The organism is Arthrobacter gengyunqii, from assembly GCF_023022985.1.
In the GTDB taxonomy this organism is placed as follows: Bacteria; Actinomycetota; Actinomycetes; order Actinomycetales; family Micrococcaceae; genus Arthrobacter_B; species Arthrobacter_B gengyunqii.
The window spans coordinates 280,746-393,969 of the sequence record NZ_CP095461.1; the positions used below are offsets into that span (position 1 = coordinate 280,746).

The 113,224-nt window shown below is 64.6% G+C and carries 103 protein-coding genes and 4 tRNA genes (2 of these 107 only partly in view); 59 read left to right on the plus strand and 48 right to left on the minus strand.

What is annotated here, in order from left to right; all coding sequences use genetic code 11:
- The 3 genes from MUG94_RS01410 to aceA all read right to left on the minus strand — a co-directional run.
- Positions 1-40, minus strand: partial view of a DsbA family oxidoreductase gene (locus tag MUG94_RS01410; RefSeq protein ID WP_227909117.1) — the beginning only. 674 nt of this gene lie to the left of the window's left edge; 40 of the gene's 714 nt are visible here — the first part of the coding sequence; the start codon lies at positions 38-40; the stop codon falls past the left edge of the window.
- A 116-nt stretch (positions 41-156) separates the two neighbouring features.
- Positions 157-1,788, minus strand: a complete 1,632-nt coding sequence (aceB, locus tag MUG94_RS01415) for a malate synthase A (RefSeq protein WP_227892478.1) — start codon at positions 1,786-1,788, stop codon at positions 157-159.
- A 99-nt stretch (positions 1,789-1,887) separates the two neighbouring features.
- Positions 1,888-3,186: an isocitrate lyase gene (gene aceA / locus MUG94_RS01420; protein WP_227892477.1), complete on the minus strand. Its 1,299-nt coding sequence runs from the start codon at positions 3,184-3,186 to the stop codon at positions 1,888-1,890.
- Positions 3,187-3,331: 145 nt separating this feature from the next.
- Between aceA and MUG94_RS01425 the strand changes: the two genes are divergently transcribed.
- Positions 3,332-4,831, plus strand: a complete 1,500-nt coding sequence (locus MUG94_RS01425) for a helix-turn-helix transcriptional regulator (protein ID WP_227909116.1) — start codon at positions 3,332-3,334, stop codon at positions 4,829-4,831.
- A 21-nt stretch (positions 4,832-4,852) separates the two neighbouring features.
- Here MUG94_RS01425 and map read toward each other — a convergent pair whose 3' ends face one another.
- Positions 4,853-5,629, minus strand: coding sequence for a type I methionyl aminopeptidase (map, locus tag MUG94_RS01430; protein WP_227909115.1), 777 nt, complete (start codon positions 5,627-5,629; stop codon positions 4,853-4,855).
- 70 nt (positions 5,630-5,699) lie between these two features.
- Here map and MUG94_RS01435 point away from each other — a divergent pair, with 70 nt between their 5' ends.
- Entirely contained in the window at positions 5,700-6,587 is an 888-nt protein-coding gene (locus MUG94_RS01435) for an Fpg/Nei family DNA glycosylase (protein ID WP_227909114.1), read from the plus strand.
- A gap of 129 nt (positions 6,588-6,716) precedes the next feature.
- Here MUG94_RS01435 and MUG94_RS01440 read toward each other — a convergent pair whose 3' ends face one another.
- Positions 6,717-10,496, minus strand: coding sequence for a S8 family peptidase (locus MUG94_RS01440; RefSeq protein ID WP_227909113.1), 3,780 nt, complete (start codon positions 10,494-10,496; stop codon positions 6,717-6,719).
- 348 nt (positions 10,497-10,844) lie between these two features.
- Between MUG94_RS01440 and MUG94_RS17300 the strand changes: the two genes are divergently transcribed.
- The 5 genes from MUG94_RS17300 to MUG94_RS01455 all read left to right on the plus strand — a co-directional run bounded on the left by MUG94_RS17300 (position 10,845) and on the right by MUG94_RS01455 (position 14,072).
- Positions 10,845-10,973, plus strand: coding sequence for a helix-turn-helix domain-containing protein (locus MUG94_RS17300; RefSeq protein ID WP_227909112.1), 129 nt, complete (start codon positions 10,845-10,847; stop codon positions 10,971-10,973).
- A gap of 54 nt (positions 10,974-11,027) precedes the next feature.
- Positions 11,028-11,237 (plus strand): helix-turn-helix domain-containing protein, encoded by a 210-nt coding sequence (locus tag MUG94_RS17305; RefSeq protein WP_227909180.1) that lies wholly within the window; start codon positions 11,028-11,030, stop codon positions 11,235-11,237.
- A 214-nt stretch (positions 11,238-11,451) separates the two neighbouring features.
- Entirely contained in the window at positions 11,452-11,745 is a 294-nt protein-coding gene (locus MUG94_RS01445) for an IS3 family transposase (RefSeq protein ID WP_227909111.1), read from the plus strand.
- 438 nt (positions 11,746-12,183) lie between these two features.
- Complete coding sequence (locus tag MUG94_RS01450) at positions 12,184-12,714, plus strand: DoxX family protein (RefSeq protein ID WP_227909110.1); 531 nt, start codon at positions 12,184-12,186, stop codon at positions 12,712-12,714.
- Between the two features lie 104 nt (positions 12,715-12,818).
- A complete protein-coding gene (locus MUG94_RS01455; protein ID WP_227909109.1) occupies positions 12,819-14,072 on the plus strand; it encodes an MFS transporter in 1,254 nt (417 codons plus the stop codon).
- Between the two features lie 10 nt (positions 14,073-14,082).
- Here the strand turns inward: MUG94_RS01455 and MUG94_RS01460 are convergent, their stop codons facing one another.
- A complete protein-coding gene (locus tag MUG94_RS01460) occupies positions 14,083-15,021 on the minus strand; it encodes an IclR family transcriptional regulator domain-containing protein (RefSeq protein WP_349292299.1) in 939 nt (312 codons plus the stop codon).
- 74 nt (positions 15,022-15,095) lie between these two features.
- Here MUG94_RS01460 and MUG94_RS01465 point away from each other — a divergent pair, with 74 nt between their 5' ends.
- The 6 genes from MUG94_RS01465 to MUG94_RS01490 all read left to right on the plus strand — a co-directional run bounded on the left by MUG94_RS01465 (position 15,096) and on the right by MUG94_RS01490 (position 20,883).
- The gene (locus MUG94_RS01465; RefSeq protein ID WP_227909107.1) at positions 15,096-16,316 is read left to right on the plus strand and encodes a CaiB/BaiF CoA transferase family protein; all 1,221 of its coding nucleotides are present in this window, start codon (positions 15,096-15,098) and stop codon (positions 16,314-16,316) included.
- Entirely contained in the window at positions 16,313-17,128 is an 816-nt protein-coding gene (locus MUG94_RS01470) for a citryl-CoA lyase (protein WP_227909106.1), read from the plus strand. Before MUG94_RS01465 ends, MUG94_RS01470 begins: the two co-directional genes overlap by 4 nt.
- 10 nt (positions 17,129-17,138) lie before the next feature.
- Positions 17,139-18,083, plus strand: coding sequence for a DODA-type extradiol aromatic ring-opening family dioxygenase (locus MUG94_RS01475; RefSeq protein ID WP_227909105.1), 945 nt, complete (start codon positions 17,139-17,141; stop codon positions 18,081-18,083).
- The gene (locus MUG94_RS01480) at positions 18,080-18,445 is read left to right on the plus strand and encodes a hypothetical protein (protein ID WP_227909104.1); all 366 of its coding nucleotides are present in this window, start codon (positions 18,080-18,082) and stop codon (positions 18,443-18,445) included. The genes MUG94_RS01475 and MUG94_RS01480 overlap by 4 nt, the downstream gene beginning before the upstream one ends.
- Before the next feature lie 157 nt (positions 18,446-18,602).
- A complete protein-coding gene (locus MUG94_RS01485; RefSeq protein ID WP_227909103.1) occupies positions 18,603-19,985 on the plus strand; it encodes an amidohydrolase family protein in 1,383 nt (460 codons plus the stop codon).
- A 703-nt stretch (positions 19,986-20,688) separates the two neighbouring features.
- The gene (locus MUG94_RS01490; RefSeq protein WP_432418091.1) at positions 20,689-20,883 is read left to right on the plus strand and encodes an IS3 family transposase; all 195 of its coding nucleotides are present in this window, start codon (positions 20,689-20,691) and stop codon (positions 20,881-20,883) included.
- A 71-nt stretch (positions 20,884-20,954) separates the two neighbouring features.
- Here the strand turns inward: MUG94_RS01490 and MUG94_RS01495 are convergent, their stop codons facing one another.
- From MUG94_RS01495 to MUG94_RS01505, 3 genes are all read right to left on the minus strand, one after another.
- Entirely contained in the window at positions 20,955-21,800 is an 846-nt protein-coding gene (locus MUG94_RS01495) for a hydroxymethylpyrimidine/phosphomethylpyrimidine kinase (protein WP_227909102.1), read from the minus strand.
- 97 nt (positions 21,801-21,897) lie between these two features.
- Entirely contained in the window at positions 21,898-22,416 is a 519-nt protein-coding gene (locus MUG94_RS01500) for a hypothetical protein (RefSeq protein ID WP_227909101.1), read from the minus strand.
- A complete protein-coding gene (locus MUG94_RS01505; protein ID WP_227909100.1) occupies positions 22,409-23,089 on the minus strand; it encodes a TetR/AcrR family transcriptional regulator in 681 nt (226 codons plus the stop codon). Before MUG94_RS01505 ends, MUG94_RS01500 begins: the two co-directional genes overlap by 8 nt.
- 248 nt (positions 23,090-23,337) lie before the next feature.
- On the opposite strand from MUG94_RS01505, the gene MUG94_RS01510 reads away from it, so the two are divergent.
- Entirely contained in the window at positions 23,338-24,078 is a 741-nt protein-coding gene (locus MUG94_RS01510; RefSeq protein WP_227909099.1) for a queuosine precursor transporter, read from the plus strand.
- An 8-nt stretch (positions 24,079-24,086) separates the two neighbouring features.
- On the opposite strand, the gene tgt is transcribed toward MUG94_RS01510, so the two are convergent.
- A complete protein-coding gene (gene tgt / locus MUG94_RS01515) occupies positions 24,087-25,361 on the minus strand; it encodes a tRNA guanosine(34) transglycosylase Tgt (protein WP_227892468.1) in 1,275 nt (424 codons plus the stop codon).
- Positions 25,362-25,536: 175 nt separating this feature from the next.
- On the opposite strand from tgt, the gene MUG94_RS01520 reads away from it, so the two are divergent.
- Positions 25,537-26,610 (plus strand): FUSC family protein, encoded by a 1,074-nt coding sequence (locus tag MUG94_RS01520; RefSeq protein WP_227909098.1) that lies wholly within the window; start codon positions 25,537-25,539, stop codon positions 26,608-26,610.
- Positions 26,611-26,665: 55 nt separating this feature from the next.
- On the opposite strand, the gene MUG94_RS01525 is transcribed toward MUG94_RS01520, so the two are convergent.
- Positions 26,666-27,538, minus strand: a complete 873-nt coding sequence (locus MUG94_RS01525) for a DUF6707 family protein (protein WP_227892466.1) — start codon at positions 27,536-27,538, stop codon at positions 26,666-26,668.
- Between the two features lie 60 nt (positions 27,539-27,598).
- Positions 27,599-28,138, minus strand: a complete 540-nt coding sequence (locus tag MUG94_RS01530) for an NUDIX hydrolase family protein (RefSeq protein WP_227892465.1) — start codon at positions 28,136-28,138, stop codon at positions 27,599-27,601.
- A gap of 114 nt (positions 28,139-28,252) precedes the next feature.
- On the opposite strand from MUG94_RS01530, the gene MUG94_RS01535 reads away from it, so the two are divergent.
- Both MUG94_RS01535 and MUG94_RS01540 read left to right on the plus strand, forming a co-directional pair.
- Positions 28,253-28,885 carry a YdeI/OmpD-associated family protein gene (locus MUG94_RS01535; RefSeq protein ID WP_227892464.1) on the plus strand — a complete coding sequence of 211 codons (633 nt, stop codon included), beginning with the start codon at positions 28,253-28,255 and terminating at the stop codon, positions 28,883-28,885.
- A 126-nt stretch (positions 28,886-29,011) separates the two neighbouring features.
- Complete coding sequence (locus MUG94_RS01540; protein WP_227909097.1) at positions 29,012-29,884, plus strand: class II glutamine amidotransferase; 873 nt, start codon at positions 29,012-29,014, stop codon at positions 29,882-29,884.
- A 69-nt stretch (positions 29,885-29,953) separates the two neighbouring features.
- Here the strand turns inward: MUG94_RS01540 and MUG94_RS01545 are convergent, their stop codons facing one another.
- Positions 29,954-31,078 (minus strand): glycoside hydrolase family 76 protein, encoded by a 1,125-nt coding sequence (locus tag MUG94_RS01545; RefSeq protein ID WP_227909096.1) that lies wholly within the window; start codon positions 31,076-31,078, stop codon positions 29,954-29,956.
- 153 nt (positions 31,079-31,231) lie between these two features.
- Here MUG94_RS01545 and MUG94_RS01550 point away from each other — a divergent pair, with 153 nt between their 5' ends.
- The 4 genes from MUG94_RS01550 (at position 31,232) to MUG94_RS01565 (ending at position 34,351) form a co-directional block, all read left to right on the plus strand.
- Entirely contained in the window at positions 31,232-32,005 is a 774-nt protein-coding gene (locus MUG94_RS01550; protein WP_227909095.1) for a 3-hydroxyacyl-CoA dehydrogenase, read from the plus strand.
- 77 nt (positions 32,006-32,082) lie between these two features.
- Complete coding sequence (locus MUG94_RS01555; protein ID WP_227909179.1) at positions 32,083-33,276, plus strand: acyl-CoA dehydrogenase family protein; 1,194 nt, start codon at positions 32,083-32,085, stop codon at positions 33,274-33,276.
- A 178-nt stretch (positions 33,277-33,454) separates the two neighbouring features.
- Positions 33,455-33,928: a hypothetical protein gene (locus MUG94_RS01560; protein ID WP_227892459.1), complete on the plus strand. Its 474-nt coding sequence runs from the start codon at positions 33,455-33,457 to the stop codon at positions 33,926-33,928.
- A gap of 117 nt (positions 33,929-34,045) precedes the next feature.
- On the plus strand, positions 34,046-34,351 hold the full coding sequence (locus MUG94_RS01565) for a hypothetical protein (RefSeq protein ID WP_227909094.1): 306 nt from the start codon (positions 34,046-34,048) through the stop codon (positions 34,349-34,351).
- A gap of 15 nt (positions 34,352-34,366) precedes the next feature.
- On the opposite strand, the gene MUG94_RS01570 is transcribed toward MUG94_RS01565, so the two are convergent.
- The 9 genes from MUG94_RS01570 to MUG94_RS01610 form a co-directional block, all read right to left on the minus strand.
- Positions 34,367-35,296, minus strand: a complete 930-nt coding sequence (locus MUG94_RS01570) for an NADP-dependent oxidoreductase (RefSeq protein ID WP_227909093.1) — start codon at positions 35,294-35,296, stop codon at positions 34,367-34,369.
- 59 nt (positions 35,297-35,355) lie between these two features.
- Positions 35,356-36,132, minus strand: coding sequence for a TspO-related membrane protein (locus tag MUG94_RS01575; protein WP_227909092.1), 777 nt, complete (start codon positions 36,130-36,132; stop codon positions 35,356-35,358).
- 495 nt (positions 36,133-36,627) lie between these two features.
- Complete coding sequence (locus MUG94_RS01580) at positions 36,628-37,533, minus strand: RluA family pseudouridine synthase (RefSeq protein WP_227909178.1); 906 nt, start codon at positions 37,531-37,533, stop codon at positions 36,628-36,630.
- An 81-nt stretch (positions 37,534-37,614) separates the two neighbouring features.
- Positions 37,615-38,151 carry a MarR family winged helix-turn-helix transcriptional regulator gene (locus MUG94_RS01585; RefSeq protein ID WP_227909091.1) on the minus strand — a complete coding sequence of 179 codons (537 nt, stop codon included), beginning with the start codon at positions 38,149-38,151 and terminating at the stop codon, positions 37,615-37,617.
- A 75-nt stretch (positions 38,152-38,226) separates the two neighbouring features.
- Positions 38,227-39,036, minus strand: coding sequence for an Fpg/Nei family DNA glycosylase (locus MUG94_RS01590; RefSeq protein ID WP_227909090.1), 810 nt, complete (start codon positions 39,034-39,036; stop codon positions 38,227-38,229).
- A 23-nt stretch (positions 39,037-39,059) separates the two neighbouring features.
- Positions 39,060-44,201: an Lhr family helicase gene (locus MUG94_RS01595; RefSeq protein WP_227909089.1), complete on the minus strand. Its 5,142-nt coding sequence runs from the start codon at positions 44,199-44,201 to the stop codon at positions 39,060-39,062.
- A 100-nt stretch (positions 44,202-44,301) separates the two neighbouring features.
- Entirely contained in the window at positions 44,302-45,930 is a 1,629-nt protein-coding gene (locus tag MUG94_RS01600; protein ID WP_227909088.1) for an HNH endonuclease signature motif containing protein, read from the minus strand.
- Positions 45,931-46,183: 253 nt separating this feature from the next.
- Positions 46,184-46,909 (minus strand): DUF4232 domain-containing protein, encoded by a 726-nt coding sequence (locus MUG94_RS01605; RefSeq protein ID WP_227909087.1) that lies wholly within the window; start codon positions 46,907-46,909, stop codon positions 46,184-46,186.
- A 210-nt stretch (positions 46,910-47,119) separates the two neighbouring features.
- Positions 47,120-47,575, minus strand: a complete 456-nt coding sequence (locus tag MUG94_RS01610) for a 23S rRNA (pseudouridine(1915)-N(3))-methyltransferase RlmH (RefSeq protein WP_104055784.1) — start codon at positions 47,573-47,575, stop codon at positions 47,120-47,122.
- 78 nt (positions 47,576-47,653) lie between these two features.
- Here MUG94_RS01610 and MUG94_RS01615 point away from each other — a divergent pair, with 78 nt between their 5' ends.
- The 3 genes from MUG94_RS01615 (at position 47,654) to MUG94_RS01625 (ending at position 49,988) form a co-directional block, all read left to right on the plus strand.
- Entirely contained in the window at positions 47,654-48,532 is an 879-nt protein-coding gene (locus MUG94_RS01615) for a patatin-like phospholipase family protein (protein ID WP_227909086.1), read from the plus strand.
- A 112-nt stretch (positions 48,533-48,644) separates the two neighbouring features.
- Positions 48,645-49,475, plus strand: coding sequence for a GAF and ANTAR domain-containing protein (locus tag MUG94_RS01620; protein ID WP_227909085.1), 831 nt, complete (start codon positions 48,645-48,647; stop codon positions 49,473-49,475).
- Positions 49,476-49,562: 87 nt separating this feature from the next.
- The gene (locus MUG94_RS01625) at positions 49,563-49,988 is read left to right on the plus strand and encodes a DsrE family protein (protein WP_227909084.1); all 426 of its coding nucleotides are present in this window, start codon (positions 49,563-49,565) and stop codon (positions 49,986-49,988) included.
- Between the two features lie 56 nt (positions 49,989-50,044).
- On the opposite strand, the gene MUG94_RS01630 is transcribed toward MUG94_RS01625, so the two are convergent.
- Positions 50,045-50,377 (minus strand): DUF1905 domain-containing protein, encoded by a 333-nt coding sequence (locus MUG94_RS01630; RefSeq protein ID WP_227909083.1) that lies wholly within the window; start codon positions 50,375-50,377, stop codon positions 50,045-50,047.
- Positions 50,378-50,522: 145 nt separating this feature from the next.
- On the opposite strand from MUG94_RS01630, the gene MUG94_RS01635 reads away from it, so the two are divergent.
- Entirely contained in the window at positions 50,523-51,542 is a 1,020-nt protein-coding gene (locus MUG94_RS01635) for a DUF808 domain-containing protein (RefSeq protein ID WP_227909082.1), read from the plus strand.
- A gap of 13 nt (positions 51,543-51,555) precedes the next feature.
- Here the strand turns inward: MUG94_RS01635 and MUG94_RS01640 are convergent, their stop codons facing one another.
- A complete protein-coding gene (locus MUG94_RS01640) occupies positions 51,556-52,521 on the minus strand; it encodes an IS481 family transposase (RefSeq protein ID WP_247098827.1) in 966 nt (321 codons plus the stop codon).
- A gap of 357 nt (positions 52,522-52,878) precedes the next feature.
- Here MUG94_RS01640 and MUG94_RS01645 point away from each other — a divergent pair, with 357 nt between their 5' ends.
- Complete coding sequence (locus MUG94_RS01645) at positions 52,879-53,874, plus strand: HNH endonuclease (protein ID WP_227909254.1); 996 nt, start codon at positions 52,879-52,881, stop codon at positions 53,872-53,874.
- A 240-nt stretch (positions 53,875-54,114) separates the two neighbouring features.
- Complete coding sequence (locus tag MUG94_RS01650) at positions 54,115-54,294, plus strand: hypothetical protein (RefSeq protein ID WP_227909253.1); 180 nt, start codon at positions 54,115-54,117, stop codon at positions 54,292-54,294.
- A 21-nt stretch (positions 54,295-54,315) separates the two neighbouring features.
- Here the strand turns inward: MUG94_RS01650 and MUG94_RS01655 are convergent, their stop codons facing one another.
- Positions 54,316-54,921 (minus strand): hypothetical protein, encoded by a 606-nt coding sequence (locus MUG94_RS01655; protein ID WP_227909252.1) that lies wholly within the window; start codon positions 54,919-54,921, stop codon positions 54,316-54,318.
- 123 nt (positions 54,922-55,044) lie between these two features.
- On the opposite strand from MUG94_RS01655, the gene MUG94_RS01660 reads away from it, so the two are divergent.
- From MUG94_RS01660 to MUG94_RS01670, 3 genes are read left to right on the plus strand one after another with little or no spacing between them, the layout of a single operon-like run.
- Positions 55,045-55,740, plus strand: coding sequence for a CDP-alcohol phosphatidyltransferase family protein (locus MUG94_RS01660; RefSeq protein WP_227909251.1), 696 nt, complete (start codon positions 55,045-55,047; stop codon positions 55,738-55,740).
- Positions 55,737-56,477, plus strand: coding sequence for a lysophospholipid acyltransferase family protein (locus MUG94_RS01665; RefSeq protein ID WP_227909250.1), 741 nt, complete (start codon positions 55,737-55,739; stop codon positions 56,475-56,477). The genes MUG94_RS01660 and MUG94_RS01665 overlap by 4 nt, the downstream gene beginning before the upstream one ends.
- Positions 56,474-57,466, plus strand: coding sequence for a phosphatidate cytidylyltransferase (locus tag MUG94_RS01670; protein WP_227909249.1), 993 nt, complete (start codon positions 56,474-56,476; stop codon positions 57,464-57,466). The genes MUG94_RS01665 and MUG94_RS01670 overlap by 4 nt, the downstream gene beginning before the upstream one ends.
- Positions 57,467-57,539: 73 nt before the next feature.
- On the opposite strand, the gene MUG94_RS01675 is transcribed toward MUG94_RS01670, so the two are convergent.
- From MUG94_RS01675 to tadA, 3 genes are all read right to left on the minus strand, one after another.
- Positions 57,540-57,627 (minus strand) — tRNA-Ser (locus MUG94_RS01675).
- Positions 57,628-57,701: 74 nt separating this feature from the next.
- On the minus strand, positions 57,702-58,187 hold the full coding sequence (locus MUG94_RS01680) for a pyridoxamine 5'-phosphate oxidase family protein (RefSeq protein WP_227909248.1): 486 nt from the start codon (positions 58,185-58,187) through the stop codon (positions 57,702-57,704).
- A 62-nt stretch (positions 58,188-58,249) separates the two neighbouring features.
- Positions 58,250-58,720, minus strand: a complete 471-nt coding sequence (gene tadA, locus MUG94_RS01685) for a tRNA adenosine(34) deaminase TadA (RefSeq protein ID WP_423724483.1) — start codon at positions 58,718-58,720, stop codon at positions 58,250-58,252.
- A 95-nt stretch (positions 58,721-58,815) separates the two neighbouring features.
- Between tadA and upp the strand changes: the two genes are divergently transcribed.
- The 3 genes from upp (at position 58,816) to MUG94_RS01700 (ending at position 61,414) form a co-directional block, all read left to right on the plus strand.
- Positions 58,816-59,451, plus strand: a complete 636-nt coding sequence (upp, locus tag MUG94_RS01690; RefSeq protein WP_227909247.1) for a uracil phosphoribosyltransferase — start codon at positions 58,816-58,818, stop codon at positions 59,449-59,451.
- A gap of 516 nt (positions 59,452-59,967) precedes the next feature.
- Positions 59,968-60,831, plus strand: coding sequence for a winged helix-turn-helix domain-containing protein (locus MUG94_RS01695; RefSeq protein ID WP_227909246.1), 864 nt, complete (start codon positions 59,968-59,970; stop codon positions 60,829-60,831).
- Positions 60,832-60,889: 58 nt separating this feature from the next.
- On the plus strand, positions 60,890-61,414 hold the full coding sequence (locus MUG94_RS01700; protein WP_227892434.1) for a SixA phosphatase family protein: 525 nt from the start codon (positions 60,890-60,892) through the stop codon (positions 61,412-61,414).
- Positions 61,415-61,423: 9 nt separating this feature from the next.
- Here MUG94_RS01700 and MUG94_RS01705 read toward each other — a convergent pair whose 3' ends face one another.
- From MUG94_RS01705 to MUG94_RS01715, 3 genes are all read right to left on the minus strand, one after another.
- Entirely contained in the window at positions 61,424-63,499 is a 2,076-nt protein-coding gene (locus tag MUG94_RS01705; RefSeq protein WP_227909245.1) for a YhgE/Pip family protein, read from the minus strand.
- Positions 63,496-64,323 (minus strand): ABC transporter ATP-binding protein, encoded by an 828-nt coding sequence (locus MUG94_RS01710; protein ID WP_227909244.1) that lies wholly within the window; start codon positions 64,321-64,323, stop codon positions 63,496-63,498. Before MUG94_RS01710 ends, MUG94_RS01705 begins: the two co-directional genes overlap by 4 nt.
- 111 nt (positions 64,324-64,434) lie before the next feature.
- Positions 64,435-65,904: a dihydrolipoyl dehydrogenase family protein gene (locus MUG94_RS01715; RefSeq protein WP_227909243.1), complete on the minus strand. Its 1,470-nt coding sequence runs from the start codon at positions 65,902-65,904 to the stop codon at positions 64,435-64,437.
- A 143-nt stretch (positions 65,905-66,047) separates the two neighbouring features.
- Between MUG94_RS01715 and MUG94_RS01720 the strand changes: the two genes are divergently transcribed.
- Positions 66,048-67,259 (plus strand): NAD(P)/FAD-dependent oxidoreductase, encoded by a 1,212-nt coding sequence (locus tag MUG94_RS01720; protein WP_227909242.1) that lies wholly within the window; start codon positions 66,048-66,050, stop codon positions 67,257-67,259.
- A gap of 78 nt (positions 67,260-67,337) precedes the next feature.
- On the opposite strand, the gene MUG94_RS01725 is transcribed toward MUG94_RS01720, so the two are convergent.
- A tRNA-Arg gene (locus tag MUG94_RS01725) sits at positions 67,338-67,413 on the minus strand.
- Positions 67,414-67,717: 304 nt separating this feature from the next.
- On the opposite strand from MUG94_RS01725, the gene MUG94_RS01730 reads away from it, so the two are divergent.
- Complete coding sequence (locus tag MUG94_RS01730) at positions 67,718-69,610, plus strand: phosphoenolpyruvate carboxykinase (GTP) (RefSeq protein WP_227892429.1); 1,893 nt, start codon at positions 67,718-67,720, stop codon at positions 69,608-69,610.
- Between the two features lie 86 nt (positions 69,611-69,696).
- Here MUG94_RS01730 and MUG94_RS01735 read toward each other — a convergent pair whose 3' ends face one another.
- On the minus strand, positions 69,697-70,164 hold the full coding sequence (locus MUG94_RS01735) for a hypothetical protein (RefSeq protein WP_227892428.1): 468 nt from the start codon (positions 70,162-70,164) through the stop codon (positions 69,697-69,699).
- 4 nt (positions 70,165-70,168) lie between these two features.
- Positions 70,169-71,575 carry a phosphomannomutase/phosphoglucomutase gene (locus MUG94_RS01740; protein WP_227892427.1) on the minus strand — a complete coding sequence of 469 codons (1,407 nt, stop codon included), beginning with the start codon at positions 71,573-71,575 and terminating at the stop codon, positions 70,169-70,171.
- A 127-nt stretch (positions 71,576-71,702) separates the two neighbouring features.
- Between MUG94_RS01740 and MUG94_RS01745 the strand changes: the two genes are divergently transcribed.
- Positions 71,703-73,889 (plus strand): RecQ family ATP-dependent DNA helicase, encoded by a 2,187-nt coding sequence (locus tag MUG94_RS01745; protein WP_227909241.1) that lies wholly within the window; start codon positions 71,703-71,705, stop codon positions 73,887-73,889.
- Here the strand turns inward: MUG94_RS01745 and MUG94_RS17260 are convergent.
- Together MUG94_RS17260 and MUG94_RS01755 are read right to left on the minus strand one after the other, a co-directional pair.
- Positions 73,834-74,871, minus strand: coding sequence for a FadR/GntR family transcriptional regulator (locus MUG94_RS17260; RefSeq protein ID WP_341482178.1), 1,038 nt, complete (start codon positions 74,869-74,871; stop codon positions 73,834-73,836). The genes MUG94_RS01745 and MUG94_RS17260 overlap by 56 nt on opposite strands.
- A gap of 113 nt (positions 74,872-74,984) precedes the next feature.
- Positions 74,985-75,809, minus strand: coding sequence for a crotonase/enoyl-CoA hydratase family protein (locus MUG94_RS01755; protein ID WP_227909240.1), 825 nt, complete (start codon positions 75,807-75,809; stop codon positions 74,985-74,987).
- A gap of 86 nt (positions 75,810-75,895) precedes the next feature.
- On the opposite strand from MUG94_RS01755, the gene MUG94_RS01760 reads away from it, so the two are divergent.
- On the plus strand, positions 75,896-76,639 hold the full coding sequence (locus tag MUG94_RS01760) for a hypothetical protein (protein ID WP_227909239.1): 744 nt from the start codon (positions 75,896-75,898) through the stop codon (positions 76,637-76,639).
- Positions 76,640-76,725: 86 nt separating this feature from the next.
- Here the strand turns inward: MUG94_RS01760 and MUG94_RS01765 are convergent, their stop codons facing one another.
- From MUG94_RS01765 to MUG94_RS01780, 4 genes are all read right to left on the minus strand, one after another.
- The gene (locus MUG94_RS01765) at positions 76,726-77,748 is read right to left on the minus strand and encodes an aldo/keto reductase (protein ID WP_227909238.1); all 1,023 of its coding nucleotides are present in this window, start codon (positions 77,746-77,748) and stop codon (positions 76,726-76,728) included.
- 157 nt (positions 77,749-77,905) lie between these two features.
- Positions 77,906-77,993: transfer RNA gene (locus tag MUG94_RS01770), tRNA-Ser, on the minus strand.
- A gap of 103 nt (positions 77,994-78,096) precedes the next feature.
- Positions 78,097-80,238 (minus strand): prolyl oligopeptidase family serine peptidase, encoded by a 2,142-nt coding sequence (locus MUG94_RS01775; RefSeq protein ID WP_227909237.1) that lies wholly within the window; start codon positions 80,236-80,238, stop codon positions 78,097-78,099.
- Positions 80,239-80,314: 76 nt separating this feature from the next.
- On the minus strand, positions 80,315-80,656 hold the full coding sequence (locus MUG94_RS01780; protein ID WP_227909236.1) for a hypothetical protein: 342 nt from the start codon (positions 80,654-80,656) through the stop codon (positions 80,315-80,317).
- Between the two features lie 147 nt (positions 80,657-80,803).
- On the opposite strand from MUG94_RS01780, the gene MUG94_RS01785 reads away from it, so the two are divergent.
- Both MUG94_RS01785 and MUG94_RS01790 read left to right on the plus strand, forming a co-directional pair.
- Entirely contained in the window at positions 80,804-82,819 is a 2,016-nt protein-coding gene (locus MUG94_RS01785) for an FAD/NAD(P)-binding protein (RefSeq protein WP_227909235.1), read from the plus strand.
- A 44-nt stretch (positions 82,820-82,863) separates the two neighbouring features.
- A complete protein-coding gene (locus MUG94_RS01790) occupies positions 82,864-84,114 on the plus strand; it encodes an MFS transporter (protein WP_227909234.1) in 1,251 nt (416 codons plus the stop codon).
- Here MUG94_RS01790 and MUG94_RS01795 read toward each other — a convergent pair.
- A complete protein-coding gene (locus MUG94_RS01795; protein ID WP_227909233.1) occupies positions 84,105-84,986 on the minus strand; it encodes an alpha/beta fold hydrolase in 882 nt (293 codons plus the stop codon). The two genes, MUG94_RS01790 and MUG94_RS01795, sit on opposite strands and share 10 nt — an antisense overlap.
- 108 nt (positions 84,987-85,094) lie before the next feature.
- Entirely contained in the window at positions 85,095-86,588 is a 1,494-nt protein-coding gene (locus tag MUG94_RS01800) for an aldehyde dehydrogenase family protein (protein ID WP_227909232.1), read from the minus strand.
- Between the two features lie 223 nt (positions 86,589-86,811).
- Between MUG94_RS01800 and ctaD the strand changes: the two genes are divergently transcribed.
- On the plus strand, positions 86,812-88,566 hold the full coding sequence (gene ctaD, locus MUG94_RS01805) for an aa3-type cytochrome oxidase subunit I (protein WP_227909231.1): 1,755 nt from the start codon (positions 86,812-86,814) through the stop codon (positions 88,564-88,566).
- Between the two features lie 145 nt (positions 88,567-88,711).
- Here the strand turns inward: ctaD and MUG94_RS01810 are convergent, their stop codons facing one another.
- Both MUG94_RS01810 and MUG94_RS01815 read right to left on the minus strand, forming a co-directional pair.
- Complete coding sequence (locus MUG94_RS01810) at positions 88,712-93,220, minus strand: ExeM/NucH family extracellular endonuclease (RefSeq protein WP_227909230.1); 4,509 nt, start codon at positions 93,218-93,220, stop codon at positions 88,712-88,714.
- A gap of 213 nt (positions 93,221-93,433) precedes the next feature.
- A tRNA-Ser gene (locus MUG94_RS01815) sits at positions 93,434-93,521 on the minus strand.
- 65 nt (positions 93,522-93,586) lie between these two features.
- Between MUG94_RS01815 and MUG94_RS01820 the strand changes: the two genes are divergently transcribed.
- From MUG94_RS01820 to MUG94_RS01850, 7 genes are all read left to right on the plus strand, one after another.
- Entirely contained in the window at positions 93,587-94,564 is a 978-nt protein-coding gene (locus tag MUG94_RS01820) for an NAD(P)H-quinone oxidoreductase (RefSeq protein WP_227909229.1), read from the plus strand.
- Positions 94,565-94,765: 201 nt separating this feature from the next.
- On the plus strand, positions 94,766-97,057 hold the full coding sequence (locus MUG94_RS01825) for a carbon starvation CstA family protein (protein ID WP_227892413.1): 2,292 nt from the start codon (positions 94,766-94,768) through the stop codon (positions 97,055-97,057).
- The gene (locus MUG94_RS01830; protein WP_227892412.1) at positions 97,054-97,266 is read left to right on the plus strand and encodes a YbdD/YjiX family protein; all 213 of its coding nucleotides are present in this window, start codon (positions 97,054-97,056) and stop codon (positions 97,264-97,266) included. Before MUG94_RS01825 ends, MUG94_RS01830 begins: the two co-directional genes overlap by 4 nt.
- A 201-nt stretch (positions 97,267-97,467) precedes the next feature.
- Complete coding sequence (locus MUG94_RS01835) at positions 97,468-97,719, plus strand: hypothetical protein (protein ID WP_227892411.1); 252 nt, start codon at positions 97,468-97,470, stop codon at positions 97,717-97,719.
- Positions 97,720-97,762: 43 nt separating this feature from the next.
- Positions 97,763-98,464 (plus strand): bacterial proteasome activator family protein, encoded by a 702-nt coding sequence (locus MUG94_RS01840; protein ID WP_231705360.1) that lies wholly within the window; start codon positions 97,763-97,765, stop codon positions 98,462-98,464.
- 5 nt (positions 98,465-98,469) lie between these two features.
- On the plus strand, positions 98,470-98,934 hold the full coding sequence (locus MUG94_RS01845) for a hypothetical protein (RefSeq protein WP_227909228.1): 465 nt from the start codon (positions 98,470-98,472) through the stop codon (positions 98,932-98,934).
- Positions 98,935-99,046: 112 nt separating this feature from the next.
- On the plus strand, positions 99,047-99,883 hold the full coding sequence (locus tag MUG94_RS01850) for an aldo/keto reductase (RefSeq protein WP_227909227.1): 837 nt from the start codon (positions 99,047-99,049) through the stop codon (positions 99,881-99,883).
- Positions 99,884-99,971: 88 nt separating this feature from the next.
- Here the strand turns inward: MUG94_RS01850 and MUG94_RS01855 are convergent, their stop codons facing one another.
- From MUG94_RS01855 to MUG94_RS01870, 4 genes are read right to left on the minus strand one after another with little or no spacing between them, the layout of a single operon-like run.
- A complete protein-coding gene (locus MUG94_RS01855; RefSeq protein WP_227909226.1) occupies positions 99,972-100,364 on the minus strand; it encodes a flagellar assembly protein FliW in 393 nt (130 codons plus the stop codon).
- Entirely contained in the window at positions 100,361-101,248 is an 888-nt protein-coding gene (gene flgL / locus MUG94_RS01860; RefSeq protein ID WP_227909225.1) for a flagellar hook-associated protein FlgL, read from the minus strand. Before flgL ends, MUG94_RS01855 begins: the two co-directional genes overlap by 4 nt.
- Before the next feature lie 3 nt (positions 101,249-101,251).
- On the minus strand, positions 101,252-102,655 hold the full coding sequence (gene flgK / locus MUG94_RS01865) for a flagellar hook-associated protein FlgK (RefSeq protein ID WP_227909224.1): 1,404 nt from the start codon (positions 102,653-102,655) through the stop codon (positions 101,252-101,254).
- Between the two features lie 21 nt (positions 102,656-102,676).
- A complete protein-coding gene (locus MUG94_RS01870) occupies positions 102,677-103,162 on the minus strand; it encodes a flagellar protein FlgN (protein WP_227909223.1) in 486 nt (161 codons plus the stop codon).
- 216 nt (positions 103,163-103,378) lie between these two features.
- On the opposite strand from MUG94_RS01870, the gene MUG94_RS01875 reads away from it, so the two are divergent.
- From MUG94_RS01875 to MUG94_RS01930, 12 genes are all read left to right on the plus strand, one after another.
- Positions 103,379-104,206 carry a sigma-70 family RNA polymerase sigma factor gene (locus MUG94_RS01875; RefSeq protein WP_227909222.1) on the plus strand — a complete coding sequence of 276 codons (828 nt, stop codon included), beginning with the start codon at positions 103,379-103,381 and terminating at the stop codon, positions 104,204-104,206.
- Between the two features lie 127 nt (positions 104,207-104,333).
- On the plus strand, positions 104,334-105,245 hold the full coding sequence (locus MUG94_RS01880; RefSeq protein WP_227909221.1) for a flagellin N-terminal helical domain-containing protein: 912 nt from the start codon (positions 104,334-104,336) through the stop codon (positions 105,243-105,245).
- Between the two features lie 142 nt (positions 105,246-105,387).
- A complete protein-coding gene (gene fliD, locus MUG94_RS01885) occupies positions 105,388-106,749 on the plus strand; it encodes a flagellar filament capping protein FliD (RefSeq protein ID WP_227909220.1) in 1,362 nt (453 codons plus the stop codon).
- Positions 106,746-107,180, plus strand: a complete 435-nt coding sequence (fliS, locus tag MUG94_RS01890) for a flagellar export chaperone FliS (RefSeq protein ID WP_227909219.1) — start codon at positions 106,746-106,748, stop codon at positions 107,178-107,180. The genes fliD and fliS overlap by 4 nt, the downstream gene beginning before the upstream one ends.
- Positions 107,170-107,517 (plus strand): hypothetical protein, encoded by a 348-nt coding sequence (locus tag MUG94_RS01895; RefSeq protein WP_227909218.1) that lies wholly within the window; start codon positions 107,170-107,172, stop codon positions 107,515-107,517. The genes fliS and MUG94_RS01895 overlap by 11 nt, the downstream gene beginning before the upstream one ends.
- A gap of 179 nt (positions 107,518-107,696) precedes the next feature.
- Positions 107,697-108,041 (plus strand): flagellar basal body rod protein FlgB, encoded by a 345-nt coding sequence (gene flgB, locus MUG94_RS01900; RefSeq protein ID WP_227909217.1) that lies wholly within the window; start codon positions 107,697-107,699, stop codon positions 108,039-108,041.
- On the plus strand, positions 108,038-108,430 hold the full coding sequence (flgC, locus tag MUG94_RS01905; RefSeq protein ID WP_227909216.1) for a flagellar basal body rod protein FlgC: 393 nt from the start codon (positions 108,038-108,040) through the stop codon (positions 108,428-108,430). Before flgB ends, flgC begins: the two co-directional genes overlap by 4 nt.
- Positions 108,430-108,735, plus strand: a complete 306-nt coding sequence (gene fliE, locus MUG94_RS01910; RefSeq protein WP_227909215.1) for a flagellar hook-basal body complex protein FliE — start codon at positions 108,430-108,432, stop codon at positions 108,733-108,735. Before flgC ends, fliE begins: the two co-directional genes overlap by 1 nt.
- A complete protein-coding gene (gene fliF / locus MUG94_RS01915) occupies positions 108,735-110,351 on the plus strand; it encodes a flagellar basal-body MS-ring/collar protein FliF (RefSeq protein ID WP_227909214.1) in 1,617 nt (538 codons plus the stop codon). Before fliE ends, fliF begins: the two co-directional genes overlap by 1 nt.
- A gap of 95 nt (positions 110,352-110,446) precedes the next feature.
- Positions 110,447-111,445: a flagellar motor switch protein FliG gene (gene fliG, locus MUG94_RS01920; protein WP_227909258.1), complete on the plus strand. Its 999-nt coding sequence runs from the start codon at positions 110,447-110,449 to the stop codon at positions 111,443-111,445.
- Positions 111,435-112,049 (plus strand): FliH/SctL family protein, encoded by a 615-nt coding sequence (locus MUG94_RS01925; RefSeq protein WP_227909213.1) that lies wholly within the window; start codon positions 111,435-111,437, stop codon positions 112,047-112,049. Before fliG ends, MUG94_RS01925 begins: the two co-directional genes overlap by 11 nt.
- Positions 112,046-113,224, plus strand: the 5' portion of a protein-coding gene (locus MUG94_RS01930) for a FliI/YscN family ATPase (RefSeq protein WP_227909212.1). The gene runs 153 nt beyond the window's last position; only the first 1,179 of its 1,332 coding nucleotides appear in the window; the start codon lies at positions 112,046-112,048; its stop codon lies beyond the right edge, outside the window. The genes MUG94_RS01925 and MUG94_RS01930 overlap by 4 nt, the downstream gene beginning before the upstream one ends.

Here is a 113,224-nt window from a genome sequence, read left to right on the forward strand (position 1 = left end):
ACCACGGGCAGGCAATGTCGGACCAAATATCAATCTTCATATCCGCTGCAACGCAGAAAGGGCCGGGAGCCATTCCCGCAGTGAAGAAAACACTGCGCAAACGGCTCCCGGCCCCGGCTTTTGCGGATATGAAAGCGTATCCGCATCCCCCGCGGGTTAGGCCGGCGCCAGTTCCCTTGCCTCGTGCAGGAACCGGGCGTAGGCAGGAACGGTCAGGAACGTCGGGAACTGCTCGCCGCACGCCACCTCTTCAAAGAGCTCGCGGGCGTCATCGAAACGGTCGCCGTCGAAGCGCTGCAGGTTGGCGAACTCTTCGTCCAGGAGTTCCTCCACCCAGTGGTGCGTGATGATCTCGCCCTCGTCGGTGACGGCGGAGGCATGGATCCACTGCCAGATCTGCGAGCGGGAGATTTCGGCCGTGGCTGCGTCCTCCATCAGGTTGTTGATGGCGGCCGCACCGTTGCCCCGCAGCCAGGACTCGATGTAGCGGATACCCACCTCGATGTTGCTGCGGATGCCGGCCTCAGTGATGACCCCGGGGGTGGCGGCGATGTCCAGCAGCGCCTTGTCGTTGGGAACCACGTCCCCGCGGGTCCGCTCCAGCTGGTTCGGGCGCTCGCCGAGCACGCCGTCGAACACCTCCATGGCCACCGGCACCAGATCAGGGTGGGCCACCCAGGAACCGTCAAAGCCGTCGTTCGCCTCGCGGGTCTTGTCTGCGCGCACCTTCTCCATGGCGACGTCGTTGGCGGCTGCGTCCTTGCGGTTCGGAATGAAGGCAGCCATGCCGCCGATGGCGTGGGCGCCGCGGCGGTGGCAGGCACGCACCAGTTGCTCGGTGTAGGCACGCATGAACGGAGCGGTCATCGTCACCATGTTGCGGTCCGGCAGCACGAACCGGGGTCCGCGGGTGCGGAAGTTCTTGATCACCGAGAAGATGTAGTCCCAGCGGCCGGCGTTCAGGCCAGCGGCATGGTCCCGCAGTTCGTAGAGGATTTCCTCCATCTCGAACGCAGCGGTGATCGTTTCGATCAGCACAGTGGCGCGGATGGTTCCCTGCGGGATGCCCATCAGGTCCTGTGCAAGGACAAAGATGTCATTCCACAGCCGTGCTTCGAGGTGGTTTTCGATCTTGGGCAGGTAGAAGTAGGGGCCGCGGCCCTGTGAGATCAGGCGCTGGGCGTTGTGGAAGAAGTACAGGCCGAAGTCCACGATCCCGCCGGCGATCGGAGTGTTGTCGACCAGCATGTGCTTCTCCGGCAGGTGCCAGCCGCGGGGACGGACAACGATGGTGGGCAGCTCCGTCAGGGACGAGCCCTGCACCTTGTATTCCTTGCCCTCGGCAGAGGTGAAGTCTATCCGGCGGTCCAGGGCGTCGCGCAGGTTCAGCTGTCCGTTGATGACGTTGGACCACGACGGCGTGGAAGAGTCTTCCATGTCGGCTAGCCACACCTTGGCACCGGAGTTCAGGGCGTTGATGGTCATTTTGCGGTCCACCGGACCGGTGATTTCCACACGGCGGTCCTCCAGTCCGGGAGCCGTGGGTGCCACGCGCCAGGAGTCGTCGGCGCGGATGGACCTGGTCTCGGCCAGGAAGGAAGGATCAGCCCCGTTGGAGATCTGCTGGCGGCGCGTCTGGCGCTGCTGGAGGAGTTCCTGCCGGCGCGAGGCGGTGGCCCGATGCAGTGCCTTGACGAAATCCAGCGCCTGCGGGGTGAGGATTTCTTCCTGCCGCCGCACAGCGGGAGCGGTGAGGGAAATACCGTTCAGGGTGATCGGGTCATTCATGGCGTTCTCCTTGGGGTGATTCAAAGCTGTGGCGGTGTTGCGGCGGGAGCGCGGCTTTTGCCGTCGCCCCCGCCGCATCTGGCTTCGCAGAGCCGGGGTTTAGTGGAACTGGGCGGACTCCGTGGAGCCGGCCAGCGCCAGGGTGCTGCCGGTCGGGTTCAGCGCCGTGGCGATGGCGTCGAAGTAGCCGGTGCCAACCTCGCGCTGGTGCTTGGTGGCGGTGTAGCCGCGGGATTCGGAAGCGAATTCCTTCTCCTGCAGTTCCACGTAGGCGCTCATGCCGTTGCGGGCGTAACCGTGGGCGAGGTCGAACATGGAGTAGTTCAGGGCGTGGAAGCCGGCCAGGGTAATGAACTGGAACTTGAAGCCCATGGCGCCGAGTTCGCGCTGGAACTTGGCGATGGTGTCATCGTCCAGGTGCTTCTTCCAGTTGAAGGACGGCGAGCAGTTGTAGGCCAGCATCTGGTCGGGGAACTCGGAGCGGACGGCCTCGGAGAACTTGCGGGCAAGTTCCAGGTCCGGGGTTCCGGTCTCCATCCAGATGAGGTCCGAGTACGGGGCGTAGGCCTTGGCCCGGGCGATGCAGGGTTCGATGCCGTTGCGGACCTTGTAGAAACCTTCGGGTGTGCGCTCGCCGGTGATGAACTCCTGGTCGCGCTCGTCGACGTCGGACGTGATCAGGGTGGCAGCCTCGGCGTCGGTGCGGGCGATCACCACGGTGGGGGTGCCGGCGACGTCGGCCGCGAGGCGGGCAGCGTTGAGGGTGCGGATGTGCTGGCCGGTGGGGATCAGGACCTTGCCGCCGAGGTGGCCGCACTTCTTCTCCGAGGCGAGCTGGTCTTCCCAGTGCACGCCCGAGGCGCCGGACTGGATCATGGACTTCATCAGCTCGTACGCGTTCAGCGGGCCGCCGAAGCCGGCCTCGGCGTCAGCCACGATCGGCACCATGTAGTCATCCACGCTCTGGATGCCTTCGGCGAACTCGATCTGGTCGGCGCGCAGCAGGGCGTTGTTGATGCGGCGGACCACGGTGGGCACCGAGTTGGCCGGGTAGAGGGACTGGTCCGGGTAGGTCTGGCCGGCATTGTTGGCGTCGGCGGCAACCTGCCAGCCGGAGAGGTAGATGGCCTTCAGGCCGGCCTTGACCTGCTGGACGGCCTGGTTGCCGGTGAGGGCGCCCAGTGCGTTGGTGTAGCCTTCGTCGCCGGCGTTGCGGAGCTGGTCCCAGAGTTTTTCAGAACCGCGGCGTGCCAGCGTGTGCTCCTCCTGGACCCGTCCGCGCAGCTTCACGACGTCGTCGGCCGTGTAGTCGCGCTCGATGCCGGCCCAGCGGGGGTCGGTGGCCCATTCGGAGGCGAGCTGCTCGGCGGTGGGGGCCGTGTTCTGTTCCTGTGTCATAACCAACGTCTCCTTGTAATCCTGCTGCATCTCCGGCCGCTTCAACCGGTGATTTCTTCTGTGGAACCAACTCTCCGGCAATAACAACCCCCTTTCTAGGACTTTTCTCTGGCAAGAAACGCAGTTCTTCGCATATCGTGAATTTGTGACCGACACAACATGGAACCGGCCCGCTCCGGCATCCCGAAAGACCGTTCCCGGCTCCGAAGCGGAGCGCACGCTGGACGTCATCAGCCTGGGACGGCGGATCCGGCACCTGCGCAAAGCCAAGGCAATGACGCTCGATGATTTGGGTGCTGCCGTGGGAACCGTCGCCTCACAGCTGTCCCTGATCGAGAACGGCAAGCGCGAACCGAAGCTGGGCATGATGCAGGCCCTTGCTGCAGCGCTGGACGTCAGCATTGACCAACTGCTGGGCTCGGAGCCGCCCAGCAGGCGTGCTGCCTTGGAGATTGAACTGGAACGGGCCCAGCGCGGACCCCTCTATTCGTCCCTCGGCCTGCCGAAGGTGCGGATCGGATCACGGCTGCCCATCGACGTCCTGGAGTCCTTGGTGGGGCTGCAGGCCGAGCTGGAGCGCCGGCTCAACGAGCAGGTGGCCACACCCGAGGAAGCACGCCGGGCCAACGGCGAGCTGCGGCGGATGATGCGCGAGCGCAACAACTACTTTCCCGAATACGAGGAGGCTGCCCAGCAGGTGCTGAACTCGGTGGGGCACACCTCCGGTCCGCTGTCCCAGCACGTCATCGCGGACATTGCAGCCCACCTGGGCTTTGCGCTGCACCACGTGTCGGACCTGCCGCACTCCACCCGTTCCGTCACCGACCTGAAGAACCGGCGGATTTATCTCACCCAGTCCCAGCGGTCGGACCATGATCCGCGCTCCGTGCTGCTGCAGGCCCTGGGCCATTACGTGCTTGAGCACAAGACGCCGAGCAGCTACGGCGAGTTTCTGAGCCAGCGCGTCGCGACCAACTATTTTGCCGCCGCCTTGCTGCTTCCGCAGAACGCCACCGTTGATTTCCTGCAGCGCGCCAAGTCTGCCAAGGAGATTGCGGTGGAGGACATCCGGGACGCGTTCGCGGTGTCCTATGAAACTGCGGCACACCGCTTCACCAACCTGGCCACGGAGCACCTGGGCATTCCCACGCATTTCCAGAAGGTCCACGAGTCCGGCATCGTTTACAAGGCCTATGAGAACGACGGCGTGACCTTCCCCGCGGACCACACCGGCGCCATCGAGGGCCAGCCGATCTGCCGCTACTGGACGTCGCGGGAAGTGTTCAACGTGCCGGACCAGTTCAGCGCGTTCAACCAGTACACCGACACTCCGGCCGGCACCTACTGGTGCACGGCACGGGTGGAGCGGGGATCGGCCGGCAAGTTCTCGCTCAGCATCGGAGTGCCGTACCAGCACGTGAAATGGTTCCGCGGCCGCGACACCTCGGAGCGCTCCAAATCCCGCTGCCCGGATCCGGACTGCTGCCGCACGCCGCCGGGTGAGCTGGCTTCCCAATGGTCCGGGTTTGCCTGGCCCAGCGCGCGGGCGCACTCACACCTGCTGGCTGCACTGCCTCCGGGCGCTTTTCCCGGAGTTGATGAGACAGAGGTTTATTCGTTCCTGCAGGCACATGCCGAGGACTAACCGCTGCTTCGGTGCCGGGAATTACGACGACGAGGGCAGCGTGAGGATGTCGGCGCCGTCATCCGTAATGACAATGGTGTGTTCGCTGTGCGCGCTGCGGGCGCCGGTGGCGCTTCGAAGCGTCCAGCCGTCCGCATCGAAGGTGAGCCGGGCGGTGTCTGCCATGACCCACGGCTCGAGGGCCAGCATCAGGCCCGGCCTGAGGGTGTAACCGCGGCCTGCCCGGCCCGTGTTCGGGACGTGCGGGTCCTGATGCATGGTGGATCCGATGCCGTGGCCGCCGAACTCTGTATTCACCTCGTACCCGGAATTAATCAGGGCCGTTCCGATCGCGTGCGAGATGTCTCCAATCCGTGCCCCCGGCCCGGCAACGGCGATTCCGGCTGCCAGCGCCCGCTCGGTGGCGTTGATCAGCTCGAGGCTCTCTGCCGGTTTGGTGTCGCCCACAATGAAGCTGATGGCGGAGTCGGCGGCGATCCCTGCCTTGGAAACGGCCAGATCCAGGCTCAGCAGGTCTCCGTCCTGCAGGTCGTAGTCGCACGGCAGTCCGTGCAGCACGGCATCGTTGACGCCCGTGCAGATGTAATGCCCAAACGGTCCCCGGCCGAAGGACGGGGCATAGTCCACGTAGCAGGATTCCGCTCCGGCATCCTGGATCATCCGGGCTGTCCACTGGTCGATCTCCAGCAGGTTGGTGCCAACGGTGGTCCGCTGTTTCAGGGTCTGCAGGATGTCTGCGACCAATCTGCCGGTGACCCGTGCCTTCGCTATTTCAGCCGGGTTCAGGATTTCGATCATGTGGTGCCTTCCTTGGGCGGTGGAAAATTTCATCTGTTCTGCAGTCTGGCAGACCGTCTAGGGTGTAGGCATGCCTGAGATGCCGGAAGTGCAGGGACTGGCCGATTTTTTGCGCACCAAGCTGCTGCCCGAGGACGCACCGCCGGCCCGGGTGGCCGATTTTGAAGTGCTTTCATTTGCGGCGCTGAAAACTGCCGGCGTCCCGCTGGACGCGCTGCAGGCCGGTCCCGTGACTGCCGTTGAACGCCGTGGCAAGTACCTCATCATCACGGCCGGAGGAGTGCACCTGGTGATGCATCTGGCTAAGGCAGGCTGGCTGCGCTGGTCCGATGCCCTCAAACCCGGAAAGCTGCGGCCCGGCAAGGGACGGATGGCGCTGCGGGTGCGGTTTGCCGCCCGGGAGGCGGACGGTGATGAACCGGGTTTCGATCTCACCGAAGCAGGAACCAAGAAGTCCCTGGCCGTGTATCTGGTGCGGGACCCGGCGGAGGTGCCGGGTGTGGCCCGGCTGGGTCCGGAGGCATTCGACGTCGACTCTGAGACGTTTGCGGCGCTGGTGGCCGGGCACCGGGGCCAGATTAAGGGCCTGCTGCGGGACCAGTCGGTGATCGCCGGAATCGGCAACGCGTACAGCGACGAAATCCTGCACGCTGCGCATCTCTCACCCTTCGCCAACGCCTCAAAGCTGAACCCGGCGGAGGTGGAACGGCTGTTCCAGGCTATGCGTGTGGTGCTGGAGTCCGCCATCGAGAATGCCGCCGGGCGTCCGGCGGCTGAGCTCAAGGATTCCAAGCGCCGGGCTCTGCGCGTTCATGCCCGCACGGGGGAGCCGTGCCCCGTCTGCGGTGACACCGTGCGGGAGGTCTCCTTCGCGGACTCCTCGCTCCAGTACTGCCCCACCTGCCAGACCAGCGGCAAGCTGCTGGCTGACCGGAGGCTGTCGAAGCTGCTGAAGTAGGCCGGGGGTGGAACATCCGGAAAAAGACTGAACCGGCCCCCGGAGATCGGGAGCCGGCTCAGCCGGTTACTTACATTCAGCTATAGGTCAGGCAGGTACTGCTCAAGGTGCCCGGTTCACGTTCCGGAATCAGCCGCGGCCGTCGTTGCCGTTGCCGGGCTTGCCGGGCTTGTCGTCGCCCTTGCCGGGCTTGTCGGGCTTGTCGTCACCTTTGCCGGGCTTGTCGGGCTTGTCGTCACCTTTGCCGGGCTTGTCATCACCCTTGCCCGGCTTGGCGCAGTCCTGCGCGTCGAAGGCCGCCTTGTAGCTGGCCTTCTCGGGCTTGCCCTTGCCGGTGTAGGTGAGGTTCACGGTGACTTCGCCGGCCTTGATCGAGGACTCCTTGGTCTTGATGACCACGGTCTTGGACTGGCCCGGGTTCAGCTTGTTGACCTTCGCCGAACCGTACTTGGACGTCACCTCGACATCCGCCTGGCGGGTGCCGGGGTTCTTGACGGTCACTGTGATCTCGGCCTTGTTGGCAGTGCACTTGCTGACCGCACTGACGGGGCTGACCGGGGTCACCGGCGGAACCACCTTGGCGGGTACCTTGATGGGCAGTACTTCCGCCCGGCCGCCGTCACCGTTTGCACCGCTCAGGTCGCCGGTGGCGTTGTGCAGGTGCAGGAAGAGTGCCTTGGCGTCGGTGTTGCCCGCGGTGCGGGTAACGTCCAGCTTGCCGCCGTCGACGTCGGCAAAGAGGGCGTCCGGAGTGGCTCCGGAGAAGCTCAGCGCCGGGTTGGCGGCGTCGAACGGGATGTACTCCGTGGTGTCCACCGGAACGCTGTTACCGGAATCGTCCACGTTGTACGGGCTCCAGGTGGTGACCCGGTACTGCAGCGGAGCGCTCGCGGCGTTGAGGTCCAGGCCCAAGGCCGCGGCCGAAACTGGCAGCGTGACGGCGTTGGTGTCGAACGGGTTGGAATCCGTGTCGCCGAGCAGCCCGTTGGCGCCCGTCTGGTCCACCATGCTGGCGGTTCCATCAGCGTTCAGCTGGTAGGTCGAGGCCAGGACCAGGTCCAGGTCATCGGCACGCGTGGTGAAGGTGACGAAGTCCGGCACGGAGTCTCCGTTGGTGTCGATCTCCACATCGATTTCCGTCGCACCGCCCAGGATGGGCCAGTTGGCCCAGGTGCTGACGCCGAAGTTCACCACGGCTCCCTGGACGTCGCCGCCGGCTGCCTTGATGGTGGGAACGGTGGAGGAGGCACCGACGGACTGCAGGTCCATGGCGTACATGGAATCCATCTTCACGGAGTCCAGACGCGGACTCTGTGCACCGAGCACCAGCGGAGCCACCAGGGACAGGTAGCGGGATGCCCCGGTGCCCTGGTCCAGGCCGCGGCCCTGAAGCGTAACGGTGCTCTTCAGTGCTTCGGAATCAGCGAAGGCGATCTCCGTGCCTGCGGTCATCTCCGAGGTCGGCTTCGGGGCCGAGTAGACGGGAACGCGCAGGGTGGGGGTTCCGGCGCCGGCAAACTGCACCCGGCCGGAGACGTCAGCGATGAACTGCCGGGCCAGGCCAAGTTGCGAGGCGGCTGCAGCCGGATCCATGGTCTTGGCCAATGCGGCCGGATCGGAGATGCTCAGCGTGACGTCCACAGTGGCCTTGCCGTTGGCGGGAACACTTACCTTGGGGGTGGTGCTCACGACGACGCCGGGCATGGTGGACGCTTCCAAGTAGCTCACGTCATAGGACACGGGCTTGTCGGACTTGTTCTCGACCGTGACCTGCTTGGTCTGGAGCAGTGCTTCCTTGCCCAGTTCCAGCACGCCGAAGTTGACGCTGGTCAGGGCCTGGTCGTCCGCCGCATAGGCCAGGACCTTGGTGTTCAGGGCGTCGAGGGCGTCCACGCGGCCGGAACCGACGCGGTTCGGAGCATGCACGTTGCCTTCTGCGGTGAGCAGGTCGTGGGTGGCGGTGTTCATGATGGCGGTCTTGACCTCATAGGGGTTGAGATCCGTAGCGGCGTAGACCAGGGCGGCAATGCCGGCCACATGCGGGGTGGCCATGGAGGTGCCGCTGCTGACGGATGCTCCGGTTCCCGAGCCCACGGCAGCTGAGCCGATGGACGAACCGGGAGCAGCGACGTCGGGCTTCACCACACCGTTGGAGCCGTGCAGGCCGCGGGAGGAGAAGGAGCTGATGGTGTCGCCGGCACCGGAGGGACCGGTAGCCGTGGCGCGGTAGGACGGATCCAGGCGCAGCGTCAGTGTTCCGGCCTGGGCGGCCGGCCGGAGCCGGTCCGAGGACGCGGCATTGAGCTGGATGCCCGGGATGGTGGCGTTGCCGCCGATGCCGGCGTCAAACACCGAACGCGGAGAGTCCAGCACGACGCCGGTGGCACCGGCCGCCTGGGCGTTGTTGAAGCGCACGCCGGAGCCGCAGGGGAAGGCGTTGTTCTCTTCCCACTGGATCCAGACCCACTTGCCGGTGAGGGAACCGGCGGGGAAGGGGTTGCAGCCGAAGGCGTTGTCGGCCGGAGCCATGACGACGCTGCCGGTGAGCCGTTCGGGAGTGAGTGCCGGGTCGGCGTAGTTGAAGCTGGAGGAGTACTGGCCGGCAACGCTGCCTGCCAGTTCGGCCGGGGCCAGGACATCGGCGCGGTCCAGGGTCACCTGGGAGCCGATGGTGCTGGCGACGGTCAATGCGGACTTGGCGTTGCCGGGGGAGCCGCCGATGTCGTAGACGTCTCCGGCGTTGCCCGAGGCCACTACCGAGAGGATGCCCTGCTCGGTGAGCTTGTTGACGATGTCGTTCTCGGGGTCGTCCGCCGGGGCGTAGTCCGAGCCCAGCGACATGTTCACTACCTGTGCACGGTCGGAGAAATCGCCGTCGCCGTTGGGATCCAGCACGTAGTCCAGGGCCTGTCCGACAACTTCCGAGGAGCCGGCGCAACCGAAGACGCGGATGCCGACGAGCTGTGCCTCGGGAGCGGAACCGGGGCCGATCCGCATGGTGTTGACCTGCTCAGCCGTGAGGGTGGAGTAGTCGCCGCCGAAGGTGGAGCCGTCGCCGTTGGTGCCGTAACCGGCTGCGGTTCCCGCCACATGGGTGCCGTGTCCGCCGCAGTCCAGCGGATTGAGGTCCGGCTTCGGGACCGGCTGGTACGTGGGGGAGGACGGGTCGGCGTCGTAGTCGTCGCCGACCAGGTCGTAGCCGCCAATGAATTTCGCGGAGTCAATGAGGCCGCTGTCGGCGGCGGGGATGCCCGGGGATGCCTGGGCTGCCTTGTAGGCCTCGGCGGTTCCCGGGCCGCCGAAATCGCTGTGGGTGTAGTCGATGCCGGTATCCAGCACGGCGATGGTGATGCCCTTGCCGGTCTGGTTCCGCTCCACCCAGGTGTTCAGGGCGCGGGTGTCGATGTCGGCGCCCTTGTTGTCGATGGTTTTCGGCACGATCTTGGTGATCCGGGCGACGTCCGCGCGTCCAGCGAGACCGCGGATCGCCTCGGCGTCGCCGACGATGGCCACGCCGGGAAGGGTGTTGGTGGTGGTGTAGAGCGTGCTGGCGTCGGCTTCGGCGGCCACGGACTCGGCCTGGGAGGAGATGTTGCTGCGGATCTCCTCGACCAGCGGCTGGTTGAGGACCGGGTCTGCCTTGCCCTCCTTGACCGCTTCAGGCTGCGTCTGTTCAAAGGCGCCCTCGCCGGTGAACTGGACATAGACGGAGACCTGGCCGGAGGCCTCCCGCAGGCTTGACGACACCTTCTGGGTGGCGAATTTCTGGACGGCGACGCCGGCAGCAAGCCCGTCGCCGGTGGTGCCTTCGGTGGCCTGGGCGGGTACGCCCAGGGACGCCGTGAGTGCGAGCCCTGCTAGCGCGGCAGTGACGACCGCGCCGGATCTGTGATGAATGGACCTTTTCATAACGCTCCTTGAACATTCCACCGAGCGCTACCGGGCCATGTCCCACAGACATGCCTACCGGCTGCTGACACACTGCGGCAGCTTTTCCGTCGTGCCTCCACACCCCCGTATGGAGCGTCAGCATGCACTTGGCGGCCCCCATTGCGTTGCAGCCGTTGGGCTCACCCTAGAGGAGCAACCCCGAGGTGCATAGGTTGGTGTCGCAGGGCGCGATTTTTGTGACCAACCATTGACTGGCGGGAGAGGTGCTGATATTTTTCGGCCGCTTAAATGAAGCAGGAGCCTCCAAACGGAGGCTCCCCGAAAGTTGGACTGAGAAATCAGTTCTAACTTTCGGGGAGCAGTTTTATGTCTGCTGGCAGTTCATCGTCCGAGGCGCAACGCCAGAGCGCGGTAGCGTTGTTCGAAGCCGGATGGAGCGCCAGAGCCGTGTCAACGACACTAGGGGTGAGCCGCTCCGCTATAGCCCGGTTATGAGACCGATGGTTAGTTCGAGGAGGTACGACGCTGGTGGCCAAGCCAACCAAGAGAGTGTTCTCCTTTGAGTTCAAGCTCGCTGCAGTGCAGCGTTATCTCTCCGGCCAGACGAGGGCAGACCTGCCCAAGGAACTCCAGCTTTCCTCTCCGCAGCTGATCGATAAGTGGACGCGGCAGTACCGGACAGCGGGTGAAGACGGACTGCGACCGAAGCCGAAGGGTTCTACCGCGGCGAACAGGGAGTGGTGGCCCCGAACCTGCTGAACCCGCAGTTCGAAGCTGCTGCACCGAACCAAAAGCGGGTTACCGACGTGACCGAGTTCAGCGTCGGTGACCGCAAGCTCTATCTCTCCCCGGTGATGTACCTCTTCAACCGGCAAATCATTTCGTACTCGATCGGGTTATCCCCGAATCTGGAGCCACTAACTCCTCGCTGCGCAGAGCCCTCGCCGTCCTTGAACCTGGGGCGCAGCCGCTCGTGCATTCGGATCAGGGATTCCAATACCAGCACGTCTTGTGGCGGACGCTGCTGAAGAATGCCGGCGCGGTCCAATCAATGTCCTGCAAGGGCAACTGCTACGACAACGCGGTGATGGAGGACTTCTTCGGACACCTCAAGGAGGAACTCTTCCACCGGGTCCGGTTCCTGAACACCGATGCCCTGACAGCACAGCTCTGTGAGTACATCCGCTGGTACAACACTGAACGCATCTCGACAAAGCTCGAGGGCCTGAGTCCGGTGCAATACCGTGCTCAGGCCCTCGCGGCCTAGCCTTTTATTTGGCCAGTCCAACTTCCGGGGACCAGTTCAATTCGGACTGGGTCTCCCTTTTCTTTCATCCAGGAGACCCCGCTCGTCCGTGCCTTTACACCCGACGTGATCGCCGGGGCGCGGGACTACGATCCACGCTGAGCATCACCCCGCGCCACGGCGGACCCGAACAGCGTGACGGGCGGGGCTCGGTTCTTCGTAACCGGGCCGTCCGCCATTTTTGCTCCTCCCGGTTCCGGCGGGGCGCCTAATGAACGGTGGTGCTCTGCTGCACGGGGCCGAATAGGCGGGTCAGGTCAATGTGACGCTTGACACATTTCTGCAGGGGAGTCATTCTATGAGCAGCAAAACACCTGCGGACATCTGTCCGCTTGGCGGACAGATATCAATCGAGGTCGCCTTGCCGAGTAACGAGCCGAAGAGCAGGAAGGCAACAACATGATGGATATCGGGGTCATCATTCTCCGCTTCATTCTTGGCGCCATCCTGCTTGCCCATGCGGGCCAGAAACTCTTTGGCTGGTTTGGCGGCAACGGATTCAAGCGACAGGCCATCGTGTTTGAGGCCCTGGGCCTCAAGCCGGGCCAAGTGATGGTGGCAATGGCGGGGGCCATGGAACTGGCGGCGGCTTCGCTCCTGGTCCTGGGGCTTGCTACTCCGCTGGGTGCCCTGATCGGCAGCGGCACCATGCTCGTTGCCGGCCTGACCATGCAGACGGCATCCGGGAAATTCTGGAATGCAGCCGGAGGCGGTGAATATCCCTACGTCCTCTTCGCGTTTTCTGCAGCTGTGGGAATCCTCGGTGGAGGGCGGTATTCCGTCGATCGGCTGCTGACAGACCGCTGGCCCAACCTGGCCACCTGGCTCGAACCCTTCTGGATCCACGCGCTGGCCATACCCCTGCTGGCGCTGGCGTCCGCTCTTCCGTTCGCAATGCTGGTGCGCCGCGGGCGCACCGTTTCATCCTGAGTCACCCTCAGGATTCTTCTTCCCCACGGGTTTCGTCTTCGATCCGGCAGTAAAGCCGCCGTTGGCTTTCGCGGACCCACCACTCGCATACTTCAAGGAGAGAAATGTCTTCGACTCACGTAGTCCCCACCCCTGAGAAAGAAGGCAGGCAAGGCTCGCTGGCACCTGCTGCCGTGGCGGTAGGTTTCGCCGTGCTTTGCCTGTCTTGGATGCTCAACGCCATGGACCGGCAGGTGTTCTACCCGCTCCTGCCCGAAATCCGCGAGGACTTCGGCTTCTCCTTGGAGCAGTCCGGCCTGTTGGCCACCGGTTTCACCCTTGGCCTGGCCATTGCGGGCTTCCTTGCCGGGTTTGTGGTAGACCGGTTCTCCCGGAAAACCGTCATTATCGGCAGTGTCCTGGTGTACTCACTCGGCACTTTGGCTGTCCCCTTGGCTTCAGGCTTTTTGGACATGTCCGCGTACCGCATCTTCTCCGGCATCGGGGAAGGCGTACAGGCCACCGCGCTTTACTCTCTCGTCGGCTCCTTCTTCTTCCATCGCCGGGCCTTTGCCGCCGGATTCATTGGAGTCGCCTTTGGCGGCGGCATTTTCCTCGGACCCATGATCGGGGTCCCTTTCGCTGCCTCGTTCGATACCTGGCGGGCGCCCTTCTACCTCTTCGGCGGACTCGGCATCGTCATGGCCCTGCTCATCCTGGTTACAGTGTCCCGGACGATGTCGGAGGCTAAGAGCGGCCCCGGGAGCACGGCGGCAGAAGCGGACTACAGCTATGTGCCGGCCAGCGCCTACAACCGGAACACCCTGGCCTTCGGTATTGCCTGCGTCATCAGTGGCATGGTTTTCTATGGCTTCACCGGGCTCTACCCCACCTTCCTTCGCGAAGAGCTCGGTTTCGAAGCCGGGCAGGCCGCCGTGGCTGTCTCCTTGTCCGGGCTGGGCGCCATGGTTGCGCTCCTGGCCGGCTGGCTCGGGGACAAGTTCAGCCAGAAGTGGCTGCTTGCAGGCACCTTTGTTGGAACCTCGATAGTGGCGTTCCTGATGTACACCGTCGTCTCAAGCCTGACCGGCCAGTACGTCCTGTCCTTCCTGATGGGGGCGCTTGCCAGCGGCTTCCTCTTCACCAACTGCTCCACCGCCATGCAGCGCAGTGTCCGCCCCGAGCACGTGGGCCGGGGCCAGGGACTGTTCATGCTGACCTACTATGTTGCCGCCGCGTTCTCCGGGGTGGTCTTTGCCCGCTTGGTTGCCCTGTCCGACTGGTCGGGCGCAGGGATGTGGCAGCTGTCCATCCTGCCCCTCGTCGGCGCGGTGGTCCTGATGGCCGTCGACCCCAAGCGCATGATTCGCCGGCTGTAAACCCGGGGTCCTACACCGGTTTGGTTGGCATCGTTTTGGTTGGGCGCGACTGCCAGCGCGCCCAACCAGTGGTGGTTTCGGCCGCCGCAGCCTGTAGGAGCGGCAGGTACTCGCCCGTAAGGGTGTCGATGCTCGTCTCCTGCGCGTGGACGGTCACGTTCATCGAAGCGCGAACCACTCCCGCGCCGTCCGGCACCCCCACGGAAATGGAGCGCACCCCGGGCGCCAGCTCCTCGTCGGCCAGGGCCCACCCCTGGGACCGCACCTCCGCCAGGATATCCAGCACCTGGGCCTCGGCCATCGGCTCCTCTTCGGGCAGGCCCGAACGCGAGGGCTCGGCGAGTGCACGCAGAGCTTCGCCGGGCTGCAGCGCAGCGAGCAGCACCTTGCCCTGGGAGGTTTTCATGGCGGGAAAGCGGGTGCCGATGTCCACGCGCAGGGCGATCAGCTTGGGCACGGCAACCCGTGCCACGTAGACGATGTCGGATCCATCCAGCTGGGCCATGGACGATGACTCGCCCGTCCGCTCAACCAGTTGCTCCAGATGGGGACGGGCCATATCCCACAGCCCGAGGGCGCCCACATAAGCCATGCCGAGCTCAAGCACCTTGGGGGTCAGCGAGTGGAAGCCCTGTTCAGCCCGTGCATACCCCAGCTCCTGCAGCGTGAGCAGGATCCGGCGGGCGGTTGGCCGGGCCAAACCGGTCGCTTGGGATACCTCAGCCAGGCTCATACGCGGATGGTCCGCCGAAAAACAACGGACCACGTCTAACCCGCGGGCGAGTGCCTCAATGAAGTCAGGCCCCTGTCCTCGCTGGACCATGTTATTCCCTTTCGTGGGTGATAGGTCAACGTCAAAGCGTCCCCGGCACCATTGTAGGGACCTCCAGCTGTCTGGTCGGACAACTGTCCGGCAGTGACCCTTGACACATTTTCCCTTTACCCACATTCTTTATGTGAGATCCGGACACTTGTCCGGCAAGCGGACACACCAATGAAGCAATGTCGCTGTGAGAGGACCGAGTGAAAACTCCAAACGAAGCGCATGGACCGGGCAGCCCCGACAGGCTGCCACTCTCCGGGATCGTCATCGCCGATTTCTCCCGGGTCCTGGCGGGCCCGTACGCCACTATGCTTCTGGCCGACATGGGCGCCGAAGTGATCAAGGTCGAAAGTCCAGCCGGCGACGATACGCGTTCATGGGTTCCCCCGGTCCGCGACGACGGTGTCTCCACGTACTACACGGCGGTCAACCGCAACAAGAAGTCGGTGGTCCTGGATTTCAAGGACGCTGATGACCTGGCAGCAGCACAGGCACTGGCCGGGCGTGCCGACGTCATCATCGAAAACTTCAAACCCGGGGGCCTCAAGCGCTTTGGACTTGATTACGGATCCGTGCGGGAGCACAACCCCGGAGTTATCTACTGCTCGATCAGCGGATTCGGCACGGCGGAAGGGGCGGCCCTTCCCGGGTATGACCTGATTGTCCAGGCCATGAGCGGCCTGATGAGCCTGACCGGAGATCCCGAGGGGGAACCCTTCCGTGCCGGAATCAGCGTTTTCGACGTGATGGCCGGCCTGCATTCGAGTATTGGAATCCTGGCCGCCCTGCGCCATCGCGACCAGACCGGCGAAGGACAGAACATTGAGACGTCCCTGATGGCCTCCGCCATGAGCGGTCTGGTCAACCAGACAACGGCCTACGTGGCCGGGGGCGTCACCCCGTTCCGGATGGGCAATGCGCATCCGAGCCTGTTCCCCTACGAAGCACTTCCCACCGCCGACGACGACTTGATCATCGCGGCTGGCAACACGAATCAGTTCCGGAGGCTTTGCCACGTGCTGGACATCCCGGCAGTGGCCGATGACCCGCGTTTTGCCGAAAACGGCGACCGGACAGCCAACCGCGAGCAGCTGCGTCCGTTGCTGGTGGAACGGCTGCAGACCCGCGGCGCGGGCGAATGGTTCGACCTGCTCAACGAGGCCGGAGTTCCGAACGGCCCAATCAACAGCATCGCTCAAGGAGTGGAGTACGCGAAAAAGCTGGGCCTGAACCCCGTGACAACAGCCGGAACCGGCACCTCAGCGGTACCCGTGGTCAGGAATCCCATCACGTTCTCGGCTACCCCGGCCCGCTACGTCCTCTCGCCGCCACGGCTCGGAGAACATACGGAAGAGATCAAGGCATGGCTGGCAGCACGCGTTGCCGGCGGCGGAAACGACTCCACGAAGGGCAAGGCGTGAGCACCTCGACAGAAAACCAAACCCCCCGTTTTCCCACCTCGCTGGGCACATCCACTTCCACGAAGATCAGCCTCCTCGGACAGGATCTGGCCCAGGACCTGATGGGAAAGGTCAGTTTTGGCGAGCTGGCCTTTTGGCTGGTGGCGATGCGGCGACCAAGCTCCGGAGAGCTCAGGGTCTTTGAATCGGTGCTGGTGGCCCTGGCCGACCATGGTTTCACGCCCACAGCCATAGCCGCCCGCCTCACCTACCTCAGCGCTCCTGATTCCATGCAGGGGGCAATGGCCGCGGGCCTGCTCGGCGGCGGTTCGCGCTTCCTCGGAGTGACCGAGGACTGCGCCCAATTCCTCGCCGAGAAGCTTGCCGAGCATGAAAGTCCCCTGCCCGAGACGGATGCGGAATGGGATGAGATGGCAGCGGCAGCCATCGAGTCGCAGCGGGCTAAGGGAAAGTTCGTTCCCGGGCTCGGCCACCCGAATCATAAGGACGGCGATCCCCGCACGCCCGTGCTGATTGGCATCGCCACGGAAGAAGGCCTCCGGGGCCCCCACATCAAACTGTTTGAAGCCGTCGGGCGCATGAGCGGGAAAGTCCTGGGACGAAAGCTGCCCCTCAACGGTGCCGGCGTCTGCGGAGCGGCCCTCGCTGACTTGGGTCTCCCGCCGGATCTGCTGCGCGGCTTTGCCCTGCTGGCCCGTGCAGCTGGGCTGCTCGGCCAGATCGCTGAAGAGCGGCGCAACCCGATTGCCAATGACATCTACATGGCCGTGGACCGCAACGCGGGCTACGTTGCCCCCAACCTGGACAGCTAAGGAGAACACCGTGGCGGAATTGACGGCCGTGCTGGCCAGCACGCACCACCCCTTTTATCTCAAGGCGACCACCGACGAGTCTGACCAGCGGATGCCGCAGGCGGATGAGTGGAAAAACAAGGTGGAGGCCTACCGTGAAACCTTGACTGCAGCGGAGCCGGACATCCTGATAATGGTTGGCGCGGACCATTTCCACCAGTTTTTCCTGGACAACTACCCCACGTTCCTCATCGGCAAGCAGGAAAAGTATGACGCCACGTACTACAACGAGGAACGCGAATTCGGCCTGCCCAAATACGTCCTGGACGGCGATGTGGCGCTGTCCAACTTTATGCACCAGGGGCTGATGGATGAGGGTTTTGATTTCTCCTTCAGCCACGAATTGAAGATTGACCACTCCATCATCTGCCCGATCATCACGGTCAGGCCGGACGCGGACCTTCCCATAGTTCCGATCTACACCAATATCTTTGCCCCGCCGCTGCCGTCCCCGAAGCGCTTCTGGGACCTGGGGAGGGCAATCCGGAAAGTCATCGATGCCTACCCAACGGATAAGAAGATCGCAGCCATCGGCACCGGCCATTTGTCCCTCGAGCTGGGAGGGCCCCGCATGTTCGGCGAGCACGGTCCGGACCCGGAGTTCGACGCGCAGGCGATCGAATGGCTTTCCTCCGGAAATATCGACGCGATTCTGGAAAACGTCACCCATGAATCCATGTCCACGGCAGGTAACGCGACCCACGGATTCATGGACCTTATTCTCATGATGGGCATCGCCGGAGGCGAAAACGCTGACTACGTTGACCAGCTTGACCTTTACCACACCCGCGAAATGTTCATGACTTGGTACCCGAACAGGACCCAGTCCCAGTTGGAAGCTGCCCAGCAGTCCGCCCGTCGCTCGGGAGCAACACTTGGACCTTTGCTGGCCGCACCGGAAGGAGCACCGGCATGAGCACTTACTACGTCAACAAGTTCCTCTACACCGTTGACCGTGACCCGGAATGGGTGGCCCGGTACAAGGAGGACCCGGCAGGAACCATCAAGCGATGGGAAACGGAGGTCGGATCCTGGCTGAACAGCTCGGAGAAGACATCCTGGCTTTCCTTCACGGACGAAGAGCGCCGGGCCCTGGAGACCTACGACTATGTCTGGCTGTTCGAAGCCGGTGCACATTTTTTCCTCTACCTGACCCTCTTTATCGGCATTTTCGAGGACGACTACACCCAGACGAACGGACCCTTGTCCTATCAGCGCGAATGGGCAAGGAACCTCTCTCACTGGACCGGCAAGACCTACCCGACGGTGGCACTCTGACCTGTTGTTCCACCGTCCGGATCGCTCCGAACGCTCCACCCCCACACCAGCCCCGCCGTGCGGCACGCCCGGTAAAGATTCAAGGAGAAAAATGGTCCATCTTCAGTTGCCTGCAGACAACCAGCCAATCGTTTTCCGCAATGGCACAGTTCTGTCGATGGACCCGAGCCATCGAGTGCTGTCCGACTGCGACGTCTTGGTCATCGGCGACACCATCAAGGAAATCGGCCCCCGCCTCGAGGTGCCCGAAGGCACCTTTGAAATTGATGCCTCCGGCGGCATCGTCATGCCGGGGATGATCGACACCCACCGGCACATGTGGCAGACCACCATGCGCGGCTACGGCGCCGACTGGACGCTGAGCCAATACTTTGTCTGGTATTACCTCGAACATGGAATGAAATTCCGTCCCGAAGATATTGCCACCGGAAACCTCCTTTCCGCGTACGACGCCCTCGACGCCGGCGTGACTACCAGCGTCGACTGGTCACACGGTTTGAGCACCTTGGACCACGCCGAAGCCGCCGTTGACGCGCTCGAAGGAACCGGCGGACGTTTCGTCTTCGCGCCCGGGAACATCTTCGCCGGACCAAATGAATGGTCCACCACCCCGGAGTTCAAGGACTTCGTCGCCCGGCGGAATCCGCGGTCGGACATGTTCAAGTTCCAGCTCGCCTTCGACGTCACGGGTGACCCGTCCTTCCCGGAGAAGGCCGCCTTCGAAGCCGCGCGGGAACTCGACCTCTCCGTGACCACCCACGCCGGTGTTTGGGGCGCCACCAACGACGACGGCGTCCGCCTGATGCACGAGCACGGGTTCATGACCCCAGGCACTGTCTACGTTCATGCCGCGACTCTGAGCAACGATTCCTACCAGCGCATCGCGGCCACCGGAGGGACGGTGTCGCTGTCCACGGAAAGCGAGCAGAGCTGCGGCCAGGGCTACCCGCCGTCGTGGATCCTTCGGCAGCACAACGTGCCCATGTCCCTGTCAATCGACACGAGCGTGTGGTTCAGCAGCGATCTCTTTACCGCCATGCGCACTACGCTCGGCGCGGACCGTTCCTACGAGCACATGGCGGCCCATGAGAAGGGCGAGACAGTCACCCATTCGGCCCTGCGTGCAGAGCAGGTTGTTGGGTGGTCCACCCACGGCGGTGCCCACGCGCTGGGACTGGATCACGCCGTCGGCCGCCTGGAAGTTGGGAAAAAGGCCGACATTGTCCTGTTGAAAAACGAAAACTCACCCGGAACCTTCCCTGTCCTCCATCCATACGGCCACGTGGCACTTCAAGCCGGCCGGGGCGATGTTCAGACCGTCCTGGTCAACGGCCGCGTGGTGAAGCATGACCACCGGCTGGTCGGCGTGGATATGAAGGCCGTCCAGGGCAGGGTTGCGGAAACGGTGGAATACCTTCAGTCCGCGCTTGGTGCCGACGCGTGGGCCAAGGGCATGAACCCGGACATCCCGGAAGCGCGGATCCTGGACAACCCCTACATGTACACCGACTACCACAGCGCCAATACTCGCAGCGTCTAGGCGGCGCTTCCTTCTCGGTCAGTCGACGCCTGTCCGGCATCAACTCTGCCGGGGCGGGGACCGGTTCTTTGGAACCGGTCCCCGCCCTTTTATTTATGACGCATCCAAACAGTTCCACCGGCTTCCACCGGAGTGAATTGCTTCAGAGCCTTCCGCTCACGGTCTGGGTCGGCCTAGCTTGTTGGGGCAGGGCATCGTTTTGCAGAGGATGTCGCCTTGCTTCCATGCGAGTCATAAACAAGCCTCATCTAAGGAATGCAAGGGTGACAAGGTGACACCCCTGGGAAATCGAACGCTGCATAACAGTTGTATGGCCGTCTGCTAAGAGGTAGGCCGCCGGGCCAGTTCCCGATGAGGTGAAACCATGGCGCACGAACCAGAATCTTCGCTTCCTAAGCCTTCCTCTCCCTGACACTCCCAAACGACCGTTTTCGACTTGGATCGTCCTCGCCATTGCTGTAGTTCTCTTGGCGGTCTTCGCAGATACCGGCCTCATGGGGCTGGCCGTCTGGCTCGTACTCATGGGGGTCGGTGTATGTCTAACGGTTGCCTACGCGTTGCTCCTTCGACGGCAGACGTGGGCTCGTGTTGCAGATGGCGGGAAGCGCCAGTTGCTCGCCGTTGGGGGAGGACTTCTCGTCGTGGGGTCTGTACTTGCCGCTATGGCTGCTCCTCCGGGATCAGGTACAGCGGACAGCTGATGATGATCAGTCACCCAGCCCGAGCCCGACTCCTCCCTCGGCTTCCCCGACTCCTCCACCGGGTTCGGTTCCTGAACACCGACGCCCTGACAGCACAGCTCAGTGAATACATCCGCCGGTACAACACCGAACGCATCTCGACAAAGCTCGAGGGCCTGAGCCCGGTGCAATACCGTGCTCAGGCCCTCGCGGCCTAGCCTTTTATTTGGCCAGTCCAAATTTCAGGGACCAGTTCAAGACGGAGGCTCCTGCTTCGGCTTTTCGAGCCCTACAGGGCGGGGCCGTTGCCGGCATTGCCCTGCCACAGGGCGTCGAACGGGGCGTTGGAGGAAACCCGGTTGCGGATGCCCTCGGTGACGAAAGCCTTTGCGGTCTTCGCGGCTTCGAGCGGCGTGGCGCCCTTGGCCAGTTCGGCCGTGATGGCTGCCGCAAGCGTGCAGCCGGCGCCGCTCACCGCAACGTCGCCGACCTTGGGTGCCCGCAGCACCTCCATGGTCTCACCGTCATAGAACACGTCCACGGCGTCGTCGCCTGCCAGCCGCACTCCGCCCTTGGCGAGAACCACGGCCCCGGAAGCTTCGTGGATGCGCCGGGCGGCGTCCTGCAGGTCCTCGACAGTGTCGATGGAGTCCATGCCGGACAGGGACATCGATTCAAAGTGGTTGGGTGTCACGAAGGTGGCCAGCGGCAGGATCTGCGCCTTGAGTGCCCGGTCCGTGTCCAGGGCGGCTCCCGGTTCCTGGCCCTTGCAGATCAGCACCGGATCCAGCACGATGTTGGTCCATTCCTGGCTCTGGAGGGCCTTGGCCACGGCGTCGATCGTGGCGGGCGTTCCCAGCATGCCGAGCTTGACGGTGGTCAGGTCATACGCGGTCTGGATGGCCTCAAGCTGGTCGCTGATGACCTGGGAATCCACCGGGACGAAACGGTGGCTCCAGTTGTCCTTCGGATCGAAGGACACGATGCAGGTCAGGGCAGCGATCCCGTAGGTTCCGAGTTCCTGGAACGTTTTCAGGTCGGCCTGGGCGCCGGCGCCGCCGGTAGCTTCGGAGCCGGCGATGGTCAGGGTGACGGCCGGGGCAGCTGTTCCGGCAGAGTGTGTGTTAGCAGACATGAGTCCATCTTCCACCCAAGCGAGCATCGGTGCCACTGGGGTTGGCCCCGCGCGCCGGGCGGGCCAGGGCGGGAAAACCGGTTCGCCGGCGGCAGCGCTAGGCGCGGGCAAACGGCCAGACGGCGGCCCGGCCCGCGGCCATGGAGACTCCGATGGCTGCGCCCATGAGCAGAGGTACCACCACTGCCTGGACGCTCAGGCCGATGATGACCCAGCCGAGCAGCGCCGGCACGACGAAGAAGGCCAGGACATGGAGGCCCTGGCTGAGGACGCCGCGCAGCGACCAGCCCAAGATCAGGGCGACCGGCAGGGCGGTGAACAGGCCGAGCCCGGCGGCATAGAAAGCGGCGACAATGACAGTCCAGACATAGCCCCAGAAATCGCGGGACGTTCCCCATCCCACCACTGTGGTGGCGATTACCGCCAGGACAAGGCAGCCCACGACATACCCCAGTGCTACGGCCAGCGGGCCGGGTGCAGCGTACGGATGCCGCGGCGGAGTATCGGTAGGCGGAGTATCGGCAGGCAAAGTATCGGCAGACGCAGTTTCGCCGGCCAAGACGTCGGCGGGTATCAATGCGGGCGGAAGCGCGTCGTCGTCGCCTTTGTCAGTCATCGCGTCGGGCTCCCTGGAAGAGGTGGACTACGTCCTCCACGATATTGCGAACCACGGGCAGGCGGGAGAGGATGACCAGCTTCGCGGCCAGCGGAGCGACGTTCTCCACCAGCCGGCGCGAGCGGCGCTGCCCCGGCGAGCGATCATAAATCCAAAACAGCGTCACCCCCATGTGCACCAGCCACAGGAGCTCGGGCAGATCATCCCGGATGGCCAGCGGCGGCTGCGGCCGGGACACGGTGACGGCCTGCCGGAACAGGGCGATCGATTTGGCGCGGCCCACGCCCGTGTCCGCCGCACCGTTGCGGCTGCCGCGCGGTGAGGCCGACGACGGCGGCATGGCAGTGTGCAGAAAATGGGCACCGAAATCGTGGTAGGGACCCATGACATCCAAATTTGCCAGCAGGACGGCGCGCAAATGCTCACCCAGATTATGTCCGTCGCGCAGCAGGGGCAGGGATCGGCTGCGGTGTTCATCCTGGAGAAACCGGTACAGCTCAGCCACGAGCTCGTCCTTGGACCGGAAGTAGTAGTAGGCGTTGCCCACTGAAACCCCGGCGGTTTCGGCAATGCAGCGCATGGTGGTGTTGGCATAACCCTGGCTGCGGAAAAGGGCGAGGGCGGAATCGATCAGCAGCCGTCGGGTCTGTTCACTCTTGGCCGTCGCGGCCATCAGCGCTCCTTGGTTCAGTTGCAGGCGCTGGTTCAGGGATAGGCGCGGTCCGCTTATATGCGCTCAGCGTCCCGGCGCGCCTGTCAGTACATCACATTTTTGAACGTGTTCAAAAAAGAGGGTGGCAGTGTTGCAGGGCAGAACATGGCAGAATTGACGGCGGCCCGTTCTCGGGCCGCCCGGTGCAGCGGGCACAGTGCTAATACAGCCGGCGAAAGCCAGGCAAACCACTAGGAAACGGAAGACCCATGCACACCCAGACCGGCGCCGATACGGCGCCCGCTCCGGCATTCGCCGCCCGCGGCAGCTCCCATTACGACATCATCCTGACGCTCATGTGCGTGGTGATCGTCATTTCCAATATCGGCGCCACCAAGGGCGTGGTCCTGGGGCCGGTATTCGGCGACTTCAGCATCGTGACCGACGGAGGATTCTTCCTCTTCCCGCTGGCCTACATCCTCGGCGACGTCATCAGTGAGGTCTACGGCTTCAAGGCGGCACGGCGGGCCATCTTCACGGGCTTTGCGGTTGCGGCGCTGGCGGCAGTCAGTTTTGCCGTGATCATTGCGCTGCCCGGATTCGACGACGACTACGGCCAGGCGAAGCAGGCAGCCCTGGAACTGGCGCTGGGACCCGTGTGGCAGATCGTGCTGGCCAGCCTGCTCGGCTTCCTGGCCGGACAGACCCTGAACTCCTGGGTCCTGGTGCGGATGAAGGAGAAGTTCCGGGAACGGGCACTCATTGGGCGGTTGATGGCCTCCACCGGTGTGGGCGAGTTCGCCGATACCCTGATCTTCTGCGCCATTGCGGCGCCCGTCATCGGCATCACCGATGCCAGCGGCTTCATCAATTACGTGATCTTCGGGTTTGTGTACAAGACGCTGGTTGAGTTCCTGTTTGTCCCGGTAACGGCCGTGGTCATCAAGGCCATCAAGAAGCGTGAACCGAGTTACGGTGCTGCAGTGCCTGCCGGTACGCCGGAAGGCTGAGCTTCCGGCTAGACCTTCGCGCTGTAGTACTTCCCCAGCGTCTCCGCCTTGAAGTCGAAGAACGAACCGTCTTCGATGGCCAGCCGCGCATCGTCCACGAGTTTCACGGTGAAGCGTTCATTGTGGATCGACACCAGGGTGGAGGCCACCATTTCCTTGGCCCGGAACAGGTGGTGGATGTAGGCCTTGGTGTAGTGCGCGCAGGCGTAGCAGTCGCAGCCTTCCACCAGGGGAGTGAAGTCCTTTTTGAAGCGGGCGTTGGAGAGGTTCAGCCGGCCGTGCGGCGTGTAGAACGCTGAAGTGCGGGCCACGCGGGTGGGGGAGACGCAGTCGAAGGTGTCGGCACCGTTCTCGATTGCGGTGAAGATGTCGTCCGGTTCGGAGATCCCCAGCAGGTGGCGAGGCTTGTCTTCGGGCAGCTCTTCGGTGCACCAGCGCACGATGGTTCCAAGGTTTTCCTTCTCCAGTGCCCCGCCGATGCCGAAGCCGTCGAAGTCCATGGCGCCCAAGTCACGGGAAGCCTTCCGGCGCAGGTCCTCGTACTGGGCGCCCTGCAGTACGCCGAACAGCGCCTGGTACGGCTTACCGACCCGCTCTTCGGTGAGCCGGCGGTGTTCGGCAATGCAGCGCAGCGCCCACAGCCGGGTGCGCTCCAGGGACATTTCCTGATACTCGCGGGAGTTCATCAGCGTGGTCAGCTCATCGAACGCAAACATGATGTCGGCGCCGATCTGGTGCTGGACCTGCATGGAGACTTCGGGCGTGAACCGGTGCTTGTCGCCGTTGAGGTGGGACTTGAACCAGACGCCGTCGTCGTCAATGTGCGCGAGGCGTTCCTTGCCCGGCGCGACGGCGTCATCCGCGCCGGTGGCGTGGGTGGTGCCGTCCGCATTCATGTTGATGACCTTCTTGAAGCCGGCGCCAAGGCTCATCACCTGGAAACCGCCCGAATCGGTGAAAGTGGGACCGGACCAGTTCATGAACTTGCCCAGGCCGCCCGCGGCGTCGAGTACGTCCGGGCCGGGCTGCAAGTACAAATGGTAGGCGTTGGCCAGCAGTGCCTGCGCGCCAAGGTCCGCCATGGATTCCGGAAGGACCGCCTTGACCGTGGCCTTGGTGCCTACGGCAATGAAGGCCGGCGTGGCAATTTCGCCGTGCGGCGTGGTGATCGTTCCGGTGCGGCCCTGGAACTCACCGCCGTTGGCCTGCGTCTGCTCAGCGGTGGGGGCAGTGGTTTCGCGCAGGCGCTTACCGAGGGCGAAGGAAAATGTTGAGGAAGGCACCCCTCCATTTTGCCTTACCCGCCGGTTCCGGCAGTTCCGGGAGCCTGTGCTGCTCCGGCTGGGATGCACGCCACATATTTCCGGGCGCGGCAAAAGGCGGGCGTACGGTTGAAAGAGCGGACTCGACCGCACCCCAAACAACTGCAGAAAATGTACCTGAAAGGCCGCTGCCCTCTTGAACCTGCTGCGCGATATGTTCCGGATCGCACCCGCCCACAATGATCATCAGGTGGCGGTGCGCTGCGGCCTGGGGGTGGGGATTCCCCTGCTGCTGCTCTTGGCTTTCGGCCGGATTGATTTGGCGATCTTTGCCTCGTTTGGTGCCTTTACCGGCATCTACGGCAGGAATGAGCCGCACCGTCAGCGTTTTGGGCATCAGCTGCGGGCCGGTGCCCTGATGTTGGCTGTCATCACCGCCGGAGCGCTGACCTCCCGGCTGGAGCCGGACGCGTGGGGAATTGTCCTGGGCACCACCGCAGTGGCGGGACTGGGAACGCTGGGCACAGGGTTCTGGCGGCTTCGTCCCACTGGTTCGCTGTTCCACATTTTTGCCTACGCTGCCATCTCCTCGGTCCCGAACCAGCCGCCGCTGTGGCAGGCCTTGCTGGTGGCCGTGGGCACCGTCTGCTTTTCCCTGCTGCTTGGCCTGTCCGGGCGGCTCCATCCTGCGCACCGCACCCCTTGGGTGAAGCCTGAAAGGCCCCGGTTTACTGCCGCCCAGCGCAGAACCGTGTGGATCGACGCCGGCCTGTACGCGGTGGCCGCCGCGGTTGCCGGGTCCATCGCCACCCTGATGGGCATTGGCCATAATTACTGGGCGATGGTTGCAGCCACGGTTCCCCTGGTGGGGGTGGGCGTGCGCCACCGCCTGTACCGCGGCCTGCACCGCATCCTGGGAACCTTCGCCGGTTTGGTGCTGACTGCATTGATCCTGCTGCCCGGGCTGGACCCGTGGCAGATGGTGCTGGTGATTGCGGTGCTGCAGTTCGGCGCCGAGATGCTGGTAATCCGCCAATACGCCCTGGCCCAAGTGGTCATTACGCCGCTGGCGCTGGTCAGCACCGAACTGGCGCACCCGAGCAATTCTGCGCTGCTCATCAAGGATCGGGCCGTGGAGACGGTCATCGGTGCGGCAGTGGGCATGGCCATGGTCCTGATCATCCATCTGCGCAGCCGGCGCATCCGAAGCCGCGTCGGTCCGGGCACGGGTTCAGGACAGCTGCCGGCTCCGGCAGCCCCGCGTCCCTAGCGGTCGGTTCCTGCCGGTCGGCCACCTATTGGTCGCAGCCTGGAGGTCGAGCCCCCTACAAATCGAGGTTCAGGCCGCGTACGGCAATCAGCTCATTGCGGATGCGACGGTCCAGTTCATGCTCCGAAAGTGTCTGCGACCCGCCGTGCGCGCGCAGGTACAGCAGGGCATCCAGCCTCAGGACACGCCAGTCGCGTTCGCTGTGTTCGTCGCCGGCCTCGGCCGCACGGTGGATCTCCCGGTCGTACAGGTTGGGTTCATTCAGCTGGCGCTGCAGCAGCTCCGCGGCCAGCTTTGCCTTCAGCGGATCGCTTTCGGCGGCATCTCCGGCGCGGACGGCCTGCGCATAGGCGGCGGAGGTTTCGTCGTCGCCCGCTTCATGGGTGATGTGCGCGGCCAGCGAGAGGGCGCCCTGGATCCAGTTCCACCGGCCGAAGTTGCCGTCAAACGGCAGCCCCGTGATGATGTTGCAGACCAGCAGGGCATTGTCTGAGTCGTCGAGGTCCACGTACAGCGTGTGGGCCAGGTCCCGGACGTCCTGCAGGTTGCTGCCGGACTTTACGTTCAGTCCGCGGCTCAGCCTCGCGGCCACTTCCTGGACCCGGTCATCGTCCGGGTGTGCAGCGGCTGCCGCGGCAATGACGGCGGCGTAGTTCTCTTCCTCCGCCGGCGCCACCCGCACCGCGTCCGCCGGGGAGCCGGACGGCGCGGGAGCCTGGACACGCACTGACGATCCGTAAGCGAGGCGCAGGGTCATGCCGTCTTCAAGGACAAGGAGAACCAGGGCCGGCACGCCAAAGTCATCATTCTCCACCGAGCTGTCCTTCACCGGAGCCAGCGAGGTGCTCTCATGGACCGGAATCTGCCCGGGCTCAAGAAGCTCGGCATTGACCCGGAATGTATAAGATTCCGGTTGGCTCTCAGGCATGGCAGGTTCCTTCTCTTCGGGCAGTCGGCCCCCAGTATATAAAGATGCGGTAACGGGTGCTCAGCGGCCCCAGCTGGCCGAGGCCAGTGCCTGCCGCAGCAGGTCGCCGCGTCCGCCCGCAAACTCAGCGTAGATGTCGGGGCTTAGTGCTTCATCGGGCGTCAGCCAGGACAACTCCAGGGCATCCTGCCGGGGATCGCATTCGCCGGTGACGGGAATCAGGTAGGCCAGCGCGACGGCGTGCTGGCGTTCATCCGTCAACCCGGACTGGGACGGCGACGGGAAATACTCGGCGACGGCAAACGGAACCAGGGCCGGCGGCAGCTGGGGGAAGGCCATCGGGCCGAGATCCTTCTCCAGATGGCGCAGCAGCGCGGCACGGATGGTTTCGCGGTACATCACGCGTCCGGAGACAAACGTGCGGACCATCTTGCCTTCGGCCGTGGCCTGCAGCAGCAGCCCCACCTCCGTGACGTAGCCCAGGGGGTCGCAGCGGACCGGAACGGCTTCGACGTAGACCATGGGGAGCCGTTGCCTCGCCTCGCGGAGCTCATCTTCTGAAAGCCAGCCGGGATAGGGGTCAGGGGTACGAACACTCATAGCAGTGTTCTACCGCAAACCGGGGAGTGCGCTGAACCGACGCGCGGCGCTTTGGCCCTCGGCTGAACTGCCGGAGGCCTTCTGCCCGGTGTGGCCCCGGTTTACTCTCGGAGGATGAGCAGCAACAATCCGAAGCCGCCACGGCCAAAATCGCAGCCCAAGGCACCGCTGCCGGAGTTGTTGCTCCCGCACGCAGAAGCGTGGCGGATGTGGCTGGATGCCCACCACTCGCAGTCCCCGGGGGTGCAGTTGATTCTGGGGCGAAAGGGCGGAACCGTCACGAACCTGTCCTACGCCGGAGCGCTGCAGGAGGCGCTGTGTTTTGGCTGGATCGACGGCCAGGCCAACAAACGGGACGCGGAAAGCTACTTCCAGCGGTTCACTCCGCGGGGCAAACGCAGCATCTGGAGCCTGCGCAACGTGGGATACGTGGAACAGTTGGAAGCGGACGGAAAGATGCAGCCGGCCGGACGCACCGCCGTCGAGCAGGCAAAAGCCGACGGCCGCTGGGACGCAGCCTATGCCGGGCCCGCAACCGCCGTAATGCCCGAGGACCTGCTGGCTGCCATCGCCGAGGTTCCCGAGGCACAGGCGACGTATGACATTTTGAACTCCCAGAACCGGTATGCGCTGTTCTTTCGGCTCAGCACGCTGAAGACTGCGGCGGCGAGGGAACGCCGGATAGAAACCGTCGTCCAAATGCTGGCAGAGGGCGAAACGCCCTATCCGCAGCGCCGAGTGCGCTGATCGGCCCGCCCCCGCCTCTGGTTCCCTTGTCATTGAACTGTGCCCGCGGGACTCTTGAACACAGGAATCACCGGGCAAGTCCGCGGCAGGGGAGCCGTGCCGCGGCAGAACTGCAAAGGACCATCAATGTGTCGTCTCTTTGGCATGCACGCCGGCAAAACTCCCGTCAAAGCCACCTTTTGGCTCCTCACCGCTCCGGACAGCCTGTCGCAGCAGAGCCGGCGGGAAGCTGACGGATTCGGGATAGGCACCTTCGACGGCGAGGGGCGGCCCGTGGTGGAAAAAGCTCCGATCGCCGCCTATGAAGACCAGGCCTTCGCCGCGGAAGCCCGGGACCTGTCCAGCATCACGTTCCTCGCCCACGTGCGGTATGCCAGCACGGGCGGCAACCTGTTGGTGAACACCCACCCCTTCGAACAGGACAACCGCCTGCTCGCCCACAACGGTGTGGTGGAGGATCTGGACCGGCTCGAGGCGCGGCTGCGGCAACTTGGCGTGATGGAGCTGGTGAAGGGCGATACCGACAGTGAGCGGGTCTTCGCCCTGATCACGGCGGAGGCGCGCAGCAACGGGGGCGACGTCGAAGCGGCCATCGTCTCGGCGCTGGCCTGGGTGGCGGAAAACCTGCGGCTGTTCGCAGTGAATATCATTCTGACGACCGGGACCGATGTCTGGGCTGTCCGGTATCCGGACACACATCCCCTCTACGTACTGGAGCTCGCCGGCTCGGAGCACCACGGCGGGATGCGGACACAGCGGATCAGTGTGCACAGTCGGCAAATGGAGGAGGGCCAGCTGCCGGCGGTGCTGCTGGCAACGGAGAAAATGGATGACAACCCTCGCTGGCGGTTGATGGACTCCGGCGAAGTCCTGCACATTAACGCAGCACTGGAGGTGCACAGCAGCAACCCGCTGCCGCCGGAGCCCCGGTACCGGCTGACGCTCGCTGACCTGGACGACCGGGCGGCGGCATCGCAGCATCCGCTAAAGGCGGGCTGATCCGGCCCCTGCCCGAGCTGGCACTCACCCAACTCCGCGCTTTACCCAAGCCCGCTCTTCACCCAAGCCCTATCCGAGCCCGCGCCGGACGCGCGCCGCAGCCTCCAGGAGCATCCACGCAGAGAGCTGGGTGGAGAGGCCGACGCCGGTTCCCGCGGGATAGTGCCTTTCGGCCGGTTCCAGCGGATGTGGTGAGAAGACGGTCCGCTGTCCCTGCTTGGTCCTTCCCGCCCAGAGCGCTTCAGCGGTGGCATGGACCAATCCTGCCGCCTGCTCCCGTCGGTCGGCCGGCAGGGTTGGCGACACTGCGGCCAGGGCAAGATAACGGCCGAGAATGCCGGTGAACAGGCCGGCGTCCCCCGTGCCGTGGGTGCGCAGCGTTGCTGTGCCGTCGTAGGTGAGCTCCCGCTGCACGGAATCGATGAGCTCGGCGGCGCGTGCCAGATTGGCCGGACCGCCCAATTCCAGCAGTGCGCCCAGAACCGGGCCCTGGTTGTAGGAATAGACAGCGCGTTCCACGACGACCTCTGCGGAGCTGCTCCCGACCGCTTTGATGCCGTCCAGATACAGTCCCGTCCCGGGGTCCAGCAGATGGGTGTTGAGCCAGTCGACCAGGGCCTGGGCGCGCTCGCGTTCACCACTGCGGGCGAAGTGCAGTGCAGCCGGACCGGTGGCCGGAGTGTTCTTGAAAGTCCGGCGCCGGTTCCAGTACAACCCGCCGCCAAACTCCAAGGTGTGGGCCGAGCGCAGGGCGTTCGTCAGTGCGGCCAGCGTCCGGGGATGGGGCCGTGCCGCCGGCCGCCGGGAGCCGCCGTCGTCCGGCCGCCGTCCGGGACGGGAGGGAAGGAGGGCATCGAACCGCGCCACCGCCAGCGCCAGCCAGGCCATGTCATCGAAATACCAGTTGGTGGCCCGCAGTCCGTTCCGCAGCCGGATGGTGCGAATGAGCAGGTGGGCTTGCCGGGCGGCGTCGGGAACTCCGCGCAGGGCCGCATCGACGAGCACATCAACGTAGTGGGCCTGCCACCAGTAGTGCCAGGGACCGGGCAGCAGGCGCTGCGGGACGGGGCTTTCGATGCTGGCCAGCCTCGTGCCCGGAAGTCCGAGCAGCGGCCGGGCGAAAGCGGAAGTGACTGATGCCGCAGCCTCATCGGCGCGGGCCTGGATCTCGTGCAGTGGTTGCTCGGGCAGCATGCGAACCACCCTAGACCCGTCCGCGCCGCCGTCACAGTCAAAGCTGCTGTTGGCGGGCGTGGGACCCCGCCCGAAGATGCGATGTGTGCCTGATCACAGTAGGCTCGAGAAGCGCCGCCGCAGGGGCGCGCAAACTTTGACGCAGGAGTACGCATGGACATTTCAGGCGCATCGGCACTCGTTACCGGAGGTGCCTCCGGGCTGGGGCGGGCTACGGCCCGCAGGTTGTACGACGCCGGAGCATCAGTGATTCTGGTGGACCTGCCGTCTTCGGGCGGGCTGGCCTACGCTGCTGAGCTGGGCGACAACGCCCACTTTGTCCCCGGCGATGTCACCGATTCGGAGCAAATGGCGGCAGCGGTGGAAGCGGCTATGAACGCCGGACCGCTGCGCGTTGCCGTCAACTGTGCAGGCATTGCCACCCCCGGCAAAGTCCTGGGCCGCAACGGGGTGCTTCCGCTGGAGGACTTTGCCCGCGTGATCCAGGTGAACCTGATCGGAACGTTCAATGTCAGCCGGCTCGCGGCGCAGGCCATGGCGGAGACTGAGCCGGTGGAGACCGGCGGCACCTCGGAGCGCGGTGTCATCATCAACACCGCATCGGTTGCTGCTTTCGACGGACAGATTGGCCAGCCGGCCTATTCCGCGTCCAAGGGCGGGGTGGCGGCCATGACGCTGCCGCTGGCCCGGGAGCTCGCCCGGCATCTGATCCGCGTGGTTACGATTGCCCCCGGAATCTTTGAAACTCCCATGATGGCGGGATTGCCCCAGGAGGCCCAGGACTCCCTGGCGCAGCAGGTGCCGCATCCGTCACGCCTGGGCCGGCCGGATGAGTACGCCGCGCTGGCAGCCCACATCATTGAAAACCAAATGCTCAACGGTGAAACCATCCGCCTTGACGGTGCCATCCGGATGGGACCGCGCTGATTTTGTTGGCTGCAGATGCAGGAAAACTCCCCGGCCGTGCGGAACTTCCGGATGCTGATTTTTTCGGGTTTGAAGAGATGCTCAGCCAGCCCGAACAGGAAAAGCTTTCCGAGCTGAGGACCTTCCTGGCGGCTGAGGTGGCTCCGTATGCGGCGAAGTGGTGGCAGGATGCGTATTTCCCCTCCGAGCTGTTGCCCAAACTGGCGGCGCTGGAGCTGTCCACCCCGGTGCAGCAGGGCTACAGTCCGCTGTTTGCGGGGCTGGTCATTGCTGAAATGACCCGGACGGATACCTCGATCGCCACGTTCTTCATGGTTCACCATGACCTGTTCGTGGAGGCCCTGCACGCCTTCGGCTCCGCCGAGCAAAAGGACCGGCTGCTGGCCGATGCGATGGCGCTTCGCATCACCGGAGCCTTTGCCCTCACTGAACCGGGCCACGGCTCGGACGTGGCCGGCGGAATGGAAACCACAGCGGTCCGCGACGGGGATTCCTGGCTCCTCAACGGCACCAAACGCTGGATCGGCAACGGGACCTTTTGTGACTACATGCTGTTGTGGGCAAGGGAACCGGCCACCGGAAAGGTACGGGGTTTCCTGCTGGATGCTTCGCTGCCCGGTGTCCACCGCACCCGGATTGAAAACAAGACGGCGCTGCGGACCGTCCAGAACGCCGACATCACCCTGACGGAGGTCCGGGTCTCCGAAAATGACCGCCTCGCCGGAATCGACAGCTTTGACGACATTAAGCACCTCCTGCGCGGCTCGCGAATCATGGTGGGATGGCAGGCGGTGGGGGCGCAGCTTGCCGCCGTGGACATCTCCCGCGCGTATGCCGTGGAACGCCGGCAGTTTGGCCGGCCCCTGGCCGCGTTCCAACTGGTGACCGAACAACTGGTGCGGATGCTCGGAAACACCGTGGCCAGCACGGGGATGCTGGCCCGGGTGTCGGAGCTGGAACGGGGCGGATATCCCTCAGCGGCCGGCCGGAGCGGCTCGGGGCCAGAGGGGCCAGACGGTGAGGGTAGCGGCCAGCGCGGCTCCGACGGCGGCATGGCGCAGGCCGCTTTGGCCAAGTCGTATGCCAGCGCCAGAATGCGCGAGACCGTTGCCCTGGGCCGCAGCATCCTGGGCGGCAACGGCATCGTGACCGACTACCGCATGGCAAAGGTATTCGCCGACGCTGAAGCCATTTATACCTATGAGGGAACGTATGAGATCAACTCCCTCATTGTGGGCCGGGACATTACAGGAATTTCGGCGCTGCGCTAGTCGGCAGGTACTCCGGCCGTAGTCCGGCCGTAGTCCGGCCGTAGTCCGGCCGTACTCCGCGGAGGGAGCCCGGGTGGTGTTGAAACGTAAGCATCAGTAGGCTTACTAATGAGGATCTGCCTGCGGCCCGGTTCAGTCGGGCGCGGGCAGCGACAAAGCTGAAGGAGAGGCACGATTGATGGACGAGCAGAGCATTCCCGACCCCGAGCTGGGCGACGACCCCGTACTGGCCGATGACATTGCCGATGTTGTGACTCCGGATGAAGTTGCCGAAGTGCCGCTGACCGACATGATCGACGCGGACGATCTGTCCGGCGCGGACGAGTTCGTGGACCCGGAGGCCCTGAGCTATCCCGGTGCGGCCGAAGACAACCCCGACCGCTGGCAGGAGGACCCGCTGCTGGCCGGTGAGCCCCTTGCCAACGAACCCGGATTGCTGTCGGACCAGACGCTGCGGGACGAAACCGCCGAAGAACGGTTCGAAGAAGGCGACTCCCAGATTCCGCCGGAGGTTCCAACCATCGGAGAAGCGGCAAGTGACGTGGACTTTGACGATCCCGTCGCAGCGGATGAGCAGGACGGCAGCGATGATCCGGCACACCTGGGCGGAGATCCGCTGGCCGACTTCGACTCCGAGGAACGCGAACTCTAAGCTCCGTTTGGTCCGGGAGCGCCGAAGATCGGTGATGCCGTGAGCACGCTCATCCGCATCCCTCTTTGGCGGTCCCGGCGGGCTGGGCCTGACAGAGCCACCGTCTAACCTGTTCTTATGCCTTCTTTCCGAGCCCAATTGAACATCACGGGGCTCAAGCCCGGAACTCCGCCGGAAGCGGTAATGGAAACGGCAGTGGCGGCTTTGGCGGCCAGCCACCACGTCGAAGCGAATCAGCTCGACATCGTTTCAGGAATTCCACGCATCACTCTCCGCTTCATGGTTCCCGACAACGAATGGTCGCTGGAGAACTCCCAGGCGCTGCGCGCCGCAGCGAACATGCGCCACGCGGTGGAGATGGTCGCTGATGCGGAACGGCTGCGCGTCCTGCGGCGGCAGCGGGGCCGCTGGGTTCCGCTCTAAGCGGTTTTGCGGCGCCTAGAAGAGCAGCACCAATCGGCCGCGAACCCCGCCGGCCTCCAGCCTGCGGTGGGCTTCCGCGGCTTTTTCCGCCGCCAGGCGATCGGCAACCCGAAGAGTCAGCGTTCCGTCCTCGGCGAGGCGCCGCAGTGCCTCGAGTTTCAGGCCGGAATGGTATTCCTCGCGGACCGCAATCGGATGCACCGTTATGCCCCGCCCGGGATCCTGCTGCCACCACCGATAGGTGGCAAAACCGCCGTTGTCCTTGACTGCAGGTGGGGCTTTATCGTTCATTACCGCAGCGTCGGCAAGAGCGTCCACGCCGTCGGGAAAGAATTCCCGGATCCGCTCGGCGACGTCGTCGCCCCGCGCTACGACGTAGTCCGGTCCCAGCCCGGACACCAGGGCACGGTCCTTCTCTGCGGTGTCCGCGACAACCACCAAGCCTGCATGTTTGGCCAGCTGCACCAGATAGTTGCCCAGCGTTCCGGCCGCTCCGGTCACGGCGAGTGACTGGCCGGGCTGCAGATCCAGCTTCTCCAGTGTCTGGACAGCCGTCAGCCCGTTCATGGGCAGGGTTGAGGCTTCTGCGAAATCCATGCCGGCCGGGATGTGAGCGAGGGAGTCTGCAGGGGCCACCAGATATTCCTGATAGGCTCCCTTATGCTCACCCAGGGGCAGCGCCACGGCCATGACCCTGTCTCCGACCTGCCAGCCGCCGGCCCCGTCCGCCTCGTCGATAATTCCGGCGGCGTCCATGCCCGGAATTGCCGGGATTTTGCCGGCCCCCTTGCTCTGTCCACCAGCGCGCAGGACAGTGTCAGTCGGGCTTACGGCTGCAGCCTTGACCCGGATGCGCACCTCGCCCGGTCCTGCGTGGGGTTCGGGAACGTCCAGGACGGTCAAGGCTTCGGGTCCGCCGAAATTTTCCACTCCGATGATCTTCATACTCGGCGGCAACCACCGCAGCTGCCGCCGTATTCCAAAGGAGTGAGTGCTCGCCTGCCCTAGGTGTTGGCTGGCCGGGAAGCACCTCGCCGGCGCCCTTGGATTTGGCGTTCAGCACGACGCCGTTCATGATCCACCTGATGCCGGCGGGAGCCCGCGGACACCAGGACCAGGAATGCGGCCACTGCTGCTCCCACGCCGATGCTGATGGAGTCCGGTGCTCCCGTCAGCCGCTCAAAAGCAATGCAGGACAATCCCCAGACGATAGCCAGTGCCAGCGACAGGTGCCCGCGATCGGTCATGCAGATCATGGTGACGCCCACCAACACAGTGATGAGCCCGATCAAGGCCCAGACCGTGCCTCCCCAGCCCGCGAGATCTGCTTCCGCTCTGGTCAGGATGAAGGCAAGCACGGCAACCAGGGAAAGGACGCCTGCTGCCAGCGACACCCCGAGGGGCGCGTCAGCCAGGATCCCTTCCGTGCCGGAGGCCGGCGGGTGGATGTTCATGCTGTGGACAGCCACCAGGCCCACCGCGACTTGGGCTGCGGCGACTGTCAGGAGGGCGCCGGCGGTTTCACCGGAGACCGCCAGCAGCCACGCGAAAGCCAGGACCTGGGACGCCAACACGAGCCAGCCGAAACGCTCGTGCCGGGGATTCTGCCGCTGCCGGGGAAGCCACTGGTAGAGCGCGTATCCCAGCCATGCTGCCGTCACCGGCAACCACATCCACCACACCGAGGCGGCCGGCGCGAGGAGTGATCCGGCCGAGCCGACGACTCCGCCTGCGCTGTCATCGATAAGCCGGATGCCGTCACGGATATGAACATAAGCCATGACCGCCGTTGCTGTTGCGGCCGCCGAAACAACAGTCCGGCGAACGGTATGGACGTGGGAGTCGCTCCATTTCCGGGGCACGAAGGATTGCGCCCGGGCGGAGGCGCCCGGTGCCTGTGTTTTCGGGCCATTCGGCGCAGACGCTGTTGAGGGAGATATGGACGGTATTGAGGGTGCAGACGGCGCAGGCGGTGCAGACGGTGCAGATGGCGCAGACGGTGGCGGCGCGGGTCTGTTTTGGGCATCGGACGGCATTGACGGCGGAATCATCTTTGTCCTTCTCCTGCTCTGCCGGAATCCGCAGGCGCTGCCCCGGACATTTTGACCCACCCTATCCATCGATAAAGACAAAAGGGACGAATCGGGGGAACCGATTATCAGGACAGATTAAGGCAGGTATTCGGCTCCTGAGGACACGTAATGGAGCTAGGACGGACCCGAAGGTCAGGCTCGACGTGCTCGCAGACCAGGGCCCGGGGAGAGGGGCGATCCGCGTCAGGGCTTGGGTGCGAAGGCCAGCGACAGGCCGCTGCGGTATTGCACGGGCTGCCGGGTCAACGGGTCCACAAACTCCACCGAGCGTGCCAGCAGCTGCAGCGGCCGGTCGTAGTCGTCCGGTGCCTGCGGCAGCAATTCAGGGTAGAAGGAATCGTTCAGGATGCCGATTCCCAGCGATGCCATATGCACCCGCAGCTGGTGTGTCTTGCCCGTGTGCGGCTGGAGGCGGTAGCGGCCCACGCCGTCGTGCGCTTCCAAGAGCTCCACTCGGGTTTCCGCATTCGGCTCGCCGTCCACCTCTTGCGCCAGCAGGTAGGTGCGCGACTTGACCATCCGGCTGCGCACGATTCTGGGAAGCTCCAGGTCAGTGCGGACCGGGGCGACAGCCTCATATTCCTTGCTGATCCGACGCTTTTCAAACAGCGTCTGGTACTTTCCGCGGGTTTCCGGATTGGTCGAAAACAGAAGCACCCCGGCAGTCATCCGGTCCAAGCGGTGCATGGGAATGAGATCCGGAATGTCCAGCTGCACGCGCAGCCGGACGAGCGCGGACTCCGCCACGTACATGCCGCCGGGAGTGGTGGGCAAAAAATGGGGTTTGTCGACAACCAGCAGGTTGTCGTCCTGGTGCAGGACGTTGATTTCCACCGGGAGCCGCTTTTCGGGAGGCAGTTCCCGGTAATACCAGATGAAGGTGTGCTCGTTCAGGGGAGTCTTCGGTGTCAGCGGAATACCGCCCAACCCGACAACCTCACCGCGGGCAAACCGATCCGCGATGCCGTCCGGATCGACATGGCCAAACCGGGACAGGACATAATCCATGGCCGTCTCCCACGGTCCGTCAACCGGCAACCGCAGGCGGGTTGCGTTCACGCCGTTGCGTACGGGAAGAGGAGATTGCATCACCCTTCCAGACTACCGAGCCGTTGAGCGGATCCGTGACGGGGGTGTTCAGGGGGGAATCCGGTAGGCGGTTCCGGAAAGTCAGGAAGGGCCGGCGATCGGAACGGAATTCCAGGGTGCCTGGGGTTCCTGGTCGACGGTCTCGGTCAACGCCAGAAGAAACCGTGTCACGACGTTCGCATCCTTGGGTGAAAGCGACGAAGCGATGTCCATCATGCGCTCGTGAAACCGCTGCAGGCTCGTCTGCATGTCCACGTGGGACTTGTCGGTTGGAACCAGCTTCAGCGCCCGCCGGTCGGTGGGGTGGATTTGCCGTTCGACGTGTCCGCTTCCGACGAGACGGTCGATGAGCGCCGTGGTCGACGCCGTCGAGATGGACATCAGACGGCTCAAATCTGTGGGGCCCAAGGCGTTTCCATGCTGGTAAGCGTGCATCAGGTAATGCAGCGCCTGCAGATCTTTTTCGTTGATGTTCAGGTCATTCCGGATCCGCTGCCGCATTTCCTGTTCCGCAGCACGGTATTCCCTCAGGGCTTTGAGCACCGCTCTTGCGGGCTCACGGTCCGGGATGCCGGGGTACCAGTAGCCATTTGCGTCTGACGCCGTCGTGGAAGACATGCGCATATCCTAGCGCCGGCAAACGGTGTTTTTGGGTGCTTTTTCTCTCGGGGACCAGCGCTTGTCCCCGAGCGGTTAGCCGGAGGAGGCCGTTGAAACCGGCTGGCAATGCGGACAGTAGTACAGGTCCCGCAACTCCAGCGCGTTATCCCCGACAAGCTCGTGGGCCACCTTCGTTCCGCAGCGGAGGCAGCCGCGGGTTTCCCTGTTGTAGACCCAGAGCGGATCTCCACCCATGTTTCCGGTGGTAATTCTCCGGCTGCGTGTCTTGTTGGCTTCGAGCAGCCGCTTGGACAGATCGATCATCCGCGGAAGGTTCCGCACGTTGCCAACCGGAGTCAGGGGATGCACCCCGGCCAGGAAACAAATCTCGCAGCGGTAGACGTTCCCGATCCCCGCCAGATTGCGCTGATCCAGCAACGCCAGCCCGATGGGGCGTTCCGGGACGGACTGAATCCGCCGCAGCGCTTCTTCCGCGTCCCAGTCCGCGCCCAGCAGATCGGGGCCAAGGTAACCGACGGCGTCGTCCTCTTCGGAGCGCGGCAGGACACGAAGGAAACCAAGATCAAAGCCGACAACCTGATGTCGCGACGTCTCCAGGACGCACCGCGCCTTGAACGCCGGACGGCGCCATCGCTGGCCGCGGTCGTAGACGTGCCACAGCCCCTCCATTTTGAGGTGGGAGTGGAGAATCCAGCCGTTGTCCTCATCACCGAGCCGGATCAGGAGATGCTTGCCGCGTGCGACGACGTCGGTAACGGTGCGGCCGGTGAAGTCGGTGGTGGCGAATTTGGGTACGCGGATGTCGCATTTAGTGAGCGTCTGACCGGCCAGTGCAGTCTTGAGTTCCCGGGCGGCGCGCCAGACCGTATCGCCTTCAGGCATGGTGTCCTCCGTGACCGTTGACGTCAGACACGGTAACGCAATCCCTTCGGCGTGGTGTAGAAACCGGCGTGCGTGAGGGCCCGGGCAGCATCGGTGTCCAGGATTTCCTGCCCGTTGACTTTTTCGATGGCCATCTTTTCCGCGGCACCGCGGCGAATGATGTCCACCAGAGCGGCGGCGGAAAGCTCGAGCACCGCCGGATCTTCCGTGAAGGTCAGCAGTGTTTTCCCGCCGCGTTCGGCGTAGAGAGCGAGGTTTCCGTCCACCAGCACCACGAGGGCACCCGCTTTCCGTCCTGGCCGGTGGCCGCCGTCCAGCGTTGGCCACGGCAGGGCAGCACCAAACGGATTCGCCGGATCGGTGGCGGCCAGGGCCACCGCTGACGGTTCCGGTTTCCGCAGCTGTGAATCCTCGGAGAATGAGCGCAGCCGGTCCACCGTGGCGGGAACGGCAAACTGCGCCGCCCCGAGTTGTTCAATGAAGTATCCGCGGCGGCAGCGGCCCATTTCCTCCAGTCGGGCCAGCACCCGGTACAGCAGGGCGAAACCGCCCGGTGTTCCCTCGCTGGCCACTGACCCCCGGGTGACAACCCCGTAGCGGTCCAGCAGCAGTTCGGCCGTGGCATGGGCGTGGATGGTGGTGTCCCGTTCCACCTCGGGCAGCATGCTCCAGCGCCCGGCGACGAGGGGAGGAGCGTTTCGCAGGGCGGTGGGCTGGTTGCCGCCGGCCGCAAGACGCATGGAGCTTCCGGTGAGGGAGGCTCCCGGTGCCCGGCCCAGCCGTCCCAGTCGCGCGGTCCGGGCGCGGGGTGTTGCTGCCCGCTGTTTGTGCGCCGTTTTGCCGCCAGCTAGCAGGGAACGGACGGGAGTGAAGGTGTCGTTGCTGATTCTTCCCGCCCACACCAAATCCCACAGGGCGCTGACGATGTTCGCGTCGGAGGACTCGGCGTCCTTCGCAGCCAGTCCATCGGCCAGTTGCCGGAAGAAGTATGCGCCGCCGCCGGACAACAGATCGAGCAGGTGCTGCTGCACATCCGACGGAACGAAATCCGGGGCCGGGTTCAGTGTCAGGGGTGCATTTTCGGCCAGATGGAGGGAAATCCAGCCATCGTTTCCCGGAAGGGAACCGGTTCCGGACCAAAGGACCTCACCCGTTGCGGTGAGTTCGTCCAGCATGGCAGGGGCGTAGTTCCGAACCCGGGACCCGAGAATGAGGGGTTCCCAGGCGGAAGCGGGGATGGGCACGCCGGAGAGCTGGTCGATCACGGTGGCAACGCCGTCGAGCCCGCGGAGCGAGGAGCCCACGTTCTGCCAGACCGGCAGGAAACGGGCATAGGTTGCCGGTTCCACCGGCTCCACTTCGGAACGCAGGGCGGCGAGGGAGCGCCTGCGCAGGCGGCGCAGCACCTCAACGTCGCACCATTCAGTGCCGGCAGGCGCACCGGGAACGGTGATGACCGCGCCGGGTGTTTGGTCCACGCCGGCCGCAGCGTCCAGGATTTGGGTTTCGGCCGGGCGGAACTCACCTTCAACAACGCGCCCTTCACCGGCCAGCCGCTGCAAGGTGGTGGTTACGACGGCGACGCCCAGTCCCAGCCGCGTTGCGGCTTCCGCGGCGGTAAAGGGGCCGTGGGTGCGTGCGTAGCGGCCAATCAGGTCACCCAGGGGATCAGCCACCGGTTCGATGAAGGCCAGAGGGACACCCATCGGCAACGGCACACCCAAAGCATCGCGCAGGCGGGCGGCGTCCTCGATGGCCGCGTAGCGCTGCTGTCCGGCGACGCCGACCTTCAGCGCCCGGTTGGACCGGACCAGCTGCTCAAGCAGCTCGAGGGCATACTCGGACGATGCTCCGGATGAGGCAGGTCCGGCAGCGTCCGTTCCGGGCGCCTCGTCGCCGGCAACCTCGCTTCCGGGAGCGTCGTGCACAGCGGCGGCGATGGTACTTGGCGCGCTTGCCGTCGTCGCCGTGGCCGTCGTCGCCGTCTGCTCCGACTCCCCGGGCTGCAGGCGGCCCGCGACCTCGGGAACGGTCAGCGGACCCAGCAGCCGCAGCAGGTCCGCAACGCCTTCAACGCCCCGAACCCGACGATCATCGGCCAACCGCTGCAGCTCTCGTTCGGTCTGGGCGATGATGCGGGCATCCAGCAGTTCACGCAGCTCCGCCCGGCCGAGCAGCTCATTGAGCAGGGTCGGATCCAGAGACAGGGCAGCCGCACGCCGTTCCGCCAGCGGAGAGTCACCCTCATACAGGAAAGCGCCGACGTAGCCGAAGAGCAGGGACCGGGCAAAGGGCGACGGCGAGGGAGTGGTGGTCTCCACCAGCCGGATTTCACGGCGCTCGATCCCGGAGGCAATGTCTTTCAGGGCGGGCAGGTCGTAGACATCTTGGAGGCATTCGCGCACGGTCTCGAGCACGATGGGGAACGTCGGGTACTTTTTGGCGACGTCCAGCAACTGTGCGGACCGCTGACGCTGCTGCCACAGCGGCGTCCGTTTTCCGGGATTCTGCCGCGGCAGCAGCAGGGCACGCGCGGCGCATTCACGGAAACGCGAGGCGAACAGGGCCGATCCGCCCACCTCTGCGGTCACGATTGAGTCGAGCTCATCCGCGTCGAAGATGAACAACTCAGCCCCCGGCGGTTCGTCCTCCATCAGGGGCACCCGCAGCACGATGCCGTCATCGGAGGCCATGGCCGATCCGTCCAGCCCGTAGCGCTGGTGGAGCCGGGCGCCGACGGCGAGAGCCCAGGGAGCGTGCACCGGCATTCCGTACGGACTGTGCAGGACCACCCGCCAATCGCCGAGCTCGTCGTGGAAACGCTCCACCACCAGCGACCTGTCATTGGGCACCACATCGGTGGCCTGCTGCTGTTCCCGCAGATAGGTCATCAGGTTGCCGGCAGCCCAGGCGTCGAGACCGACGGCGGCCAGCCGCTTGGCTGCGGTGTCATCATCGGCGCCGGACAGTTCACGGACAAACCCGCCCAGCGCCCGGCCCAGTTCCACCGGCCGGCCGAGGGAATCCCCCCGCCAGAACGGCAGCTTTCCGGGCTGCCCGAACGCAGGGGAAACGAGCACCCGGTCGTGGGTGATGTCTTCAATCCGCCAGCTGGTGGCGCCGAGCGCAAAGACGTCACCCACCCGGGATTCGTAGACCATTTCCTCATCAAGTTCACCGACGCGGCGGCTGTTCTTGCCCTCGGAATCGCCCACCAGATACACGCCGAACAGTCCCCGGTCCGGAATGGTGCCGCCGGAGGTCACGGCCAGCCGCTGCGCGCCGGGCCGCCCGGTGATGGTGCCTTCGGAGCGGTCCCAGACAATGCGCGGCCGCAGCTCCGCGAATTCGTCGGACGGATAACGGCCGGCCAGCAGGTCAAGGGTTGCGTCAAAAGCGGAACGGGGCAGGCCCGCGAACGGTGCGGATTGGCGGACGACGTCGAACCATTCCTCCACGTCGATGGAGCCGAGTGCGGACGCGGCGACCGTTTGCTGGGCAAGGATGTCGAGGGGATTGGCGGGTATGTACAGCGGCTCAATCTGACCGGCCAGCATCCGTTCGGCAACCACCGCCGTATTCAGCAGGTCTCCGCGGTGCTTGGGGAACATGACACCCTGGGACGTCTCGCCGACCTGGTGTCCAGCACGCCCCACCCGCTGCAGGCCGCTGGCCACTGACGGCGGGGATTCGACCTGGATGACCAGGTCCACGGCTCCCATGTCGATGCCCAGTTCCAACGAGCTCGTGGCCACGACGCAGCGAAGCCGCCCGGATTTCAGGTCATCCTCGATGAGGGCCCGCTGGTCTTTGGACACTGAGCCGTGGTGGGCCCGGGCCAGAACCGGGTTGTCGTCGTCGACCGCGACCGCGATCTCGTCCGGCTGGCGGTAGCGGATCGACACGCCTGCCTGTGCCATGAGTTGTGCGGGCGGACGCGCTGTCGGCAGGGCCGCAGCTCCGGCGGAAGCAGCGGAGCCTCCTGCTGCGGCGGACCCGCCGGAACCGGTGGCCTCGGCGGAAGGTGCGGATACAGCAGCGGCGGACGGCGCGGAACCGGCGCCCGTCAAGACAGCCTCAGCGGTGTCGTCGTCGGCCGCGGTGCCTACAGCGGCGTTGGCACCCTCCATGCCGGTTGCGGTCATTGACAGGGCAGCGGCTTCCTGCCGGTAGGCATGGATTTCGTTGAGCCTTGCCGTCAGCCGTTCTGCCAGCCGGCGGGAATTGGCGAACACGATGGTGGAGCGGTTCGTCTCGATGAGGTCGACGATTTTTTCCTCGACGTGCGGCCAAATGCTCGCCTGCGGCGCGTATCCGCCCTCAACGGTGTCTTCCGCGGCGGGAGTGCCGCCCAGATCGGACATGTCCTCGACAGGAACTGTCACAGTGAGGTCCCAGGATTTCTTTGCTGCCGGAGCCACGATCTGCACCGGAGCGTTACCGCCCAGGAACCGGGCGACTGTCTCATGGGGCTCCACCGTTGCGGACAATCCGATCCGCTGGACCGGTTTGGGAAGCATCGCATCCAAACGGGCCAAGGTGACTGCCAGATGTGCACCGCGCTTGGTGCCGGCAACTGCGTGCACCTCGTCGACGATGACGGTCTCCACCTCGGCCAAGGTTTCCCGGGCGCGGGACGTCAGCATGAGGAACAGTGATTCCGGCGTCGTGATGAGGATGTCCGGCGGCCGTGTGAGCAGCGTCCGGCGCTCGTTCTGGGGTGTGTCTCCCGAGCGGACTCCGACGGTAATGGACGGTGTCGGCAGTCCCAGCCGTTTGGCCGTCTGGGTAATGCCGATCAAGGGGGAGCGCAGGTTCCGCTCCACATCAACGCCGAGGGCTTTCAGCGGCGAGATGTACAGAACTTTGGTCTTGCGTTTGGGTGCAGTGTTTTTCTTGCGTCCGGGTGCTGTGACGCCGTCTGCCGGAACGGGTTGCGCGATGGTGCCGGTGGCAGCTGCCGAAGCGATAAAACTGTCCAAAGCCCACAGGAAGGCAGCCAAGGTTTTGCCCGACCCGGTGGGCGCCACCACCAATGCGTTTGCACCCTTTGAAATGGCGTCCCATGCTCCGGTTTGTGCAGGTGTCGGCGCGGCGAAGGCACCCTCGAACCACTCCCTGGTGGCGGGGGTGAATTTCTGCAGCACCGAAGCTCCCGATGTCATGTGCACCATTGTTCCGCACCGGCCTGACACTTTCGGTTTCCGCGGCGGAGTTTGGCTGCAGGCCGAATCCGCACGTCCTGTCCCGTAGCGGCGGCTGCTCTCAGATTGCGTGGCTGCGGGCAGGGGGTTCTGCCACCGACGAACGGAAGTACACGTTGCGCAGCGGCACCCGTTCAGGATCCACATACGCCGGCGGAACAAACCAAGGAACGCCGGCTCGTATTCTGATCTGCCAGTTTTCCTTGTGAACCTCATGGTGGTGGTGTGAACACAGCAGGACGCCGTTGTCCGTTGACGTTGGCCCGCCGTGGTTCCAGTAGCGGATGTGGTGAGCTTCGGTCCACGGTCCGGGGATGCTGCAGCCGGGGAAGGCGCATCCTCCGTCCCGGGCGTGCAGGGCCTTACGCATGTGTGGCGGGAACAGGCGCTGTGCCCGTCCCACATCCAGGATCCGTCCCTCGCCGGAGAGCACAACGGGCAGCATCTCCGCGTCGCAGGCGAGCTTGCGCACGGTAGCTGCCGGTGCCGGTCCGGTGAAAGCAAACGATCCCGGACTCGCTGCTTCCTGCTGCTGTTCCGCGAACGCCTTCTTCGGCTGTGCGGCTCGGTTGTCCGCTGCCTCCAAACCTTTGACGACGGACCCGTAGTTGAAGTCCTTCAAGAGCGACGCCGCATCGATTGTGACCATGACCTGGGGCCGCAGTCCGCCGCTGGCGGGAACGCCGCCCGCTGCCAGTGCAGCCTTGGCCAGATCCACCAGTCCGCCAAGGAGCCGCTGGGGACGGGTGCGCCTGTCCAGCCGCGATGACGTTCCCTCGTCGGGTTCACTGCCGTCCGCGTGCCGGGCAAAACCTGGAATTGTTTCCCGGGACCCGCCGCTGCTGAAAGCCGCCGCCGCGTCGGAGTCTGATGCCCGGGGGCCGGCAGCAGCATTCATCAGGGTCAGCAACGTCTCGTGCTGTTCAGCGGTGCAGTAGATGCTGAGATGGTTCAGCCCGTTCTTTTTGCGGCCGGAGAAAACACCCTGGAAACGGCGCAATTCCTCCTCGGTGGGTTCAGCGCCGTCCTGATCCGCCAGCAATACCCACCGGCGGGCGGTTCGGGCGAGAAAGTCAGTGTCGTGCTGGCTCCCTACGGACGCCAGCTCAGTTTCCATGACTTCGGCGGTCTCGGTGCCGCTGCGGTGTCTCACCTGATCCACTGCCTCGGCAATGATGAGCGCGGACATGGACGAGATCTGACCGGCCGCTGCGGCTTCGGCGAGAACAGGCAAAGCGGCGGGAACGGGTTGCCCGCTGCAGCCGGAAGCCGGCAGCAGAACGGAAGCCAGTTTCACACGCCGCTGGGCTTCAGCTCGGCTGATCCTCAGCCGGCAGCGCATGTAGTCCGCAGTGGTGCGGAACTCGGCGCGGGCTTTGCCGGCCGCATGATGAGCGGATGAATCCACCTGGGTCCAGGTGTTGTTCCAAGCGGCAGCTCCTTCGGCAAGTGCACCGGGTGCACTGTCTGCACCGGCTCCGCTCGTTTCGGCACCTGCAGCAACTGGTGGACCCTCTGCCACGAACGGTGCCGCAGCCGGGCCAGCCGAGCCGGTCGAGCCGGTCGAGCCGAAGGCTTCGGCAACCCGGTGCGTATCCAGCGCCCCGGCACAGACGATTTGCAGATAATCCACAGACCGCGCCATGGCTTCCACTTCGGCCGCGAAGTGTGCTGCCTGGCCGATACCCATGAGTCCGGCCGAGCGGACAGATCTGCGGCAAAGAATGCTCAGCGCTTCAGCAGCATCTTCCAGCGACAGCAGGAACCCAGGTGGATGTGTGCACCCACCGGAATCGTCGGAGCCAGCCCGTGCTTCCGGCTGAAGGATTGTTTCCATAAATCAATTTTCCCGCGCCCAGGTTACCGGGCGGGAAAAAGATTCCTCTGTGTGGACAAACTCCCCAACGGTATCGCCTGTGGAGGACGAGTGGCCAGGATGCCGCTTACCGCTTCTGCAGGGCTCCGATGCTCAGCAGCTCTACGTTGGGGTTTTCACAGGCAAGAATCTCATGCGGAATTTCGAGGAATTCAAGGTCTTCCGGAGGGTAGACGAGCAGCTTCGTTGCCTGATGGGGTTCGCATTCCTGACCGTAGTTTTCGGCCCGGGTTTCCTTCAATTCAGCGACAACCGACTGCCCGGGTTCCAGAACAAAAGACCCGCCCGCGGCGGCGTCTTCGCCTGAGCGCACGGCGGCCGCTCCAATTTGATCGTTTGAGGTGTCGTCAACATAGGAGACTCCGGGGAAGCCTGCTGCTGACGTGCAGGGCTCGGATGAGACATTCGTCAGGACCAGTGTGCGGTAGACGCTGCCCGCGGCACCGCCGCCGATGTTCTCCTCGACCTCTCCCGCGAGGTCCGCAGCAGCGCACGCCTCGGGGGCGCTTGTCGCCCCGGCTCCGGTGGAATCGGTGGGGGTGGCTGCCGGAGCACTGGAACCAGGGGATGCGGCTCCGGTTGCATCTGTGGAGGCCCCGGTGCTCGGCGATACTCCGGGAGTCGCCGAGGCCGCGGACGACGACGGCGACGCGGACGACGCGGTTCCCGCGCCCCCGGACCCACAACCGGTTACGACAAGCACCGTGCCAAGGACGGCTGCGGTCAGCGGCCAGTTTCTGCGTGCTGAGAGAGGGTTCCTTGCTGACAACAACTTCCGCGACCGGTTATTCATAGGATCACCTTGTCCGCACGGCGGGTACGGCGTCAATTAGGCGCCGCGGGCGTGGTCACAATGACGCCGCAAACGTTACGCTTTCCGGCCACGGCGCAACGTCGTCGTCAATCCTTCACTCGCCGGCCGTGCGCACACCCGCCGGCCGCGCGCACACCCGCCGACCACGCACTTGCCCGGCCGCGCACGGCCACCGGCCCCAGGGTGCAGCTATTCGTGGTGGTAGGGGCGCCCGCCGGCGATCTCCTGGGCACGGTACACCTGTTCCGCCAGGATCAGGCGGACCAGCTGGTGGGGAAAGACCAGAGGAGACAGCGACCAGATGAAATCAGCGCGGTCGTGCACGCTCTGGTCCACTCCGTAGGCGCCGCCGATAATCAGCGTGACATTGCGGGAATTGTCCAAGGGCTTTTGCAGGGTCTTGGCGAGCGCGGGAGAGGTGATTGCCTTGCCTCGTTCATCCAGCAAAATGACATAGTCGCTGCCCAGCTTGGCCAGCAGCCGCTCAGATTCCTCCTTACGGGCGGCATCTCCTTCCCGTGCGGAATGCGGAATGGAAACCCAGGTCAGATCAAAAGGCTTTTTCAGTCTCTTTTCATAGCGGCGGATCCCGTCCACCACCCAGTCTTCGTGCTTTCGGCCAACCATCAATACGCGCAATGCCATGCCTCCATTGAATACCTCGGGCCGCAGCAGGAAAAAACGGGTGGCAGTACTCACATGTCCCGGGCTTAGACTGCCCGCATGACAACCACGAGCGAAACACGGGCAATAGTTCTGGGCGGCGGGGGAGTGGCCGGCATCGCCTGGCAGATCGGCGTCCTGGCCACCCTGCTGGAGCACGGCATCGAATTGAACGACGCCGACCTGGTGGTGGGAACGTCCGCCGGCTCCGTCGTCGGCGCGTCCCTGCGGTTTGGCGTGCTGCGCGAGGCACTTGTGGCCCAGCTGCAGCAAAACGAACCGGAAGAAAACGCGGCAGGGCAGGGTGAATTGCCCCATTTCAGCGTTGAAGAGTTCATGAACATGATGGGGACGGCCGCCCGCGGATCCGGCGGGGAGCAGGAAGCCCGTGCCCGGATCGGCAAAACGGCGCTCGCCGCCGGCGAGGGACTTTCCGAAACCCGGTGGGTGGACACCATTCGATCCCTGCTTCCGGCTCCCTCATGGCCGTCCGGTCTGTTGCAAGTGACAGCGGTCAATGCGGACGACGGCGCGTTTCGGGTTTTCGATGCCTCCTCCGGGGCCGAGCTCGCCCAGGCTGTCGCGGCAAGCTGCAGTGTGCCCGGTGCCTGGCCGCCGGTGCGGATTGGCGGCGTCCCCTATATGGATGGCGGAATGCGCTCCGCCTCGAATGCGGACCTTGCCGCCGGATACGACAAGGTGCTGGTCCTTTCCTGCGCACCGGAGGCTCCGGACAGCCCCTTCGGCCCCACTCTGCCTCAAGCGTTGAAGCGCCTGTCGGGTTCTGCTGACACATTTTTGCTTGAGGCTGATGCGGTCAGCCTGTCAGCTTTTGGAACCAATCTGCTGCTCTCGTCCACCCGCCGCCCGTCAGCATTGGCCGGGCAGGAACAGGGCGCCGGAGTGGTGGACGCCGTGAAGGTTTTCTGGGGCGTCTGATTGCCCCTCTGCGGGATTTGTCCGCTAAGGATCGGCACAAGGTTTCACGCGGTGCTCTAATGGAAAAGGCGCACGGCCCACCCCCCCCCCCAAAAAAACGGAAATTGGTGACATGTCCAGCGACAATTTTTCTGCCCGGCTCCCTTCTGCAGGGGACGGGAGCAAACATTCTGCCGCAGAAACAACAGAACTGATCGATGCCGCGCGGGCAGCACAGGCCGAGACTGGAAAAGATTACTCCGGCCTGTTGCAGGACATGCTCCTGGAAACAAGCGACGTGGAGGGTTTTCTCGAGGATCTGACCCGCCTGACCGTTGACACCCTGGCCGCTCCCGGGCAGGAGCTGTTTTCCGGTGTCACGCTTCTGCGGCCGGGCAGCGCCGGCACGGTGGCCAGTGACAGCGAGGAGTCCCGGCGCATGGATGAGGTCCAGTACCGGTTCGGCACCGGTCCCTGCTTGGAAGCAGCCCGCACCAACAGCACGGTTGTAGTGCGAGACATCACCACGGACCCGAGGTGGGACGAGTACGCCAAAGCGATCGCCGGATATGGCCTGAAATCGATTCTGGGCGTTCCAATTCCCCTGGACAATGACGCCCGGTGCGGACTGAACGTGTATGCGCGGGAACCGGATGCCTTCACCGACGAGATGATCCGCGCCGCTGAAGAGTTTGCCCGCGGCGCCTCCAAATCCCTGCGGCTCGCTATGCGCATTACCCAGCTGGACGAGAGCAGGGAAAACCTCAAAGCAGCCATGGGGTCACGCACCACGATCGACCTGGCCGTGGGAATCATCATGGCCCAAAACAGGTGCAGCCAGGAGGCCGCCATCGGTATCCTCAAAGCGGCTTCGAGTGCGCGGAACGTAAAACTGCGCGACATTGCCGCCTCCGTTGTTGCCTCAGTGGGCGAGAAAGAGCCGAAGACGCACTTCGTCGACTAAGAGCGCAGCGCGCAGTTCGACGACGGCGGCCGACGACGGCGGCCGCGGCCCCTGTCCCATGCCGGCGTGCCGGAGGACACTGAAAAGATGGAACTTTCAGACAGGGAAACCGGCGGAACTTCCTCGGAACCTGAGACGCGGATCGATGTCGCTGCCCGGACGGATGATGCGCTGCCGGGCCTGGTGATGCACGGCTTTGGGCCCGACAGCGGAACATGGCTGGCCGGTGTGCTCCGCAGCGCAGGAAACTCACGCCGTGCACTGGGCCCCGACAGGAGAGTCGAGGTGGTGGTTCAAGGGTTTGGGGTGCGGCTCCTTCGTTCGGGCATAGGAAATGAGAGCGCCCTCGACGGAGCCCTGTCGCAAGACATTCACGTCCTGGCCTGCCGGAACAGCATGACCCATGCCGCAGTCCAGACGGATGAACTGCACCGTGGTGTGGAAACCGTGGATGCCGCCGTCGCGCACCTGGCACGCAGGCAATGGGAAGGCTGGGCCTACGTTCGCCTGTGACCAGGACGGTGCCAGATTCAACACCGCGGCGGAAACCGGCTGTCCGTAGTTGATGGTCAAGCAGGTTTCGTGTTGCCGGGGGCGGTGGCGGCCCGGCCTCCGCGGGTAGCCACGCTCATTCCAACCGCCACCCTGGCGCCGTCGTCTATGCGTTCCTTGAGCCGAACGTCCTTCCGCAGCGGCAGGGCATACCCGCCGCTGCGCGGAAGCAGCGAAGTCTCCCACTCGGTGGTCCCGATCCGGACACAGACAGGAATGGCGCCCCACCCATAGGTGGCTGCCGCAGCTTGGGCACGGACGTAGTCAGCCGCGTCTTCAGGCAGCAACAGCCAGTAGAACGGCGCCGGCCCGCGCCACTCGAACACCTCGGCGCAAAATGTTGTGTCCACATCGTCGAAGGTAGCCCGAGCGGCACAGGCAACGGAATAGCCGGAGTGAAAGCCCGGCAACCTATAATTTTGATATGCAAAATCCACGCCTCAAGGGCGACATCCAGAAGCAGATGACTGCCCCGCACCAGCACGGAGTCCGGCTGTGAGCGGGGGACTCGTCGCCCTGCTGGACGACGTCGCCGCCCTGGCACGCATCGCCGCCGCCTCGGTCGACGACATCGCTGCCGGAGCCGCGAAGGCGGGAGCCAAAGCTGCCGGCGTCGTGATTGACGATGCCGCCGTGACACCGCAGTACGTGTCCGGTGCCGACCCGTCCCGTGAACTGCCCATGATCAAGCGCATCTTCTGGGGCTCGCTCCGGAACAAGCTGTTGATCATCCTGCCCGCCCTGCTGCTCATCAGCGCCTTCATTCCCGCCGTGATCCCGTTCATCCTCATGCTGGGCGGCACGTACCTCTGCTACGAGGGTGCCGAAAAGGTCTGGCACAAGTTCTTCGGCCATCACGAGGCCAAAGAGGCGCCGGCGGTGGAGCGGGGTCCCGACGCGGAGTCCAAGGTGGTCAAGGGTGCCATCACCACCGACTTCATCCTGTCCTGCGAGATCATGGTCATTTCCATGAATGAGGTAGCAGACGCCTCCATCTGGGTGCGCGCGGTAATCCTGGTGGTCGTGGCCATCGCGATCACTGTGCTCGTCTACGGGGCCGTTGGACTGATCGTCAAGATGGACGACATCGGCCTGCATCTGACCAAAAAGGAGTCCGCCGGTTCCAAACGCTTCGGCGCCCTGCTGGTGAAGGGAATGCCTGCCGTGCTGGCTGCCATCACCTTCATTGGCACGATCGCCATGCTCTGGGTCGGCGGACACATCATGCTGGTGGGGGTCTCCGACCTCGGATGGCATGCCCCGTATGACCTGGTCCACGCCCTGGAGCATCCCGTCGCCGGGCTCGCGGTTGTGGGCGGCCTCCTGGGCTGGCTCGTGAACACGCTCTGCTCAGCTGTCATCGGACTGGCCTGGGGCCTGATTGTCATGGCTGTCCTGCACCCCCTGATGAAGGTGCTCCCGTTCGGCAAGAAGAAGGACGGGCACGAAACCGGTGACACCCGGGCGGCGATCGCCGGGCACCGGCCAGAGAAACCGGACACCGACGCCGGCTAGGTGTACCCGGCCATTAGGTTGGTAGCAGGCGGCTGATGGGTGGTTTGCCTCCGAGTGCGCTGTGGCGTCGTTCATTGTTGTAGTGCTCGAGCCATGGCGCAAGTGCCGCTGCCCGCTCGTCGTTGCTGGTGAAGATCCGTCGGTAGGCCCATTCGGTGGCCAGGGTGCGGTTCAGGCGCTCCACCTTGCCGTTCTGCCAGGGGCAGTGCGGTTTGATGAACTTCTGCGTGATGCCGTAGGCGGCGCAGAGATCACGCAGCGAGTAGCGGTAGGCCCAGGCGTTGTCGGTCATCAAGCGCTCGATCCGTGTGATGCCGTGTGAAGCGAAGTAGGTGATGGCCCGTTCCAGGAACCCCGCGCAGGTGTTTCCTTTCTCGTCGGGCAGGATCTCGCTGTAGGCCAGCCGGGAGTGATCATCGATCACGGAGTGGACGTAGTCGTAGCCGACTTTGATCTGCTTGCGCGCGTTCGTGGAACCCATCTGCCGCCCGTGGGCCTTCCAGCCGCCGCCGTCGGGGATCTTGCCGAGCTTTTTGACGTCCATGTGCACCAGCTCGCCGGGCCGTTCGCGCTCGTACCGCACCGCAGTGGCCTTCGATGAGCGGATCACCTCTCCGGTGATCGGGTCGCAGTCACGCAGGAAGGCCGTGCCATGGCGGCGAAGGATCCGGGATACCGTTCGCGCCGGGACGCCCAGCATCGGTCCGAGCACGTCGGGCCCGGCGCGATGCTCAGCGCGCGCGGAGAGGACCTTCTGCTCAGTGTCGGTGCTGGTGCGCGTTGGCATCGTGTGCGGCCGGGAGGATCGTGTGGCCAGCCCTGCTTCGCCTTCAGCGTCGTAGCGGTCGATCCAGGTCTTCACGCACTTGCGTGAGACACCCATAGCGGCCGCGATATGGGCCTGTTTCCAGCCAGACTGGTGGCGATGGACGATCAGCAGCCGGCCATAAACGGTCAAACGGGCATTACTGTGGGACACGAGAACCTCCGGGTTGGAGTGGGCCTTTGACAAGCCACATCCCATCCGGAGGTTCTCCTTCGTTCAACCAGACACGCCGTTACCAACGTCCTGGCCGGGTACAGCTAGGGAGTTGCTGGGGATCCAGTGGTCACCCGTCCACAAAATGCCGTTCCCTCCTGAGCCGTCCGCGAACGTTCCCTGCAGACTCAGCGGGGTCGAAGCCTGAGAGGGATGCGAACGATGAGAAAGCGGAGGATCCGTACCGTGTAGTCAAGCCTGCGGGGACAACCGCTCAGCAGGGACAGGGGCGTGTCGGAGGCCCTCGCTAAACTTAACCTCGAAAAGTCTGACCGTTACTCTACTAGGGGAAATCCTATGCCCAAGTGGCTCTTCGTCACGCTGCTAATTGCAGTCCCAATACTACTCACGCCGGTGATGGGCGGCTTCGGCTTCCTTTTCGGCCTGGTGATGGTGCCGATCGCAAATGCAGTCATCTGGAACGTGCGAAAGAACCGGTACTTTGAGTCGGAGCAGTTCCAGTCCTTACGTACGAAGGTCACATCTGTTGTTGCCGAACACAACGACGTGGTCAATTACGTGGCAGAGATTCGAGATGAGGGTGCATTCGAGCTGGGGGCTTCTTCCACCGGACGATACGCACATCTGGCGAACTTCGAAAACACTTCTGCATGGAACAACCGTCGCGACCGCAACGTCGCAGAATATGCGCCGCACGTCCACAACGCTTCACTGCAAGTCGTGCGCAACGCGAGCGTGGAGCCGATCAAGTACCTCATGAAGTACTTCGAGATCAGAGCGGACCAGGGAACGCTAGCCGACGTCCAGCGTGTCGCTCAGGACGTCTCCAAACTCGAAGAGGCGGTGGACAACGTACGGAAGCGGGAGGCTGAAATCGTTGCAATGATCAATCCGCCTGCATTCATTCTCAAGCGTTACTCCGAGGAGTTCTGGAGCCTGGTAGGCGTTCACCTTTCGCCTATTACGGTGCCCTACCCTCAATACAAGTTTCAGTACACCTCAGCGGGCGGCAATACCGGTCAGACGGTTGATATTAAGTTGGACACTCCCACGCTCGATGCCCTGTCCGAGACCCTCGTCGAAAAGATTCGATGGGCAAAGTCTGCGGCCGGTCAGCGTGCCCTTATGACAGCGCGCTTGCGGGGCTGGATTAAGGATCGAGATCGCCACACTTGCGTGCAGTGCGGGGTTTCGGTTTCAGCTGAGCCGCACCTGTTGCTCGAGGTCGATCACATCATTCCTGTGTCCAGGGGAGGCCTCAGCGAGCCGGACAACCTCCAAACATTGTGCTGGCGGTGCAATCGCACCAAGGGCGCGAAGATGCCTGCCTAGCCCCCTCTAGACGTCGACGGTGTCTCCCCACACGAGCACGGATCAGCTCCACAAATAGATGTGGTTCAGCACCGACGGCGGAGCGGACCCGGAGGCCTCGGTTCCCTTGGTTTCCAGGGGAACCGGGGCCTCCTCGAACTGCGGTGAGGGTGGGATTCTAGGGTGCGCTGCGCGAACCGGTTAGTAATTGACCGATTCTGCGGCCGGCTATGGGTCGTGTTCTTTTCGAAGGACTGTGCGTTGGAAATCGGTGAAGAAAACCCGATTATTAGGGCATTCGCGATCCTGGTGGTCATGTCTGTCTTGGCGCCGTTGAAGAAGGTCCTGCCGTTCGGCGAAAAGAAGGAGCGGCATGAGCCCGGTGACCCTCGCGCCGCACTCGCCGGCCACCGGGCGAAACCGGACACCGACGCAGGATAGGGAGTTCGAGGCGGAAGGCCTCTAGGCCGAGGTTGACCCGCGGCGGGCCTTCAGCGGAATGAAGACCGCGTAGAACGCACCCCAGCAGATCCAGAACACGGTCGAGATGCGCCGTTCGGACATTCCAGGGAACCAGCGACGGCCCAGGGCGGCAATCCCGGAGACTGCCACTGTCACCAGAAGGAACCGGATCATTCGGCCGGGCACACTCCAGGCAAGAAACGTTCCGAGCGAGGTCCGCTGCAGCCCGGCTGCCCGCGCATAGAGCTTGTACGGGACTCCGCGGGTGGGTCCCCGCAGCAAAGAAGCGGCCCCGGACTCGGCGATCTCCTGCTCCACCTCGCTGATCATGGCATCCGTGACCGCAGGAACTTTCACCAATGCCTTACGCGAAGTGTTTGACGCTACCTTGCGGCCCCACCAGTAGGTCAGTGCCCCTCCGGCTATTGCGCCGCCGAGGGCTGAGACGGTGGTGCCTAGCGCGCGTTTCGGTCGGCGCAGCCCCACCCAAGACGTCCACACATCGGGGACCACAAAGAAGAACGTCGCTTCTGCGAAGCCCCAGACGCCGGCGATTCCGTGGTCCTGCAGGGCGGACCTGTTGGCTGATTTGCGTCGAGCGCTCATGTTCACACTGTAATGAATAGTGAATTCGAACCACGGGATTGATTGCGCGTTGCTGCCGGTTCCGCCGCCTGGCCCGCACTAGCCTATGAGCTACGCATAGGGCCAAATGAATGGAAACTCCACGTGAGCCAAGGAACGGACAGGCGGAAAATTCCGCAGCGAAGCAGCCGGTGGGCGGCAAAATCTGCAGATATTCTTGCGGCCGCGAAACTCACCCCCAATCAGATCTCGGTCGGTTCAGTGGTGTTCGCCGCAGCGGGCGCCGCTGCGCTTATCTGGTCGGCGCATGTTGACGACGCCATAATTCGTGCTGTCCTTCTGGCCGCGGCTGCTGCCTGCATACCGCTGCGTTTGTTGTTGAACATGCTCGACGGAATGCTGGCCGTGGAAAAGGGTATGAGCTCACCGGTGGGCGATATCTACAATGAACTGCCTGATCGGATCTCCGATGTGCTGTTCCTAGGGGCAGCAGGCATCGCCACTGCCGGGCTGGTGACCGCCGACCGAGTTGATTTCGGGGTGACGCTGGGATTCGTTGCGGCGATACTCGCCGTACTCACCGCCTACATCCGCTGCCTCGGAGCAGCCCTCGGCACGGGAAACTTCTTCGACGGTCCCTTGGCCAAACCGCAACGCATGTGGTTGCTGATGGTCGGCGTCTTGGTGGGCATCGCCGAACCCTGGCTTCCCTGGTCGGAAGGGTGGGTCCTGTTCGGCACTCTGGCGCTCATCGCTTTAGGCTCCCTGCTCACCTGTGCTCGCCGATTGCGCCGTGTCAGCGCTGCGCTGCGCGCCCGCGGCACGGCCCTGCCATCATGAACGTCGGCAGAGCCTCCCGGCGCAGCCTCGCGAAACTTATCAGTGCCTTCGCCGGTGCGCGCGTGGTGACTGCAGCCGGAGAATCCGAACTGGATCTACCCGAGCAGGCCATCTATTACGCGAACCATTCGAGCCATCTGGACTTCCTCACCATTTGGGCCGCACTGCCGGCAGGGCTTCAGCAACGCGCCCGCCCGGTGGCTGCCAAGGACTACTGGGGCTCCGGGGTGCGTAAGGCTTTCGCCGAACAGATCTTCAATGCCTATTTGGTCGAACGCCACGGCTCCAGCAGCCATCGGCAGCGCACGTCGGACTCGGGGGTCAGCCCCAAGGGCCAGGTGGAGGGCATGGCTGAGGTGCTGGCCGCGGGGGATTCGCTGATTATCTTCCCTGAAGGCACTCGCGGCGACGGCGAAACGATCGCCCAGTTTCACGGCGGACTATACAAACTGGCTCGTCTCCACCCGGAGGTACCGGTGGTCCCCGTGACGCTCGCCAACCTCGGAAGGATCCTCCCCAAAGGAGAGAGGATCCCTGTGCCGCACCTGTCGACTGTCATCTTCTGCGAGCCCCTCCATCTGGCTCCCGATGAGGACAAGTCGACGTTCCTGGCCCGCGCCCGGCAGGTTCTCGTGGAAGGCCTGGCTAAGCATCAAGGCCCGCAATCTGCAGATACGGCCAGACAGGACGACGGCGGCTCGGCCCCTCGTAGCCATCCCGGGCAGGACAACCTGTGAGCGACTGGGAACTGGGTTTGTTGGACTCGTCGTCCCTGAAACTCCTTGGCGGCGTCGTCGTTGTTCTAGTTGTAGCCACCGTGATCGCATGGCTTCTGGGCCGCCGATTGGGCCCCATGAGCACCATTGTGAACCTGAAGCAGCGCATCAACGCCTGGTGGTTGATGGTCGCACTGATAGGCGCTGTCTTGGCAGCCGGCGAGACGGTGACGATTGTGCTGTTTCTGCTGCTGTCACTTCTGGCACTGCGCGAGTTCATCACCATTTCTCCGACCGGCCGTGGAGATCACAAAGTGCTTGTGTGGCTGGTGTTCATCATTCCGGCGGTGCACTACTGGTTCCTGTGGGAGCACTGGTATGGCATGTTCAGTGTGTTCATCCCGGTGTACGCCTTCCTCTTCCTGCCGACGCGCAATGCACTCGCCGGGCAGACCGCCGGGTTCCTGCAGCGAACCGCGGCTATTCAGTGGGCGCTGATGGTATGCGTCTATGCCTTGAGCTACGCCCCGGCGCTCCTGCAGCTTCCGTTAGCCATGGAGGCAGGCCGGGATGCGGCCGAAGGTTCGGCGCCCGGGACCGGTGGGGCTACCGGCGCGCATCTGCTGCTGTTCCTGCTGATCGTGGTGCAGGGCTCCGATGTGCTGCAGTATGTGTGGGGCAAAACGCTCGGAAGGCACCCGATCGCGCCGAGCGTGAGTCCCAACAAGACGTGGGAAGGTTTCATCGGGGGAGTGCTTTCGGCCACCGCGCTGGGGGCTGCCCTATGGTGGATCACACCGTTCAACCCGTTGATGGCCGCGCTCCTGGCCCTCATCTCCTGTGTGATGGGTTTCGCCGGAGGGCTGGTGATGTCCGCCATCAAGCGTGACCGCGGCATCAAGGACTTCGGCTCCACCATCCCCGGTCACGGCGGCATCATGGACCGCCTCGACTCGCTCTGCTTCGCGGCACCGGTCTTCTTCCACGCCGTGCGGTTCTTCTACACCTGACGGTGGGAGGCCCGGGGCGTTCAGATGCACCCTGAAAATGCAGAAAACCCCCGGTTTCCCGGGGGTTTTCATCTGGCGGTGACGGTGGGATTTGAACCCACGTTGGCTTTCACCAAACAACATTTCGAGTGTTGCACCTTCGGCCGCTCGGACACGTCACCATCGCGTCAACATTACCGGGTCGGAGGCCAATGCCCCAAAACGGCCGGGTTCGCAGTCCGGGCGGTCACCGAAACTAGAGGTCGACGACGTCGTTCTTGCCGATGTTGGGGGTGTCACCGGTGACGGCGCTCTTGGCAATCTTGAACATGGTGGCCACCCGGGGTTCGTCCGTGGCCCAGTATTCAGCGGTGTCAGTATCCACCTTGATCAGTGCAATCGACGGGTCCTCGCGCCCCTCGTCGAACCACGCGGCAACCGGAGACTTCCACAGCTCCTCGATCTTGCCCTCGTCCTTGGTGATGGTGGCCTTGCCGCTGATGGACAGGTAGCCCTTGGAATCATGCACCGAAACATTCACGTTCGGGTTGGCCCGGATCTCGTCCGCCTTGGGGGAGGGATCCTGGGTGAAGAACCACAGGTTGCCGTCGGAATCCGTTTCCTGCAACTGAAGCGGCCGACTGACCAACTTCCCGCTCAGGTCCTCGGTGGTCAGCTGTGCAATATCGGCGTGCTCGAGAATCTTGACGACTGTATCCAGTCCGTCCTGGTCTGAACTCATAACTGAACTCCTTGGGATATCGGGTTCTGAGTTAGTAAGCCTACGTATGAATCCCGCAGCTGTCAGCCTGATCGCCGAGAGCCGAAAAAGTCAGTGAGCAACTTGGCGCACTCCGCCTCGCGGACCTCCGGGAAGACCTCCACCCAATGATTCAGCCGGCGTTCGCGGAGAATATCGAACACTGACCCGGCAGCCCCGGCCTTCTCATCCCAGGCGCCGAACACCACCTTCGGGATACGCGCCAGGACAATCGCCCCGGCACACATCGCGCACGGCTCCAGGGTGACCACCAGGGTGCACCCCTCCAACCGCCATTCCCCGACGGCGGCAGCCGCCTCGCGGATAGCCACCACTTCCGCGTGGGCGGTCGGGTCGCCCGTGGCCTCGCGTTCATTGCGGCCGGTGCCGATCACGGTTCCGTCAGGACCGACGACGACGGCGCCGATCGGCACGTCCTGCGTCGCCAGGGCGCCGCGCGCCTCCGTCAGGGCAAGATCCATCCAGGACTCGTGCTGTTCGGTGGGTGGCATCATGGTCCTATCTTCCCGCAGTTGCGGCCGGGCCCGGGAAGAGGGATGGGTGCCTGCACCGCAGGGGAGACTCGGGCTGCGAGTGGTATTTTTGAAGCATGCGCGTACTTGTAGTGGATCACCCCCTAGTTGCCCACAAACTCACCGTTCTCCGCGACAAGGACACCCCTTCACCGGTGTTCCGTCAGCTCACGGAAGAACTCGTCACCCTCCTGGCCTACGAAGCCACCCGCAACGTCCGCGTTGAGCCCGTTCAGATCGAGACGCCGGTCACTTCCGCCGTCGGCACCGGACTGGTTAAGCCGACTCCGCTGGTGGTGCCCATCCTGCGGGCAGGCCTCGGAATGCTGGAAGGCATGACCCGCCTGGTTCCCACGGCTGAGGTCGGCTTCCTGGGCATGGCCCGCAATGAGGAAACCCTCGAAGCGATCACGTACGCGGAGCGGCTCCCGGATGACCTCACCGGCCGTCAGGTATTCGTCCTGGACCCCATGCTGGCCACCGGCGGGACCCTGCGTGAGGCCATCAAGTTCCTGTTCAAGCGCGGAGCAGCAGACATCACGTGCATCTGCCTGCTGGCTGCCCCTGAAGGGCTTGAAGTGCTGAAGAAGGAACTGACCGACGCTAACGTGACCATCGTGCTGGCCTCGATCGATGAGCGGTTGGATGAAAAGTCCTACATCGTGCCGGGTCTGGGCGATGCCGGGGACCGGTTATACGGCGTCGTAGACTAACAACCCGTTCGGCGGACGCCGAAACCCTGCCGGCAGAAGTGTCCACTATGCGGACATCCGCTGGAATGCTTGACTCGCACCCGTTTATAACCTCGCTTATGAACGGGTGCGTTTATTTTGCCCAAAAAGAGCGCCTAACCAGCCACACAGCCGCAGTCCGGCACCGGCAGCGCGACGCGTATCACTTCTTCCCGCGCGCCGATTCCGTGAAGTGGGTCACATTTAGTCCCAAACCGTCCATATAGTGAGACAAGTGCCGCATTGTTACTTGCGCTACACCCTTTGTTACATGCAATAATCCGTAATGTGAACATCCACACGGCAGCACCTGTCGCAGTCCTTCTCAACGGTTCCGCCGTTGAGAAGCCGTGCTGTTGTCGAATGCACGCCTGACTGACCCACCCCCCTCTTTCAGGCACCACTCAGGCCCAACGACGGGCGAAACTGCGCCATCTCGACTTGGGCACACCCCCAGCATTCGAGCGTGATGACGGTAATTCACATTGAGGTTGCAACATGTCAGTAGCATCAGGGTACGTACACATCTCACTGCGCAACGCGCAGAACCGGACCGGCGCAGCGCGACAGAGCGCCATGGGGGAGTTCCCCCGCCAGTACGGTGCGCAGGCGTACGCACCGCAGCAGTACGGAGCCCAGGGGTTTGGGCCGCAAGCGGCCCGCCTGCAGGCCGTTTCCTCCGCCAACGAGGCGTCGCCCATGACGGCACCCACCGCCGTCGTTACGCCCAACGGGATTCCGGGTCCCCAGTCCGTCAGCAACGACACCGTTGCCCGCGGCTTTGTTATTTACGTGGGCCTCGACGAGGGTACAGCCGCCGCCAACGGTACGTCGCTGACGAAACTCGCCCAAGAGGTTCGGGCCTACATCCAGACGCTGTGCCCCGGGGCTCAGAGCCACGCAGCAGTAGCCCTGGCGCCGGCCGATGCGGCCGGAACCGATATCGACGTCGTCCGCCAAGCCCTGGGTGATCCCACGGTGCATCGCCGTCCCCGTGCGGAAGCTGCCCAGCCGGTCCCGGCGCAGACCGCGACCCGTCCCTCCGGAGTCCTGATTGACCTCTCCCGCCGGGAAGTGCACCTGGACGGCGACACGTTGAACCTCACGTTCAAGGAATTTGAGCTCTTGAACTACCTGGTCGAAAACGCCACCCGCACCGTTGGCCGTGAAGAACTGCTGGCCGGGCTGTGGCGCAATGCCGAGGAAGTACCGAACGAGCGCACCATCGATGTCCACATCCGGCGGCTCCGTTCCAAGCTGGGCCGGCTGGCCAACACGGTACGGACGGTCCGCGGACAGGGCTACCGCTTCTATGAGCACCCCGAGGTTGTCGTCTGGGCGGCCCCTGAATACAGCATCTGATGCTGGGGCGGTGCCGGGGCTGGATATCCCGCCCCGGCACCGCCGATAGACTGGGCCAATGAGCGGCCACCACCTGAAAAAGTTGATGCTCCTGCGGCACGCGAAGGCGGACTGGCCCCGGGACGTCTCCGACCACGAACGCCCCCTGTCCGGCAGGGGACACCGCGATGCCCCGCTGGCCGGACGCTGGATGGTGGAACACGGCTCCATTCCGGACTTCATCCTCTGCTCTTCAGCGCTGCGGACGCGGCAAACCTGCACCTGGATCTGCGAGGAACTCGGAGACAAGGGCCCAACGCCCAAACTGGAAGACGGGCTCTACAGCGCCCCGGCCACACGGATCCTCAGCATCATCAACAACGTGCCGGAGACCGTGACCAGCCTGCTGGTCATCTCGCACCTGCCCGGCGTGCAGGATTTGGCCATGCGGCTGGCCTCGGTTGACTCCAATGAAGACGCCGTCATGGAGATGGCGACGCGTTATCCGACGTCCGGCTTGACCGTGATGGAAACGGACAAGCCATGGGCCGAACTCGACGGACGCGACGCCAAGGTGACGGACTTCGTGGTCCGCAGGGCATAGCAGCCCGGACTACACCGCGATTTCCGGCTGCAGCGTTTTCAGCGTCCACATCTTGTGCTTCCGCGCCGCCAGGGTGGACAGCACGATTCCCAGCACGGTGTAGCCTGCCAGCCCGAGAGCAACGACGCCTGCCTGGCCCGGGTCGCTGCCGTACAGCAGCTGCCGCAGTCCGGTGACCACATGTCCCATGGGCAGGATCTGATGCGCGAAATGCAGCGGGGTGGGAATGGTCTCCCAGGGGAAAGTTCCGCCCGAGGAAACCAATTGGAGCACCAGCAGGACCAGGACCACAAACTTCCCCACCGATCCGAGCAGCGCCACAATGCCCTGAATCAGGGCCGAGAATGCTGCAGCGGCGAGCAGCAGCAAGCCCCAGGCGAGCACCGGGTGGGCGGGGGAGAGTCCCAGTCCGAAGCGGACCACGGCATACAGCACGGTGGATTGCGCGACGGCGACGGCCAGGAACGGAAGCCAGCCGCCCAGGGCGATCTTGAAGGCAGGCGCATTGGAGGCCAGTGCACGCCGGCTGATCGGGCGCATCGCCTGAACGAGCATGAAGACGCCGACCCACAGCGCCAAAACAAGGAAGAACGGGGCAATGCCGGCGCCGTAGCTGGCCGCTTCGTTCTGCGCGACAGTGTTGACGCTGACCGGATCGGCGATGACGCGTGCAGCATTGGCACGCTGCTGGTCGTCGGGGTTCGGAACGCTGCCGGCGCCATCCGTGAGTCCGGAAGACAGTTCCGCGGAACCGCCGGCGAGGGTGGACAGCCCGTTGCGAAGGGCGGCGGCCCCTTCGGCCGCCGAATCTGCGCCGGCGGAGACCTGGCCGGTTCCGGCGAGGGCATCCTGCTGGCCGGCCGCCAGCTCCGCAGAACCGGTGGACAGCGACGCCGTGCCCTCCGCCAGGGCGCCCGCTCCGGCAGCGGCATCGGAGATACCCCCGGTCAGGGACGGAATGCCGGCAGCAAGCTGCCCTGCGCCGTCGGCCACTTGGCGGGAACCGTCCGCCAATGCCTGCGTGGAGGCTGCGGCCGCCTCAAGCTGTGCGGCGATGTCAGGGGACGACGTGCTGCCGCCTTCCGCGGCGGCGGCAAGCACCTGATCAGCTTGATCCTGGGTGAGGACCCCACTGGTCACGAGTTCCGCAGTGGAGGCCTGAAGCCGGGCGGCAGCGGCGTCCTGAGCTGCTTTCACTCCGGCAACGGCGCTCCGGAATTCAGAGTTGAGGGCGGCATTTCCGGCCGCAACCTGTTCGGCTCCGGTGGCCAGCGTTTGTGTCTGATCCGGGAGGACGGCTGCACCGGCGTTCAGCTGGGACAGGCCGGCCGACAGCTTGCCGGCGCCGGTGTTAAGATCAGCGGCGCCCGCGGCGAGGGATTGTGAGCCTGTGACGAGCTGCTGCTGTCCGGCGTACAGCTCCGCCGTTCCGCTGCGCAGCGTTTCCAGGCCTGTCGCCAGATCCGTGGCTCCGGTCTCGGCCTGCGCCGATCCCGCGGCCACTTCCGCTGCACCGTTAGCGGCGTCCTGAAGCTGGGTGTGGATGGTGCTGAAGCCCGTCAGCAGCTGATTGGCGGTTTCCTCGCCGACTTCGGCTGCCACGGTGTCGTGGATGGAGCCGGTGAGCTTGTCCACGATGCTGCCAAGCAGATAATTGTTGGCGTCGTTGGTGGTGACGTTCAGGATCCCCTGGCGAGCGGCGTCAAAGTCCGACGGCGACGCCAGGGAAGCGGAGAAGTCTGCCGGAATCTTCAGGGCGAAGGAATAGGTGCCATCGGCCACGCCTGCATCCGCAGCATCAGAGTCCTCCACCTGCTCCCAGTTAAAGGTGCCGTCCTCGAGCAGGGATTCGGCAACGGTGTTTCCCACCTCCAGCAGCTTGCCGTCGTCGGTCTGGGCGCCCTCGTCCTCCATCACCAGGGCGGCGGAAACACCGTCGAGGTTTCCATAGGGGTCCCAGTTTGCGTAGAGATACACCGCGCCGTAGAGCAGCGGAACCAGCGTGAGGGCAATGAGGGCCAGCTTGGGAAGCAAGCCCCCGGTCATTCGCTTGAGCTCGGAGAGAGCCAGTCGCAGCGTGGTCACGCGGTTACTTCCGTTTCTGCTGAGTCTGGGGTCGCCGTAAGGGATGCGTCGGCGGGTGCCGGGACGCCGGATTCGTCTGCTGATTCCAAGGGCGGGGCTGCCGGCGCGGCAGCGTTTCCCTCCTGCGCCGCCGGCCCGCTCCACCATGCAGGAAGCTGTGCGACGACGGCGACCACGGCAAGGTCCCGGGCTCCTGAGTTCTGTTCGGTGCGGTTCCTTCCCGCCCGGTTACGCCCGGCACGGGTTCGCCCGGCACGGGCTCGCTCGGCCTCAGCGGGGGCCTCAGCGGCGGCTGCCACGGCATCCTTGAGGGCTGGAAGCCACGCACCGGGGTCCCCCTGATGCCGGTCCGGCGAATCCAGGACCAGGAGATCGATCCGGGAATCCGCGAGCGCCAGGGCGGTCAGCAGCCGGATCCGCTCGTACGCGGGCACCTGCTCAATCCACAGATCGCCGGAACTGCCGAAGCCCATGGCCTCGAGCCAACGGGCAGGGGAAGCTTTGGGTCGTTCCGCCCGGGGAATCAGGGCCAGATCTTCGGCCACCAGATCCTTTACCCGCAGATGAAGTTCCGGTTCATTGACCTCGGGGGAGTCCACCAGGGCGCTGCGGCGGCGCAGGAGTCCCGGATGGCTGTCCCCGTTCCAGTGGAGTGAACCGCTGGTGGGCTTCATCCGGCCGCTGAGCGTCAGTGCCAAGGAGGTTCGGGCGGAGGCACCGTCTGCTTGGACCAGCAGTATGTCCCCGGGCTCCGCCACCAGGGACGTGGGGGCATGGAGGGCACTGTGACGGCCCTGAACATAAAGGTTTTCTGCGGTCAGCATGATGCGGCTTCTGGTTCGTCGGAACCGCGGCGGTGGCCGGACGGCTACCGAACATCCTAATGAAACTGACCAGTCAGTACAAACGACCCCGGGCGGCAGGGTTGATCGCTGCTAGAGACCGTACTTCTCCAGCAGCCGCAGCCAGATTTCACTGATCGTGGGGTAGGCGGGAACAGCGTGCCACAACCGGTCCAGCGGCACTTCGCCCGTGACGGCGATAGTGGCCGAATGCAGGAGCTCGGACACATCGGGACCGGCGAAGATCACACCGACCAGGACCCTGCGGTCTTCATCTACGACCATCTGCGCCCAGCCTCGATAGTTGTCGGAGTGCAGGGCGGAGCCGGCCACTGAAAGCTCCAGCGAGGTTTCGGAGGCGTTAATGCCGTCCGCCCGCGCCTGCTCCAGGGTCCGGCCGACCATAGCGAGCTCGGGGCTCGTGAAGACCACTTGGGGAACAGCTGCGTGGTTAGCGGTGGAGGCCTCCCGGCTCCAGTCCTCCGGGACACCGCTTGCCGAGAGTTCTCCGCGGGACCGCGCGGCAATAGCGGCGCCGGCGGCCCGGGCTTCATATTTGCCCTGATGGGTGAGCAGTACCTTGCCGGCAGCGTCCCCGACCACGTATAGCCAGTCTGTTCCGCTGACCAGGCCGGAGTCATCCGAAGTGAGCCGACCCGAATCCAGTGCCGCGTCCAGTCCCAGATCCTCAAGCCCCAGGTTGGCCAGCGCCGGCGTCCGCCCGGTGGATACCAGCAGCTGGTCGGCAGCAAGCACGGATCCGTCGTCCAATCCCATTTCCACGCAACCGTCGGCCCCGGTGCGGACAAAGTCCGGCTGCGTGTAGGTGCGCACCTCCACACCGTCTTCCGTCAGGCCGGCTTTCACGAGTTCCCGTGCGGGCTCCGGATACATGTCCAGCACGTCGTGCCGCGCCAGCAGCGTCACCTTTGAACCCAGCCGTGCCCACGCCTGGGAAAGTTCGGTGCCCGCAACGCCGCCGCCGAGCACGATCAGCCGCGCCGGCACCTCCCGTGCCGATGTTGCCTCCCGTGTGCCCCAATAGTCGATGCCTTCCAGCCCCTTGAGCGGAGGCGGTGTCGGAACGGATCCGGTGGCCAGCACCACCGCGTGGCGGGCCGTGATGGTGACTGTGCCGCCGTCGTCGTACTCCACCCGCACTTCGCGCGGACCCACCAGCCGCCCCCGCCCGCGCACCAGGCCAATGCCTTCGCCCCGCACCCAGTCCTCCTGTGCGGAATCATTCCAGTGCGAGGTAAAACTGTCGCGGCGCTGCAGCACCGCCGCCGCGTCAAGGGTTCCGGTCACCGCCTCGCGGGAACCGGCCACGGCCCGCGCCGCCTGCAGCGCGGTGCCCGGGCGCAGCAGTGCCTTGGACGGCATGCAGGCCCAGTAGGAACACTCCCCGCCAATCAGATTCGGCTCCACGAGGACCGCTTCCAGCCCTCCCTGAGCCACCCGGCCCGCCGCGTTTTCCCCCACAGCTCCGGCGCCCAGCACAACGACGTCGGTCTCCAGCTGCTGCGGGCGCTGAACTTCGGGGCTGGGTTCTTGAACAGTCATGCACCGAGCTTGGCACGGGCCGTCCGCGGGCGGAACCCCGGGCAGGGGCGGCGCACGTAGTAAATGGGGGAGGATGGAACCAAAGACACCGCGCCCGGTGGCCGAGGCGCGCTCACCATTTCTTCAGCTGGGAAGACACGACTATGGCTCTTGGATCCGTCATCATCGTCGGCGGCGGAATGGCAGGTTTCGCTGCTGCCCGCGAGCTGCGTGTGCGCGGGTTTTCCGGGCGGGTGACGATTATCGACCCGGAGGGCATGCCTTATGACCGGCCGCCCCTGAGCAAGGATTACCTGCTGGGCCGCAAATCCCCGCAGCAGCTTCTGCTCGCGGAACCGGCTTGGTTTTCCGAGCAGGACATAGCGGTTGTCACGGGCAAGGCTGCAGCCCTGATGCCTGATGAGGGAATTGTCCTGCTTGCGGACGGACGGAGCCTGGCGGCGGACAAGATCGTTCTGGCCACCGGCGCTGTGCCCCGCCGTTTGGAAATACCCGGCGCTGACACAGGGTCGGTGCTGGAACTGCGAAACCGGGACGACGCGGACAAGCTGCGTGCCCTCCTGCGGCCCGGCGTGAGGCTGGCAATTATCGGTGCCGGCCTGATTGGCGCGGAAACAGCGTCTGCGGCACTGGCACTCGGTGCGCAGGTGACGCTGATTGATCCTGTCAGCCCGCCCCTGGTGCCGGCCGTTGGGGCCCATTTGGCGGGCCGGCTGCATGCCATGCACGCTGCGCGTGGCATAGAGGTGATCACCGGAGTCCCGGCCGCCATCACCACCGATCCCTCCGGGAGCACCATCACCCTGGCCGGCGGGAGAACGGTGAGCTCTGACCAGGTGCTGGTGGGTATCGGCGTCGCCGCCGATGCAACTCTTGCCGCCTCCGCCGGCCTGGATACGGACAACGGGATCCTGGTGGACGAACGCCAGCGCAGCAGTCATCCGAACATTTACGCGGTGGGTGATGCGGCGCGGGTCCGGTTGCCGGACGGCAGGCTTCTGCGGCGGGCCGAGCACTGGGAGCATGCCCGGAACACCGGTGCCACTGCAGCTGCAGCGCTGCTTGGGCAGGAGCTGCCGAATCACGGCGCCTCGTGGTTCTGGTCCGACCGCCACGGCGTTCACGTGGAGGGGGTTGGTTCGATGGCAGGGGACGGCACAGTGGTGGTGCGGGAGCGAAACGGTCTGCCGGTGGCGAGTTTCAGATTGGATGTGGCCGGGTACATGCTCGGCTGCGCGGCTGTGGACGGCGGATTGCTGGTGCGGGCGGCCAGGCGCATTATTGACCGCGGCATCCTGGTGGATCCGGCGAAACTGGCGGACCCGGACGTTGATCTCAGAAAGATGGCCCGCTAAACGGAGAATTCAGGGAAACATCCGGACAGCAAAAAACCCGGCCCAACCAGTATTTCTACTGGTTGGGCCGGGTTTCAGTGGTGCGCGCGAAGGGATTCGAACCCCCAACCTTCTGATCCGTAGTCAGATGCTCTATCCGTTGAGCTACGCACGCATCTGGATTTTCTTCATTTTCCGGCCGGTTGGGCCTTCCTTCAAAGTTTCTCCGTGGCTGTTTTGCCGTAAATAACTATAGCCCAGATTTACAGGGGCGCCTAATCGGCGGTGATGACCCAAAAAGTACTAGACCGGTCTATATGACCTTCGTCACATCAGGGTATGGTAGCTGCTGAAAGTTTCCTGCAATCTAGGGAAACCTTGACCGGCTACAAGAATAGGTCATACCTTACGGGGCGTGGTCCACGGCACACCGACAACTAGCATCAAAACACACCACTGGCCCAACGAAGGGAAGAGTCATGGGCGATGACGCGCGTCAGCTAGTTCTTGATGAGAGCGGCGACAACGTTGCTCCTAGCCATTTGGACAGCAACACACCGGGGGCCTCCAAGGACGCCCCCACCACTCACCAGGCACTGCTTGCGTGGGTTCAGCAAGTGGCCGAGCTGACGCAGCCTGATCGCGTTTATTGGGTGGATGGTTCCGAGGCGGAAAACAAACGCCTCACTGATGAGCTGGTGGATGCAGGAACCCTGGTCCGGCTCAACCCGGAAGCGTTCCCGAATTCCTTCGCCGCTTTTTCGGATCCGAAGGACGTGGCACGCGTCGAAGAGCAGACTTTCATCTGCTCGGAGGAGAAGCACGACGCCGGCTTCACCAACAACTGGATGGACCCGTCCGAAATGCGGGAAAAGCTTAACGGGCTTTTCTCCGGTTCCATGCGCGGCCGCACCATGTACGTCATTCCCTTCGTCATGGGTCACCTCGAAGCTGAGGACCCCAAGTTCGGCGTCGAAATCACCGACAGCGCCTACGTGGTGGCCTCCATGCGCATCATGGCACGCATCGGCACAGATGTCCTGCGGAAGATGGAAGAGCTGGATGCGTTCTTCGTGCCGGCACTGCACTCCGTCGGCGCCCCCCTCGCTGAAGGCGAGCAGGACGTGGCCTGGCCGTGCAGCGACGACAAATGGATTGTGCACTTCCCCGAAGACCGGTCCATCTGGTCCTACGGTTCCGGATACGGCGGCAACGCCCTCCTGGGGAAGAAGTGCTATGCCCTGCGCATCGCCTCCATCATGGCGCGCGACGAAGGCTGGCTGGCCGAGCACATGCTCATCCTGAAGCTCACCAGCCCAGAAAAGAAGGATTACTTCGTCGCGGCGGCCTTCCCGTCCGCCTGCGGCAAGACCAACCTTGCGCTCCTGGATCCGACCATCGAGGGATGGAAGGTCGAGACTCTGGGCGATGACATCACCTGGATGCGATTCGGCCACAATGGTGAACTGCGCGCCACCAACCCGGAGGCCGGCCTGTTCGGCGTCGCCCCGGGCACCGGATGGAGCACCAACCCCAACGCGATGCGCGCCATCGCCAAGGGCAACTCCATCTTCACCAACGTCGCACTGACCGACGACGGCGGTGTCTGGTGGGAGGGAATGACGGACGAAGCTCCGGCGCACCTGACCGACTGGTTGGGCAACGAGTGGACGCCGGAATCCGGCCGCCCCGCTGCCCACCCGAACTCCCGCTTCTGCACGCCGATCGACCAGATCGACATGCTGGCCGAGGAATACCATTCTCCCGACGGCGTGCCTGTCTCGGCCATCCTCTTCGGCGGGCGCCGCAAGACCACGGTTCCCCTGGTGACGCAGTCCCGCGACTGGACCAACGGCATCTTCATGGGTTCCACGCTGTCCTCCGAAACCACGGCCGCCGCCGCGGGGCAGGTTGGCGTAGTGCGCCGCGATCCGATGGCCATGCTGCCGTTCATGGGCTACGACGCCGGTGATTACCTGCGGCACTGGATCACGCTCAGCGGCAAGGCCAACCAGGAGACGCTGCCCAAGATCTTCCTGGTGAACTGGTTCCGCCGCACGGCCGACGGCGGATTCGCCTGGCCCGGGTTCGGCGACAACTCGCGCGTGCTCAAGTGGGTCATCGAGCGGATCGAAGGAACCGCCGACGCAGTGGAAACCCCGATCGGCTTTGTGCCCACCGGAGAGTCCCTGGACCTCACCGGCATGGACATGACGGCGGCCGACGTCGAGGCTGCCGTGCATGTTGACCCGGAGGAATGGAAGAAGGAGCTGGCAGGCATCGAAGAATGGTACGCCCGCTTCGGTGAATCCCTTCCCGAGGACCTCGTTGCCGAGCTGCAGACACTCAAGGAGCGCTTCGCCGCAGCCTAAAGCTCTGCGGCACGAACCAAGAAAAGGCCGGCGGCACAGCGCAGATGCGCGGTGCCGCCGGCCTTTTTGGCTAGCGAGGTGTGTTGTTAGGCCTCGTCGGCGCTTTCTTCGGTGCCCCAGACGAGCCGGTCGCCGGACTCCCACTGCGGTTCGTTGAAGGTCCACTCGCCGTCGTTCTCGGAGTAGGTCTGGATCGCGGAGATGCAGACGCCCTCGGAGTGCTCGGCCACAACGTGGATGGCGTCGGTGGATTCGTCCGGCAGGTGGATGTCGGAGAAGACGGCGGCGGCTCGGTTGTCGCCCTTCTGCTCCGCCAGCACCTGGTAGATGTCATCGATCATGGCGTCGGCGTCGAGATCCTCGTCGCTTTCCTCCGGTGCAACGGCAATCATCCGCAGCTCGCCGTCGTTCTGGACCACCAGGGCTGCGGGCAGGAAGGCGCCCTGCGCCTCCAGCTGCTCCTGGGCCACGCCCAGGGCGGTGCCCAGCAGGGAATTCAGGTCCTCCTGGACCTCGGCGGAGGGCTCGGCGCCGTTCAGTTCAACATCAGCCATTGGTTTAGTTCCTAACTAGTTCAAGTACACGGTCTCGGACCCGCGCCATGGTGGGGAGATCTTCTGCTTCGGCGTTCAGCCGGAGGAAGGGTTCTGTGTTCGACGCGCGGAGGTTAAACCACCACTGTCCGTCATCCGAGGTGAAAGTCAATCCATCGAGGGTATCCACGGTGACGCCGGGACGGTCAAATTCCGCCCGGACGCGGGCCACAGCCGCCGGCACGTCGGAAAGCTCGGAATTGATCTCACCGGAAGCGAAATACGGTTCGTATTCACGGGCCAGGTCTGACAGCGGGAGTGTCTGCTCACCCAGCGCAGCAAGCACGTGCATGGCGGCGAGCATGCCGGTGTCCGCGTTGTAGAAATCGCGGAAGTAGTAGTGGGCGGAGTGCTCGCCGCCGAAGACGGCGCCTTCCTCGGCCATCAGCGCCTTGATGAAGGAGTGGCCCACCCGTGTGCGGACGGCGCGGCCGCCGTCGGCCTCCACCAGCTCGGGAACCGCGCGGGAGGTGATGAGGTTGTGGATGATGACCGGCGTCGTTTCTCCGGCAGCCTTGGCACGCGCGATTTCGCGGCGCGCCACGAGGGCGGTAATGGCCGAGGGGCTGACCGGATCGCCCTTTTCATCGATCACAAAGCAGCGGTCCGCGTCACCGTCGAAGGCCAGGCCCAGGTCGGCGCCGTTCTCAACGACGGCGGCCTGCAGATCCAGGAGGTTTGCCGGCTCCAGCGGGTTGGCCGGATGGTTCGGGAAGGATCCGTCCAGCTCAAAGTAGAGGTCCACGATTTCCAGCGGAAGCCCTGCCAGCAGGGTGTCGCCCAGGACGGCGGGGGTGGTGAGGCCGGCCATGCCGTTGCCTGCGTCCACGACCACCTTGAGGGGGCGGATGCCGGTCAGGTCCACCAGGCTGCGCAGATATTCGGAGTAATCACGCAGGATGTCGCGGACACCGATTTGGCCCGGCTTGTCGACGGCGGGAATGCTGCCGGCGTTCAGGTACTGCTCGGCCAGGGCCTGGATGTCGTAGAGGCCCGTCTCGGAGGAGATCGGAACCGCGCCGGCCTTGGCCATCTTGATGCCGTTGTACTGCGCCGGGTTGTGGCTTGCCGTGAAGGTGGCGCCGGCCGCATTCAGCGCACCGCAGGCGTAGTAGAGCTCATCGGTGGAGATGAGGTCCAGCAGGAGGACGTCCGCTCCGCGCATGGTGGCGCCGGCGGCGAAGTCCTTGATGAATTCAGGGGAGGACGGACGCATGTCGCCGCCCACCAGCACGGTCTGACCGGCAAGGTCAAGCACGTCCACAAATGCGGCACCTACGGCCTTGACGATCTGCGGGGTGATGGTCTCGCCTACGACGCCGCGGACGTCGTAGGCCTTAAAGGACGCGGAAAGATCGAATGCACTAGTCACCCGGACAGTCTATAGGCCAGCCCCGCCTGCCCGGTTTCCGCGCCTGTCCGCTGTCCACAAAGCTTCCTGTCCACAGGGCTTGCCCGATTGGAGGAAACAGTCAGCGCCGGCTGGAATAGTGGAAGGTATGGAAATTCGGCAAGACAAGCAACCTGTTCATGAGACTGCGCCTGATACTGACGGCGGGATTGCAGGCTCTCCGGAGGCCAATGCCGGTCTGCGGGCTGAAGCCGTGAGGTTGCTCCGCGCCCTGGTGGGAAATGACACAGCAGAGTTTCACGATGGACAGTATGAAGCCATCGAGGCGCTGGTCTCCGGCGGACGCCGTGCCCTGGTGGTCCAGCGCACCGGGTGGGGGAAGTCCGCCGTCTACTTTGTCGCGAGCCTGCTGCTGCGCGCCCGCGGTGCCGGTCCCACGCTGATCGTCTCGCCCCTGCTGGCTTTGATGCGGGACCAGGTGGCTGCAGCCGCCCGTGCGGGGGTGCGCGCCGTCGCCATCAACTCCGCCAATCAGCTGGAGTGGCAGGACATTTCAGCCAAGCTCCAAGCCGATGAGGTGGACGTGCTCCTCGTTTCGCCGGAGCGCCTGAACAACCCGGGGTTCCGGGAAACCCATCTGCCGGAACTGATTCGCCGCTCCGGGCTGCTGGTGATCGATGAAGCGCATTGCATCTCCGACTGGGGCCACGACTTCCGTCCGGATTACCGGCGCATCCGCAGCCTGATCGAGCAGCTGCCCGCCTCCGTTCCGGTGCTGGCCACCACCGCCACCGCCAACTTTCGGGTGGTGAAGGACATCGAGGAACAGCTGGCCTCCGGCGGCGAAGACGTGTTCACCATCCGCGGTGCGCTGGCCCGGCAGTCCCTCCGTCTGGGGGTGCTGCGGCTGCCCACCGCCAAGGCTCGGCTGGGCTGGCTCCTGACACACATCGACGAGCTGCCCGGCTCCGGCATCATCTATGCGCTCACGGTCTCCGCGGCGGAGGACACCGCCCGGCTGCTGCAGAAGGCCGGGCATCCCGTCCTGGCCTACACCGGGCGTACGGATCCGGCGGACCGGGAGCAGGCTGAAGCGGCGCTGAAGAACAACGAGGTCAAGGCTCTGGTGGCCACGAGTGCCCTGGGCATGGGCTTCGACAAGCCCGATCTGGGGTTTGTGGTCCACCTCGGTGCCCCGTCCTCCCCGGTGGCCTATTACCAGCAGGTGGGCCGTGCCGGCCGAGGCACCCCGAGCGCCGACGTGCTGCTGCTTCCGGGTACCGAGGACAAGGACATCTGGGAGTATTTCGCCACCTCGTCCATGCCCGCAGAGGGTCCGGCCAGTGCCGTGCTGGCCGAGCTGGCATCCGGGGCCGTAATGTCCACGGGAGCCCTGGAAACGCGGGTCAACCTGAAGCGCTCGCCGCTGGAACTGCTGCTGAAGGTTCTGGCAGTGGACGGTGCGGTGGAACGTGTCTCCGGCGGCTGGCGCGGCACCGGGGAACCCTGGAGCTATGACCGGGAGCGGTACGAGCGGATATCCGCGGCCCGGATCCGGGAGCAGCAGGCCATGCTGGATTACGAAACCACCACCGGCTGCCGCATGGAGTTCCTGTCCGTCCAGCTCGATGATCCCGCAGCCGCTCCGTGCGGACGGTGCGACAACTGCGCCGGACGCTGGTTCTCCGGTGAGGTGGCGGCCGAAGCCACTGACAGCGCCGACCAGGCCCTCAGCCGGGTCGGCGTGGACGTGGATCCGCGCGGCATGTACCCCTCCGGCATGGATCGGCTGGGGGTTCCGGTGAAGGGAAAGATCAAGCCCGATCTGGCGTTGTCCACCGGCCGGGCGCTGGCACGCCTGACGGATCTTGGCTGGGGCGGACGCCTGCGGGAGATTTTCGCTCCTGATGCCGCGGACACAACCGTGGATGACGCGTTGTTGAAAGGCTGCGTGCAGGTGCTGGCCCAGTGGGGATGGGAGGAACGTCCGGTGGCCGTGGTCAGCATTCCTTCCCGTTCCCGGCCGCAGCTGGTCGGATCCCTGGCACACGGCATTTCAACCCTGGGGAGGATTCCGTACCTGGGTGCCCTGCAACTGCCGCACGGCGGTCCCACCGGAGGCTCCGGCGGAAACAGTGCTTTCCGTCTGGCATCCGTATGGGATCAATTTGCGGTTCCCGAAGAAGGAGCTGCCTGGTTCGCGGCCAACCCCGGCCCGGTCCTGCTGGTGGACGACTTCGCGGACAGCCGCTGGACCCTGACCGAAGCCGGCCGGGTGCTCAGGCAGGCCGGCGCGGCTTCCGTGCTGCCTTTTGTCCTGGCGTTGAAGGCATAGCGAACAACTCGTACACGGCGGGATCGGGTGCGATGCGGGCAATCTGCGGCGCCGGAGGGTGGGCCTCCCGCGGGGCCGCTGGACGCTGGAGGGCCGCGGGTTCCTTCGGAGCTGCGGCAACCGGGGGAGCCGGTACCGTCAGCGGGCGTGCAGGATCACTAGTCACCCGGGGCTTGCTGCTTCGACGGACAGGAGTCCGCCGGGGCGGCACGGCGGCAGCGGCCGGAGCTGGAGCGGCCGGAGTTGGAGGGACCGGAAACGCAGCAGTGACAGGAGCTGGAACATCGGCTGCGGCCGGACCCGGCGCTTCTGCCGGCGGCCGGCGGAGCCAGCGTTCCGCTGAGGACACATGGACGGTCATGAGGGAACGGGCCAGCTCGGCATCGCCCAGCGTCAGAGCTTCGAGGATGGCCGCATGTTCGCCGAGGACCGCCTCCACTGCACCGGCCTCGGTAATCCGCTGCCAGGTCCGCAGCCGCAGGGCACTGCCGGTCAACGAGTCCAGCAGCCCAGCGAGATAGGGATTGCCGGAAGCACGCGCAATGAGCGAGTGGAAGGTGAAATCGTGGGAAGCCAGATCGGCTGCCGAGGCCCCTGAAGGAACGGACTCCAGGCACTTGCGCAGTGCCGCCACGGAACGGGAATCGATCCGTCCGGCAGCATGAGCGGCAGCACCGGGTTCAAGGATGCGCCGGACTTCGAGCAGCTCAGCGGAAGAACTCTCCTGATGGATCTCCACCATGAAGCCCATCGTTTCGGTCAGCAGACCGGGCTCCAGGCTCGTCACGTACGTGCCGTCCCCGCGCCGGACATCCAGCACGCGGATCAGCTCGAGAGCCTTTACAGCTTCCCGCAGGGAACTGCGAGACAGACCAAGCTGGTCACTCAGTTCGTTCTCCGGCGGAAGCCGGTCACCAGCCTTGAGCTGCCCACTGATGAGCATCTCCTTGATCTTGGTAATCGCTTCATCGGTAACAGCCACCCGACCATCTTAAGGGGCTGCTGCCGGACCCCGCGCGCCGGATGAGGCAACCTGAGTGTTGCGGCACCGACGGCGTTGGCAGCTCGACGCTCGGCGGTGGGTGCGGGAACCCCTTAGTTGCCGGTGAAGACGGCTGGACGGCGTTCGGCGAAGGCCGTGGCTGCTTCATTGAAGTCGCGGCTGGCCAGGAATGCGGAATTCCACACCTGGACGTAGTCCAGCCCGGCCTGTACCGAAGCCTCCCTGCCATGGTTCATCACTTGCTTCACGCCCTGCACCACCAGTGGAGGATTCCCGGCAACAATGGCGGCGAGTTCCCGTCCCCGGCCTACGACGTCGTCGGCCAGTTCCGTGACCAGGCCCAAGCGGAACGCGCGCTCGGCGTCGAAATCCTCGCCGGTCAGGGCGAGGTGCCGGGTTGGTCCTTCCCCGATGATGTCCGGCAGGCGCTGGAGGGAACCCAGGTCCGCCACGATGGCAACCTTAACTTCCCGCACGCTGAACTTGGCCGCCCGTGAGGCGATGCGGATGTCGGCGGCGGCGATGACATCAATCGCTCCGCCAATGCACCAGCCGTCCACGGCCGCGATGACGGGCTTCGCGCAGCGGGCGAGGGAGCTGACCGACTCCTGCAGGTCCCTGATGCTGCGACGGAAGCCCTCCCGGCGACGGGCATCCATTCCATCGGCGGACAGCATCGGGGCGAACACGGGAGCCATGGCAGGCAGGTCCAATCCGTAACTGAAGTTACCGCCGGAGCCGAACAGCAGCACGGAGCGCACGCTTTCATCCTCGCTCAAGGCATCGAAGACTTCTGGGAGTTCCTTCCAAAAATCCGGACCCATCGTGTTTCCCTTGGACGGACCTATGAGCTCAACTTCGGCTACTCCGTCAGCAACGCGCACACTCAGCGAACGCAGGGAAGTGGTCAGGCTCATGGCATCTCCAATGATCGGGGGTCAGGCTGCACGTCAATATACCGGCCGGAAGGTGTCGTTGCCGCGGGCAAAGCTAGGATCGGTACATGGAGTTCCTGGTGATTGTTCTTTTTGTCGTGGCCATTGTTGCGGTCAACTTTGCGATCAGCCGCGCCCAGCGGCGCAAGAAGCAGGCCGAGGGCGATTCCCCGGCCAGCGGAGAAGGCCGGCAGGAGTCAGGAGCCAAGCAGCCGCGTGCCATCCGGAACGGCGCGTCCGCAGCAAAGGCCGCGCCGGGGGCTTCCCGGATTTCCGTTGAGGCAGCGCGCGAGGCCAATGCCCGCCTGGACGCGATCCAACACCAGCAGGTCTACGCCGCTATTGCCCAGGGGCACCCCATCAAAGCAGTCAAGCTCTATGCGCAGTTCACCGGCGTAGGTGTCCGGGCGGCAGGCGCTGCCGTGGAGAACCTCGCAATGCATCCGCAGCCGTTTCAGCCTCCGCGTCCGGCAGGTTCGGCGGCCCCGTCCACAGGCGGTAACGCTCCGGCGGACAGTCCTTCCAATCCGGCCGCTGCTGGGGACAGCGCTCCCGCCGAGTCTGAGCCCCTGGACAACGCGGACACACCGGAGAAGACGACCAAACCGGACAACGCGGACACACCGGATAAGACGACCAATCCGGACTCCGCCGCTTCAGACAGGGGCGCCGCGGACAAGACTGCGTCCCCGACAAAAGCATCCCCCTCGGAGGATAAGCCCCGCCAGGGCGCCGCAGCCAAGCCGCCTTCCAATCCGGAGGAAGACGAGATCAGCCAGTGGGTCAAGAACCTTCGGCCGGAAGACTTCTAGCGGACCCGGCGGACCCGGCGGACCCGGCGGACTGACGGGCTTGGCGGACCGGGCGGACCAAATCGACCCGGGCTCCGGGAGAACGCTTAGGGCAACTGCCTTGAGCGCTGGTTGCGGCCGTCCGCTCCGTAGGGATAGTTGCCGACTGCCGGCTGGCTGAGGTCGGTCAGCTGCTTTTCTTCGGCTGTGGTGAGCCGGATCGAGGCTGCGCCCAGGTTGTCGGTGAGCTGCTCGACGGTGCGGGCGCCCAGAATCACGGAAGTAACCCCCGGCTGCGTGGCAAGCCAGGCCAGGGCCACCTGGGCGGAGCTGGCATGATGCGCGGCTGCAATGCTCTTCAAGGCGTCAATGATCTGCCAGGTGTGTTCATTGTTGCTGCGCAGGTCCCAGCCCTGGAACTGGCGGGCGGGATTGTCTCCCACCCGGGTCTTGCCGGCCGGAACAGATTCCCTGCGGTACTTGCCGGTAAGCCAGCCGCCCGCGAGAGGCGACCAGGGCAGCAGGCCCAGACCGGCGTCGAGCGCCGCCGGCACCACCTCGGACTCGATTTCGCGTTCCAGCAGGTTGTACTGCGGCTGCAGGGTCACGGGCTCGTTCCAGCCGTGCATCCGGGCGGTGTAGACGGCCTTGGTCAGCTGCCATCCGGTGAAGTTGGAGAGACCGTAGTAGCTGATTTTTCCCGCGGTGACGGCATCCTGAAGGAAACCGAGGCTTTCTTCCAGCGGCGTGAGCGGATCCCAGGAGTGCAGCTGGTACAGGTCAATGTGGTCTACGCCCAGCCGTTTCAACGACGCGTCCAGTGCCTGGCGCAGGTGCCTGCGGGAGGTGCCCACATCGTTGGGTCCGGCCCCCATGGGAAACCTGCCCTTGGTGGCCAGCACCATGTTCCGTGCCGCCTCCGGACGGGCCTGCAGCCAGTGGCCGACAATCTCTTCGGAGGCGCCCTCGGTGTAAACGTCAGCGGTGTCGATGAAGTTGCCGCCCGCTTCGACGTAGGCGTTCAGGAGGGCATGCGAGACATGCGGGTCCGATTCGTTGCCGAAGGTCATGGTGCCGAGGGCATAGCCGCTGACAACGGTGCCGCTGCGGCCCAGGAGGCGCATTTCCATGGTGGGGTCCTTTGATCGGGGGCCGCAGCCGGGCTGCAGATGACTGTGCCCAACATAGTCTGCAACACCCTGCCGGCGGCAACACCGTCCCGGCGGAAAACACGAAACACCCGGCGGCAGAAACAAAAAAACCCCCGGTTGCCCGGGGGTTTTAGCGCGGAGACGGGGAGATTTGAACTCCCGGTGGGCTTTAGGCCCACACTTCATTAGCAGTGAAGCCCATTCGGCCGCTCTGGCACGTCTCCAAAATTGCTCTGATAGCTTCCGCTGCCAGCCTGACAAGACTACCTATAAGGGCGGGTTAGAGCAAAACGCCGCAGGTCGGGACGGCTGTGCGCACCCGCTTGGTTAGGCCGCGCCGTCCCGGTGCAGGCGGCCCGTCAGCGCCTCCCACAGGAATTCGTAGGACATGGCGTGCATGCGGGCTGCCTGGCGGTTGTCGGATGCTCCGGCGTGCCCGCCTTCCAGTGCTTCATGGAACCAGACGTTCTCCACTCCCATGGCTTTCATCCGGGCTGCCATCTTTCGTGCCTGCACCGGGCCAACGCGGTCATCGCTGGTGGCCGTCCAAATCAGCGTGGGCGGATATTCGGCGTCCTCCTTGAGCAGGTGATACGGGGAGAACGTCTGCACGAATTCCCACTGCTTCGGATCGTCTGGATCACCGTACTCGGCAATCCAGGAGTACCCGGCGGACAGCTTGGTGTAGCGGCGCATGTCCAGCAGCGGCACCCCGCAGGACACTGCGCCGAACAGGTGCGGATACGTGGTGAGCATGTTGCCGACAAGCAGGCCGCCGTTGCTGCGTCCGGTGCAGCCCAGATGCGCCCGGGAGGTCACGCCGCGGTCGATCAGGTCCTGTGCTACCGCCGCGAAATCCTCGTAGGCGCGGTGCCGGTTCTCCTGCAGCGCCGCCCGGTGCCACTCGGGACCGTATTCACCGCCGCCGCGGATGTTTGCCAGGACGTACACGCCGCCGCGCTTTGCCCCGGTGCCGCGCTCCAGCCAGCCGCGGCCCACCACTCCGCTGTAAGCCGGGGTCAATGCCTGCTCGAAGCCGCCGTAACCGTTGAGCAGCGTGGGGTTGCCGCCGTCGAGCACCAGGCCCTTGGGACCAACCTGGAAGTAGGGCACCCGGGTGCCGTCAGCGGACACCGCAAAGTGCTGTTCCACAGTGCAGGAAGAAGCGTCAAAGAACGACGGCGACGTCTTCACCACCGCCGCCGGCTCGCCCCCCGTCTTCCCGCCGGCGGAGCTGCCAAGTGTTCCGCGGGAGAGCGTGGACGGCGTCAGGAAACCGGTGCTGATGAGCCAGTAATCGTTGCCGGCTTCTTCATCCTCGTCGTCCACGGCGTAGGCATCGACGCTGTGCAGGGGTGGACAGGCCTCCAGCTCGGATGCGGCCCAGCCGTTGGCCGGATCAAGCACCGAGATTTGGGAGGAGACGTCGCGCAACAGGTTCAGCAGCAGGTAGTCCCGGGTCCAGCTCCAGGACTGCAGGGAGGTGGCCGGGTCCGGCGTGAAAAGCGTCACCAGGTCCCGGCTGCCGGCCAGGAAGGCTTCGAGATCCGCTGCCAGCAGCGAGCCGGCGGCATGCACGGTGCCGTTCAGCTCCCAGTCCGTGCGGGGACGCAGCACGAGCCACTGCCGGTGCACATCCACGTTCACATCAAGCGGAACGTCCAGGCGCAGCCAGGCATCATCGCGGCGCAGGAACGTGGAGCTGTTGTAAAAGTCCACGATGTCCACCGCGAGGTCCCGTTCGAAACCGGGGGTCTGGTCGTGCACCACCACCGCCATCATGTGGTCTTCCGGCACCTCGAAATACGGAACGGCATCGGCGAGCTCCATCCCGCGGCGGAGGATCCGGCTGGTGCGCGGATACGAGGAGCTGGTCATGGAGCCGGTACCGAAATCGGTGCCGACGTACAGTTCATCCGGGCCGGCCCAGCTGATCCGATTCTTGGCCGCGGGGATGTCAAAACCCCCGGGGACGAAGGCACGGTCGACAACGTCGAACTCGCGGTAGCGGGCGGCGTCGCCTCCGTCGGGGGAGAGGACCACCAGCGCCCGCCGGTAGGGGCCGCCGTCGGTGGGCCGAAGGAACGCGGAACCGCCCCAGACCCACTCCATTTCTTCTGTGCGGCTAAGTTCGTCCACGTCCAGGAGAATTTCCCACTGCGGATTGTCGGTGGTGTAGCTCTCCCACGTGGTGCGGCGCCACAGCCCCTTGGGATGCTCGGCATCGCGCCAGAAGTTGTAGTAATGTTCGCCCCGCTTGGCCGCCATGGGTATGCGGTCGGTGGAGTCCAGCACTTCCAGCAGGCGCTTTTCGGTGTCCTCGAAGCCGGTTTCGGAGAGCAGGTCCTCGGTGACCTTGTTCTCCGCCCGCACCCAGTCCAGTTGTTTGTCGCCGTAGATGTCCTCCAGCCACAGGAACTCATCATCAGCAAACGGTCCGGCGGACTGGTCAGGAATCGAGGAAGTCATGTGCCCATCCTAGGGGCGTTGAGGAAAGAGGCGGCAGCGCCGGCTTCGTGCTGCGCGTGCACCTCGCCGTGTCGCTCTAGCGCGTTCCCAGGACGAAAAGAAGCCCTTCGCGGGCAAACCCGATCCAGTTGGCCCGGGTTGCATCGACGTCGCTTTCGGCGGGAATAACGACCCACTCACCCATCGTTCGTCTGCCCATCGTGACAGGTTCGGCAGCGCCGGCTGCGATGAGGGTGGCGGCCCTGTCCCGCGGAAGCTTCACGATGAGGGTGTCGCCGTGCCCCAGGAAGGCAACAATTGTTCCGTTGGTGCGCAGGCCCGGGCTGCGGAACATGGTGCCCACCGTTACGGGTCCGTCCGCCTGCAGCGCGGCGGCAATGTCCCGTAAAAGTTCCAGGGCTGTTTCGGAAGGAGCCATGCCCACCGCGCTTTCTGAGGAGGCATCGGAAGCGGATGCCCGCAGTCCCGATCACGATAGGCGATTCCCGCTGCGAATCAAGCGAAGCGGCGGCTTTTTGTCCGTACCGCCGGAGAGGCGTGGCTACCGGCCAGATACTCTTGAAGCATGACCAATACCACGCAGAGCTTCCAAGTGGCCGTGATCGGTGCGGGCCCGCGGGGGATTTCTGTTGTGGAACGCACCTTGGCCGGGTACTTGGCGTTGCCGCCGGAAACCCGGCCCGCCCTGAAGATCACAGTCTTCGACCCGTTCAATCCCGGGCCGGGCCATGTCTGGCGCACCGGGCAGTCCCGGCTGTTCCTGATGAACACGCCATGTCTCTTTCCCACTGTGGTTCCGGCGGGCGCCACCGCGGCGGAGCTGGCGGCGTCGCCCTCGGGCGGCCTGTCCTTTGACCAGTGGCGGATGCTGATGGCCGATCCCGGCAACGCGGCGGATCTGCCCGCTGCCGACCGGGAGGAACTGGCCGGCCTGACACCGGGAGCGTTCCCCAGCCGGGCCGTTTACGGACGCTATCTCGAGTGGACCTATGCGCGGCTTCAGGAAGCGGCGCTCGCCGCCGGGGCGGAGCTGGAGCATATCCGTGCCGAAGTTCTCAGCATGGTCCGGTCGGATACAGGTTCGGGCTGGGCGCTGGACGTGGCCGGGGAAGGCAGGATCCACGCCGACGCCGTCGTGCTTGCCCTCGGACACCTTCCCGCAGCGCTGAGCGCTGATCAGGACCGGCTGCGAGACGCCGCGGACCGCCACAACCTGCGCTACCTCCCGCCCGCCGTGCCCTCCGACGTGGACTTCAGTGTCTTTCCGGCAGGTGAGCCGGTGCTTGTCCGCGGCCTTGGGCTGAACTTTTTCGACATCATGATCCAAGTGACCACCGGGCGCGGCGGCCGCTTCCTGCCCAGCGGACTGCCGGCCGGCCGGGCGCTGCGCTATGAGCCCAGCGGGCGCGAACCTGTCCTGGTGGCGGCCTCGCGGCGGGGGACACCGTACCGGGCAAAGGCGCGGCTGGAGTCGTACGTGCCCCGCAGCGTACACCTTCGCTACTTGACCGGGGAAGCAGCGGCGGCTTTCAAGGAGCAGGGCATCCTGCCCGGTTTCGACCATGATCTCTGGCCGCTGCTGCACCGCGACGCCGTCTGGGCCTACTACTCCACGCTGGCCCGGGTGTCCGCAACCGAACTGCTGGAAACTGCGGAGCTGTTCCTCGCGGAACTGCGGGCAGCCTTGGAGCTGCCCGGCCCCGAGTGGGACCAGGCCAAGGAAAGGGTCCTGGACCGCTTTGTGCCGGCGGATCGGCGCACCAACCTCGAAGCTTTGGCGCAGCCCCTGGGCCGCCGCCCGTACCGCGGGGCGCAGGACCTGGATGCCGCCGTTCTTGCCTACCTTGAGGACGACGCCGCCGGATCCGCGGCAGGGGAAGACGATCCCCTGAAGATGGCGATTGGTGCGCTCAACGCCGGCCGCACGCTGCTGAAAACCATAGTGGCCGACGGCGGACTCGCCGACGCGTCATGGCTCTCCGAACTGCGGGGCTGGTTTGAGCCGCTGGTCGAAGGACTGGCGAGCGGACCTCCGCCCGAACGGATCGAACAGCTGGCAGCCCTGGTGCGTGCCGGCGTCGTGCACTTCGTGGGTCCGGACCCGCGCTTCGACGTGGATGAAGCGCGCGGTGTGTTCACCGGAACGTCGCCTTGGTCGGGAACGGAATATGCTGCGCGGACACTGGTGGAAGCGATGATGCCGCCAAACCGTGTGGACCGGAGCATCTCCCCGCTGCTCGGCGGAATGCTGCGCGACGGGCTGGTGCGGCCAAAGGTCATGATGGCAGCTGACGGAACGGCAGTGATCACCCCGGGCCTGGATGTCACCGCGCCGCCGTACCGGCCGGTGGGCATCAGCGGTGAGCCGCAGGAGGACCTGTACGTGCTGGGGCTCCAGCTGTCATCGGTGCAGTGGGGCACAGCCATTGCCGCTGAAGCGGGCTCTCCGGCCGGAGCCGGTGCCCGGACACTGCGGGATGCGGACGACATTGCCGCCGCGCTCCTGGCAGCGGCGGCCGACGGCGGTCGGACCCGTGCGGCGAACAAGCACCAGCGGACGAACGCCGGCATTTCGGGCTGACCCGGTTCCTTGCCTGCACGCGCCTGCTTGCCTATGCTCAGGCGATGTCTGCGAAAACGGGTGCCGGGGGATCAGGAAACGCGCTGCGGCGGGAACGGTCTGCCCTGCTGGCAGCCGGACTCACCTACGGTCCGGCTGAACTGATCGATTTCCTCATCCCGTTGTGGGCTGGAATCGCCCTTGGAGCGAGTGCCTCGCAGGTGGGGTTGTTGATAGCAGCGGAACTGCTGGTCTCGGTACTGGTCCGGCCCCTGGCGGGACGGTTGGCCGACAGCAGGGAACGACGGACCCTCGCAGGATTTGGCGCAGTGGTTTACGGACTGTCCTGCTTTGGATACGCCCTTGCCGATTCCCTGCCGCTGGCGTTTGCAGCAGCCATTGTGGGCGGTGCCGGCGGAGCCGTCCTGTGGGTGTCCCTGCGCGCCATCGTCAGCGAGAGACTGTCCGTCGACTCCGGGGTTTTCGCCCGGTTTATGTCAGTGCAGTCCACCGGTTCATGGATCGCTTTCGTCGCCGGGCTGATGCTGCTGGGACAAACCAACCTGTTTGCTCCGGTGCTCGCAGGATGCGGTGCTGCCTGCATGGCCGGTGCCGTTGCGCTGTTTGCGAGCCCTCCCCGGCATGCCGGGCTTCCGGACGCACGGGCAACGGCTGGAGGTGCAGCTGACGCAGCGACCAGCCAAACGGGCACAGGGTCCCGGGCTGTTGCCCGGCTGGTGCGCCCGATGCTGCTCACTTCAGCCATTACCACCGTGGCCGAAGCCGCCGTGTCCATCCTGCTGTTGCTGCACCTGCAGCGCGGGATTGGCCTGGGAGTCATTGAGGCCGCCTTCGTCTTCCTTCCCGGAGCCATCGCCATGATGGTCCTGCCTCCGGTCCTGCACAAAGCCGTGCTGCGGATCGGACGGCGCCGGGCGGTCATGGCGGCGTCCGTTTTCAGTGCGGTCTTTGCCGTGTCCCTGGCGTGGGTTGACAGCCCGGTGTTGATCTCGGTCCTCTGGATCCTGAGCGGAGTGGCTTTTGCCGTGCTGATGCCGATCGAACAGGCCGTGGTTGCGGAAGCGGCGCCGAACAATGTCGGCACTGCCATGGGCGTCTACACCGCGGTGGGACTGCTCAGCGCAGCGGCCGGTGCCATTGCCGCAGGCGTGCTCTATGAGTTCAGTTCCTGGCAGGCGGCCTGTCTGGTTTCCGGGGCGCTGATTCTCAGCGGTGCGGTGCTGGGTCCGTGGGCGATCGGGAAGCTGGGCGTTGCCGATGTCCCGGTCGAAGAATCACCGGTTATTCAGGGCTGATCAGGCGTGGCGTTCTGCCGCAGTAACCGGCAGAACGCCGCGCTGTTTTCCACGGGCCACCAGTGGCCGCCGTCGACGGCGCTGATCCGCACGTCCCGCACCTCTTCCCGCAAGCCGTCAGTGAGCCTCGGGGACAGGAACGGATCATGCAGCGGAACCACCACGTGCACGGGAACCTCAACGACGGGCGGCAGCCCCGGAGCTGAGGTCACGCCTGAGCCCAGCAAGTTGGCACGGTACAGCTGCAGGCCTCGGATGCCGTTGTCCGTGGCGGTCCCGGCGCTGGTGCCCGCGCGCTGTGCATAGCGCGGCCCAAGCAGCCGCCACAACAGCTCCGGCAGGACGGGAAGCTGGAAGAAGGCCACATAGGTGCTGCGCAGGGCTTGCCCCACAGCCAGCAGCCAACGGCGGGGGGACCGCAGGGACGCGGCGAACCAACGTCGCAGGTGACCGATGTCGGGTCCTGAAATACTGGTGAAGCTGCGGATCCTGCCGCCGGCACGGGCATCACGGACCGCAGCCCAGCACTGGACGGACCCCCAGTCGTGGCCGATCACATCCACCTGCCCGGCATTCGCCGATACCAGCACCGCGTAGAGATCATCGACGAGCACCGGCAGTCGGTACGGGTCCAGGGGATTCCCGGTCGGGTTGCCGTCCACCCGCGAGTTCCCGGCATTCCGCGTGTCATAGGCGAGGACCCGGTGGTCCGCGGCCAGATCCTCGATAACACTGCGGAACACCGTGTGGTCATCCGGATAACCATGCACCAAGAGCACGTCGGGAGTCGTCGGTGCCGCCGGCAGCCCGTACTCGAAAACGGCCAGCAGGGCGCCGTCGTTCTCCACTGTCCACTGCCGCCTCGCCTGCATCGGCTCCCCCTTCGTCTGCGTGGTATCCGGCAAAAGAACGATGCCGTCCCGGCAATCAGCCGGGACGGCATCCTTTCAGCTTTCAGCTCCGGGTGGAAGCTGCGCCGGTTAGAACGGGTACTGCCGCGGCTCTCGCTGCAGGGTCACCGTGTGATCGGTCGTGAATTCCTCAATGGCCCATTCGCCGTTGAAGCGGCCCAGGCCGGAGTTCTTCTCGCCGCCGAAGGCAACATGAGCTTCATCCTGGACCGGAATGTCATTGACGTGGGTCATGCCGGCCTTGATGCGGCGGGCAAACAGGACACCTTGGTCGAGATCCGAGGTGAAGACGGAGCTTGCCAGCCCAAGATCACTGGCATTGGCCAGCGCGAGGGCGTCTTCGGCGTCGGCCGCGCGGATGATGCTTGCGATCGGGCCGAAAATCTCCTCCCGGAAGAGCTCCATGTCCTTGGTGACATCGGCAAAGACGTAGGGGGAGAGGACCTGTCCGTTGGTGTCCCCCTCCACTACCAGCCGTGCACCCTGTTCCCGGGCCAGCTCAATCTTCTTCTGCAGGCCTTCGAGCTGCTTGGCGTTGATGATCGGTCCCACGGTGGTCTGCGGGTCCGTGGGATCGCCGGACTTCAGTGTCTTGGTGTGCGCGGCGAACTTCTCCACGAACTCGTCATAGACGGCGTCCTCGACGATGATCCGGTTCACCGCCATGCAGATCTGTCCCTGGTGCAGGAATTTGCCCATGATGGCCGCCTTCACAGCCTGGTCCACGTCAGCATCGGCCAGGACCACAAACGGGCTGTTGCCGCCGAGTTCCAGGGCCACATGCTTCAGCGTGGGACCGGAAGAAGCGAGGGCACCCAGGTTCTTGCCCACCGGGGTGGAACCGGTGAAGGAGATGAAGGAGGGGACCGGATGCTCCACAAATGCGTCACCGATCTCCGACCCGGCGCCGACGACGACGCTGAGGACACCGGCGGGAAGGCCGGCTTCCTCGAAGATGCGGGCGATCATCAGGCCGCCGGTCACCGGGGTATCCGAAGCGGGCTTGAGGACGACGGCGTTGCCGAGTGCCAGCGCGGGTGCCACGGAGCGCTGGGACAGGTGCAGCGGAAAATTCCAGGGGCTGATGACGCCGACGACGCCGAGCGGGCCGCGGTACACGCGGGATTCCTTGCCGGGCACGTCGGACTGCAGGATCTTGCCGGAGACACGGTGCGGGAACGTGGCCGATTCTTTGGTGATGGCGCGGGCGGAATCAACCTCGATGTTGGCCTTGATCACGGTGCTGCCGGATTCGGCGGCGAGCCAGGCGATGATTTCATCGCGGCGCTCGTCGAAGATCTCCGCTGCCCGTTCAATGACCGCCCGGCGGGCCGCAGGGGTCTGGGCCGCCCACTCCAGCTGCGCCTCGGCCGCCGCGGTGTACGCCTCGTCCAGGTCCTCCTTGGAGGCTTGGCGGATACTCATCAGCTCGGCGCCGTCAAAAGGACTCTTGTCCGAGAGGGTCTTTTCCGAGCCGCCGTCGCGCCATTGCCCGGCGATGTACTGCTTCGAAGGAATCCAGTCCGTGAGGGCCGGAGTCGGTGACTGAACCTGCGTTGTCATGTGTTTCTCCTTGGAGTCTCGAGGCATGTCCCCGGTTCAACCGGACACCGGACACTTTCATTCCCTGCTGCCGGGCTGCACGCCTGAGCCCGGCGCTCCGGTGAAGGAACCGTAAGGCTCTGGACGGCGGCGAAAGATGAGACCTACGATACAGACACGGCGGGCTCCGCAGGGGTCGCTGGAAGTACGTGGTTCTGGCCTATGCACCCAAGGATGGCACTGCATGTCGACGCTCAAGTACTCCGCAGATGAATCCGGCACTTTCGTGGCACCGCGCGTCGTTCCGTTGTCCAAGGGACGCATCGTCGTCAACTGGATCACTTCCACGGACCACAAAACGATCGGCTACATGTACCTGATCGCGTCGTTCACCTTCTTCTGCCTGGGCGGGGTAATGGCCCTGGTGATCCGCGCCGAACTCTTTGAGCCCGGCATGCAGATTGTGCAGACCAAGGAACAGTACAACCAGCTGTTCACCATGCACGGCACGGTCATGCTGCTGATGTTTGCGACGCCCTTGTTTGCCGGCTTCGCCAACATCATCATGCCGCTGCAAATCGGGGCGCCCGATGTTGCCTTTCCACGGTTGAACGCACTGGCGTTCTGGTTTTTCCTCTTTGGCAGCACCATCGCGGTCAGCGGATTCATTACCCCTCAGGGGGCGGCGTCCTTCGGCTGGACGGCCTACGCGCCGCTGTCCAACACCACGTTCTCGCCCGGAATCGGAGGGGACCTGTGGGTGTTCGGTTTGGCCCTGTCGGGGTTCGGCACCATCCTGGGCGCGGTCAACTTCGTCACGACGATCATCTGCCTGCGCGCGCCCGGCATGACCATGTGGCGGATGCCGATCTTCACGTGGAACACCCTCGTGACCGCCATCCTGATCCTGATGGCGTTCCCGCCCCTGGCGGCAGCACTGTTTGCCCTCGGTGCGGACCGCCGCTTCGGTGCGCACGTCTTCGACCCCGACCGCGGCGGAGCCATCCTGTGGCAGCACCTGTTCTGGTTCTTCGGCCACCCCGAGGTGTACATCATCGCCCTGCCGTTCTTCGGCATCATCTCCGAAGTGCTGCCGGTCTTCAGCCGCAAGCCGATTTTCGGCTACAAGGGGTTGGTCTTTGCCACGATCGCGATTGCCGCACTGTCCGTGACCGTTTGGGCGCACCACATGTACGTGACCGGCGCAGTGATGCAGTCCTTCTTCGCGTTTATGACCATGCTGATTGCGGTGCCTACGGGCGTGAAGTTCTTTAACTGGATCGGCACGATGTGGCGGGGCTCCATTACCTTTGAGACGCCCATGCTGTGGAGCATCGGCTTCCTCATCACGTTCCTGTTCGGCGGGTTGACCGGCATCATCCTGTCCTCGCCGCCCCTGGACTACCAGGTCTCGGACACCTACTTTGTGGTGGCGCACTTCCACTACGTGGTGTTTGGGACGGTGGTTTTTGCGATGTTTGCCGGCTTTTATTTCTGGTGGCCTAAATTCACGGGGAAGATGCTCAATGAGCGCCTGGGGAAGATCCATTTCTGGCTGCTGTTCATCGGGTTCCACGGCACGTTCATGGTGCAGCACTGGCTGGGAGTGGTCGGCATGCCCCGGAGGTACGCGGACTATCTGCCTGAGGACCGCTTCACCGCCATGAACCAGTTCTCCACCATCTCCTCCATGATCCTTGGAGCGTCGATGATTCCGTTCTTCTGGAACGTCTACATCACCTGGCGCCGCGGCAGGAAGATTGAAGTGGATGATCCCTGGGGCTTCGGATGTTCACTGGAATGGGCGACATCCTGCCCGCCGCCACGGCACAACTTCACCTCGCTGCCCCGCATCCGGTCCGAGCGGCCCGCACTGGACCTGCACCATCCCGAGCTGAAACCGCGGCCCAACGATGAGACGGACAACCCCATGGTCAAGGTCTTCGGGGCGGCGGACATGGGCAGCGAAAAGCCCAACGACCCGGACCCGCGCGACTAGCTGTCTGAAGGCAGCCATCGGGTCTGGGCCTGCCGCGCCCGCGTCGGGAACTAAGCGCCACAAACAAAGGCGGTGCCGCCGGGACCAGGGTCCGGGCGGCACCGCCTTTTGTTCTGCCTAGGCTGTTCTGTTCAAGCTGCGCGGGTTAGCCGCGGCTGCTCAGGCAAGCCAGGTACTTGACCAACTCAACGGTGTACCGGAGCCAGCCCCGGAGATCCCACCAGTTCTTCGGTGGAACCGGCGCAACACAGGTCGGGGCCGGGGGAACCGTCGGAGCAGCCTCCACGGTAACCGGAATCGTCACTGTGGTTCCGGACGGAGCCGCGGTGAGCACCAGGGTGCCCGCCCCCGAAGCCGATGCCGGCAGGGTGACGTTTACAGCTGCCGTCCCCGACGCCACGGGAGCGGTGCCGAGGGCCGTGGCCGTTCCGGCAGCATTCACCCAGCTGGCGGCCAGCCCGGTGTTCGCGGGGCTGCCCAGCGAGGTCAGGTCCAAACCTGACACGGTGAAGGACACAGCGGTTCCGGCCGTTGCAGTTGCCGGGGCGCCCTTGACGATGACGCCCTGGCGGGCAAAGTCCGGGGAGAGCGGGCTGTTGGCTTCGATGTAGCTGATCCAGGCATCGCGGTCCACCAGTCCGGAGTCCCGGGTGTCAGTGCCTTCGGAGAAGACGCTGAAGTTGTCACCGCCCTGGGCCAGGAAGCTGAATGTGCCCACCCGGTAGGCGCGGGACGGATCCATGGCGGCACCGTTGATGGTGACGGTCTGGATCCGGGAGCCGCGCGGCTGGTCCGGATCGTAGGTGTAGGTGATGTTGTCGGACAGGCCCAGTGCCAGGAAGGCGCGTGAGCTGCCGTCCGGCTGCCACTGCTGTTCCAGCATTGTTTTGAGCTGGGCGCCGGTGAGCGTGGTGGTCCACAGGTTGTTGACGAACGGCAGCACTGCGTTGGCTTCAGCGTAAGTGATCACGCCGTCGTCGCCGTAGTACAGCTCGGCCCGCAGCCCGCCGGGGTTGGTGACGCCAATCTCGGCGCCGCCGCGCTCAGCGGAGGACAACGTGTTCAGCAGGGAATCGGCCACCAGGTTGCCCAGCGTGGATTCCGAGCTGCGGTCGTCGCGCACGGTGCCGTTGAACGCCGTCGTAATGTCAGCCGTCACCGAACCGACCGGCTGGTTGCCGATCTCCGCGGCGGAGGCCAGCGCTGCATCCACAATGGACTTGACCTCTGCCACCGCGGGGTAGGCGGCGACGAGTGAGTCAGCGCTCGCAGTGGTCCGCGGAACGTTGGTCGCCGTGTAGGACAGCACCTCATCCGTTGCCGGGTTGTAATCCAGGGTGATCTGGCCGACAAACTCGCCGTAGGAACCGGTCTGCAGCACCGGACGGGTCTTGCCCTCAGTGCCGGGAACGGGGGCATCCCAGGCATACTGCTTGTGGGTGTGCCCGGTGTAGATGGCGTCCACCAGCGGGCTGGTGCCGTTGATGATCTCGGCAAACGCGCCGCCGTCGGCCAGCTCATCGGCGAGGGAGGCGCCGTCGGGGGTGCCGCTGCCGGCACCCTCGTGGTACTCGGCGATGATGACGTCCACATCGCCCTCCGCCTGCAGCTTTTCAGCTACACGGTTGACGGCTTCCACGGGATCACCGAACTCCAGCGCGGCAATTCCGCCGGGCGTGACCAGAGTGGAGGTCTCTTCGGTGACGGCACCGATGACGGCCACGGAAACGCCGTTGACGTCCAGGATCGTGTATTCGTCCAGCGCCGGGGTGGTGGTGCCCTTGAGGTAAACGTTGGCGCCCAGGTACGGGAAGTCCGCGGCCGGATCAACCCGGTCCGTGAGGTCCGAGTAGCCGGCATCGAACTCGTGGTTGCCCACTGCCGAGGCCCGCAGTCCCAGGGCGTTCAGCACGTCGAGGGTGGGGACATCCTGCTGCACCGAGGAGGCGAACAGCGAAGCGCCAATGTTGTCTCCCGCGGAGAGGAACAGCGAGCTGCCCTCGGGCGCGGCGGCCTTGAGCTGTTCAACGGTTCCGGCGAAATTCACGGTGTTGTCATCAATGCGGCCGTGGAAATCGTTGATGTTCAGCAGGTTCAGTTCCTCGGTTTCGGTTCCGGCCGGGGTAAGGTCCAGGCCGACGAGGATGGGATCGTGGTCCGAGGAACGGTACGGATCCGGTGCGTAGTAGTTGGTGACGTTGGTGTTGTAGCGGCTGTATTCCAGCGCCACGGACTCCACCGAGTTGATGTTCCAGATGTCGGCACCGCTTACGGCGTCAGCTGCTTCCGGAGATGCCAGGATGTGGTCCAGGGAGCCGACCATCCCACTGAAGGCGTAGGAGTGCTTGCCGGTGGCCTTGCCCAGATTCACGTAGCCGGCCTCGGCCAGAACGTTCATCGGATCCTCGGCGGCGTAGGAGTTGAAGTCTCCCAGCAGGAAGACCTTTTCCGTGCCGGCGGCTTCGGCTGTGCTGTCGGCGAAGGCCGCCAGTGCCTGAGCCTGCCGCACGCGGTCAGCGTTCCAGCCGCCCTGCCCGGTGTCGGCGTTTTCTCCGGAAGCCGGAGCCGATCCCTTGGACTTGAAGTGGTTGCTGACGGCCAGGATGGTGGAGCTGTCATCCCCGCCGGCGGGCTTGAAGGCCTGGGCCAGCGGTTCACGCGCGTTGGAGAAGACGGTTTCATCGTTGAGGATGACGGATTCACCCACCGGCTCGGCAACGGCTGTGCGGAAGATGAAAGCGGTGCGGATGACGTCTTCAGCGTCCGGGAGGGCTGCGGGGGAGCGGACATAATCCCAGGTTCCCGGTGCTGCCTCATTCAGGGCGGCGGTCAGGTTGGCCAGGGCTTCATCGCGGTCCTTGCCGAACACTGCGGAATTCTCCACCTCCATCAGGGACACGACGTCGGCGCCGAGCGCGTTGATGGCGGAGACGATCTTGGCCTGCTGGCGTTCCAGGTTCTCCGGGTTTGCGGCGCCGCGGGCATCGCAGCCACCGCGCACGGTCAGCGGTGCGCCCGACCGGTCGTTGTAGTAGGTGCAGCCGGTGAGGTCCGTGCCGGTGGTGCTGAAGTAGTTGAGCACGTTGAAGGAGGCGAGCTTGAGGTTACCTCCCACGCTTTCAGGTGCGGCGGTGCGCGTGGCTTCGAACGACGCCGGGACCACCTCTGCAGCATTGGCTGCCGTCAGAGCCGTCAACGGCTGGAACTTCCAGGCGCTGTTGCGGTAGTCCAGGATGACGCCGGTGGTGAAGGTGGCGGCTGCGCCGATGCGCACCGGGTTGTCCATGGTCAGGTACGGAAGCGGGATGCCCTGGTTGGCGGCGCTGAGGAAGTTGATGCTGGCGCCGTCGTCGAGCTTTACGGCCCGTGCCGCATTGTCGGCTTCGGCGGCGGCGTGCTCCGGGGTGCCCACGGCAGCGACGGCGGTGGGCTGGACCAGGGGCGAGTCGCCTGCGGCCAGTCCGATCTCCGCGTACTGGTTCAGGGAGTAGTTGTCGGTCACGGTATAGCTGCCCTGCGGTGCCAGCAGCATGCCCTCGAGGGCTTCGCGCTCCGCGTCGGAGGCAGGCCAGGCAACAGCGGCAGGCTTGACCTCTTCAGCAGGCAAGTCGAGCTTGGTCATCTGGCCGGCGGCAACGGTCATCTGGGTAAGGCCGAAGTATTCGCCGACTGCGCCGGTGACCTCAACATAGTCGCCTGCTGCCACTGAGCCGACGGTGTCTGCGGAGAACACGAAGATGCCGTCCGAAGCGGTGTGGGTGGCTGGATCCAGTGCGCCGCCGGTGCCGGGGGTCTGGATGTAGTAACCGTTGAACCCGCCGGTGGGATAGACACCCGTGACTTTTCCGCGGGTGGTGACGGTCTGCCCCACCAGCGGGCTGGCGTCACCCGAGCCCTGGATCTGGGCGATGGGAACGGCGCCTGCAGGGGGTTCGACGGGCGTGGTGGGGGACGGCGTCGGAGTTGGCGTGGGGGTTGGAATCGGTTCAGTGGGAGCCGTTCCGCCGGTTCCGGTGGGGGTCACAGCCGCACTGAGCACGAAATCCGCGGCGTTGTTGTTGGTGTCCGCGAATCCGGTCCGGTTCAAGGACTTGGGATCGCTGTTTCCTGCCGGTGCGGCGGCCGCCGAGGTTTCGAAGGTGTTCGAGGTTCCGTAGCCAAGCAGATCAACGACGCCGGCGGCGGCGGTGACCGAACCGGTGGGCAGGGGATCCACCCGGGTGGACTGGCTGGACAGGATCAGGGTGCCGCCCGAGCCGGAGAAGCTGGCGCCGATCGTCGCATCGGCTTCGGGCAGGGGTGCTCCGGTGGCTCCGTTGGAGGCGCCGGAGACCAGATAGTAGCCGCCGGCAGGAATGGTGCCGGACAGTGCGCCGATGCCGGTGGGAGCCCCCGTCGAACCGGCAGCGCGGTACTGAAGCGACCAGCCGTCAAGGCTGACGTCGGCGGAAGTCGGGTTGTGCAGTTCCACGAACTTGCTGGCAAACGGTGCGTTAGCGCTGCCGCCGCTCAGGTAGGCCTCGTTGATGATGATGCCGGGGGAAACAGCAGCACTGCTGTCTTGTGCAAAGGCCGGCAGCGCCGTGATCGGTGCTGCCAGCAGGCCGGCGGTGAGGGTGGTTCCCAGCGCGGCCTTCCAGAATGGTCTTCTCATGCCTCTTGCTCCTTGGTCCGCTGGGGTGCCAGCCGACAGTAGTGGACACCGCCGAGCGGCGCCAAGGGGGGTAACTGGAGTGACGCACGTAATACTATGTGGTCCACGTTACGAACACATGGCCTGCAGGAGACGAATCGTAGTTTTTGCCGGCGGGAGAGTCCGGGCAACAAAAAAGCGGCCCCGATAAGGGACCGCCTTTAAGGCTCTACGCGGAAGGTAAGGGATTCGAACCCTTGGTACGGGGTTACCGCACACTGGTTTTCAAGACCAGCTCCATCGGCCGCTCGGACAACCTTCCTCACTAGTAGTCTGGCAGAAAGGTGCAAAACACCCAAAATTCGATCAAGCACCGTGGAGGTCAGAATGAGAGCAATTGTCATTAATGCACCCGGGGGTCCGGAAGCCCTGCAGGTTCAGGAGGTGCCGGCACCGGTGCCCGGTCCCGGGGAGGTCCTCATCGATGTGGCAGCTGCCGGCTTGAACAGGGCGGATGTGCTGCAGCGCCAGGGCCATTATCCGGTTCCCGCCGGCGCGTCCGAATATCCGGGACTCGAGGTGTCCGGCCGGATCGCAGCTGTTGGAACCGGAGTCGAAGGGCTCTCGGTGGGAGCCGACGTCGTTGCCCTGCTGACGGGCGGCGGTTACGCCGATCAGGTGAATGTTCCCGCGGGGCAGGTCCTGCCCGTGCCGGCCGGCCTGGACCTGGTCACTGCAGCCTCCCTGCCTGAAACCGCTGCCACAGTGTTCTCCAACCTGTTCATGGCTGCCGGGGTCACTGAGGGGGACCACGTCCTCATCCACGGGGGAGCCGGGGGAATCGGAACCATGGCCATCCAAATGGTTGCGGCGTTCGGTGCGGTCCCCATGGTCACCGCCGGATCTCCGGAGAAGCTGGAGCTGGCGCGGTCCCTGGGTGCGCAGGTCCTGATCAACTACAAGACCGAGGATTTTGTGGCGCGGGTCCACGAAGTCACTGACGGCCGCGGAGCTGATGTCATCCTTGACGTCATCGGTGCGAAGTATCTGCAGCGAAACCTCGAAGCACTGGCCGTGTCCGGACGCCTGGTCGTTATCGGGCTGCAGGGTGGCACCAAGGCGGAGATCGACCTGAACCTGCTGATGCGCAAGCGGCTGGCCGTTATCGGCACCACGCTCCGCGCCCGCCCGGAGGAGGAAAAGGCCGCGATCATGCAGGCGGTCAAGCAGTATGTCTGGCCGCTGGTTGAGGCAGGAAAAATCCGGCCCCTGGTGGACAAGACCTTCCCCCTGGCCGAAGCCGCCGCCGCGCACGAGTACTTCGATTCCGGCGTCCACACAGGAAAAATCCTGTTGACCACCTGAGGCAGCGGATACCTGCCGGTGCGGGTATCCATCCCTGTATCCCGGCGGGGCCGGTGACTGTTACGCCAGTCACCGGCCTGTTTTGTGTCCGGAGTCACGGGGCGCTGATAATCTCTGGGGCAAGAGTTCGGAATCTTCCGACTCCCGCCGGTTCCACTGCCGGCTTTCACGCTTCATTACCGCAAGCAAAGGGACTCCTCCATGAGTGAGAATCGCCGGCGCCGGGCCGCTCCCGGAAAACCTGAGGACAGCGACGTCCTGGTGCAGGATCCGGACCTTCCGCCGGTGGCCCTGGACGCCGAAACGGCAGACGCCCAGGACCGGGAATGGACTCCGCTGAAGATTGCCATTTGGTCCGGCATCGCCCTGCTGGGCGGCGTGAGCTGGTACATGCTGGCCCTGGTCCGCGGGGAAACCGTCAATGCCATCTGGTTTGTTTTTGCCGCTGTCTGCACGTACTTCATCGCGTACCGCTTCTACTCCAAGTTCATCGAGCGCAAACTCCTGCAGCCCAATGACCTCCGCGCCACCCCGGCGGAGTACAAGGCGGACGGCAAGGATTACGCCGCCACGGACCGCCGCGTGCTGTACGGGCACCACTTCGCCGCCATCGCAGGGGCGGGACCCCTGGTCGGTCCGGTCCTGGCGGCCCAGATGGGCTACCTGCCCGGCACCATCTGGATCATCATCGGCGTCGTGCTTGCCGGTGCCGTCCAGGATTATCTCGTCATGTACTTCTCCATGCGGCGCGGCGGGCGCTCGCTGGGCCAGATGGCCCGCGAGGAACTCGGACGCGTGGGCGGCACTGCTGCCCTGATCGCCACCCTCGCCATCATGATCATCATCGTGGCCATCCTGGCCCTGGTGGTCGTCAACGCGCTGGCGGAAAGCCCGTGGGGCGTCTTCTCCGTGGGCATGACCATTCCGATCGCCTTGTTCATGGGCGTGTACCTGCGGTTCCTGCGTCCCGGCAAAGTCACCGAAGTTTCCATCATCGGCTTTGTCCTGCTGATGCTGGCCATCATCGGCGGCGGTATGATCGCGGACACCGCGCTCGGCGACGCACTGACCCTGGACAAGACCGTCATTGCCTGGGGCATCATCATCTACGGCTTCATCGCCGCCGTGCTGCCGGTCTGGCTGCTGCTGGCCCCCCGTGACTACCTCTCCACCTTCATGAAGGTGGGAACGATCGTGATGCTGGCGGTTGCCATCATCATCGTCCGGCCGGAAATCACCGTACCGGCCATCAGCGAATTCGCGTCAACGGACAACGGCCCGGTGGTTGCCGGCCCCTTGTTCCCGTTCCTCTTCGTCACCATTGCCTGCGGCGCCCTGTCCGGGTTCCATGCCCTGATCGCCTCCGGAACCACTCCGAAGATGATCGAGAAGGAACGGCAGACCCGCTTCATCGGCTACGGCGGCATGTTGATGGAATCCTTCGTGGCCATCATGGCCCTGGTCGCAGCCATCTCCATTGACCGCGGCATCTACTTCGCCATGAACTCCTCGGCTGCAGCCACCGGCGGCACCGTGGAAGGCGCCGTCGCCTTCGTCAACAGCCTGGGCCTGGCCGGTGTGAACCTGACTCCGGACATGCTCACCAACATGGCCTCAAACGTGGGCGAGGAATCCATCGTGTCGCGCACCGGCGGCGCACCCACCCTCGCCGTCGGCCTGGCCCAGATCATGCAGAGCCTGATCGGCGGCTCCTCGATGATGGCGTTCTGGTACCACTTCGCCATCATGTTCGAGGCACTGTTCATCCTCACCGCAGTGGACGCCGGCACCCGCGTGGCCCGGTTCATGCTGCAGGACTCCATCGGCAACTTCATCCCCAAGTTCCGTGACACCTCCTGGCGCACCGGAGCCTGGATCTGTACGGCCGTCATGGTGGGAGGTTGGGGCTCAATCCTGATCATGGGGGTCACGGATCCGCTGGGCGGAATCAACACGCTGTTCCCGCTCTTCGGCATCGCCAACCAGCTGCTGGCCGCGATCGCCCTGGCCATCTGCCTGGCCATCCTCGCGAAGAAGAACGTGTTCAAGTACATCTGGATTGTCGTGCTGCCGCTGGCCTTCGCATCCGTGGTGACCATCACCGCATCCATGTACAAGATCTTCTCCACTGTTCCGGCCGTGGGTTACTGGGCGCAGCACAACGCCTTCAAGGGAGCCCTGGAGCAGGGCGAGACCAGCTTCGGAACGGCCAAGACAGTGGAAGCCATGGAAGCGGTGGTTCGGAACACCTTTATCCAGGGCACGCTGTCCATCGTGTTTGTCACCCTCGCCATCATCGTCATCGTCACCGCCGTTCTCGCGAGCATCCGCTCGTACCGCTCCGGCGGTGCACCCAGTGCCGAGGACCCAGCAGTTCCCTCGCGGATGTTCGCACCCTCGGGCTTCCTCGCCACCCCGGCGGAGAAAGAAATCCAGGCGCAGTGGGATGCCCTCCCGGAGGACCGCAAGGTTGTCCGGAAGGCCCACTCATGACCGAGTCCGGCATCCGGCGGGCGGGGGCCCTGGACGGGCTTCGCGGTTTCGTGCGGTTTTTCCGCGATGTGATGGGGGAAGACGCCTACCGAAAGTACGTGTCCTTCCACCAGGGCTCCGGATGCAGCGGGCCTTTGCTCAGCGAACGCGAGTTCTGGAAGGACAAAATGGACCGCCAGGACTCCAACCCCGGGGGCCGCTGCTGCTAGCAGTCGGCCGCCTCCCGGTTCACGGGAGCGGGAATTGCCGGGCTAAATGATCCCGCTGCGGACGACGACGGCGGCACCCAGTGCGGGTGCCGCCGTCGTCGTCTTCTCCGTGGCCGGCAGGCAGCGGAGCCGGGCAATCCGGCGCATGTCGCTTTGTTTCCCGGCCTTGAGCAGCTGGCGCGGATCGGCCTACCGTGGAGCATGGGACATCATGCGAAGAACGAGGATCTGCCGCAGGACGAGCACCTGCGCGAAGACATCAACCTCCCCGTCGCTGACACCGATGACGAGCACCTGGCGGATGACATCAACCTGCCCCGCGAAGAAGGGGTGGGCCCGGAATTCGATGACCGGCACTACACCGCCGGACAACTGAATGCCGGGCAACAGGTGGCGGGGCTGAGCCCAAACGGGGAGTACGCGAAAAAGCGGGCGGAGGAGCTCGAAAACTGATCCTCCACCAAGCAATTCCGCCCAACCATGAGAGCATTAACGCATGACTGAAGAGAACGGATCCGCCGGCAGGGCTGACGCGGCGCGTTCGCCCGAATCCGACGATTCATCACGTGCCGGCAGGGCGGGCAGCGCTGAGGCGCAGTCCAGCAACCCCCCGGTGGGCGTTCCTGCCGCCGGTGGCGCAGCCTCCGGCAACGGTGCGGAAAATCCGGGCTCCAGCAGTGACAGCGCCGCCGGTCCGCCGAAGCTGCGCGACCTGGTGGACCAGCCCGCGAAGGTGATGCGGATCGGCACCATGGTCAAGCAGCTCTTGGAAGAGGTCCGGAACGCTCCGTTGGATGACGCAGCGCGCAACCGGCTCGCGGAAATCCATGAGCGGTCCCTGCATGAACTTGAAGACGGACTCGCACCCGAGCTGGTGGAGGAACTCCACCGCATCAACCTGCCTTTCGGAGATGACACCGTTCCCACCGACGCCGAACTCCGCATTGCCCAGGCCCAGCTGGTCGGGTGGCTGGAGGGACTGTTCCGGGGCATCCAAACCGCCATCGCCGCACAGCAAACCGCCGCCAACCAGCAGATGGCCTCACGCCTGCAGCTGCGCCAGCTGCCGCCGGGCACCGTGCTGGCTCCCGGCGTCATCATCGGAGAAAACGGTGAGCCCCGGCGTGCCGACCAGGCCCAGGCACGCTCCGGCTCCGTCCATCCCGATCCGCACAGTGGTCCCGGGCAATACCTGTAGGATTCATGGCACTTTTTGCAGCCGCCCGGCAGGGGCGGAAAGACGATAATCAGCTGGGGAAAGGCGTATGGCGCCGCGCCCACGACCGTTTCACCCGCGGCCTGGACCGCTACCACCAGATGCTGGAAGGCGTGGAGGACGACGCCGTCTACAACGAGCTGGTGACGGTGGCCAACGGCTTGGCCGAGCTGCTGCCGCGGGTGCGGGACGTGTGTGTAAACGCGCAGCGCCGGCTGCCCAGCGACGGCCAGGACATACCGGGGGCCCTGATCGCCGTGCATCGGGCGTTGTCCCGCAGCGGAAACTCCCTGGCAGCCACCGCCGAGGCTGCTGCCATGTCACGCCTGGAAGGTGAACGCTGGGGGTTTGCCTCCGCCGGCCTGCAAAACGTCCACCGGCGGGCCAAACTCGTGGAAGAGGACATCCTGGAAGCTGAACGCGCCCTGAAGGCTGCGGTTGACGGGCTCTAAAATTTCCCAAAATTCTTTCGGAGAACGGGAATAGGGGAGACACTTTTTTCGCGTCCAGCATAGAGGGGTCATTCGATGCGGCTTACCGTCGATCATTTGCAAGGATGGTCGAATGACTACATCTCCGCTTGTGACTTTCAATGACGGCAACACCATCCCCCAGCTCGGCTACGGCGTCTGGCAGGTTGAGGACGAGGTTGCCGAAAAGGTTGTTGGGCAGGCCTTCGAGGTTGGCTACCGCCACATCGACACGGCCAAGATCTACGGCAACGAGGCCGGCGTCGGCCGCGCCATTGCCGCCACCTCGGTTCCCCGCGAGGACATGTTCATCACCACCAAGGTGTGGAACGCCGACCAGGGCTACGAAGAGACCCTGAAGGCCTTCGATGCCTCGATGGAGCGCCTCGGCCTGGAGACGCTGGACCTGTACCTGATCCATTGGCTGCAGCCGAAGCAGAACAAGTACGTGGACACCTGGAAGGCCCTGATTGAGCTGCAGAAGCAGGGACGCGTCAAGTCCATCGGTGTCTGCAACTTCACCGTTGAGGCGCTGCAGGAAATCATCGACGCCACCGGCGTCGTGCCCGTCCTGAACCAGGTGGAAACCCACCCGTACCTGAACCAGTCCGAGCTGCGCGCCTTCGAAGCCAAGCACAACATCCTGCACGAGTCCTGGTCCCCGCTGGGCTCCGGCAAGGGCCTGCTCGAGGATCCCAAGCTCGTGGAAATCGCCGCGAAGTACGACGGTGCCACCCCGGCACAGGTGGTCATCGCCTGGCACCTGGCACTGGGCAACATCGTGATCCCGAAGTCCGTCACGGAGTCCCGCATCAAGGAAAACTGGGAAGCCCTGAATCTGAAGCTCTCCGCTGAGGACATCGAGGCCATCAACGCCCTCGACAACGGCACCCGCTACGGCGCGGATCCGGCCACGGCCGATTTCGCCTAAGACCCACAGGTGCACTAAAAGCAGGTGCACTAAAAGGGGCGCATACCCGAACCGGGTGTGCGCCCCTTTTTGCTGTGTCGTGGAGCCGTTAGACGGCGGCTTCCTCCAGAGGAATCCGGACCGGCCAGTCCTGCCCGTCGAGGATGACCTGCGTGCAGTGCAGCGTCCTGGTGTTCAGCACGATGGGGGCCAGCAGATTGACCGTGGTCCCTTCCTCCGTGGAGTTGGCGACGACGAGGACCCGGGCTTCGGCGGCGTCGGCAAGGTCGAGCTGGAGCCGCTGGTCATCGCTGATTTCCGGCTGGTAGCCGGGCAGGTATACAGCGGCGTCCAGGACGAAAAGCCGGAGGCCCTCGGCGTCGCCACTTTGTGCCGACTTCAGCGAGTACAGCCCGTCCGCGCCGTCCACGGCCGACAAGAGGAAATTCACCTCCGGGGCAAAGCCCGGCGGGGGAGTCAGGAACGTTGCGCGCACGCTCATCGCAGGAAGTCCATGAGCGTGGGCTGCAGCGCCCGTGCGGTGACCGACAGGGCAGTCTGGTAGGAAAGCTCCTGCAGCTTCAAATCCAGGATCACCTTGGCGGTGTCCAGGTCCTCGATGCCCGAGCGGCGGGCTTCCAGGCTCACGGTCTGCTCCAGATTGGTATCCCGTGCCTTCAGGACGGCCGCGTGCCGGACCCCCACTTCGGTATGGCGCGAAAGGATCGTGTTGGCTCGGGCGTCGATGGACGCCAGATGGCCCGTCACGTCGGCTCCTGAGCGCAGATCGGCCGCGATGCTGTCTACCAGTGCGAAGACCGAACCGGGGCCGGAGCCGAAAACGGCGGACCCATCGGCGTCGACCCTGACAGGCGCGCCGCCGTCGACCCTGCGCATCACTCCCGCGCCCGAACCGCTGTGGACGTATTCACCGTTTTCCTCAGTGAAGGCACTCTTGGCATCTGAGTTTCCGGCGAAGATGCTTCGCCCGGCAAACGTGGTGTTGGCTTCCTTGAGCAGATCCTTCTTCAGGCCCTCAAGCTCCGTAGCGACGGCATCCTTGTTCGCCGGGGACAATCCGGCGCTGGCTCCGCGCAGTGCCAGGTCCTTGATGCGGCGCATCAGGTCCGTGGTGTTGTCCAGTGCGGAATCCACAGTGGTGAGCCACCCGTCGGCGTCGTTGATATTGGAGCTGTACTGGGCATTGGCCCGGATTTCGGCCCGGACCTTCAGGGCGTCAGCCGTTCCGGCCGGGTTGTCCGAGGGTCGCGTGATGGCGGTGGAGGAAGAAACCTGTTCCTGGAGCTTGGCCATGCGGGACATGTTGGCCTGCAGGTTCTGCTGGGCGTTGCGGGCCAGGGTCTGGTTGGTGGTGCGGGTGATCAAGGGTTACCTTCCAACAATTCCGGTGCGGTTAATCAGGGTGTCAAGCATTTCGTCAATGGCGCTCATGACGCGGGCGGCGCCCTGATAAGCGTGCTGGTACGCCAGCAGGTTCATGTTTTCCTCGTCCAGGTCCACCGAGGAATTCGCCAGCTGCAGCCCGACGGCGGATGATGCGGCAACGCCGGCGAGCTTGGCCTGCTGCATTTCGCTGCGGGCTGCGGCTCCGGTGCCCGAGACGAAGGCAGACCACATTTTGTCGGGGGAGTCGGCGGAGGTTCCCAGTTGGGAGATCTTGTCCGCAATGGACCCGTCGAACCCGCCGGTGCCGTTTCCGGCGGCAATCCCGGACGCACTGGTCGGAATGATGTGCAGGCTCAGCGCCGGCTGCCCGGCGTCGAGGCCAAAGAAGTCCAGTCCGGTGGTGCTGCCCGGTGTTCCGTCCCCGGGAGCGGTTCCGGTGCGGTGCACGCTGTTGACCGTTGACGCGAGTCTTTCGGCCAGCGAGTTATACGATGCCGCTGCCTTGTCCAGATCGGCGCCCGGTGCCAACAGGCTCAGGGCACCGGCCATTTCCCCGCTGGACAGTGCCACCGAGTCGCCGGTCCGGTGGCTCCACACCAACCGGACAGGGTCCCCGCCCAATGCCGTTCCGCCGGTAACCTCCACCGGCCGGAAGACCTCGCCGGTGACAAAGGCATTGCCCTCCACCAGGATGTCCGCCATCCCGTCGGCGCCCTCGCGGACGGTTCCCCCTGCCAGCGCGGCCACCGTGGAGGCCAGGGCGTTCCGCTGGTCCAAGAGCTCATTGACGGAACCGCCGTTGGACAGCGCGGAACGGATCGCCCCGTTGAGCCCGGCAAGCTGGGCTCCGGCGGTGTTCAGCTCATCCGCCATGGAGGCCAGGTCCGAGCGCACGTCCTTGAACTGGTTCGCCACGGAGAGGTATCCGGAGGAAATGCGGCTGGCCACGGTCGCGGCTTCGTTAAGGAGGACCTCGACTGCGGCCGGGTCGCCCGGTTTATTCGATACGCCCTGCCACGCGGCCCAATAATCATCCAGGGACGCCGAGATGCCGTTGTCGCCGGGTTCGTTGAGGCTGACTTCCAGGGCAGAAAGCGCATTGGCGCGCACCGCGGAAAAGCCGGACACCGCGGTGGTGGCGCGTACGCGGGCGTCCAGCTGCATGCTCCCGAGCCGGGCAATGCCGTCCACCGTGACGCCCTGCCCCACCCGGGGACCGGTGCTGAATCCGGTGGACGACAGCGGCGCCGTGGCTGATGTTTCCAACCGCTGCCGGGTGTACCCGGGCGTGTTGGCGTTGGCAACATTCTGCCCGATGACGTCCAGCCCCCTGCGGGCAGCGGTCAATGCCGTGTATGCGGTATTCAGGCCGCTGAATGTGCTCATCGGGAGTTTGGTCCTTCGGGGTTAAAGTTGCTGGTCAACGAGGCGGGCACCGGCGGTGGACACGGCGGTGGAGCCCGACGCGGTGTAGGTGCCGTTTTCGGAGTTCAGGCCGGCGAGGGTTTCCTGGGCAGAGCGTGCTGCAGCACGCAGGAACTGCTCATTGGTGTCCCTCAGTTCGCGGATCTTAATGGTCAGGTCCGTCATGGCCTGCAGGTGTCCTGCAAAGATCTCAGTCCATGGCCCGGGGGGAGCAGCTGACACCAGCTCGCGCAGGGTGGCGTCTTCGTCCGTCCCCCAGTCCTGGGCCAGTGCCGCCACGGCCACAGTCCGGCCGAGAGCCGCCGCCCGCAAACGGTCCAGCACCTGCTCGACCTCACGCGTGGCGTGCTGCAGCCAACGGCTTTTGCCGGAGGTGAGCAGGAGCTGTTCTTCTTCAAGCTTGAATACGAGCAGTTCCAGCAACTCGCGTTCTTCCCAGAGAAGTGCAGACAATTTCTGGGTACCCATCTCCACTCACCTCCTAAATTGATCTTGTAATGTCCAAAAATTACGGCGAAACGTAACGATTCAACCGTTGTCCGTCACTATCGGCATCGGCGCCCACAATGTTAGTGGTATCTTTCACGGTATACGCTCGCGCGTGGGGTTTTTAGTGGGTCTCAGCCCTAAGCCATGTGCCAGGTGCAAATATGTCTGTCACAAGGGCTTGGGGGTCCGCAAAAATTGAACCGTCTCGAACGCAACCAGCTAGTTTTGGAAAATCTTCCCCTGGTTGGTTATTTGGTCTCTGAAACATGCGCAAAAGCAACTCACCTATCACGGGATGACCTTGCATCGGCAGGATCGGTGGCGCTCATCATGTCCGCTGATTCCTTTAATCCCGAATTGGGTGTTCCTTTCGGTGCGTATGCGCGCCGCCGCATCATTGGCGCTTTTGCCGATGAAATGCGCTCGATGGACTGGGCCACCCGAACCGCACGGCGCCGGATCAAGGAAACCCTCGCGGTCAAGGAAACCCTGACCGCCGCCCTGGGCCGCACACCCGCTGTCGGCGAAATTGCATCAGCCCTTGGCGTGGATCCATCGGTGGCGCAGGACGCCCTGGCGGATGCATCACGGACCGTATCCAGCCTCGACGAGTCCACCACCGACTTCCTGGCGACAACGCTTCCGTCACCCGAGGGATCCCTCCTTGCAGCGGAGCGCCTGAAGTATCTGCAGGCTGCCGTCTCAGCACTGCCGCCCAAAATGCGGTACATAGTGGAACAAGTCTACTTTCACGACCGCAGCGTCAAGGATTTGGCGGCAGAACTGAGTGCCACGCATTCCGCGGTTTCCCAGCAGCGCGCTGAAGCTGTCCGCCTCCTCCGCGACGGTCTGGGCGCCCATTACACGGACGACGACGTCGTTCCTCCCGTGCAGTCCCGCATTGCTCCCGCACGCCGGGCCGCCTATTTGTCCACCATGGCGGACCGGACCGTCGGCGGCATTACCCGCGAGCACTTCCCGCCCCGCGCTCCGCTGGCTGACTCCGGCCGTATGCCCGCCTGAGCGGTTCGCCGGAAGGCAAAAAACAACTTCGCAGAACTCCTAACACCCGAAGATCCTCCGCCGATAGCTATGGTTGCCGGCCCACGGATGGGCCGGTCAGTACAGCCCACTCACGGAGGAATACATCATGGGTTTCACAATCAACACCAACACTGCTTCAAACAACGCGTACCGCAACCTGACGCTGAACCAGAATGCACAGTCCAAGTCCCTGGAGAAGCTCTCCAGCGGCCTGCGCATCAACCGTGCAGCTGACGATGCAGCCGGTCTGGCGATCTCCGAAGGCCTGAAGAACCAGGTTTCCGGCATGACCGTTGCCGCACGCAACGCCCAGGACGGCATCAGCGTCATCCAGACCGCTGAAGGCGCCCTGACTGAGGTCCACTCCATCCTGAACCGTGTCCGCGACCTGGCTGTGCAGTCCGGTAACGACTCGAACAATGAGGACTCGCGTGCCGCGATCACAACTGAGGTCAAGGAGCTGGCCAAGGAGCTGACTCGCATTGGTACCTCCACGAACTTCAACGGCATCGACCTGCTGAAGTCGACGGACGCTACGGGCGCTACCTCCGTCCCCAAGACGCTAACCTTCCAGATCGGTGCCGGCGGCGCGAAGGATAACGACCAGATCGACGTCAAGATGGTCGATGTTGCCGCAATTGGGGCCGCTCTTACCACCCTCGCCACCGGCACACCGGCAGTTGTCGATGCGGATGGTAATGTCACCACTCCCGCCGTCAACGGCTTCACCAGTGCAGCAAAAGCGTTGACAACGATCGAGTCCCTAGATAAGGACATCAAGACCATCTCAAGCGCCCGTTCCGAGCTTGGTGCTTCCCAGAACCGCCTGGAATCCACCATCAAGTCCCTGAACGTGTCCATCGAGAACCTGTCCTCCGCCGGATCCCGTATCCGCGACACGGACATGGCTTCGGAAATGGCCAACTTCACCCGTTCGCAGATCCTGTCCCAGGCCGGCACCGCAATGCTGTCCCAGGCCAACCAGATGAACTCCGGCGTGATGCAGCTTCTGCAGTAGTAGCAGTCGCAACAACTAGCACCACCAGCAGCACCGGCAGGTGAATGACCGCCGGCGGCGGAGAAACTGACTTGGACCTCACACTCTCCGCCGCCGGTTCATCGCCTGCCTCATCCGTATCAGTCCTAGGAGATCAGCACACATGGCAGGAATCGACGGCCTGATCAGCGGCCTGAAAACCAGTGAGATGATCGCCAGTCTCATGCAGATCGAAGCGCGGCCGCAGAACATCCTGAAGACCAAGGTGGCCGCCAGCCAGACCTTTGTCAGCGCCCTGCAGCAGCTGAACACCAAAATGGCCGCCATGGCCGAGGCCGCCGGAAAAACCGCCAAGCCGGCCGGAACCGACCTCTACACCGCAGCCAGCAGCTCGGACAAAGTCACCGCCGCCGTCACAGCCGGCGCAGCCGCGGGATCCCTGGACATGGTGGTCAAACAAACCGCATCGGCGCAGGTCAGCCTCTCCGCAGCCCTGACATCCTGGCCCACTGATGCCACCGAAATCACCATCAGCGCCGCCGGAACATCCACCACCCTCAACGTTGACGGCAAGTCCCTCGACGAAGTGGTTTCCGAGGTCAACAAGGCCAACAAGGGCGTCACCGCCGTCAAGATCGCGGCCGGGGTCGACGCCGCCGGGACCTCCCAATATCGCATCCAGCTCACCTCCACGGCCACCGGTGCCGATGCCGGGTTCAGTGTCACGGCCAACGGCACCGATCCGTTCAGCGAAGCGGGCGGAGGAATGCTGCTGAAGGCCGCACGTAATGCCGAAGTCACCCTCTGGGCCGGCGTGGCTGGTGCTGAGACCACCATTTCCTCCGCGACCAATACCTTCACCGGCCTCATGCCGGGCGTCGACGTGACGGTTACCTCTGCCTCGGACACGCCGGTCACGCTGACAGTGGTCCGCGACGACAAGGCCGTCACCGACGTCGCATCCAAACTGGTGGCCGATCTCGCGGATGTGTTTTCCTACATCAACCGCAATGCTGCCGTCACCACCTCCACGTCGTCGGGCACCTCCAAGGCCACCGGAGGGCTCTTCACAGGTGACTCCGGCGTCCGCGACATCAAACAAAGCCTGATGACCGCAGCCACATCCCCGGTGGACGGCCGTTCGCCGTCGGAGATCGGCATCGTGATCACCAAGGACGGCACGGTGGAATTCGACGCCGAGAAGTTCGCCGCAGCCCTGGCCGCTGATCCCGCCAAAACCCAGGCGACCCTGCAGACCATTGCTGGACGGGTGGAAGCGGCCGGCAAAACGGCATCGGACAAATACGACGGCACCATCACCCAGCGGATCAAGGGTCAGGAATCCGAAGTCCGGTCCCTCACCACGCAGATCGAGGACTGGGACCGGAGGCTCGCCTCGCGCCAGGCGACCCTGCAGAGCGTGTGGTCCAACTTGGAAGTAAAGCTGGGCCAGCTGCAGTCGCAGCAGGAATGGCTGACATCCCAAATCGATTCGTTGAACTTCTCTTCAGGAAGCAAAAAATGAGCCTGACCTATGGCATGGCCGCCAAGCGCGCCGAGTACGCCCGCAACGCTGTCCTGTCCGCCACGCCCGCGCGGCTGCTGACCATGCTCTACGACCGCCTCCTGCTGGACCTGAGCCGAGCCGAAGCAGCCCAGCTCTCCGGCGACTGGGCGGTGGCATCGGAGAACCTGGTGCATGCGCAGGCCATCGTCTCGGAACTGACGGGCACGCTGAAGACTGACGTCTGGGACGGAGCCGAGAACCTCAAAGCCCTCTACGCCTACAGCCTGACCACCATGATGGACGCCAACATCCACCGCAGTCCGGAACGGACCCGAGAGTGCATCGACCTGCTGGAGCCGCTGCGGCTGGCATGGCACGAAGCTGCTGCACAGGTGCCGGCACAGACCTCAGCGCCGCTGAACGCCGGAGGCACACTCGGTGTCGGCTGAAGCGATCGGCCCGGACCTCTCCAACGAAGCCGCCGAGAACCTGGCCCTGTGGGAGCGGGTGCTCACCGAGCTCGAAGACAATCTGGAGGTTTTCCGGGAGCCGGCAGAAATGGTCTCTGTCCAGGCACGTGAACTGGCACTGACGTGGCAGCCTGCACTAAATCTGGGGCCGCTGCCCGCAGAGCTGATGCCGCGTGCCCGCCTTCTGGCCAAGGCCCAGGAAAGGGCCTACATCCAGCTGCGTGGAGAGGCCAGGACAAACCGGCGGCAGGCCGAATTAATCCGCAGCGTTCCCGGTCCTTCGGCGGCGGCGGTTTATTTGGATGTGGCCGGCTAATCCAGGCATCCGTTAAGTACTCGGAAGCAAGAATAGAATTACTTGCAATCGCGTCTTAATTACTTAGAAGAACTACTTACATACCTGTCGGACAGGCCGATAACAACTATCGAGCAAGGAATGCTCATTTCCAGGCCACGGATCGGCCGCACTGTCCCTCAGCGAGAACGGGTTTTTGCGTGTTCGATTCCGTGTCCTCAATTGCGCTGCAAAGCGCCCTTGACGGGTTGGCTCTGCGTCAACGCACCATTGCAAACAACATTGCGAATGTGAACACCCCGGGCTACCAGGCCCAGCGGGTAAGTTTTGAAGATGCATTGGCCAGCTCCGTCCGTGCAGGTTCCGGCGTCGCAAAAGCCACCACGGAACGGTCCATGGAACCGACGCGGCTGGACGGCAGCAACGTCAACCTGGACACCGAAACCCTCTCCAACATCGACACGGTGCTGCGGTACCAGTTCGCCACGCAGGCCGTCGGCGGAGAAGCGAATTCACTTCGCACCGCGCTGAGGACGTCATCATGACCTTTGACGCCATCGGCATTGCCGCCACCGGGCTGACGACTCACCGCAAGTGGCTCGACGCCGTTTCGGACAACCTGGCCAACGCCAACAATGTCTCCCGCACGGACGGATCCGCTTTCCAGGCCCGCTACGTAGTGGCCCAGGAGGGCCAGGGGGTCAGCGGCGTCTATGTCTCAGGCGTCGAGTACGGAGACGCCGAGGGCCGGATGGTCTACCAGCCCGACCACGCTCTTGCGGACGCTGACGGTTACGTCCGCTACCCGGAAATCGACATGTCCGAACAGATGAGCAACCTCATCCTGGCGCAGCGCGGCTATGAAGCAAATGCCGCCGTGGTGGACCGCGCCAAATCCACGTATGAAGCTGCTCTCCAGATTGGACGCTCCTGATGCCCGTTCCCCCCATTCCGGCCGTCTCCGGTGTAACCCCCACCAGTTATCTGGACGCGGTGCCGGCAACGGCGTCCACCGATGGATCGGCCTTCGCCGCGTCCCTGACCGGCGCCGTGGACAACATCTCCCAGCTGCAGGCGACCTCGAAGAGCCTCGCAGTGCAGGCCGTGACCGGTGACCTTGACGATATTCACAGCGCCACGATTGCGTCCACGCGCGCCCAGGTAACCCTGGAGCTGGTGGCCGGAGTCCGCAACAAGGCCGTTGACGCGTTCAACGAGATCATGCGGATGCAGGCCTGATGGCGCGTCCCATGAACGCCGCGTTCGGACGGATCGGCGACACGGTGCGCAGCTTTTCCCTGGCACAGAAAACAATCACCATCATCGGCGTGGCCGTACTGGCCCTGGGGATCGCCCTGCTGACCAGCTGGCTCACGAAGCCGGCGTACACCCCGCTCTTTTCCGGCCTGTCAGCTGCGGACGCGAACACCATTGTGGAACAACTCAAGACCGACGGTGTCCCGTACGAGATCGCCAACGGCGGCGGCACGGTCATGGTGCCTGAAGCAAACGTCTATGACCAGCGTCTGAAATCCGCGGGCGCCGGCCTCCCGAGCTCGTCAACCGGCGGCTACTCGCTGCTGGACGACATGGGCGTCACGTCCTCTGAATTCCAGCAGTCCGTCACCTACAAGCGGGCGCTGGAAGGCGAGCTGGCGAAAACAGTGGGAGCGCTCGACGGCGTGAAAGCCGCGACCGTTCAGCTCGCGATTCCGGAAGACACCGTCTTTGTTTCCGAAAAGGCGGATCCGACCGCTTCCGTGTTCGTCGAGACCGAGAACGGCGTCACTCTGGGAACTGACCAGATCCAGGCCATCGTGCACCTGACCTCCGCATCGATCGACGGCATGGACGCCACCAACGTGGCAGTGATTGATTCGGCCGGAACCGTCCTTTCCGCCGTCGGCGTCGGCGCCACCGGGTCGGCGGACAAGCAGTCCTCGGACTATGAGGAACGCGTGTCAGCATCGGTGCAAACCATGCTGGACCGCGTCGTCGGACCCGGTAATGCCACCGTGGCAGTGGCCGCGGACATGAGTTACGAATCCGCCAACCGCGTGGAGGAATCCTTCGCCAGCCCGGAAAACGCCCCCGCCCTGAACGAAGCCACCACTACGGAGGCCTACGCCGGTGGTGCGGCAGGCGGCGCCGCCGGCGTCCTGGGCCCGGACAACATTGCCGTTCCCAATGACGGCAACGGCGATGGAACCTTCAACTCCGAGACCAGCACCCGCAACAACGCGGTCAACAAGGTCACTGAAACCCGCGAAATCCCCGCAGGAGCCCTGAACCGCCAGACCGTGTCAGTGGCCCTGAACGCCGAGGCGGCCGCGGGCCTGAACCTGGGCAATGTTGAAGCCCTCGTGGCTACGGCTGCAGGCATCAACGCTGAGCGCGGAGACCAGCTGACAGTGGAAATGGTGGCCTTCAACACCGGGGGAGCCAAGGCCGCCCAGGATGCACTGGCAGCCTCTGCGGAAGCCGCGGAGGAAGCACGCCGGGCACAACTGGTGAACAACATCATCCAAGCCGCCGGAATTGTCATTGCCGTGCTGCTGCTCATGGTTTTCTACGCGGTGCGTTCCCGCCGCCAAAACCGCGAGGCCATCGACATTGGCGAGCTGCCGGAGCTTGATCCGCTGGCACCTGCCACCAAGCTGGCCATGATTGGCCACAGCGAACCGGCCACCACGGCAATCAGCATGTCCACGGACACTGCGGGCATTCCCATCGTGCCCATCACCAGGGATTCCACGGAACGCAAGCGCGTGGAGGTCGACGCCCTCGCGGGACAGGACCCCGCCCGCACGGCCGAGTACCTGCGCACGTTCATGGATGAAGGACAGCCCGCATGAGTGATACAGCAACTGCCGCTCCGGTAACCACCGCCGTCGCCCAGGTGCCGGCGCCTGACGCCGCCATCGACCCCGCCGCCGCTGCCGTGGCTGCCATGACCGGCGCCCGCAGAGCAGCCATCGTGCTCATGCAGATGGACACCGGCCGCGCCGCCGGTGTCCTGAAACAGTTCACCGAAGCCGAAGCCCAGGAGATCGCAGCAGAAATCGTGCGGATGAAGCGGGTGTCCCCGGACGTCGCCGAGCGGATTCTGCTGGACTTCCACGAGCTCACCTCCGAGGGGAAACACCTGGCGCACGGCGGACGCGATGTCGCCATGGGAATCCTGGAAGCTTCCTTCGGCAGCGAACGTGCATCCGGCGTCATGGACCGGCTCGCATCGTCCTTGGCCGGGGCTTCCTTCGATTTCCTGGAACGGGCGGAACCGGCACAGATCGTTTCCCTGCTGGAGGGGGAACTGGCCCAGACGGTGGCCCTCGTGCTGGCGCACCTGCGGCCGCAGCATGCATCAGCCATCCTCGCGGGCCTGGGAAGCGCGATGCGGACCGACGTCGCCCAAGCCATTGCCACGATGTCCCGGGCAACTCCTGAAGCCGTCCGCATCGTCGCCGACACGCTCCGCGAGCGTGCCGCCGCCGTCGGCGCCGCACGCGACACCGCCAACGCCATTGGCGGCATCCAGCCGCTGGTGGACATCATCAACCGTGCGGACGCTGCGACCGAGCGTGCACTTCTCGATGCGCTCGAGGCCCGCGATCCCGAACTGGCAGAGGAAGTGCGTTCACGGATGCTGACCTTTGCTGACCTGGTCAAGCTGGAACGCCGCGACGTCCAGCTCGTGCTGCGCGGCATCGACGTCACGATCCTGGCACTGGCCATGAAAGGCGCCCCCGACAACGTCACCGACAGCATCCGCAACAACGTTTCCGAACGCAACCGGGAGATGCTCGACGATGAAATCAACGCCTCGGGCCCGGCCCGGCTGTCTCAGGTGGAGGAGGCACGCGCCACCATTGTGCGCGTCATCCGTGACCTTGAGGCCCAGGGCATCATCACTGTGCGCCATGCGGATGAGGAAGAATATGTTAGTTGAACCGGCTCCGGCCTATTCACGCATGACGTACCCCGCGCTGGAGGACCTGAGCGCTCCCCGGGGCAACGCCCAGGAACAGGCCCGCGGTCACGCCGCCGGGTACGCCGCGGGACTTCGCGCCGCTGCGGCCGAAACGGAACTCCTGCGCGCCCAGCTGGTTGCCGGCCACGAAGCAGCGCTGGCCGCCGGGCGGGACGAGATCCGCCGTGCCGTTGACGCGCTTAACCGGGCGGTGCGCAGCCTTGAACAGTCAGTCATCCCTGCCGCCGCAACGATCCAGGAGGATCTGGAGGCAGCAGCGGTGGAACTGGCGGAAGCACTGCTCGGCCAGGAACTGAAGGACTCCGAAACATCGGCGCGGGCCGCGCTGGCACGCGCCCTGGCCAACGTCCCCCGCAAGGAGGTCCGCGCCGTGCGCCTGCATCCGAGCGACCTGGCCGCCCTGGACCTGGAAACGATCTCCGCCGCCGACGTACGGTTGAAGGCAGACCCGTCGCTGAACCCCGGGGACGCCGTCACGGATTTCACCCATGGATACCTGGACGCCACACTGGCCTCCGCCGTTGCCCGGGCACGGTCCGCACTCTCCGGCGGCACATCATGACTCACACTGCATACCGCCGCTCGCCGCATTTCGCCGAGGCACTGCAGGCCGCCGCTCCCACGCGCGTTGGTTCCGTTGCTTCCGTCTTGGGGCTTGGCCTGGATATCACGGGGCTCGACGCCGGTGTGGGCGACATCGTGACTGTCGGTGAGGGAACCGCAGCCATCCATGCCGAGGTTGTCGCAGCAAGCCGGGATGGCATCCGCTGCATGCCGTATGGGCGGGTTGTTGGGTTGTCCGCCGGCACTCCGGCCCGGTCCCTCGGCCGGCCGCTGCTGGTTCCAACCGGGAGCGGCTTGCTGGGCCGCGTCATCGACGGACTCGGTAATCCCATTGACGGCAAGGGCCCGCTGATCAGCGGACCTCGGGTGCCACTCGACAACGAAAGCCCGCATGCCATGCAGCGGGCGAGGATCACCACCCCCCTGCAGCTGGGCGTGCGCGTCATGGACACCTTGACGACCGTCGGAAAGGGACAGCGCATGGGGCTGTTCGCCGGCTCAGGAGTCGGTAAATCCTCACTCCTGTCCATGATCGCCCGAGGGACGGACGCGGAGGTTTCCGTGATTGCCCTGGTGGGGGAGCGCGGCCGTGAAGTCCGCGAGTTCCTCGAAGACGATCTCGGCGCCGAAGGCCTGGCCCGGTCCGTCGTCGTTGTATCCACTTCCGATGAGCCGGCCGTAGTGCGGCTGAGGGCTGCGTTCCTGGCCACCCGCATTGCTGAATCCTTTCGCGACGGCGGTTCCGACGTCGTGCTGATGATGGACTCGCTGACCCGCGTCGCGATGGCGCAGCGCGAGATCGGCCTGTCCGCGGGCGAGCCTCCGGCGACCCGGGGCTACCCGCCCTCCACCTTTTCCCTCCTGGCGCAGCTGCTGGAACGGGCGGGCACCGGCGAACACGGATCAGTCACGGGCATCTACACCGTCCTGGTCGACGGCGATGACCACAACGAGCCGATTGCCGACGCTGCCCGATCGATCCTCGACGGCCACGTGGTGCTGGACCGGAAGCTCGCCGTGTCCGGCCACTTTCCCTCCGTTGACGCGCTGGGCTCGATCTCCCGCGTTGCATCACGCGTTGCCTCCCGGGAGAACAGGCAGGCGGCCGGAACACTCCGGAAGGTCCTTGCGGCCCGCCGCGCAGCACAGGATCTGCTGGATGTGGGCGCTTAT

What these genes read in the sequence shown, in the direction of transcription:
- MUG94_RS01450 (WP_227909110.1), top strand. Translation starts at nt 12,184, where the DNA reads ATGATGGATATCGGGGTCATCATTCTCCGCTTCATTCTTGGCGCCATC.
- MUG94_RS01510 (WP_227909099.1), top strand. Translation starts at nt 23,338, where the DNA reads ATGCACACCCAGACCGGCGCCGATACGGCGCCCGCTCCGGCATTCGCC.
- MUG94_RS01580 (WP_227909178.1), bottom strand. Translation starts at nt 37,533, where the DNA reads ATGCAATCTCCTCTTCCCGTACGCAACGGCGTGAACGCAACCCGCCTG.
- fliG (WP_227909258.1), top strand. Translation starts at nt 110,447, where the DNA reads ATGACCGGCGCCCGCAGAGCAGCCATCGTGCTCATGCAGATGGACACC.
- MUG94_RS01840 (WP_231705360.1), top strand. Translation starts at nt 97,763, where the DNA reads ATGACTGAAGAGAACGGATCCGCCGGCAGGGCTGACGCGGCGCGTTCG.
- MUG94_RS01555 (WP_227909179.1), top strand. Translation starts at nt 32,083, where the DNA reads ATGCTCAGCCAGCCCGAACAGGAAAAGCTTTCCGAGCTGAGGACCTTC.
- MUG94_RS01525 (WP_227892466.1), bottom strand. Translation starts at nt 27,538, where the DNA reads ATGCCTGAGAGCCAACCGGAATCTTATACATTCCGGGTCAATGCCGAG.
- MUG94_RS01745 (WP_227909241.1), top strand. Translation starts at nt 71,703, where the DNA reads ATGGAAATTCGGCAAGACAAGCAACCTGTTCATGAGACTGCGCCTGAT.
- tadA (WP_423724483.1), bottom strand. Translation starts at nt 58,720, where the DNA reads ATGATGCCACCCACCGAACAGCACGAGTCCTGGATGGATCTTGCCCTG.
- MUG94_RS01590 (WP_227909090.1), bottom strand. Translation starts at nt 39,036, where the DNA reads ATGCCTGAAGGCGATACGGTCTGGCGCGCCGCCCGGGAACTCAAGACT.
- MUG94_RS01460 (WP_349292299.1), bottom strand. Translation starts at nt 15,021, where the DNA reads ATGTGGGTAAAGGGAAAATGTGTCAAGGGTCACTGCCGGACAGTTGTC.
- MUG94_RS01790 (WP_227909234.1), top strand. Translation starts at nt 82,864, where the DNA reads ATGTCTGCGAAAACGGGTGCCGGGGGATCAGGAAACGCGCTGCGGCGG.
- MUG94_RS01610 (WP_104055784.1), bottom strand. Translation starts at nt 47,575, where the DNA reads ATGGCATTGCGCGTATTGATGGTTGGCCGAAAGCACGAAGACTGGGTG.
- MUG94_RS01565 (WP_227909094.1), top strand. Translation starts at nt 34,046, where the DNA reads ATGCCTTCTTTCCGAGCCCAATTGAACATCACGGGGCTCAAGCCCGGA.
- MUG94_RS01720 (WP_227909242.1), top strand. Translation starts at nt 66,048, where the DNA reads ATGGCTCTTGGATCCGTCATCATCGTCGGCGGCGGAATGGCAGGTTTC.
- aceB (WP_227892478.1), bottom strand. Translation starts at nt 1,788, where the DNA reads ATGAATGACCCGATCACCCTGAACGGTATTTCCCTCACCGCTCCCGCT.
- fliD (WP_227909220.1), top strand. Translation starts at nt 105,388, where the DNA reads ATGGCAGGAATCGACGGCCTGATCAGCGGCCTGAAAACCAGTGAGATG.
- MUG94_RS01825 (WP_227892413.1), top strand. Translation starts at nt 94,766, where the DNA reads ATGAGTGAGAATCGCCGGCGCCGGGCCGCTCCCGGAAAACCTGAGGAC.
- MUG94_RS01820 (WP_227909229.1), top strand. Translation starts at nt 93,587, where the DNA reads ATGAGAGCAATTGTCATTAATGCACCCGGGGGTCCGGAAGCCCTGCAG.
- MUG94_RS01760 (WP_227909239.1), top strand. Translation starts at nt 75,896, where the DNA reads ATGGAGTTCCTGGTGATTGTTCTTTTTGTCGTGGCCATTGTTGCGGTC.
- MUG94_RS01795 (WP_227909233.1), bottom strand. Translation starts at nt 84,986, where the DNA reads ATGCAGGCGAGGCGGCAGTGGACAGTGGAGAACGACGGCGCCCTGCTG.
- MUG94_RS01600 (WP_227909088.1), bottom strand. Translation starts at nt 45,930, where the DNA reads ATGGGTATCGGCCAGGCAGCACACTTCGCGGCCGAAGTGGAAGCCATG.
- MUG94_RS01435 (WP_227909114.1), top strand. Translation starts at nt 5,700, where the DNA reads ATGCCTGAGATGCCGGAAGTGCAGGGACTGGCCGATTTTTTGCGCACC.
- fliE (WP_227909215.1), top strand. Translation starts at nt 108,430, where the DNA reads ATGCCCGTTCCCCCCATTCCGGCCGTCTCCGGTGTAACCCCCACCAGT.
- MUG94_RS01625 (WP_227909084.1), top strand. Translation starts at nt 49,563, where the DNA reads ATGGAACTTTCAGACAGGGAAACCGGCGGAACTTCCTCGGAACCTGAG.
- flgC (WP_227909216.1), top strand. Translation starts at nt 108,038, where the DNA reads ATGACCTTTGACGCCATCGGCATTGCCGCCACCGGGCTGACGACTCAC.
- MUG94_RS17300 (WP_227909112.1), top strand. Translation starts at nt 10,845, where the DNA reads ATGTCTGCTGGCAGTTCATCGTCCGAGGCGCAACGCCAGAGCGCGGTA.
- MUG94_RS01595 (WP_227909089.1), bottom strand. Translation starts at nt 44,201, where the DNA reads ATGACATCGGGAGCTTCGGTGCTGCAGAAATTCACCCCCGCCACCAGG.
- MUG94_RS01785 (WP_227909235.1), top strand. Translation starts at nt 80,804, where the DNA reads ATGACCAATACCACGCAGAGCTTCCAAGTGGCCGTGATCGGTGCGGGC.
- MUG94_RS01575 (WP_227909092.1), bottom strand. Translation starts at nt 36,132, where the DNA reads ATGGCTTATGTTCATATCCGTGACGGCATCCGGCTTATCGATGACAGC.
- upp (WP_227909247.1), top strand. Translation starts at nt 58,816, where the DNA reads ATGCGCGTACTTGTAGTGGATCACCCCCTAGTTGCCCACAAACTCACC.
- flgK (WP_227909224.1), bottom strand. Translation starts at nt 102,655, where the DNA reads ATGAGCACATTCAGCGGCCTGAATACCGCATACACGGCATTGACCGCT.
- MUG94_RS01810 (WP_227909230.1), bottom strand. Translation starts at nt 93,220, where the DNA reads ATGAGAAGACCATTCTGGAAGGCCGCGCTGGGAACCACCCTCACCGCC.
- MUG94_RS01615 (WP_227909086.1), top strand. Translation starts at nt 47,654, where the DNA reads ATGACAACCACGAGCGAAACACGGGCAATAGTTCTGGGCGGCGGGGGA.
- MUG94_RS01680 (WP_227909248.1), bottom strand. Translation starts at nt 58,187, where the DNA reads ATGAGTTCAGACCAGGACGGACTGGATACAGTCGTCAAGATTCTCGAG.
- MUG94_RS01850 (WP_227909227.1), top strand. Translation starts at nt 99,047, where the DNA reads ATGACTACATCTCCGCTTGTGACTTTCAATGACGGCAACACCATCCCC.
- MUG94_RS01700 (WP_227892434.1), top strand. Translation starts at nt 60,890, where the DNA reads ATGAGCGGCCACCACCTGAAAAAGTTGATGCTCCTGCGGCACGCGAAG.
- MUG94_RS01490 (WP_432418091.1), top strand. Translation starts at nt 20,689, where the DNA reads ATGATCAGTCACCCAGCCCGAGCCCGACTCCTCCCTCGGCTTCCCCGA.
- MUG94_RS01645 (WP_227909254.1), top strand. Translation starts at nt 52,879, where the DNA reads ATGCCCAAGTGGCTCTTCGTCACGCTGCTAATTGCAGTCCCAATACTA.
- fliS (WP_227909219.1), top strand. Translation starts at nt 106,746, where the DNA reads ATGAGCCTGACCTATGGCATGGCCGCCAAGCGCGCCGAGTACGCCCGC.
- MUG94_RS01800 (WP_227909232.1), bottom strand. Translation starts at nt 86,588, where the DNA reads ATGACAACGCAGGTTCAGTCACCGACTCCGGCCCTCACGGACTGGATT.
- MUG94_RS01780 (WP_227909236.1), bottom strand. Translation starts at nt 80,656, where the DNA reads ATGGCTCCTTCCGAAACAGCCCTGGAACTTTTACGGGACATTGCCGCC.
- MUG94_RS01585 (WP_227909091.1), bottom strand. Translation starts at nt 38,151, where the DNA reads ATGTCTTCCACGACGGCGTCAGACGCAAATGGCTACTGGTACCCCGGC.
- MUG94_RS01710 (WP_227909244.1), bottom strand. Translation starts at nt 64,323, where the DNA reads ATGCTGACCGCAGAAAACCTTTATGTTCAGGGCCGTCACAGTGCCCTC.
- MUG94_RS01605 (WP_227909087.1), bottom strand. Translation starts at nt 46,909, where the DNA reads ATGAATAACCGGTCGCGGAAGTTGTTGTCAGCAAGGAACCCTCTCTCA.
- MUG94_RS01845 (WP_227909228.1), top strand. Translation starts at nt 98,470, where the DNA reads ATGGCACTTTTTGCAGCCGCCCGGCAGGGGCGGAAAGACGATAATCAG.
- MUG94_RS01505 (WP_227909100.1), bottom strand. Translation starts at nt 23,089, where the DNA reads ATGGCCGCGACGGCCAAGAGTGAACAGACCCGACGGCTGCTGATCGAT.
- MUG94_RS01695 (WP_227909246.1), top strand. Translation starts at nt 59,968, where the DNA reads ATGTCAGTAGCATCAGGGTACGTACACATCTCACTGCGCAACGCGCAG.
- MUG94_RS01485 (WP_227909103.1), top strand. Translation starts at nt 18,603, where the DNA reads ATGGACCCGAGCCATCGAGTGCTGTCCGACTGCGACGTCTTGGTCATC.
- MUG94_RS01570 (WP_227909093.1), bottom strand. Translation starts at nt 35,296, where the DNA reads ATGAAGATCATCGGAGTGGAAAATTTCGGCGGACCCGAAGCCTTGACC.
- MUG94_RS01495 (WP_227909102.1), bottom strand. Translation starts at nt 21,800, where the DNA reads ATGTCTGCTAACACACACTCTGCCGGAACAGCTGCCCCGGCCGTCACC.
- MUG94_RS01715 (WP_227909243.1), bottom strand. Translation starts at nt 65,904, where the DNA reads ATGACTGTTCAAGAACCCAGCCCCGAAGTTCAGCGCCCGCAGCAGCTG.
- ctaD (WP_227909231.1), top strand. Translation starts at nt 86,812, where the DNA reads ATGTCGACGCTCAAGTACTCCGCAGATGAATCCGGCACTTTCGTGGCA.
- MUG94_RS01830 (WP_227892412.1), top strand. Translation starts at nt 97,054, where the DNA reads ATGACCGAGTCCGGCATCCGGCGGGCGGGGGCCCTGGACGGGCTTCGC.
- MUG94_RS01735 (WP_227892428.1), bottom strand. Translation starts at nt 70,164, where the DNA reads ATGGCTGATGTTGAACTGAACGGCGCCGAGCCCTCCGCCGAGGTCCAG.
- MUG94_RS01455 (WP_227909109.1), top strand. Translation starts at nt 12,819, where the DNA reads ATGTCTTCGACTCACGTAGTCCCCACCCCTGAGAAAGAAGGCAGGCAA.
- MUG94_RS01480 (WP_227909104.1), top strand. Translation starts at nt 18,080, where the DNA reads ATGAGCACTTACTACGTCAACAAGTTCCTCTACACCGTTGACCGTGAC.
- MUG94_RS01775 (WP_227909237.1), bottom strand. Translation starts at nt 80,238, where the DNA reads ATGACTTCCTCGATTCCTGACCAGTCCGCCGGACCGTTTGCTGATGAT.
- MUG94_RS01535 (WP_227892464.1), top strand. Translation starts at nt 28,253, where the DNA reads ATGAGCAGCAACAATCCGAAGCCGCCACGGCCAAAATCGCAGCCCAAG.
- fliF (WP_227909214.1), top strand. Translation starts at nt 108,735, where the DNA reads ATGGCGCGTCCCATGAACGCCGCGTTCGGACGGATCGGCGACACGGTG.
- MUG94_RS01545 (WP_227909096.1), bottom strand. Translation starts at nt 31,078, where the DNA reads ATGCTGCCCGAGCAACCACTGCACGAGATCCAGGCCCGCGCCGATGAG.
- MUG94_RS01530 (WP_227892465.1), bottom strand. Translation starts at nt 28,138, where the DNA reads ATGAGTGTTCGTACCCCTGACCCCTATCCCGGCTGGCTTTCAGAAGAT.
- MUG94_RS01855 (WP_227909226.1), bottom strand. Translation starts at nt 100,364, where the DNA reads ATGAGCGTGCGCGCAACGTTCCTGACTCCCCCGCCGGGCTTTGCCCCG.
- map (WP_227909115.1), bottom strand. Translation starts at nt 5,629, where the DNA reads ATGATCGAAATCCTGAACCCGGCTGAAATAGCGAAGGCACGGGTCACC.
- MUG94_RS01870 (WP_227909223.1), bottom strand. Translation starts at nt 103,162, where the DNA reads ATGGGTACCCAGAAATTGTCTGCACTTCTCTGGGAAGAACGCGAGTTG.
- MUG94_RS01765 (WP_227909238.1), bottom strand. Translation starts at nt 77,748, where the DNA reads ATGGAAATGCGCCTCCTGGGCCGCAGCGGCACCGTTGTCAGCGGCTAT.
- MUG94_RS01560 (WP_227892459.1), top strand. Translation starts at nt 33,455, where the DNA reads ATGGACGAGCAGAGCATTCCCGACCCCGAGCTGGGCGACGACCCCGTA.
- MUG94_RS01835 (WP_227892411.1), top strand. Translation starts at nt 97,468, where the DNA reads ATGGGACATCATGCGAAGAACGAGGATCTGCCGCAGGACGAGCACCTG.
- aceA (WP_227892477.1), bottom strand. Translation starts at nt 3,186, where the DNA reads ATGACACAGGAACAGAACACGGCCCCCACCGCCGAGCAGCTCGCCTCC.
- MUG94_RS01620 (WP_227909085.1), top strand. Translation starts at nt 48,645, where the DNA reads ATGTCCAGCGACAATTTTTCTGCCCGGCTCCCTTCTGCAGGGGACGGG.
- MUG94_RS01880 (WP_227909221.1), top strand. Translation starts at nt 104,334, where the DNA reads ATGGGTTTCACAATCAACACCAACACTGCTTCAAACAACGCGTACCGC.
- MUG94_RS01440 (WP_227909113.1), bottom strand. Translation starts at nt 10,496, where the DNA reads ATGAAAAGGTCCATTCATCACAGATCCGGCGCGGTCGTCACTGCCGCG.
- MUG94_RS01755 (WP_227909240.1), bottom strand. Translation starts at nt 75,809, where the DNA reads ATGAGCCTGACCACTTCCCTGCGTTCGCTGAGTGTGCGCGTTGCTGAC.
- MUG94_RS01655 (WP_227909252.1), bottom strand. Translation starts at nt 54,921, where the DNA reads ATGAGCGCTCGACGCAAATCAGCCAACAGGTCCGCCCTGCAGGACCAC.
- MUG94_RS01665 (WP_227909250.1), top strand. Translation starts at nt 55,737, where the DNA reads ATGAACGTCGGCAGAGCCTCCCGGCGCAGCCTCGCGAAACTTATCAGT.
- MUG94_RS01730 (WP_227892429.1), top strand. Translation starts at nt 67,718, where the DNA reads ATGGGCGATGACGCGCGTCAGCTAGTTCTTGATGAGAGCGGCGACAAC.
- MUG94_RS01550 (WP_227909095.1), top strand. Translation starts at nt 31,232, where the DNA reads ATGGACATTTCAGGCGCATCGGCACTCGTTACCGGAGGTGCCTCCGGG.
- MUG94_RS01540 (WP_227909097.1), top strand. Translation starts at nt 29,012, where the DNA reads ATGTGTCGTCTCTTTGGCATGCACGCCGGCAAAACTCCCGTCAAAGCC.
- MUG94_RS01925 (WP_227909213.1), top strand. Translation starts at nt 111,435, where the DNA reads ATGTTAGTTGAACCGGCTCCGGCCTATTCACGCATGACGTACCCCGCG.
- MUG94_RS01500 (WP_227909101.1), bottom strand. Translation starts at nt 22,416, where the DNA reads ATGACTGACAAAGGCGACGACGACGCGCTTCCGCCCGCATTGATACCC.